Source organism: Alistipes sp. i18-0019-D1, assembly GCF_042852885.1.
Lineage (GTDB): Bacteria > Bacteroidota > Bacteroidia > Bacteroidales > Rikenellaceae > Alistipes.
In genome coordinates, this window is record NZ_AP031424.1 from 1,153,430 (window position 1) to 1,268,772 (window position 115,343).

The following is a 115,343-nucleotide window of genomic DNA, read 5'->3' on the forward strand; positions in this document are numbered from 1 at the left end:
GATCGCGGCAAACATCGTAGACAAAATTATCCGAGAGGCTTCGTTCTCCGTTTTGTTGGTAAGAATAGGTTTGACATTTGCCGGTCGCCGGCTCAAAACTTGTCAATCCGCAATCGGAACCCAACATGAACCGTCCTGGCTCAATCTCCCGGATAGTATGGATTCGCCCCTTCAAGTGCGGAATTTCGTTCTTTGTCAGGTAATTGCGAAATAACCCTGATGATTTGTTATAACAAAAAATGCCTGAATTCCACCCGGCGATCCAAAGGTTACCCTGATAGTCCTGACACATCGAAAAAGCGTTTGATTCAGCTACCTGGCGATCATTGTCGCGGATCGGAATGCTTTGAAATTCGTCACGCACACGATCATACTTATAGAGATTTCCACCCGAAGTCAGACACCAGACATCCGAGAAGTCATCGGCAATGATCTCCGGTGCGTAATCTGAACCCAGACTGCGAGGATCGGCCGCATCATGGCGGTAATTGCGGATACGTCCCGTATCCTTATCATAACGAAAGATACCGTTCCCGAGCGTTGCGAGCCACAGCGACGTATTGTCCTCGGTGATGGCATTCACCAATACCGGGGTATTGTCAGCGAGAGATAGGTTCCGGAACGAATCAGATGCAGCATCATAAGTACAGAGTCCGACTTCGGTTCCGATCCACAGTGTACCTTCGCGATCTTCGTAAATGGCGTAAATGATATTGTTCCCGATCGAACCGGTATTGTTGCTATCGTACTGATAGGTGGTGAAGCCGTAAGAGTCGTAGCGCGTCAGGCCGTCGCCCGTTCCGAACCACATATACCCGTGGCTGTCTTGAAATACACAATTGACCATATTCGACGGCATGCCGTTTTCGGTCTTGAAATATTGGAATTTCATCTCCTGTACCGCATAAAGCGGAACAGCCCGTAAAAAACACGCAAGGAGCGTTAACAACATGTAAAGACGGATTGTTTTCATCGACAGTTCATGTAGTGGTATACAAAGATAATCTTTTTGCTGAAAATTACAGGGAATGCATAATCCTTTCTTTTTTACAATAATCAATTGTAATACACAGGGTTACATAGGAAATTATTTGTACATATACGAATTTTAAGGATTATATTTGCATAAATACAAACAATTCTTGCAGCCTATTTCTATTGAATTCCGAATTTTGTTATTGAATCCGGTCACCAACCATACCGGTTTACCCATTACTAATTTATTAACCTAAAAAAGTAACCTTATGAAGGCCTTTACAACAAAATCATGCAGAAATCTCTTGTGTGTGTTTTGCTTAATGTTGGGGGCGGCGGTTTACGGTCAGAACATCACCGTAAACGGAACTGTCACTGACAAAACGGGACAACCGTTGATTGGAGCCGCCGTCACGGTCAAGAGCGATCAGAACACACGCGGCGTGTCAACGGATGCTGATGGTAATTTCACCCTGACGGTCCGCCCGAATGCCGTCCTGACGGTGTCCTATGTCGGATATAAAACCAAAACCGTGCAAGTCCCTAGGGAGGGGGATCGACTGTTTATCACTCTTGAAGATGACGCTACCGCAGTCGAGGATGTAGTTGTAGTCGGTTTCGGAACCCAGAAAAAAGAATCTGTCGTCGGAGCCATCGGAACAATCAAGGCGACCGAGTTGAGTGTTCCGGTCCGTTCGCTCAACAACTCTATCGGAGGCCGTGTCGCCGGTGTTATCGCCGTGCAGCGTTCGGGAGAACCCGGCAAAGATGACGCCCAGTTCTGGATTCGAGGTATCAGCACCTTCACCGGGAACAGGAATCCGCTCATTCTAGTCGATGGCATCGAGCGACCGATGAACAACGTCGATCCATTGGAGATCGAATCTTTCAGTATCCTCAAGGACGCCAGTGCCACGGCTGTTTACGGCGTACGCGGCGCTAACGGCGTAGTGCTCATCACCACCAAGCGAGGCTTCGACGGACCAGCCAAAGTCGACGTACGCTACGAGCAGGGGTTCTCCTTTGCCACGAAACGTCCGTCTTATCTGAATGCCTACGAACGTGCGGTACTCTTCAACGAGGCCATCGATGCCAATCCCTCGGCATCCCAGGCCATGAAGTTTCGCGATGACGAACTCACGGCGTTGCGTACGGGCAGCGATCCCGAACTTTATCCCGATGTCGACTGGCAGGAAGTGCTGATGCGTGACGTAACGCTGAATGAGAAACTAAGCGTCAACATCTCGGGCGGCGGTAAAGCCGTACGCTATTTTTCAGCCGTTTCCATTTACAACCAAGAGGGTCAATACGACATCCAGCCAGGAGCTTACGATTGGGTTCCATCCAGCATCGGGCGTTTCGGAAAGAACGTCAACTATACGCGTTACAATTTCCGAACGAACGTCGACATGGACATTACGAAATACACGACCGTGTCGCTGGGACTTCAGGGCAATGTTGCCGTCAATACGGAACCTTACAAAGGTTCGTCTGATGTCTACATGTGGATCAACAACTGCGCCCCCAATGCCTTTCCCGTATTGTACAAGGACGGCAAGTTCCCGGCCCGCGACGGCCTCTACAACCCCTATATACAACTGACGCAACTAGGATACAAACAAACAACCAGCAATGAGTTGCGTAGCAACCTGACCATCCGTCAGGATCTCTCGTTCCTCACCAAAGGCCTGAGCGCTACGGTACGTTATGCCTATGATGCCGTGAACTATAACGATGCGAACCGCTCACGCGAACTCACATACTATCAGGCCGAGCGCCGCGATGACGACGGATCGCTCGTCTACAAGGTCATTAACGCCAACAAACAGCAGGATTATTTGACTTACTCCTCCAATGCCTGGGGAGACAAGACCCAGTATTTTGAGGCATCGTTCAATTACGACCGTACTTTTGGGAAACACGAAGTAGGGGCGCTGGCTCTCTTCTACCTGAAGGATTACCGGGCCAACACAGCGTCCAGCTACATAAACAGCCTTCCCAACCGCTCATTGGGGCTTGCAGCGCGAGCCACATACGGGTTTAACAAAAAATATCTGCTGGAGGTGAATCTCGGCTACAACGGTTCAGAGAATTTCCCTAAGAACAACCGGATGGGATTTTTTCCGGCAGTGGCCGCAGGCTGGGTCATTAGCAGCGAGAATTTCCTGAAAGACAACAAGGTCATCACTTGGCTGAAACTTCGCGGGTCCATCGGACAGGTTGGTTCCGACCAGATCGGGTCGACGCGTTTCGCTTATCTCTCCACATTGGCGGATGCCGGCGGATACAACAATTTCGGTATCAATTTCGACAAGGGGATGGGAGGATTGCAGGAAGATCAGCTCGCCTCTGAAGATATCACATGGGAAGTTGCTACCAAATACAACCTCGGTTTGGAAGTGGGCTTATTCAATTCTTTGCGGGCAACGGCCGAAGTGTTCTATGAGAAGCGTGAGAACATCTTCCTTCAGCCCCAGGTCAGCGAGGTGATGGGACTTCAGAAAACCATGTATGCCAACATGGGTAAAATGGACAACCGCGGTTTTGAAGTGACGCTGGAGTACAACAAGATGTTTTCAAGCGGTTTGATGCTGACGGCGCGCGGTAACTACACGTTCGCTCGCAACAAGTACATCGAGGATGGAAAATACTACAAAAATCCTTGGCAGGACATTCGTGGCACGCGTTACGGCGAACGGCTGATGTACGATGCCATGCATTTGTTCTCGCAGGAGGAGATCGACGCTTTGCCCGATTACTACCGGCAATTCTCGCTGACCAAAACACAGTTGCGCCCGGGCGATATCCGTTACAGAGACGTGAATGACGACGGCGTGATCTCGGAGGACGACATGATCTGGGGGTCGAATCCAGCTACGCCCGAATCCATGTTCGGTTTCGGAGCATCGCTGGCCTACAAAGGGTTCGATTTCTCGTTCCTGATGCAGGGTGCATTGGGTGGCACGTCGTATCTCTCGGCCGGATGGTATTTCCAGCCTTTCCAGGCGGAACGCGAACCCAAGTTCATGGGCAACCTCATCACGGAGTTCCGTGACCGTTGGACGGAGGACAATCCCAATCCGCATGCTTTCTCGCCCCGTCTCTACATGGGACAGAACGTCAACAACTATAAGACCTCGACCTGGTGGGTACGCAACAGCGATTACCTGCGTCTGAAGAACGTAGAGATCGGATATACGCTGCCCAAGCACCTCTCCATGAAGGCCCGCATCGAAAACGCCCGTTTCTATGTATCCGCAGTCAACCTCTATACGTTCAGCAAATTCAGCAAAAAGTTCTGGGATCCGGAGGTCGGAGCCGACTCTTACCCAATCCAAACGACCGTATTCCTGGGTCTTAACTTAACATTCTAATACCGTTTTCCATGAAAAAATATATCATATTCATTGCCATTCTCTTCTCCTGGTGTCTGAACGGATGTTCCGATTTTCTCGATCAGGACCCCGAAGAATTGAACACCCTCGAAAAGGTATTCTCGAATACACAGGATACCCGCAAATGGTTCTCACGAATTTACAGCGACGACTATTATCCGAAAGAACTTTACGGATCGGCCTACTATAACCACTACATGTTTGGGACTGACGATGCCAACAATGAACTTGACTGGCATATCCCCGTCATCGTATCGGGTATGTTAAGTCCCGAGCAACCGGTCGGCGGCGGCGGTTTCGATGTCTACTATTTTGAAAAATACTATCAGGCTATCCGGCACTGTAACATTTTCCTCGAAAACGTCGATAAATGTATCGACCTGCCGATTATCGAAAAGAGATACAAAACTGCTGAAGCCCGGTTCATGCGAGCCATGTACCATTTCTGGATTCTGCGCGAATACGGTCCCATTCCGATTGTCGATTATGCGATCAAATCGGAAGAACTCTCCACGAAATTCGCACGCAACAGCATGGACGAATGCGTCAAGTGGATTTGCAACGAAATTGACGCCGCCGTTCCCGACATGCTCGAAACTCGTGTCGACGACGACTATGGATTCCCAACCCAGGCAGCGGCTATAGCCATGAAATCCCGCATTCTGCTGATGAACGCAAGCCCGCTCTACAACGGAAATACAACCTATGCCAACTGGCGTAACAGGGACGGGAAACAGCTTATCAGCCAGGTCTACAATCCGGAGAAGTGGCGGGATGCGGCCGATGCGGCGAAAGCGGTGCTCGATCTTCCCCAGTTCAAACTGCTGAAACCTGTTGCAGAAGAAGGTGGAACGTTGACATTCGACGACTATGTCGATAACTACCGCCGTATCACGACGACCATCAATGACGAGATCATCTGGGCTTGTCCGCAAGCGACGAGCTGGTGGAGCATGCAGTGCTGGCCGGCCGTTTTCCACAGTTGGAACGCCCGTGACGCCGTGACGCTCAATCTTGCCAACGACTATTTCATGGCAGACGGAAGCGTTGCGCCGCCCATAGAAAAATGGTTCGAAAACAAACAATGGTCGACTGAAGACGGAAACGGCACAATTGCCAATACGTTCTGGATGTTCTGCGATCGGGAACCGCGCTTCTATGCCTCGAACCACTTCCCCAATCAGCGTGTGACTTATGCCACGAAGGAGAATCCGGACGTATGGCAGACGCTTGAATTCTGGTACGAAGGCAACTCGGGTCTTTCCAAGAGTTCGGGCGACCGTAACAGTACGGGGCTTTCTCCGCGTAAAAATATTCCGATGGACGCTACTACGGACAAGAGTCAGGCGACAGCTACCAGCAACAACATTCCGTTTCCGACCATCCGTCTGGGCGAGATCTATCTCAATTATATTGAAGCGGTTCTCGAATGCAAGCGTAACGGCGTGACGGGCGACAACGTCGATTTCGACAAAGCCATGGCACTGTGGGCGGAACTGCGCGCCCGGGTGAATCTCGATCCTATCACGAAGATTTGTCCCGAAACCGATCTTGACAGACTGATTTTGTTGCTGCGTCAGGAACGCCGCATCGAACTGGCCTGGGAAATTCATCGTTATTTCGACGTGCGCCGCTGGTTTATCGCGCATGGCGAAAATGGAGTCTTGAACACCCCGTGTTATGGCTTGGACGTTACGCGCGGCAAAAACGCCACCGACCCCGATTTCTTCACCCAGACCGAATGCAGTTTGCAACGTGTCTTCCGGCTGGAGCATTATTTCGCACCGGTTCGGGCAAGCGAGTGTGCCTACAATTCCAATCTGGTGCAGGCCCCGTTCTATTGATATATCCAGATTGTGACAAGAATGTTTAATCCACAAAAAACGAATCGATGAAAAAGAAGATATTGACAGGACTGTTGTTTCCGGCTATGGCGTTGCTGGCATCCTGCGAATTCGAACATCCCGAACCGACCATTTATCCCGATCCGGTGTTCGGGCAATCGGGACTGACAAAATTCGGCACGAACTCCATTTACGAAGATTATACGACCGAAGTCTCTGTTACTCGCGCCTCCGGCCTTTCGCAGGAGGTCACGCTGGACCTTTCGGTCGATGCAACTTTGCTTGAGGAGTATAACGAACTATACAGCACGACTTACACCCTGCTCGAAGACGAGTATTACACATTCCCCGCTACGGTCACGCTTCCTGCTAAAGTAAAAGAGGTGCTTGTGCCCGTCACATTCCGGCCGGGAGCGTTGGTGCGTGCGATCGGGCTTGAAAAGGCCAATCTGAAGATGTTGCCCATCCGCATTTCGGGAACGTCGGTCGTCACGGAAGAGAGTGGTGCGCTGGGCAGCGTGTTACTGACTCCGGTAGTCAGCGAACCGAAAATCAACGTAATTGTTCCGCAGATTGAGCCGGAACTTTCATTCATTCCTTCAATTCCGCTAACACAGGATCTCGTAATTGCTGCCAAAGCGAATTTCACGACACTTGACGTTGCGAAGATCGCTTATAAGCCCGTCATGGACAAGGTTGCCGAATACAATGCCGCAAACGGAACCGATTACGATCCGCTGCCGGCCAACACGTTTACAATCCGGGAGGATACGTTCGATCCTGAAACGCTGGAGGTGAAAAGTACGATCACGTTCGACTGTGCGAAGATCGGCGGTACGGGAACCTATCTGCTGCCTGTCGAATTGACCCAGACCGGGCCCCAGTACAATATCGACAATCCCGGCCCGGTCTATATCATTATCCGGTTGACTGAACTGAAGATCAAAGCGGACGATGGGGGTAAACTCGTGACGACGGTAACAGGCAAGGGAACTCTGAAAGTCAGCATCAATGCACCGATGACCGGAGAACAGCCTGTCAACCTGACCTACGACGCTTCGAAGGTCGAAACCTACAACAAAGCCAACGGCACGAGCTACAAGGCACTCGACGCATCGAAGATCACGGTTACGGCCACAACTGTTTCTGCAGGTAGTATCAGCTGCGACGTGGCATACGAATTCAACATTCTCGATCTTCCCTACGATGCCGACAAATACCTCGTGCCGCTCACGATTGATCCTTCGGTGCTGGTAGCCGGAACGATCGTCGAGGAGCCGTCGACGGTCTATGTCGAGGTAAACAAATCGCTTGCAGGCAACTATTTCCTGGAACCATGGGTATCGGCATTCAAAGGCACGCAGGATAAGACAAGCCAAATGAACTCGTTGATCTTCCTTTGCAGCGAACAAGGCAAGAATCCGAGCACAGGACAGAAATATTATTTTAATTACAACAATGGTTGGGCCGACGGAATCATCTACTTTGACATTTCCGACGAGCCGATGCCGGGACATGAAAATTGCGTAAAGCTTATCAATTTCCAGGACCGCGATCCGGCATGCGACCCGATTTCTGCCAACGCATCTTACCTGAATCTGGTTACCGGCGATATTGTCATCGATTTTATCATCGAATCCTATTGGGCTCCAGATCCGACGGAGGAGGGTCAGATCAAGGGTGAATTACGCTGTGTCAAACTCTCTCGTTGATATTAATTTTCAATATGGAGGCCGGGCTTCGGATTCCCGGCCTCCGTATCGGTATAAATGAATTGGAAAACCATGAAACGAAAACTATTATACTGGCTTTGTTCTTTTGCGCTGATTACAGGTTGTTCCTGCTCGAAATCAGACGACGGCAACCCGATCGTTGAACCGGAGAAACCGCCTGTTGACGACCCCTCCACTACAACACAGCTCGTCGCCAACTGGAATCTGGAGGAAGATATCGACCTGTCCAAAGCCGAGAAGGCCGAAGCAGGCAAGTGGCGCTATCTGGGCGGCTGGATGGAATCGCGCGCCACCATTTCGCAGGAATCGATGCGTGGCGTCAACGGTTCGCGCTGCATTGCCGTTGTCGCCCAGCAGGATGTGGACGTCATGCTGGGACAGAAAATTACGGGACTCGACCCGACGAAACCCTACAAGGCGACCGCCCGGATCAAGACCGAAGGTATAGCACAGGGAAAAGGCGGCAACATTTGTTTGGATTACTTATGGGCGCCGTCTTCGGAAGGTGTTACGGGGACAAAGGACTGGACCTCGGTAACGCTTGAAATCGACGAAATACCGGCCGATGGGTCCATTGTGCTTTGTATGCGCATGGGCAATACGGCCAACTCTTCGCAGGGGGTCGCCTACTTCGACAATATTAGCCTGAAAGAAAATACCGATCTCTACATTCGGGAGAGCGAGCACATTCGTCTGATGGTGGACAAGAAGTACGTTTCCATTTCCGATTCCCAGATTGACGAGTGGCTCTTAAAGCTCGACAAGGTTTACGAAGCCTACATAGAGCTTTTTTCAGGACGAAAGCCTTTCGAAGGAAAGATCGTCACGCTGCGTTCGGCCGCTATCGACGCCTGGGCCTATGCGGGCAATCCTGTACAATGGAATCAGGACTATATCAGCTCTGCGCTGCTGAATGTAGGAAAAGGCGACTGGTGCTTCGGCATCATGCACGAATTGGGGCATAATTTTGCACCCTATATTTCCAATGCCACCTATACTTTTGATTGGAATGAAGAGCTATTCGCCAATTTCCGCATGTATTATGCGTTGGAGAAACTCAATGCCGTCGTGATTACGGATGCCAATATCCTGCAACCCGACGGTTCTACGAAGACCGAAACCAAAACCTATGTCGGAGGGGATCTCAAGCTACTTTACAAATCGGAAACAACGAACTGTTACGACCGTACGATCGGAGTCAACAAAGCAGTCGAAATGGGCAATGCACTGTGTTATAAGCTGATACAGATCAAAGAAAAATACGGATGGGAGCTTTTTCGGAAGGTTTTTGACGAACTGTACAAATTACCCCGCAATACAGAGGAGGAGAACACGATGAACCAATGGGAAAAGTTCAATTACTTCATGTCGTTCCTGACCAAACATGCCGGCGAGGATATTTATGTCAACAATTTCACTTCTGCGGAAATCAACACGATCAAAGCCTATCTCCAGACACAAAAATAGTCTACATGACAGTTTATGAAAAAGGCACTATTCATATTTATTATTTCAGCCCTGTATGGAATTTGTCAGGGAAGAGAAAAAGAGTTTACCGAGAATTTCGACCGGACAAAACGTTTTACTCGGCATTGGACAGCCGATACGGGATCAATGCCCGGCAGGATCGACTATCTGCCTGACGGCGGAACCAACGGCAGCGGATGTGTGCGGATCACGAGTCAAGAACGGACATCGTTGGCCGTGAAACATAAACTCAAGGGCCTCTTATGCGGCCGGCTTTACCGGGTGAGCGCGCGTCTGAAATGCGACGATGTCCGGGATGGACGCGGAGCTGTGCTTTTTTTGGACCCGGAAGGGCTCGACCAGTCGTGGAACGCATCGGAGTTTGTTTATGGGACAAGCGATTGGCGGGAGGTTTATATGGATTTCGTTCCGGATACTTTGGGTGAGGCGACGATCTGCTGCGGACTTGGCTTTCCATGGGGTACCTACAATGGGGGTAAGGCTTCAGGTACCGTGTGGTGGGACGACATACGGGTCGGGCCGGCTCCGGATGAGTCAGTCTATACCCGTGAAAGTAAGCATATCGTGTTGAAATTAGATCGCTCCAAGGTGACTGTTTCCGATGCAGCGATCGACGCATGGCTTTCGAATCTCGACCGCATTTACGATGCTTATAGGAATTTGGTCGGCGAAGTGCCGTATGAAGGGCGCAAAATATTGATTCTGAATACGCCCGGTATTGAACCCGGTTATTGGGCATTGGCAGGAAATCCTATTTTGTGGAACAGTCATGTCGCTGTTTCTCCGTTGCTTGAACGGACTGTCGAATTCGACGATTGGGGCTTCGGTATTCTGCATGAGATCGGTCACGTGTTCTCTCAAAGCAATATCAAGGGTTCTGGCAGATGGAACTGGAATGATGAGATTTTCGCTAATTTCCGAATGTCGTATGCACTTGAAAAGTGCGGCGGAACCGTCTCGCAACGCAATGTTTGCTATCGTGGAGCCGATATTATAAACTATTATAAGATTTTCTATGACGAAACCATCGGCGCGGGAATCGCAAAAAATAACGGAGATGCGTTGCATTATACATTTCTGCGCATCAAGGAGCGTTATGGCTGGAAAGTATTCGAGCAGGCATTCCGTACGCTGTATGCGCTTGATGATACCCAGATGCCGGAACTTCAGAACGACTACGACAAATTCCTCTATTTCCTTTCCCATGTGTCTGCGGTAGCCGACGAAGATGTCGTCCGGACGGCCTATATGCCCGAAGAGCTGGCGCTGATCAGAAAATCACTTGAAAACCGATAACCACTTATGAAAATATTGCGAATTCTTCTATTGGCAGCGGTCGTTGCCTCCGTGGACCGAGCCGTATCCCAACCGGTTCATACTTTCCGGGTAAAAATCGGCATCGACCGGGAGTCGGTCGATTCATTGGGCGGGCGAGAACGGGTTATACGACATATCGAGGAGATGTTTCGCCGTGTCAACCGGGCTTTTAACTACGATGCGCGTTTCCGGGCCATTTATGATTTCGTCGTGGATTGGAATGCTTTCTATATTTACGACGGTGTTTCTGCCGACGAGGTGATGAAACCGCATCCCGACCACGATTATCTGGTGGTGATGGACGGCTACAAATCTGATCCCCGGGAGGTGGGCGGAGGCTGGTACGGCGATACGATCCAGACCGTTTACCATTCGCGGACACACAACGATCGTTTTAACAGCCCCTTCGAACCCGGAGCTGTGGATGGAATCATTCACGAGTTCGGCCATGCACGCGGTATTCCCGACATTTACGCGATGAAGGTCGATGCGGACAAGAATCCGGTCAATGGCAGGGCCTTCCACGCCGTGCGCTGCATTATGGACTATCCCTACGGCGAGGTCCATTGGAGCGATTATGCCGTACATATGATCAATATGGCCGGAGGCCGCAATGTCAATATCGATGACCTGGTGGCCGGAGCGCTGCCCGAACGCATTCGGGTTGAAGTCGCCGACGACCGAGATGCACCGGTAAAGGATGCGGCTGTGCGCTTCTATCCTGTACGCTGGTACACCTATTCCGTCAACCCCGAGCCTTGCGCTGTCTCGGAAACCGACCGGAAGGGACGTTGCACGCTACCCGTGTCGCAGGTCTTCCAACCCGAAAAAGAGTTTGGTCTCCGTTATTGCAACTGTCTGATCGAGGTCGAATCCGAGAGTGTGAAAACGTATGGCTGGCTGCCGCTCTATGAATTGCAGAACACCCGCTTCGACGGGAAGAAATGCCATGTACTGCAACTGACGCTGAAGCGGAGCCGGGCCTTGGTTCGCAAATTCGATCCTAATCGTTAACAGAAAACCGACCCGAAACCATGATCCGAAGAACCTTTTTCATTTGGTCGTTTCTGCTTGCCGTCGCCCCCGTATGGGGCCAGCGGTGGGAAATCGTTCCCGACGCGGGCATCGTCTGGAAACCCGGTAACGACATTCCGCATGAAGACCATATCGAGATGAGCGGCGAACGGATGGCTTTCGTACTCCGTTGGAACATCGACGAATCGGGGGCGTTTCACAGCGAACGCTCACTCGTCTTCCCGCTGCTACGGACCGTACCCAACAATACGCATGCAAGCCTGATGTACCGCATGGCGACCGACATCCCGTCTTTATTGGGTGTAAACAGCCTTGTATTACAGTCGGAACGTGTCGAAAAAGTCAGCCTCGACGGGGTCTTAAATGTACGCAGCACTTGGGCTATCGGACGCAACAATGTCGGTGCGGCGCGCCGGACGACACCCGTTCCGGTGCTGTCGATGCAACGTACGATTTTTCCTTCTCGCGAATTGCCTCTGATGTGTGAACGTTATGTGTTGCACAACATTGGAGCCAAGACACTCGAAATCACTGTTCCCGAATTCTCGCAAACGATTGCCACCGATCCTGAAAAAGGCGTGGAGGGCAGTTACCGTATCCGTGCCGAACTGCTTGGCAGCGGTGCCTTTGCACTCGAGCCGTCCGACTCGCTCGTTTTCGATGCCGTATTTCAGGCGTACCGGGAAGACGAAAAACCGCTGCGTCCTGACATTGCGGCGGAGTTGGCGGCCCGGCGGGATTTCGTGCGCCGCCAGATCGACGCAAAGTTGATTCTCGAAACACCCGATCCGATAATCGACACTGAGTTCCGGTTTGCCAAACTGCGTGCAGCGGAAAGCATCATCAAGACGCGGGGCGGCTACATGCACGCTCCAGGCGGAGAATCTTACTATGCGGCTATCTGGGCCAACGATCAGGCAGAATATGTCAATCCTTTCTTTCCGTTTCTCGGATACGGCATAGGCAACGCATCGGCACTCAATTCGTTCCGGCATTTTGCCCGTTTCATGAATACCGATTATCGTCCGCTCCCCAGTTCGATCATTGCCGAGGGTTCCGACATCTGGGACGGCGCGGGCGACCGCGGCGATGCTGCGATGATCGCCTGCGGCGCTGCACGCTATGCGCTTGCTCGTGGGGATCGGGCCGAAGCGGAAGAGTTGTGGCCGCTCATCGAATGGAGTTTGGAATACTGCCGTCGCCGATTAACGTCCACCGGAGTCGTTGCTTCGGACACCGACGAGCTGGAAGGCCGTTTCCCGGCCGGAGATGCCAACCTATGCACCTCAACGCTCTATTACGATGCACTGCTTTCCGCCGTCCACCTGGGACGGGAACTGGGGCTGAAAACCGCACAGACGAAACGTTATGCCCGGGAAGCGCAGGCGTTGGCGACAGCAATCGAACGTCATTTCGGCGCAGAAGTAGGCGGTTATCATACTTATCGTTACTATGCAGGGAACACAACGCTACGCTCCTGGATCTGTATGCCGCTGATCGCAGGGCTTACGGAACGTCGCACGGGAACCGTATCCGCACTGCTGGGTCCCGAACTGCTGACTGACGACGGCCTGTTGACAGAACAGGGAAGCACGACCTTCTGGGATCGCTCGACGCTTTATGCCCTGCGAGGCATCTACAACGCTGGAGAGTCCGACCAAGCCACCGATCTGTTACATCGTTATTCTCAACGGCGTTTGTTGGGTGACCATGTACCTTATCCGATCGAAGCATGGCCCGAAGGATCGCAGCGTCATCTTTCGGCTGAAAGCGGTTTGTATTGCCGAGCTGTGACCGAAGGGCTGTTCGGCATTCGTCCGACGGGATTGAAATCGTTTGACCTGACCCCATCGATACCTACAACCTGGGATCGCATGGCCTTGCGGCAGGTGCAGGCTTTCGGAGATGATTTCGATATTGTCATACAACGTATCTCCGCCAGTCGATTGCGTATCGATGTGACACCGCACAAAGGAACCCCGCTTTCATTTCTCATACGTCCCGGTGCAACGGTTCGTATAGCATTACCCACCCATTAGGCAATTATCCCTTACAACGGAAAAATTGTAATTTAACAAATCTTTTTCATGAAATGCTTTCGTATTTTTATTTTAGCGATTATTGCCGTTCTGGCGGCAGGATGCTTCGACGATAAGGCGACAGACTTCCGGCTCGAGTCGCCCGACGGAACGCTCGTCGTAACGATCTCCGCCTCTGATTCGCTGAACTGGTCCGTATCGCGGCGCGGCGTACCATTACTTGAGCGGTCGGCCATCGGTTTGCGCTTTGCCGATGGATTCACGCTCGGACAGGGAGTCCGAATCGGGAAGGTTCAGCGGCGCCAGATCGAGCGCACCGTAAAAGCCCCCTTTTATCGGCAGGCGGAATTTGAGGAATGCTGCAATGAACTGCGCATCGAGCTCGGCAACGATTGCGCCGTGACATTCAGGGCCTATGATGAAGGTTGCGCTTATCGGTTCGAAACCGGGTTTGAAGACGATCGTATTGTCCGCGACGAAATCATCGAGTGCAATTTTGCCGGTTCTCCTGCATTGCAGGCGGCTTTTTCCGATGGGTTGTGCAATGCTTTCCAGTTCCCCTATACATATTGTCGGGCCGATACGCTGCCGACCGACAAATTGATTATCCTGCCTCTGGCGGCCGATTGCGGCGAGGCAGGGCGGGTTCTGGTATGCGAATCGGACCTCGAAGCCTATCCGGGGATGTTTCTCGTTCCGCACGAAGGCCGTCTTCGCGGTCGTTTCGCTTGTGTACCGGATAGCTGCTACCTCCATGAACAGAGGTGTCAGGAAAAAGTCGTAACGCGACAAGATTTCATCGCCCGAGTACAAGGGACACGGAGTTATCCGTGGCGTATTCTCGCCGTAGCCGACGAAGACCGGGAATTCCCGGTGAATAACCTGGTCTACGCTCTGGCTTCGGAAAACAGGATCGGCGATTGTTCGTGGGTCCGTCCCGGGAAGGTCGCCTGGGAATGGTGGAACGACTGGGGACTGACCGATGTCGGGTTCAAACCGGGTATTGACACCCGGACTTACAAAGCTTACATCGACTTTGCGGCAGAGTACGGACTCGAATACGTCGTACTGGACGAGGGGTGGTCCGATCCACGCTCGGGAGACGTCATGCGCACCATACCTGCAATCGACCTGCCCGAATTGGTCCGTTATGCCGACTCGAAAGGTGTAGGGTTGATGTTATGGGTGGTCGGCAATGTCCTCGACGACCGTCTCGAAGAAGCCTGCGACTATTACGCGAACCTGGGAATCAAGGGCTTCAAAGTCGATTTTATCGACCGGGACGATCAACAGGCCGTCGAGTTGGTCTATCGGCTGGCCGAGGCCGCCGCCGCCCGGCAGCTGATGCTCGACATTCACGGAATATACAAACCCACGGGATTGAATCGGACGTTTCCCAATATCGTCAATTTCGAAGGTGTGTACGGGCAGGAGGAACTCAAATGGAGCAATCCCGACATGCCTACCTACGATGTGACATTCCCTTTCATCCGTATGGTGCAGGGACCGGTGGATTATACGCCCGGAGCTTTCAGAAATGCCACGCGCAACGGTTTCAGGATCGATTACCGCAGGCCGATGAGCCAGGGTACGCGTGCCCATCAGGTTGCAGCCTATATCGTTTTTGACGCTCCACTCGTGATGCTCTGCGATTCGCCGTCGCACTATCGGGCCGACGACGCCTGTACGCGTTTTATCGCCTCGCTTCCGGTCATATGCGACCATACCGAGGTGCTTTCGGGCGAGATGGGGCAGTATATCGTCACGGCACGCCGCAATGGCGGAACATGGTATGTCGGAGGCCTCACGAACTGGACACCCCGCGAACTGGAGATCGATCTCTCGTTCCTCGATGCCGGGTGCCATTACGAAGCGACCTTGCTCGCAGACGCGCGGGATGCGGATATCAAACCCGAAAAATATACGCTTGTCCGGCAGTCGGCGGATTCCGCCACGCGGCTGAAGATTGCGATGGCTCCCGGTGGCGGATTCGCCTTGAAATTGTCGCCCAAACCCGAAAACCACTAATATCTCTAACCTATGAAAAGAAAATTGCATACCGTATTGGCTGCAATGGGTGTCCTGTTGGCGGCATGCTCAGCGCCCGAAGTTGAGAAAACCGTTTACCTGAAAGATTTCCTGACTCCCGGGGCTGCCGAGACAGACGGCGTACCGGCCGTACGGGCTGCGCTGGAACATTGTATCGAATTAGGCGCTTCGCGGCTCGTATTGCCGGGAGGCCGGCTCTGTTTGCGTTCCGACCAGGCGGTGGAAAAATACCAGTTTATCAGCAATAACGATGAAAGCCTGAAACGCATCGCTTTCGATCTGAGCGGAATGCGGGATTTTACCATCGAAGGCAATGGTACGGAACTGCTCTTTACGGGATTCGTTTCGCCGTTCAGCATCGCCGACTGCCGTAATATCACAATCCGCAACTTGAGTATCGACTATACGCGCACGTTTCATTCCGAAGGAGTCGTCATGGCCAAAGGTCCGGATTGGCTCGAACTTGAATTTCCCGATGACTATTTCTGCGACATCGTTAACGGCTGTCTGCGTTTTCGAGATGCCGAGGGGACGGTTTATCCATTCTCCAGCCTGTTGGAATTCGACACAGAGAAACGCGAACCTGCATTTCGGGCCAACGACGTGTGGCTTTGGAGCCGTACGGTGCCTGCCGAGAAACTTCCGGACGGCAGGATACGCATTCATCATAAGGGGCTTACGGCTACAATAGGCAACGTGATGGTCTTCGGTGCGGCGGCGCGTTACAACCCAGGGTTCACGGTGTCCGATTCCGAACAGGTGACGATCCGGGATGTCAATCTGTATCATTGCGGCGGCATGGGTGTCATCGCGCAACGCAGCCGGGATATTGAGCTGAACAAGCTGGTGATCGTTCCGTCACCCTCCACGAAGGGACGCATGATCAGTATTACGGCAGACGCGACGCATTTTGTCAACTGCGGCGGCTACATCCGGATGATTGATTGCATTTTTGAAAACCAAAAGGACGACGCGACGAATATCCACGGACTTTATATGGCCGTTGAGCGGATGACGGCTCCCGATGGACTGCTTTTACGCTGGCGCAATTCGGGACAGTATGGCGTGGATTTTCTCCGGGAGGGCATGCGTGTCGAATTGGTAGACAACGACAGCCTCGGGAGCTACGCCCATCGGACCGTTCGCAGCGTAAGGCGTCTCAACAAGGTATATACCGAGGTGACCTTTACCGAACCGTTGCCCGAAGGGGTTAAGAAGCGCCATCTGGTCGCTGCCGATGAAGAGTATCCCGATGTGCTCATCAAGGGATGCCGGATGCGCGGCAACCGTGCCCGGGGATTGCTGTTAGGCTCGCGGGGACGGACGGTTATCGAGGATTGCTATTTCCACATAGCAGGAGCGGCGATTCTTTTCGAGGGCGACGGCAATTTCTGGTACGAACAGTCAGGCGTACGCGACGTTACGATCCGTAACAACATCTTTGAGAACGGTAATTACGGCAGTTTGAACTGGGGCAACGCCTGCATTGCGGTGGGCAGCGGCATTCCCAACCGTGAAACCTCGCGTTATCACCGCAATATCCGCGTCGAAGGAAACACGTTCCGCATCTTCGATCCCCGGATCGTCAATCTCTACTGTGTGGACGGTTTCAGTTTTACAGCTGACAATCACATCGAACAAACAGAGGATTACCCCGGTGTCTACGACGAATTACGCCACTTTGTCACGGCACAGTGCGATCACATAAACATCAAGAAATAAATTATTGAAAATCCGATTATCATGAAACGACTTTTGTTTGTTGCACTGGCTCTGATAATAAGTGCACAGGTTTCGGCCGAAGTGAAACTTCCGGCCGTGTTGGGCAGCAATATGGTCCTTCAACGGAATTCACAGGTGAATTTCTGGGGAAAGGCTGCACCTCGCAGCCGGGTGCGTATCGCTACCTCGTGGAACGGAAATAAATATGAGGTCCGCGCTGACGGAGACGGACGCTGGCGGACAACGCTGGCCACGGGTGAGGCCGGAGGTCCCTACACGATCCGGATCGACGACGGGAAGGAGTGTGTGTTGGAAAATGTGATGCTGGGTGAGGTGTGGATCTGCGGAGGCCAGTCGAACATGGAAATGCCCGTTTGCGGATTCATGTACCAGCCGGTCGAAGGGAGCGCCGATGCAGTTACTGATGCCATGCAATGGCCAAACATACGGATGTTCACCGTGCCGAAAGTTTCGTCCGAAGTCCCGAAATACGATTGCGGGGGAGAGTGGCAGACCGCCTCGCCCGCTTCCGTGAGCGCTTTCAGCGCTGTCGGTTATTTCTTCGGCCAAACCCTCTGCAAGGTGCTGAATATCCCCGTCGGGCTTATCACGCCGAATTGGGGCGGTTCGAATATCGAAACATGGATGACTGAAGAGGCGATCGACGCTACACCGGGGATTAATCATGATATGGCCCAATCAGGGCAGTATGAAAATAGCATTCCTCAACGGCTTTGGAACGGCATGATCCTGCCCATATGCCGTTTTACGGCGCGGGGATTCATTTGGTATCAAGGCGAATCGAATCGCATGAACTGGTTCGACTACAAGGCACTCCAGGTATCGCTCGTGAAATTGTGGCGGCATGCGTGGGGCGACGATCGGATGCCGTTTTACATGACTCAGCTGGCGCCTTACCGCTACGAAGGCGACAATTTGCGTTCGCTGGCTCTCGTAATCGAGGCCCAATATCAGGCCTCGGAGGAAATACCCCATTCGGGAATCGCTGCTACGACGGATTTGGGAAATCCGACCTGCATCCATCCGCAGCGGAAACGCGAGGTAGGACAGAGATTGGCATGGTTAGCGCTGGCGAACGATTACGGCATCAAGGGGCTACCGGCTCCCGCACCGACTTATAAGTCGATGGAGCGGGAGGGAAATAAGTTGGTTTTGAGTTTTAACAACCTATCGGCCAAGCACGATTGGAACTCTCCTAACAGCTTGAAAGGCTATCTCCCTAATGGTTATGTACGCCCCGGGGGATTCGAGATTGCCGGCGCTGATCGTATTTTCCACCCTGCGAAAGCCAACTACAAATGGTGGGAGAACAAGATCGAGGTAAGTTCGGAACAGGTTCCGGAACCTGTGGCTGTCCGTTACGCTTTTTGCAATTATTGTCCTGAAGCTAATGTTTCGACAACGATGGGGCAGCCGCTTGTACCGTTTCGGACCGACGAATGGCCCGTGGAAGACATCGGGGAGATCCGGTAATGGTTGCAGCCGTGAAAAAACGGGCCGCATGTACCTTGTTGACCTTGGGGCAAGTGTTGCCGCTGGAAGAAATTATTCGCTGTCGATTCCTTCGGGAGGGGGGGGGGTATCGAAAATCGATGTTGCGGTCGGCGATACGACGGCTTATGCGGTTTGGGTCGCCGGTGAGAAAGCGGTGGGTCCGATGGATTATACGCCGGGGGCCATGCGTAATGCCCGGAAGGATGGTTTCCAGGTGATCGACAGGTCGCCTATGAGTCAGGGTACGCGAGCCCATCAGGTGGTAGCCTACATTGTATTCGACTCGACGTTGGTTATGCTTTGCGACTCTCCGTCGCTTTATCTGCACGAGGAGGAGACCACCCGGTTCATCTGTTCGATTCCCATTGTTTTCGACGTTACGAATGTGCTTTCCGGACGTGTGGGTGAATATATCGTCATGGCGCGACGTAAGGGAGAGCATTGGTACGTTGGCGGACTGACCTCGTGGCAGGAACGAACCGCCAAAATCGATCTCGCATTTCTCGGCGAAGGGGTGCGGGAAGCCACAGTTTTCCGTGACGGTGCGAACAGTGGCCTCGTGGGTGAAGACTATGCTTTGGAGCGCCGTGAAGTAACCCGGGATACGGAGTTACGGATTCCGATGCTCGGAGGCGGCGGTTTCGCAGTCAGCCTGTCGCGGAAATAAACTCGGAACAGTCGTTACATGGGTTAAATTTATGTAAAGGCCGCGGTTGAATAATAGAAAAACATGAGATTTGGTAAATTCATATTCGAGCCCATTCACTGGACCGAGACTGATTTTCCGTTGCTGGGGGGGGGTGACTGTCGATGGGATGCAATATCGATTCATAGGACTTTCCGGTGTATCGTGGACCGCGGTCCAGCATCTTATGGATGTGCAGCCACCCGTACTATCTATGATTTTACCTGTGGTTCTGTGGATTTGAAACTCACCTTCATGGTTCCGCTGCTGATGGATGATCTTGATCTTCTGTTGCGTCCGGTGAATTATATTTCTTATGAAGTGACGTCGAATGACGGTTCGTAACATGATGTCGAGGTCTGTTTTCGGGCTGACGAGGGCATGGGCACGGAATAATACAACCCAGACTTGTGTAAAGTCAGACTACTGCGACAACCGTTTCTGCTATGTGAAATGCGATACGGAATCGCAGTAGATTTGGCCTTCAAATAGACTGGCGATATTTCTATATGGCGGCAGGTAAGGCTTCGGCCTGCGGCGATCTTCTCGCTCTGAATGTCGGGGTCAGAAAGGTCGGGGCCAACTCCGTCGACGGTTATGTGATGGTAGGATATGACGACCTTTATTCCATTCAGTATTTCGGGCGGGACATACGGTCTTATTGGAACCGGAACGGGGATGCTTCGATCGAAGGGCAGTTCGCGCTTGCAGCAGACGACTATGCCGGTTTGAAAGAACGTTGTGTGCGGTTCGACAATGAACTGATGTACGATGCCATTCAGGCCGGAGGAAAACATTACGCAGAACTTTGCGCTCTTGCTTACCGCCAGACGCTGGCTTCCCATAAGTTGATCATGACTCCGGAGGGGATCTTGCGTATCTTTCGAAAAAGTGTGACAGTAACGGTTTCATCGGCACGGTGGGTCTTTTCTACCCGTCGTCTCCGCTTTTTCTCCTGTATAGTCCGGAGTTGGTCAAGGCGCTCACAAATTTTATCTTCCATTATTCCGAGTCCGGGAAGCGGACTTTTCTGTTCCCGGCCCATGACGTTGGGACCTATCCTGTTGCCAATGGTCAGACATTTGTCGGCGACATGCCTGTCGAAGAGGCCGGAAACATGCTTATTCTCACCGACGCGATCTGTAAAGCCGAGGGTGCGGCTGATTATGTTCTCCGCCATTGGGAGGTACTCTCCCAGTGGGCTGACTACCTCGTGAAAAACGGTCTGGACCCTGCCGACCAGTTTTGTACGGACGATTTCGCCGGTCGCTTCCCGCGCAATGTCAACCTCTCGGCCAAGGCCGTTCTCGCTGTCGCCGCATATGCCGATCTGGTGGAGATGACGGTTAAGGCGGACCAAGCGCAGAAATATGCGACCAAGGCGCGCGATGGCTACATGGTGGAAGAAAACGGCTGCCGTAAGCGATCATTACGCCCTTACATTTGGCTGGGGCAATACTTGGAGCCAGAAATACAATCTTGTCTGGAACCGCGTGCTGGGCGGTGAAGTCTTCGACTGCGATATTGCCGAAGATGAGATTGCATTCTACCTCACCCGGATAAATGAGTATGGACTGCCGTTGGACAGTCGCAGGAATTGCGCCAAATCCGATTGGACCATGTGGCCGGCTGCCATGGCGCCCGACATGGAAGACTTCCCTGCTCTCATAGAACCGGTGTATAGGTTGTTCAATGAAACCGTGGACCGTGTGTCCATGACCGACTGGTACAATACCGATTCACGGACGCATATACATTTCAAAGCGCATTCTGTCGTCGGAGGGTATTTCATGAAAATATTTGATGCAAAGTATAACGGCAGATGATTTTGGCCCCTGATTGACGATTACGGCAATTTATTATACCAAAATTAATAATTTGAGCTAATTATTAAAAGAAATGCATAGTCACTACTTATACGTTATTCATGTTGTTAAGTGATTCGTCACATCGTCTAGGAAAATCGAGATATTTAAAGAAGCGGTCTTTAAACTTCAAACGTCTGGATAAATGTAAGTTCATACGTTTGCTTAAGGTCGAATTACGGGAAACCAGCGTTAATCAGAGTTGTGGACAATTGGGAGCTGTCCATGATCGTTTTCGTATTCGAATAAAACAGATTATCTCGAAATTCGAGAAACATCCCATCGGCTCGCAGGATGGGAAAGGATTGGATGCGGAAGTCCTCGTCTGATACTTCAATCCCTACGGCTCCGAAACAAGGCTCATCACCGAAGCCGAGCGTGAAGGCGAAGATTGGCGCATGTTCGGATTTTGCTACATTCATGCATGGGAGTGGAGGGGGGGGGCTGATGCTCTCCAAACTCTGATGGAAACTTCATCACAGAGCTTTTCGGAAATGAGCTCCAGCACCTCGAAGATTGCTGATTGAGGATAGAGTAACTTCCTGCCGAGCATCGTATAGGGGATGACATGTTCGTCCCGGTAAGTTTGCAAAGAGCGTTTGCTGATGCCGAACATCGAGCGAATTTCCTCGCCCGTCAGATAGACTTCGTTGAAAATCGAAGGACGCTGTTCTTTGATAAGGCGTTCGACCAGCCGCAGGACCTGAGTGAGTTTTTTGCGCAATTCCCGGAATTCTTCCGTCTTGCGTGTAATGTGTAATCAGATCGTCTGTCATCGTCGTGCTGGAATCAAATTATTGATAAGGATACGGTGTATATCTTCCTCTTTGAAAAATATTTTATTCCTTAAGGCCGTATAGGGAATGACGCCGGTCTGACGGTAATACTCAAGGCCCGCTTGGTGATACGCAGAGCCTTGCATACTTCTTCTTGTTCTTGAGTGAGCCATTTGTCCAACTTGGAAGATACTGTTGACGCCAGATGCGCAATGCGACCGCATAGACGGATTACAAGCGACTGTAATTCCCGATAAGCTGCTGATTCAATCATTTTGCACTCCATGAACGAATAGATTTAGTGAGACATTCCCCGAATGAACGGGAGGAATGGCAAAATAACAACGTTATAAAGAGAACTGTTCGAGTGTCCTGCAAGGGCCGTGTATGGCCGGTAATCGGCCTGTTAGAACTGAAAAAACAATATTTTTGTGTTGCAGAGTTGTTTGACAGGATGTCTTGCAATATTGGGTAATTCGGGGATGCGTTTTCAAATCATTACCTCACTCGAAAGACAATGCTGTAACCTAAAAAGTTACAGCGTTGTTTAAAAAAGAAGGGTCTCCCGCAGTGGGTTTCCGCAAGCGTGTAGGCAAGAACCGTAGTGTTTCGACCTTCGAAAACCATAACAAAGCCCGCCGTTGCCTCGCCTCCTTTCCGAAATACGAATATTAAGTAAAATATATGCTTTTCAAGGAGTTGAAGCGGGGCCTTATCGAAAAATTCATCGTCTATCTTTCCAGTGTCCGCAATATGCTTCCGGGCGGTATCGTCACTCCGGTCAAGAAACTGAAACTGATGGTCTTCGTTCTCTGTGCCTTTACGGGTTTGAGCCATGCGGACATTATGAAGCTCACCCACGCGGATATCCATACGGACGATAACGGGAATCGCGCCGTCCAATAAGCGATGCTGTTTCGATTCAGAATGATATTTTACGACAGGTGGCTTATGACGACGCTTCGGTTACGACTTCGTGGACGATCGACCTGCATTATTCCGATTTGAAGAATAGGCGTTTTATCCCGAATGATGCGTTCAAGGCGGTGTGCAATCAAGAGGAAATAAAGCTCTATCCAATTTCCTATAGATGCTTTTCTTCACGTAATGTCCCGAACCTCTTCATGACCGGCCGGAATATCAGCGTGACACATGTTGCTTTGAAGACCGTGCGCGTGATGCGGACGACAGCGACGATGGGCGAAGCCGTCGGAATGGCCACCGCCATGTGCCGTCGGTATGAGACGCTGCCGCGTGCGGTTAGCACCACCTGTTTGCCGGAACCGAAATCGCTGGTGGAGAAAGGCTGCGGACATCGGGGCCTTCCCAATAATCAGCAGTTCAACATCGGGTGCCGAAAAAATCATTAAAGCTGACCTGATCAATGAACAGAAACCCGCTTTTGGCATTAGTTGCAGCTTTGGCGATCTTGTCGGCCCGTAACCGTATGGGAGGGAGGGGCAGAGGAACTCGAAGGCGCATGGAACTATTCTACAGGCATTGGATAGACGACAACATCTCCAAGAAGGGCATCACCAGAGACCTCGAAGCGATGGCCAAGGCCGGCATCGATGAGACTTTCACCGGCAATGTCACCGATACGCGCCTAAATTTCGTAAGCCCGGGTGAGCAGGACCGTAAAATGGTCAACCGCGGGCAGGTATGTGACGCTCGGCGGGAGTGCGCGGAGCATGCTGTTCGGGAGGCCGAGCGATCGGGTGCCAAAATCAGGATGTTCAACTGTCCCGGCTGGAGCCCGTCGGACGGCCCTTGGGTGAAACCCAAACAGGCTATGCGCTGCCTCGCATCGACTGAATTGCGGGTCAGCGGGTCCTGCAAACTCCGAAAGCGACTCGAAGCGCCTGCCGGGTATTTTCAACAGGCTGCCGTCCATGCCCTTCCGGCTCCGGAGAGCGATTCGAACCGAGCAATGGGCAGACAATGCTCCGGGAGGGCACCAATAGCCGTTCCGAAGCTCCCTGCCGCGCAAAAAATAGCAACTTATGGGGATTGCAGGTTATGTTAGGCGGCCTTAAATTTGCAAAATAATTAAAATCTGCATAGATTTGCCGACAAACAAAGCTATCCAAACGATGATACGTGCCTTCCTCCTCTTGAGCACACTGCTCCTCTTTGCCGTATATGACGTCCACGCCCAGAAAAGCAATACGCCCTTTTACTCCATTTCGGGACAGGTGGTGAATGCCGAAACGGGAGAACCCGTAGCGCTGGCCTCGTTCGTGGTCAACAATACGATCGGCGTAGTGACCGACCAGAAGGGCGCATTCAAACTCAACAAACTCAAAGGCGGCCCCATCACCTATAATGTCTCGTTCCTCGGATACAGCCCCGTCGAGCGGAAACTGGTCCTCTCGGCAGACATCAAGGACCTCCGAATCGCCCTCACGCCGCTGAGCCTCGGACTGGAAGAGGTCGTGGTGACGGCGCAGCCCACCGGCGCCGGCTCCACGTCGAAGATCGGCGAAGAGGCCATCCGCCACATCCAGCCCATGAGCATCGGCGACATGTTCCAGTTGCTCCCGGGCAACCTGTCGGTCAACCCCAACCTGAACGGCGTGGGCCAGGCCGCCATCCGCGAAATCGGCTCCAACGCCAACAATGCCCTGGGCGCCGCGGTGATCGTCGACGGAGCTCCGCTCTCGAACGACGGCAACCTGCAGGCCCTCTCCCCGTCGCTCGCGGGAAGCGCCTCGAACCAGTCGCAAAACGGCATGAGCGACCAGACGACGGCCGGAAAAGGCGTCGATCTACGCTCGGTATCGCCCGACAACGTGGAGTCGATGGAGGTGATCCGCGGCATCCCGTCGGTCGAATACGGCAACCTGACCTCGGGGGTCGTTATCGTGAAGACCAAAACGGGCTCGACGCCCTGGGAGGCCAAATTCAAGGCCGACCCCTATTCGAAAATGGTGTACGCCGGCAAGGGATTCACGCTCAAAAACGGCAGCGCGATCAATGCTGGCATCGACTGGACGCAGTCGTTCGGCGACACACGCAAGCGTTACCTGGGCTACGACCGCATCTCCGCGACGCTGGGTTATTCGAAGAGTTTCGACGTGGCGGGACGCCCCATGCTCCTGCGCCTCAACGGCTCGTTCTACTCGAACGTCAACAACAGCAAAACCGACCCGCAGATGCAGGTCACGAGCAGCACCTTCGAAAACAAAAACATCGGCGCACGTCTGAACGCCGAGGGCAGCTGGAAGATCAACGGAGCCGCCCTCACGGCGCTCGAATACGGCTTCATGGTATCGCAGGCCTACCAGAGTGACCGGCTGCACGAATATGTGGCTTCTGCCAGCGGCGTGATCTCCAACACGCTGAAACCAGGCGCCTATGAAGGTATCTTTCTTCCGTCGTCGTACTATTCGGACTATGAAATAGAGGGCAAGCCGCTCAGCGTTTACCTGCAAGTAAAGGCCAACAAGATTATCCAACTCGGAGGAGGGGGGGGGAATTTTACCAATCTCCGGGCCGGAGCAGATTGGCGGTATGACGCCAATTACGGCAGAGGGCTTCTTTACGACATAAACAAGCCGCCGCAAAGTATTTCGAGCCAAACCTTGCGTCCCCGGTCGTTCCGGGATATTCCGGCGCTGAACAATCTCTCCTTCTTTTTCGAAGACAGGCTCAATCTCAAAATCGGGGGAACGTCGCTCGCCCTGCAGGCCGGTGTGCGCCTGACGAACATGTTCCTCGATCCGCAGGCCGGGCAGAACGACATCTTCGTCGCCGAGCCGCGTGTCAACCTCAACTATTCGCTGTACGAAGGGCCCAAGGCGGCCGTCGCCGTCACGGGCGGCTGGGGACTTTCCTACAAGATGCCCACGCTGCTCTACCTCTATCCGGACAACGCCTATTTCGACCGCGTCAGTCTGGCGAAGATTTCCAATGCCGATCCGACGAGTTCATTGGCCGTTCTGACGACCGATGTCCTGACTGACCTGGCAAATCCCGATTTCAAACCCGCCCGCAGCCGCAAATACGAGGCCGGACTCTCGTTCCGTCTGGGACGCGTGCGCGGTATGGTGACCTATTTCCGCGAGAAGCACACCGACGAATTCGGGTTCTCGACGACGCCTCACTACATGCACTACGAGACCTACGACGTACCGACGGAGGCCACTGATCTTCGATTCGCCGACGGCAAGGTGACCTACACCGACGCATCGGGCAGCACCGTCGATGCCAAAACGAAAAAGGAGGACTACATCGCCACCTACTACCGGCCCACCAACAAATCGCACACCGAAAAACAGGGTGTCGAATACAGTTTCGACCTCGGAAGCTGGCGCGCCCTGTGCACTTCGCTGATCATCGACGGAGCGTGGTTTCACATCAGGCGGACTGACGAACAGGAATATTATTCGAAGATCAGCGAGAATTACGATTACATCCGCCTCATGCCGGCCGGAAGCGGCACGCTGCAAAACCGCGTGAACACCAATTTCCGCTTCATCACCCACATCCCGCAGCTGAAACTGGTCTTCTCGACGACCATGCAGGTTGTCTGGTACGAAAGCCAGCAGAACATCTGGCAGGACGGCAGCGGCAACGACCGCTTCAGCCTCTCCGATGACGGAAAGTTCATGCAGGTCATGCCCGTCGGATTCTACGACAAGCAGGGCAACTACACCCCCTGGCAGCAGGGATTCGGGGACCGTCCGGAATATTCCCAGATGGTCAACAAATCCCTCGCAGTCGCCTATGACCGGGAAACGTTCCGTCCGTGGGTGATGTTCAACTTCCGCCTGACGAAGGAGATCGGGCGTGTCGCCGAACTCTCGTTCACGGCCAACAACTTCACGCGCACCTCCCGCTGGCACTACTACGACACCCGAACGGGTTACAAGCAGATTTACCCCGACATGTATTTCGGCGCCGAGCTGAAACTGCGTATCGGCAGCAGATAACTCGAAAAATCACCATTTGTATCATAAAAATCAAGAAACGATGAAAAGGACGAACTCATTAGCAAAGGCCGGGCTGCTCTTCGCAGCGGGCGCCTCCCTCCTGTTCGCAAGTTGCGACAACGGCAAGGACGACGACGGAGGCGACAACGGATCGAAAAAACTCCAACTGACGGTCAACCTGACGGCTCCCACGGGGTATGAAGCGGCACAGCTCCCGGCCATGACCGTGACGGCCACGAATTCCGACAAGGAACTGACCTATACCGAAACCACCGCCGCCGGGGTGGCCTCCGTCACCTTCGAGGTGTCGTCGGGCCAGTACCAGATTATGGCTACCGGCAAGTACTCTCCTACGGTCACATTCACGGGTTCGGTCGCAGCCGACGTTTTCGGGGACAAAGCCGCTACGGTGTCACTGTCCGAAGTCTACGAATCCCCACTGGTATTCAAGGAGATATACTCGACATCCAACTCGAACTACACGCTCACCGACACCTATTTCGAGATCGTCAACAACTCGAACGAGGTGCAGTATCTCGACGGACTGATCGTCGCAACGATTAATCCGCCCTATCCGGCGAACGTCAACCCGTGGGAATCGGTATATCCCCTCTATCCGGTCTATGGCGTTGCGGCGGCATTCCCCGGCACGGGCAAGGAACATCCCTTGCAGCCCGGCAAAAGCGTGGTCATAGCCAATGATGCCAAAGACTGGACAAGCAACGGGGGCACCGACCTCTCCGGTGCCGATTGGGAAGTCTATATCCAGAACGTTACGATCCCCTCTGCGGATGTAAATTATGACGCTCCGGACCTCACGATACTTTTCAATGAAAATACTCAGCGAAACCTCAATCCGGGATACTCGAAAGGCTGTTTCCTGCTTGCCAAATTGCCCGACGGGATAACCCCCGAAGCATACGTCAGCAACTCGGACAACTTCATGATAGAGCCCAATTCCACGAAGACCCAGCGAAATCTGATGATCCCCAGCGACTATCTGCTGGACGCCGTGGAAATCTGGGATGCCACGGAATCGCAACAGCTCCATCTGCTGCTGTCCAAGGACGATTCGGGACAGGCCGCCGTAACCGGATTCGCAGGCAAGAGCATCCGCCGCAAGGTGACCAAAGTCGAGAACGGCCGCGCCTACTATCAGGACACCAACAACTCGACGAACGATTTCCTGACGGGCCAGCCGCTCACCCCCGGCGTACATCCCACGAAGGCGGACTAAGACCGGCGCCCGATTCCGAGATCCCGACCGAAACGGTGCCGTCGAAAAGCGCCGTTTCGGTCTTACGACACCTCACCTAACGCATTTCTTACGATGAAAAGATACCCGGGTACCGCATTGTGCGCATTGCTACTTTTCGGCGGCGGAACGCTTCGTGCCCAGCACAAGGCGCAGCTTCCCGTCTACCAGGAAATAGAGCGCTCCGGAAACCTCTATTCCCGGAGCCACAACCCCTCGGCGCTGTGGTTCTCGCCCGTCGGGAACCTGCTTGACTTCCATGCGGATTACGACATCCGCCGGGGCGACCTGCACGATGTGGACGAATCCTCGAAAATCAATGCCTTCGGAGTCGGAATCTCCGGACAGCAGCGGTTCAACAAGGTGATCTGCTCCGGCAGCATCGCCTACAACGACGGCAAAGAGTATGCCCGGCGCTGGAACTCGACGCTTCAGATCGCTGACGACAATCCTTTCATCCTCGGCGATTCAATCCCGTCGGATTTCAACATCCAGCGCTTCAACCTGTGCGGGACAGTGGCCTACAAACCGCTGGAACGGCTGATTCTCGCCTTGAGACTCGACTACGACACTGGCAGTTCGGCCGACCAGACCGACCCGCGGCCCAAGACCGACGGCATGCACTTCGTCCTCACGCCCGGCGTCCAGTACCTGATGGGCGGCGGATTCTCACTGGGGCTTTCGGGCGGATTCGACTTGATGAGCGAGTCGATCTCGCACGAGGTCATCGACCCGCGCGAATCCTACGTCTATTTCCGTTTCAACGGGCTGGGCGACTACAGCACGATCTCGTCCGGCACGTCGCTCTCCTATCCGCGCAACTATACCGGCACGGAGTATATCGGAGCCCTGCAATTCGCCTGGACCAGCGACCGGGGCGTCGCCAACCTGCTCGAAGCGACCTATGCGTCGAGTACGCAGGAGGCCCGTGACGGAGGCGCCGCCTTCACGTTCCTCGGCGGCGACTATTCGCGCACGAGTTTCGGCGTCAGCGACCGCCTGCGGTTCGGCAACTCCCGGCGCACGCATAACGTCATCGTCGGATGGGAACACAAGCGCGTGGAGGGTATCTGGTATGAACAGACGGCCTACATCGACCCCGACAAGAACAATCAGGTCTCGTACAAGGTGCAGGCTTCGGGGCTGAAAAACAAGGAGACCGTCTCGGTCTTCCGGGCCGACTACCGTTTCGACAAGCTCCGCGACGGGCTTCCGACCTTCGCGCTGCATGCCGCAGGGCGGTATGAGGATTCGGAAACGGTCCACTACGAGGGCGACGGATACAACCGCAGCTACACCCGCATCGCCGGATCGGTCGAGGCATCGAAATTCTTCTCGTTCGGCCGCAACCGGATCACGGCGACGCTCGGCGTGCGGGGAGCCGCTCCGATCACCTCCTCACAGCATGTGCAGGAGCGCATCAAGCAAGCCTACACCGACCTGGCATTCGAATACATCACCGCGACCTGGATCGGCGGTAACGCGGCAGTACGCTACCGCCGCCTCTTCGGGAAACTGTGGGCCGGACTCTATGCCGAGGCTTCGCTGAAACGCTACATCGGCGAGAAAAACTACACCGACCTGCTCGAAGGCACCGACAGCCGCAGGTTCACGTTCGGCGCCGAAATTCTTTTCTGACACACAAAACAGCCTATCCACATATGCAGACATTCAAGAAAATACTCCTCGCGGCAACAGTGGCGACAATCGCTTCCGCACAACTTTTCGCAGCCTCGCCCCGCCGCGGCTTCGCCGTGGTGATCGACGCCCGAAGCTACGAGGAAGCCCGCCGGCAGGTCGATGACTATGCCGCCGAAATCGGGAAAAGCGGTCTGGAGGTGCACTTTGTCATCGACCGCACGGGCCAGCCCGATTCGCTCCGGCAAGTGCTCCGGCAGCTCTGGGGTCAGCCGAAAGCCCCGATCGAGGGCGCCGTGCTCATCGGCGACATCCCGGTAGTGATGGTGCGCGACGCCCAGCACCTCACGAGCGCATTCAAAATGGACCAGGCGGCGTTCGACCGCTGGGAGTCGTCGGTCCCCTCCGACCGGTTCTACGACGATTTCAGCCTCGAATTCGCCCCGCTGGGACGCGACAGCCTCCATCCCGGATGTTTCTACTATTCGCTGACCGCCGAGTCGGCCCAGCGGACCCGTCCCGACATCTATTCGGGACGCATCCGCCCCACCGATTGCAGCGGGACCTCGCGTTATGAGAAGCTTCGCAGCTATCTGGAAAAGGTCGTGGAGGCAAAACGCAACCCCGAACCGGTCGATCAGATTCTCTTTTTCAGCGGCAACGGCTTCATCTCGGAGTCGATGGTGGCCCGCATTGACGAGAAAGCGACGCTGTTCGAACACTTCCCGTGGCTCGAACGGCAGCGCAGCGGCATCAGCTACATCGACCACAAGCGCGACGCGCACATCAAGCCGCGGCTGATGAACGAGATGCAGCGCCGCGACCTCGACTTCGCCGTCCTGCACCACCACGGCGACTGGGACACGGAGTATCTGAACAACCTGCCGATGACCAACGACACCAAGCAGCAGATCATGCAGATCAAAATGTACCTGCGGGAGTCGATGCGTCACGCCATCTCGCACGATATCCCGGCCGACAGCGCCCGGGCGCGCATCACACGTCGCTACGGAGAGTTTCCCGACGCATGGTTCGCAGGCGCCGACGATCCGAAGACCCGGGCCGCGGATTCCCTCTACCTCTGGGATCTGGACCTCTACCTCTCGGATTTCGGCCGTTACAAGCCCGAATGCCGCGTCGTGTCGCTCGACGCCTGCTTCAACGGCTCGTTCCACCGCGACAGCAGCATCGCCAACGCCTACATCTTCAGCCCGGGGCGCACCGTCGCCGTGCTGGCCAACTCGGTGAACGTGTTGCAGGACAAATGGGTGGACCGCTATGTGGGCCTCACGGGACTGGGCATGAGCGTCGGCAACCTGGCCAAATACGCCCCCTACCTGGAACAGCACCTGATCGGAGACCCGACTTTCCGTTTCGCATCGGCCGACAAGCGGATCGACGTGGATGAACTGCTCCGGCAGGACAGCCCCGCAACGTGGAAACGGCTCCTCGCGGATAGCCGCTACCCTGCCCTGCAGGCGCTGGCCGTCGAAAAGCTCTTCCGCCGCGGTGCCCTTTCGTCGGCGGACCTGCTGCGCACCTTCCGCGAAAGCGACAGCCACCAGCTGCGCATGCAGGCGTTCGTCAACCTCACGGAGTGCCGCGACGACAACTTCATCGAGGCCATTGCACTCGGCATGTCCGACAATTATGAAATGGTCGAGCGCTTCGCCGCCAACATGCTCGCCAAGAGCGGCGACGAACGCCTCATTCCGGCGATGATCGCCTCCTCGATCCGCAACAACACCTCCGAGCGCGTGGAGTTCTCGCTCAAACAGGCGATGCCGATGTTCGACGGGGAAAAACTGATCGCCGAATTCGAACGGCAGTTCCCCGAGACCAATTACATCGACTCCGAAACGGTTTACAGGCTGATCCGCCACTCCATCGAAGTCAATGCAAAGCGCTGGACCGCAACGATGAAGTCGGTCATGGACCCCGAACGGACGAAAAAGGGCCGTATGCAGGATATCCGTGCGATGCGCAACTACCACGTGCATTTCATGGTCCCCGAACTACTGGATTACATGCGCCGAAGCGGCGACCCGGAGGTTCAGCAGGCCATGCTGGAGGCTTTCGGCTGGTTCACGCTTTCGGCGCGCCGCGACGAAATCGCCCGAACGGCCTTCGACATGAGCCGCGACGAATCGCTCGCCCCTGCGGTGCGCAGCGAAGCGCTGAAAACCTATAACCGCCTGAAATGATGAAACGAATCCTATTCCTGCTTCTGTTCGCAGCGACGGGGCTTCCGGCGACGGCGCAGCCCACCCGGACCTACGAGGTTCCGAAGCTGACCGACGAAGTGCGGGCCATCCGTGCGGCCGCCGCCACATGGACGCCGTCGAAACCCCTCGAAGGCTCCCTGCCCGCGAGCGTGGACAACTCGAAGCTCAAATACTTCCCGAAGGTATTCGATCAGAAAGGCGGCTCCTGCGCCCAGTCGTCGGGCATCCGCTATCTGTTCACCTACGAGATGAACCGCCTGCTGGACCGCGACGCCCAAGCCTCGGACGCCAATACATTCAGCTATTTCTACACCTGGAATTTCCTGAACGACGGCATCGACCAGGGCGGATTCGCCGAGCAGGGGCTCAACATCGCCCGGCAGCAGGGGGCCATGTCGCTGGCCGACTTCCCCGACCCCTCGAGCTACTTCACGTTCAAGTGGGCGAGCGGCTACGACAGGTACACCCGGGCGATGCAGAACCGCGTAAAGGAAATCATCTCGTTCGAGGTGACCTCGCAGGAGGGTGTCGACCTCGCCCGCCGCTACCTTTACGATGCCGGCGACGGCAGCGCCTACGGCGGCATCCTCTCCTACTCGGCGCTGGCTACCGGATGGTCCTTCAACTCGAATTATTCGGGGCCGTCGGAAACGGGCTACACCTACATGCTGACGAAGCTCGCCACGGACGGTGCCCACGCCATGACCATCGTCGGATACGACGACACGGTGGAGTTCGTCAAGGACGGCCAAACCCACAAGGGAGCTTTCATTGTCGTGAACTCCTACGGAACATGGTGGGGCGATGAAGGCCGCTACTACCTGCCCTATTACTTCTTTTTGCAGGACCGCCCGTCGCAGACCTTGAGCCACGACGTCACGGGATGCAGCTGCACGGTGCACTCCCCGCAGGTGGTATTCCGCGTAAAGGTGACCTACGACTCGCGCAACGACCTCGCCTTCACGATGGGCGTGGCCGACAAACCCTACGCCACGACGCCGACCGTCACGCTCAAATCGGCCATCGCGGCCAATCAGGGCGGCGACCACCCCATGCAGGGGCAGTACAGCGACGACAACAGCATCGAACTCGCGTTCGACTTCACGGAGGCGGTGCCCAAATACGCCTCCTACACCGAACCGAAATACTTCCTGACGATCACCCGCTCGGAGATCGGCAAGGCCGGCAGCGGCGTGATCAACGCCTTCTCGGTGATCGACTACCGGGATGCCGGCGGCCCGAAGGAGTATGTCTGCGACCTTCCGCAACCGGTCGTGTTGGAAAAGGGAGCGAATCTCTTCGCTGCCGCCACGACCGACCTCAAGACCACTTCGGCTTCGGCCGTACAATGGCTCGACAACCTCTGGGCGCCCTACACGACGCCTTATGTGGTACGCACGGCAAGCGGCAAATACGCCAAATTCGAGGTCATGAACTACGACCGGGGAACAGGCCGGGTGACGATCAAGTATCTCTATCAGGGCGACGGCACCCGCAATCTTAACAGCTTAACGGATTGACGACGATGAAAACGATGAAACAAAGACTGCTGCTGCTCGCGCTGGCGGGATGCGCAATACTGCTGGCGGGATGTGCCTCGGACGGTTCAGACAACAAAGGTCCGGCTCCGGAGCCCGCGCGGGTAAAAACGCTCTCGGTGGAGGGGCTCAGCGACGACCAATGGGTCTACATCTCGCTCGAGACCGGCAATAAGGTCGGAACGAGTCCGCTCGGCGACGCCGCGCAGGACGCCGCATGGAAAGCTCGCACGGACTGGGACATCGCCCTTTGCGGCGAACTGGTCCGGACCAACGGCGGTACGTCGGGCAATGGCCAGGGAGCCATCCAGCAGATTCCGAACAAGAGTTTCAATGCGCTCGACCAAGCGCCCGCCGACGGTTACACGACCGACACGGACGATATAGTTATCCGGCGATAAAAACCATATACGACGAAAAAAAGCTGCGCCCCCCTTCGGGTGCAGCTTTTTGTTTTACGGCATGACGGATCAGTACTGTTCGCTCTCGTTGGGGAAATCGCACTCCTTCACGTCGCGGACATACTGCTCCACAGCAGCGGTCATCTTGGCCCCAGAGCCGTTTTGTGGATGTCACGGCTGAGCGGAGTGGCGGTGATGCCGCACAGAAGATCTGCTCTACGGCGAAAGCGTCACCCGTGCGGAAAAGGGCCCCGGCGTTCTGGGTCGAACGAACCTTGTCCAGCACCACCGTGACGGGCATCTTTTCCATCGCGGCGAACTCTTCAGCCGAAGGTCTGCCGAGTTCTCCGTTGGCGATTCTGCGCAGAATGGCTTCGGAATGGTTCAAAAGCTTGGAAAGCTCTTATCTAAAAAATAAATCCTTCAATTTTTAAGTTACTATTGCAATAGCTTGTTGATTCAGCCATTTTTTCTTCGATCGAATAGAATTTGCGATCCCGAAGATTTTCCCTATCTTGCAAGAGGCTATTTGAAATACGGCATTTTCGTGCAATTAACTGAAAATAAACCGTTACCTTCTCGTTACCTATTCTATCTACAAACATGTAGCGACTCGATAAATCAAGCCGTTGCATTCCTATAGTCCCACTCTTGTTGGATACCCCTCTGCATTTAGCAAGCGGTTACTGTATCCCGGTTTCGGGCTACCGCAACAACACGTCCGGCGCGTTGAACAACGTTACGGGCAACGGCTATTCGTGGACGGCAGTGCCGAACTAGACGACGAACGGGCGCAAACTGAACTTCAACTCGGGTAGCGTCAACCCGTTGAACAACAACCGCTCCGACGGCTTCCCCGTGTGCCCCGTCCAAGAATTTACACGGCTCAAACCACTCTTGCCTGTATGGATATCGGATCCGAAGAATTGCTAACCGATATTTTCCAAGCCTATTTCGATGCGAGAAAACATAAAAAGAACACGAAAAGCCAACTCTCCTTTGAAATGGATCCGGAACATAACCTCGTCGCGTTACACGAACAGATCCGAGAGCGGACATACCGCCTCCGGCCCTGCATGTGCTTCATTACGGAGTATCCGGGCAAAGGTGAGATCTTCGCCTCGGCATTCCGGAACCACCTGCGAGGGCTGATCCCGCGTCTGAACGACTTCTTGTTCCCGGAACTGAAGCTGACGCTCCACCCCGACAAAATCGTACTGCAACACTACTCGAAGGGCGTCTTGTTCTTAAGGGCCTGCATCAGGCCGCACCGATACTATCCGGCCACACGAACCGTCAACATGTTCCATGCGGCGATCCGCAAACTAGAACGGGAATGCCAAAGGGAAAAGCCGCAGCCCGAACGACTCGCGGAAATGCCGGCCGTGATCAATTCCTACTGCGGACACCTGGCATTTCCAGGCCTACCGGATTCTGAACGGGCAGTTCCGGAAATCACCCCTGAAGCGTTATTTCGACTTCACGGCAAACTACCGTAAAGCCATACTGAAAAAAGAGTTCAAACAGCGTCGGAAACTCCCGTTCGAACAAGATACAAAAGAGGTATTAACTACCGAACAACTCAATTATAGGTTCTGTATATCAATGGTTAGAGGTTATTGACAATGCGTCTTGATATTCGTATTCCAAATATTTTAAATATTCAAAATCATACGCCCCATATACTATATAGCGTACAGCGCTTGTCAATGTGTTTATGTCCCTCAATATTCCGGAACGAAAACGCCATATCCTCCGAAATGGTTTCGTTGCTCACGACCATTTGATGGAATATGACCATCGAAGAACAGTCTATTTCCCAAAATGAGTTACTATGGCATAAATTATGCCTATTTGAAAAATCGGAACTTTTTATTGAATTTGTATTCAATAACAGGAGTTGTTTGACATGAAGGAAAGCAGATGCGAACAAATGCATACAACCGTTTCCTAACCATTACCTGCTATATGCAAATAGAGTCATAACTTTTTAAGTTACAACTCTATCTGGATGTGGATGGGTAGTACTCAAGTACGTTCCATTCGCGGATTTTGACGGAAGTGACGCAAATGCGCCGCTATCACGGAAAATCAATTACATTTTCTTTCCCACATTGGTCTTCTTCGCAACCTTCGGAGCCGAAGCCTTGGCCGAAGCGGCCTTCGGTGCTGCGGGTTTCTTCGGAGCGGCAGCCTTCTTGGGTGCGGCCTTTTTAGCCTCGCCCTCGACTACGGTAGCCTCCTCGACGGCGTCGGTAGCCTTGGCAGCCGACTTGCGCGAGCGGCGCGTCTTCGGTTTTGCCTCCGAAGCGGCTGCGGGAGCGATGCCCAGCGTGTAAGGCTCGTTGAAGTCAACGAACTCGATGATGCACATGTCGGCAGCATCGCCCAGACGGAAACCGGTCTTCAGGATGCGGGTGTAACCGCCCGGACGCTCCGAGATCTTCGGTGCGATCGTACGGAACAGCTCCGTAACGGCCTCTTTCTGTTTCAGGTACGAGAATACGATACGGCGCGAGTGCGTCGTGTCCTCCTTCGACTTGGTGACCAGAGGCTCCACGAAACGCTGAACGGCCTTGGCCTTGGCAACCGTCGTTTCGATGCGCTTGTGCAGGATCAGCGACGTGGCCATGTTCGACAGCATGGCCTTGCGGTGGCCTGCCTGACGGCCCAGGTGGTTGAAATTCTTATTGTGTCTCATAATTAATCTTTGTCAAGTTTGTAGATTGATACGTCCATACCGAACTTCAGGTTGAGCGAGGTCAGCAACTCGTCCAGCTCCGTCAAAGACTTCTTGCCGAAGTTGCGGAACTTCAGCAGGTCGTTGCGGTTCAGCTTCACGAGATCCCCCACGGTATCGACATCGGCGGCCTTCAGGCAGTTCAGGGCGCGGACCGAAAGGTCCTGGTCCGAGAGCTTCGTCTTCAGCAGCTGACGCATGTGGAGTACATCCTCATCGAACTCCTCGGCTCCGTTCGTGTCTTCCATGTTGACGGTGATCTTCTCGTCGGAGAAGAGCATGAAGTGCTGGATGAGAATCTTTGCGGCCTCTTTCAGAGCCTCTTTGGGGTGAATCGACCCGTCGGTGGTAATTTCCAAATTCAGCTTCTCGTAGTCGGTCTTCTGCTCGACGCGGTAGTTCTCGATCGAGTACTTCACGTTCTTGATGGGCGTGAAGATCGAGTCGATCGGGAGCGTTCCGAACTCGCTTTCAGCGGGTGCGTTCTCCTCGGCAGGCACGTAGCCGCGGCCTTTGCCGATCGTGAGCGTCATCTGCATCTTCGTTCCCGGGGCCAGGTGACAGATCACCAGATCGGGATTGAGGACCTTGAAGAACGACAGGTAATTCGAGATATATCCGGCAGTCAGCTCCGTAACACCCGCAACGTTAATGGATACTTTTTCGGCATCCTGATTATCGACTGTGCGGATAAAACGAACCTGCTTCAGATTGAGGATGATGTTCAACATATCCTCCATCACACCGGGGATAGCGGCAAACTCGTGATCGACACCGGCTACCTTGACAGTCGTGATTGCGTAACCCTCCAGCGAAGAGAGCAGAATACGACGCAAAGCGTTACCGACAGTCATACCGAATCCGGGCTCCAGCGGTCGGAATTCGAACTTCCCGAACGACGAAGTGGATTCAAGCATAATAACCTTCTCAGGTTTCTGGAATGCTAATATTGCCATAATAGGTGAATTTGTTTAATTACTACTTCGAGTACAACTCGACGATGAGCTGCTCCTTGATGTTCTCGGGGATCTCCTCACGCTCGGGTTTCTGCAGGAAACGGCCGCTCATCGAGGCGTTGTCCCACTCCAACCAGGCATAGCGGCTCTTCGACGAGCCGGCCAGGGATGCCGAGATCACTTCCAGACTCTTCGACTTCTCGCGAACCGACACCACGTCACCCGCGCGCAGCGAGTACGAGGGGATGTTCACGACACTGCCGTTCACGCAGATGTGGCAGTGCGAAACGAGCTGGCGGGCAGCCGCACGCGTCGGGGCGATACCCAAGCGGTAAACGACGTTGTCCAGACGGCACTCCAGCAGCTTCAGCAGGTTCTCACCCGTGATGCCGCCCATGCGGGCAGCCTGCTCGTAGGTGCGCGAGAACTGCTTCTCCAGCAGGCCGTACGTGTACTTCGCCTTCTGCTTCTCGCTCAACTGCGTGCCGTACTCCGACACCTTCTTGCGCTTGCGCGCCAGACCATGCTGTCCGGGAGGATAGTTGCGCTTTTCGAGCACCTTATCCGCACCATAGATAGCTTCGCCGAATTTACGGGCGATTTTCGATTTAGGTCCTATGTATTTTCCCATTGTTCTGTCTTTTTTTAAAACCTTGAAATTATCCTTAACCTGTGCCTGAATTATACGCGGCGGCGGTTAGGAGCACGGCAACCGTTGTGCGGCAGCGGAGTGACGTCGATGATCTCCATCACCTCGATGCCTGCGCCATGGATCGTGCGCACGGCCGACTCGCGGCCTGCTCCCGGACCCTTCACATAAACCTTCACCTTGCGCAGGCCCATGTCGTAAGCGACCTTGGCGCAATCCGCCGAAGCGGTCTGTGCTGCATACGGAGTATTCTTCTTCGAACCACGGAAGCCCATCTTGCCGGCCGACGACCAGCTGATGACATCGCCCACCTCGTTGGTGATGGTGATGATTACGTTGTTGAAAGTGGAGTGTACATAGACATTGCCCAGCGCACCGACCTTAACAACCTTTTTCTTAACTGTTCCAGTTTTCTTTGCCATAATTCTCTAAAGATTACTTCGTTGCCTTTTTCTTGTTTGCGACAGTCTTCTTGCGGCCCTTGCGGGTGCGCGCGTTGTTCTTGGTCGACTGACCGCGGACGGGAAGACCCAGACGGTGACGGATGCCGCGGTAGCAGCCGATGTCCATCAGGCGCTTGATGTTCAACTGGACCATCGAACGGCATTCGCCCTCGACTTTCAGACCCAGGTCGGCGATCGTCGAACGGATCGCACCGATCTGGTCGTCCGACCAATCCTGTACTTTGAGATCGTAGCTGATGCCAGCGGTCTCGAGAATTTTACGAGCCGTCGAGCGACCGATACCGTAGATATAGGTCAGGCCGATCTCGCCTCTTTTGTTTTTCGGTAAATCTACACCGACTATACGTGCCATATAAATTCTTTTTCTTTTTTGACTTGTTTAAAAAACATTACCCCTGGCGCATTTTAAACTTGGGATTCTTTTTGCAAATGACATAAAGTTTGCCTTTACGCTTCACAATCTTGCAATCCTCGCTTCTTTTCTTGATGGATGCTTTAACTTTCATGATTTTCAAGCAATCTAATTATTTGTACCGGAAAGATATACGTCCCTTCGTAAGGTCATAGGGCGTCATCTCCACTTTTACTTTATCTCCGGGAAGGATCTTGATGTAGTGCATACGCATCTTTCCCGAGATATGGGCCGTGAGAATGTGGCCGTTGTCCAGCTCGACGCGGAACATCGCGTTGGACAACGCCTCGATAATCGTCCCGTCCCTTTCAATAGCAGTTTGTTTTGCCATAGAGTCTTAATTGTTTATTGCCTTTTCGATGATACTGAAGTCCGTCAGGACATCGGGTCCCGATTTGCGGACCGCAACGGCGAACTCGTAGTGCGCCGCCGGTTTGTGGTCCCGCGTGCGGACCGTCCAGCCATCCCGTTCGAAAACCACCGCTTTGGTCCCCATGTTGATCATGGGTTCGATGCAGATGACCATGCCCTCTTTGAGCAATGGCCCCCTGCCGCGTGCACCGTAATTGGGAACACCGGGGTCTTCGTGCATTTTCCGACCCAGCCCGTGTCCCTCCAGTTCGCGCACGACTCCGTAGCCGAAACTCTCGGCGTACTCCTGCACGGCTGCCGACACGTCGCCTACGCGGTTGCCGGCCTTGGCCTGCGCCGTACCTTTATAAAGAGCCTCTTTGGTGACGTCCATCAGCTGCCTAACTTCCCCGGCAACCTCGCCAACGGCAAACGTATATGCCGAATCACCAACAAACCCCTTCATAAACGTACCGCAATCGACCGAAACGATGTCGCCCTCTTTGAGAACGCATTTCGAGGATGGGATACCGTGAACCACCTGTTCGTTTACCGATATACACAACGAAGCGGGAAATCCCTGATACCCGAGGAAGGCGGGAACTGCTCCGTGCGCGCGGATGAAATCCTCGGCAATCGAATCCAACTCCTTGGTGGTGACGCCCGGACGGATGTGGCGACCCACTTCCGCCAGCGTCTCCGACACCAGGATGTTGTTCTCACGGAGCAGCTCTATCTCCTCGTCTGTCTTTAAATAGATCATTTCTTCGCTTAAGAACTCTTCGGAAAAACTCCTAATGACGACCCTGAATACGTCCGGTCTTCATCAGACCATCGTAATGGCGCATCAGCAGGTAGCTCTCGATCTGCTTCAGAGTGTCGAGTACCACACCGACCATGATCAGCAGCGACGTACCTCCGTAGAAGTAGGCGAACGACTGCTGGATGCCCAGGAACTTCATAGCCAGAGCGGGCAGGATCGCCACGATCGCCAGGAAGAACGAACCCGGAAGGGTGATACGCGTCATGATGGTGTCGATGTAGTTCACGGTCTGCTTACCCGGTTTCACTCCCGGGATAAAGCCGCCGTTTCGCTTCATGTCATCGGCCATCATTTGAGGGTTGATGATAATCGCCGTGTAGAAGTAGGTGAAGGCGATTACCAGCACTGCAAGCGTGAAGTTGTACCAGAAACCGGTCATCGAGCTGAAAGCAGCCGCGAAGGCCGTACCGGAGAACAGCGCCGGAATAAACATCAGAGCCTGCGCGAAGATGATAGGCATCACATTCGCGGCATTCATCTTCAGCGGGATGTACTGACGTACGCCGCCGTACTGTTTGTTACCGACGATACGCTTTGCATACTGTACAGGGACCTTGCGGACAGCCTGTACCAGGGCGATCGTTGCCATGAAGACAAGGAACAGCAGGATCAGCTCGAGGATCAGCATGATGGCGCTACCCGAGGCAGTCTGGAAGCGGGCGTTGACCTCGGCCAACAGCGCGTGCGGGAGACGTGCCACGATACCGATCATGATGATCAGCGAGATACCGTTACCGATACCCTTGTCGGTGATCTTCTCGCCCAACCACATGATGAACATGGTTCCGGCGATCAGGATCGTCGTCGCATAGGCAACGAAGCCGAACGAATTGCCGTAAACGAACGCAGTGGGGACCTGATGGTACAGGTTGGCGATGTACGCCGGACCCTGCAGGATCAGCACGCCGATCGTCAGGAAGCGTGTCCACTGGTTCATCTTGCGGCGGCCGCTCTCACCCTCCTTCTGCATTTTCTGGAAATACGGAATCATCATTCCCATGAGCTGGATGATGATCGAGGCGGTGATGTACGGCATGACTCCGAGCGCGAAAATAGCGGCGTTGCCGAACGCACCGCCGGAGAAGACGTTCAACAGACCCAGAAGTCCGTTGCCTTCCAGCTGGCTGGCATACGCCGAACCCTCGCCCAGGGCGTTGGGGTTGATGCCCGGAATCACGACGAAACTACCCAAGCGGTAGACCAGCAGAAGCCCGATCGTGTAAATGACACGCTTGCGAAGCTCTTCGATCTTGTAGATATTCTTGAGGGTTTCTACCAATTTCTTGTTGGTCGCCAAAAGAGCGATTACCACCAAAAAGACGACACCAACAACGAGATACTGATTCATAATTTTTGGGTTCTAAGGTTGCTTACAGTTTTTCGACGCTGCCCCCGGCTGCCGTGATGGCCGCCTCGGCGCTCTTCGAGAACGCATGCGCCTTGACGGCGAGCGCCTTCGAAATCGTGCCGTTGCCCAGGATCTTCACCTTGTCGTTCGACGAGATGAAACCTGCGGCGATGAGCGTGTCGACCGTAACCTCCGTGAGCGATTTCTTGGCTGCCAGCTCCTCGAGCGTCGAGAGGTTGATGGCCTTGAATTCAACTCGTTTCAGATTCGTGAAACCGAACTTGGGGAGGCGACGCTGCAGCGGCATCTGGCCACCCTCGAAGCCGAGCTTGCGCGAGTAACCCGAACGCGACTGTGCACCCTTGTGTCCACGGGTGGCCGTGCCGCCGTGGCCCGAACCGGCACCGCGGCCGATCCGTTTATCGTGATGCGTTGAACCCTTTGCGGGTTTGAGATTATTGAGTTCCATTGTTATAATCCGTTAGCTGTTAAACTTATTCTGCGGCCTGTGCTGCCTCCTCCTTGACCTCGGCTTTCTTGGCCTTGGGGGCAGCCTTCTTGGCGGGGGCCACTTCCTCGACCTTCACGAGGTGCTTCACGCGCGCAATCATACCTTTTATGATCACCGAGTCGTCGTGCTCGACACTCGCGTTGATCTTCTTCAGCCCCAGCGCGTCAAGGTTCTTGCACTGGCGCTCCGTGGAGCCGATGCGGCTTTTGACCTGGGTGATTTTCAATCTTGCCATGTTCTTCTTGAGAATTAACCGTTAAACACCTTGTCCATCGAGATACCGCGCACGCGGGCGATGCTGTGGGCATCGCGCAGCTCGCACAGTGCGCCGATGGTCGCCTTCACCAGGTTGTGGGGGTTCGACGAACCCTTGCTCTTGGCAAGCACGTTCTTGATGCCCACCGACTCGAGCACGGCACGCATGGCACCGCCGGCGATGATACCCGTACCGGGAGCGGCCGGACGAATCATCACGAGCGAACCGCTGAAACGCGACTCCTGCTTGTGGGGGATCGTACCGTTGATAACCGGAATCTTCACCAGGTTCTTCTTCGCGTCCTCCACGCCCTTGGCGATGGCCGACTGAACCTCCGAAGCCTTGCCCAGGCCGTAGCCTACGACACCGTCTTCGTTACCTACGACGACGATGGCCGAGAAACTGAACGTGCGGCCACCCTTCGTAACCTTGGTAACACGCTGGATGCTGACGAGCCGGTCCTTGAGTTCGAGATCGCTCGTGCGTACTTTCTTTATGTTGGTATTTGACATAATCGCTTAGAATTTAAGTCCGCCTTCGCGTGCTGCTTCGGCCAGCTGTTTAACTCTTCCGTGATACAGGTAGCCGTTACGGTCGAAGGCTACTTCGCTGATGCCTTTGGCAACGGCGCGCTCGGCGGCCAGCTTGCCTACCAGGGCGGCGACTTCGCACTTGTTCTTGCCGGCGGCTGCCTCTGCGACCTCCTTGTCCAGCGAGGAAGCCGTAGCCAGGGTAACACCTGCGAGGTCGTCGATAAACTGCACGTAGATCTGCTTGTTGCTACGATATACAGTCATGCGAGGCTGTGAAGGCGTTCCGCTCACGATCTTGCGGATACGCATCTTGATCCTCTCTCTTCTTTCTATCTTGTTCAATGACATAACTTCAGACTATTTACTATTTAGCACCTGCTGATTTACCGGCCTTGCGACGGATCTGCTCGCCGACGAACTTGATACCCTTGCCCTTGTACGGTTCCGGCTTGCGCAGCGAACGGATCTTCGCGGCAACCTGGCCGATGAGCTGCTTGTCGATCGACTTGAGGGTTACGATCGGGTTGCCCTTTTTCTCGGTAACGGCCGTGGCGGTCACCTCCTTGGGCAACAGGAAATGCGTGTCGTGCGAGTAGCCGAGGCTCATTTCGAGCACCTGGCCCTTGACTTCGGCCTTGAAGCCGACGCCGACGAGTTCCTGTTTGATTTCATAGCCTTTCGACACGCCGACAACCATGTTGTTGATCAGCGCGCGGTACAGCCCGTGCAGCGAACGGTGGCGGGGCTGGTTGGTGGGACGGGTCACCAGAACGGCGGGAACTTCCTTGCCCGTATGAACGTCCGTGTGCGTGCCGACCTCTACCTTGATGTCCGAGTCAACTTTCTGGCTCAGCGTCCCGAGTGGCCCTTTCACGCTTACCGTGTTGTCGGCAGCTACCTCTACGGTAACGCCGGCCGGCAGGTTTACAGGTAATTTACCAATTCTTGACATTGTGTTGTTCTTTAATGATTTGCGATTAGTAGATATAGCACAGCACCTCGCCGCCCACATTCTCCTGACGGGCCTTGGCGTCGGTCATGATGCCTTTCGACGTGGAAACGATGGCGATGCCCAGGCCGTTCAAAACACGGGGCATGTCCGAAACCGACGCATACCGGCGCAGACCCGGACGGCTTACGCGCTTGAGGTCCTTGATGGCGTTGGTCTTGGTGGCGGGGTCCCACTTCAGAGCGATTTTGATCGACGGATGACCTTTCTCGTCCTTGTCGAATTTGTAAGCGAGAATGTAACCCTGCTCATAGAGGATCTTGGTCATCTCCTGCTTAATTTTTGAACCGGGAGCTTCAACCACCTTGTGGTTGGCTTTCACCGCGTTTCTAATTCTGGTCAGAAAGTCCGCAATAGGATCAGTCATAACGAATAGAAATTAAAAATTAATAAATTAGTTTAAATTAAAATTTTGACTTTCAGCTTCTTGACATTCGTCAATTCCCCTCCGGCCCTTTTTTTGCCCCCTCGTTCGCATACGCACACGAGGGCCTGAAGCGCGCAAATATACGCATTATTTCCCAAACAGCCAAGTTATCGCCTGATTTTTAGCGATTTTAGCCCTGCCTCCGGAACGCAGACAATGTTAGCACCCGATGTTGCTAACATGTATCTGCACAAAACTCCCGTTCAGCAAGCGGCAGCGACTTCGGAAACCACCCGGGCGCTCCGTCTCTGCGGTCCGCCCCGGTCACCTCCTCCAGCCACAGAATGACCTTCCGGCATCCCTTTCGCCGCTTTGCACAACTTCAGTTCAACCTCCGGGCTTCAACTTCCGCCGCCTTACGCAGCTCCGGTTTCCACCCTCCGGCCCCTTGGTCCGAGAAATTTGTAACCAAGCACCCAACCCTTCGCTACGCCCCACATATCGGGAAGTTACCGCTTGCGGCGGCACTTTCCCCGACACTGTGACGTATCTACACGGGCTGAACACCCCTATCTGCCCCGCTTCCTTCCGAGAGACACGCTCTCTACAGGCTCCTCACCTTCCGGAAAACGGAACTTTTATTCAGAATCGCAGGATCTGCAGGTTTCAGGCGGTCGCACGCTCGCCCCTCCCCGCACCTGCGGCTGCTACCAGCTGGCTTTCGTAACGCCCGGGATAAGCCCCTTCGAGGCCATTTCGCGGAACTGGATACGGCTGATGCCGAACAGGCGAATGTAGCCCTTGGGACGACCCGTGATCTTGCAGCGGTTATGCTGGCGGATGGGATTCGAGTTGCGGGGCAGCTTCGCAAGCGCCTGCCATGCCTCTTCGTGATCCATCTCACCGCTCTTCACCTTGGCAGCGATCTCCTCGCGCTTGTGAGCATAGCGGTTTGCGAGCTTCGCACGCTTCACCTCGCGGGCCTTCATCGATTCTTTTGCCATAGCTTATTGATTCTTTTTAGCGTTTTTGAAAGGAAGACCGAACTCGCGGAGCAGGGCGTAAGCCTCCTCGTCAGTTTTGGCCGTCGTTACGAACGTGATCTCCATGCCGAAGATCTTGGTGATCTTGTCGATGTCGATCTCCGGGAAGATGATCTGCTCGGTGATGCCCAGGGTGTAGTTGCCCTGGCCGTCGAACTTTTCATTGATGCCCTTGAAGTCGCGGATACGCGGCAGGGCCACGGCGATCAGACGCTCCAGGAACTCGTACATCTTCGTGTCGCGCAGCGTCACGCGCACGCCGATCGGCATGCCCTTACGCAGCTTGAAGTTCGAGATGTCCTTGCGCGAGCGGGTCTGAACGGCCTTCTGACCGGTGATCTGCGTCAGTTCGGCTTCTGCCACGTCGATAAGCTTCTTATCGGCGACGGCCTGGCCCATACCCTGGTTGATTACGATCTTCGTGAGCTTCGGACACTGCATAATGCTCGTGTAACCGAACTCCTTCATAAGGACAGGTTTGATCTGCTCCTTATACTGTGTCTTGAGTGTAGGTACGTATGCCATTATTTGATCTCCTCCCCTGACTTTTTAGCGAAACGAACTAATTTACCTTTTGCATCCGTCTTGCGGCCGACCTTGGTGGGTTTGCCCGACTTGGGGTCGAGGAGCATGAGATTCGAAATGTGAATCGGAGCCTCTTTCTCGACGATGCCTCCCTGGGGGTTCTGCGCATTGGGCTTCGTGGCCTTCTTGCAGAGGTTCACACCTTCGACGATGGCGCGCTGCTTCGAAACCTCGACCTTCAGGACTTTGCCCGTCTGGCCTTTGCTGTCACCGGCGATAACCTGAACCTGATCCCCTTTCTTAATATGTAATTTTGACATATCCGAAATAGTTTTTATGATTACAATACTTCGGGTGCGAGGGAGATAATCTTCATATACTGGTCGCGCAGCTCGCGAGCTACGGGGCCGAATATACGAGTACCGCGCATTTCACCCTGGTTGTTAAGCAGCACCACGGCGTTGTCGTCGAAACGAATGTACGAACCGTTGGCACGTCTGATTTCCTTCGTGGTTCTCACGACTACGGCTTTCGACACGGCACCCTTCTTGACATCGCCCGAGGGAGTCGCGCTCTTGACAGCCACGACGATCTTATCGCCGATGGATGCGTAGCGACGCTTCGTGCCGCCGAGCACCCGGATGCAGAGGACCTCCTTCGCACCGCTGTTATCAGCTACAATGAGTCTACTTTCCTGTTGTATCATAACTACTTAGCTCTTTCAATGATTTGTACTAATCTCCAACGCTTCGTTTTGCTCAGCGGGCGGGTTTCCATGATGCGTACGGTATCGCCCTCCTTGCAGGTCTCGTCGAGCGACTCGGCCACGAACTTGGTCGTCTTGTTCACGAACTTACCGTAGATAGGATGCTTCACCTTACGTGCTACTGCAACCACAATGGTTTTCTCCATCTTGTTGCTGACAACCACACCGATACGCTCTTTTCTAAGATTTCTTTCCATAGTTGTTCTCGTTATTTAGCGTTTTTTTGACGCAGAACGGTCAGCATGCGAGCTATATCTCTGCGGTTCTTCTTAATGATCGACGGGTTCTCGACGGGGGACACTGCGTGCTGCACCTTCAGCTTCGCGAGCTGGGCCTTTTCGGTCTCGATGCGCTCCTGCAGGTCCTTTGTCGAAATATCCTTGATTTCTGCACTTTTCATGTTCTGTGTCCCTTAAATTGTGGTTTCGACGTAGTCACGTCTTACGATAAACTTGGTGGTGATGGGCAGTTTTTGGGCGCCCAGGCGCAGCGCTTCCTGCGCAACTTCCAGGGGCACACCCTCTGCCTCGAAGAGAATACGTCCGGGCGTAACAGGCGCCACGAAGCCTTCGGGATTACCCTTACCCTTACCCATACGCACCTCGGCGGGCTTCTTCGTGATGGGTTTGTCGGGGAAGATGCGGATCCACAGCTGACCTTCACGCTTCATGTAACGCGTAATGGCCTGACGTGCCGCCTCTATCTGACGACCCGTGATCCAGGTCGATTCAAGTGCCTTGATTGCGAACGATCCGTATGCAAGCTGGTTACCTCTTTGAGCGATACCCTTCATACGGCCTTTCTGCATTCTTCTAAATTTGGTCTTTTTCGGCTGTAACATGTTAGTTCTGCTTTAAAAAGGTCCTACTTACTGATTGTTATTGCGACGGTCTCCGCCCCGGCGTCCGCCACGACGGTCTCCACCGCGGCGGTCACCACGGTCGCCGCGTCCTCCGCGACGGTCGCCGCGCTCACCGCGGTCGCCCGAAGGAGCCTGCGCCGAAGCGCCTGCGATTTCGAACAGGTCGCGCTGGCCGTAGACGATGCCCTGGCAGATCCACACCTTCACGCCCAGGATACCCACTTTCGTGAGGGCCTCCGTGAGGCAGTAGTCGATGTCTGCGCGGAACGTGTGCAGCGGAATGCGTCCCTCCTTGATCGTCTCCGTACGGGCCATCTCGGCGCCGCCGACACGGCCGGCAACCTGGATCTTGATACCCTCGGCGCCCATGCGCATGGTCGAAGCCACGGCCGTCTTCACGGCACGGCGGAACGACACGCGGCCCTCCAACTGGCGGGCGATGTTCTGGCCGACGATGACGGCGTCCACCTCGGGGCGTTTCACCTCGAAGATGTTGATCTGGATCTCCTTGCCGGTGAGCTTCTTAAGCTCTTCCTTCAGCTTGTCGACCTCCTGGCCGCCCTTGCCGATGATGATGCCCGGACGGGCGGTCGAAATCGTAACCGTCACCAGTTTGAGCGTGCGCTCGATGATGATCTTCGAGATCGACGCCTTCGCCAGACGGACATTCAGATACTTGCGGATCTTGGCGTCCTCGACGAGTTTGTCGGAGAAGTCCTTGCCTCCGAACCAGTTGGAATCCCAACCCCGGATGATACCAAGACGATTTGCTATCGGATTAACTTTCTGTCCCATCTGATTACTTGTTTTCTACGGTTACCATTTTGTCAACTACGATCGTTACGTGGTTCGAACGCTTGCGGATCCGGTGTGCGCGACCCTGGGGCGCTGCCTGAATACGCTTCAGCATGCGACCGCCGTCGACAAACACCTCTTTTACGCAGAGCTTCGTGTCCTCCAGACGCTCCGATTCGTTCTTGGTCTCCCAGTTGGCGATCGCCGACTTGAGAAGTTTCTCCATACGGATCGACGCCTCCTTCTTCGAGTAACGGAGGATGCCCAGCGCCTTGTTGATCTCCACACCGCGGATGATGTCGGCCACCAGGCGCATCTTACGGGGAGAGGTCGGGCAATCACGCAGAACGGCGATAGCCTTCTGCTTCTTCTCAGCCTTTAACTGTTCGGCTTTATTTGCTTTTCTTGCACCCATTTTCTACCTATTTTTTCTTGTTACCTGCGTGACCGCGGAAGTTACGGGTGGGAGCAAACTCGCCGAGTTTGTGTCCTACCATGTTCTCTGTTACATACACCGGAATGAATTTGTTTCCGTTGTGGACAGCTACCGTCTGACCTACGAAGTCAGGCGAGATCATACTTGCTCGCGACCATGTCTTGATTACCGACTTTTTATTTCCTTCCGCCTGGGCGACGATCTTCGCTTCGAGCTTGGGGTCGATAAACGGTCCTTTTTTTAATGAACGGCTCATTATGTACTCTTATTTAATTATTTTTTCTTCTTGGAAATAATAAACTTCGAGGTCGTCTTCTTCGGGTTACGAGTCTTATAACCCTTGGCAAGCAGACCCTTGCGCGAACGCGGGTGACCACCCGACGCACGGCCTTCGCCACCACCCATCGGGTGATCCACCGGGTTCATGACGACACCGCGGTTGCGCGGACGGCGGCCGAGCCAACGCTCGCGTCCTGCCTTGCCGGAGCTTTCGAGGCTGTGGTCGACATTCGACACGACACCCACCGTTGCGCGGCAAGTTACGAGTACCATACGAGTCTCGCCCGAAGGCAGCTTGATGACGGCGAATTTGCCTTCACGAGCCAGCAGCTGGGCGTAGGAACCGGCCGAACGGGCCATAGCGGCCCCCTGACCGGGGTAGAGTTCAATGTTGTGGACGACCGTACCCAGGGGAATCTCGCTCAAGAAGAGCGTGTTTCCGACCTCGGGAGCAACGCCTGCGCCGCTCATTACGGTCTGGCCCACCTGGAGTCCGTTGGGTGCGATGATGTAGCTCTTCTCACCGTCGGCGTATGCCAGGAGTGCGATGCGTGCGGTACGATTCGGGTCGTACTCGATCGATTTTACAGTTGCGGCGATGCCGTCCTTCGAGCGTTTGAAGTCGACGTTACGATACATCTGCTTGTGACCGCCGCCGATGTAGCGGACCGTCATTTTGCCGTCGTTGTTACGTCCACCCGAGCTCTTCTTGGGGCTGAGCAGCGATTTCTCCGGTTTCGACGTCGTGATCTCGTCGAACGTGCCGATAATCTTATGTCTCGTACCTGCGGTTACAGGTTTAAATTTTCTTACTGCCATCTTCGTTAGATATTACTGTAAAAATCGATCTTGTCTCCATCCTTCAAGGTGACGATCGCCTTCTTGAAGTTATTGGCGCGACCCTCCAAGAGGCCCGCCTTGGTGTAGCGGCTCTTGAGTTTGCCCATGTAGTTCACGGTGTTCACGTCCGTAACGACGACGTTGTACATCTGCTCTACGGCATTGCGAATCTGCAGCTTGTTAGCCCTCACGTCAACGATAAAACCGTAGCGATTCAACTTTTCGCCCTGAATCGTCATTTTCTCGGTCAAAACCGGCTTAATAATAATGTCCATTGTAACTTGCGTTTTTAAGCTAACATCGTATTCAATACATTCTCGGCGCCTTCCACCATCACGATGGCCGATGCGTTCATCACGTCGTAGGTGCAGACGTTCTGAGCCAGCACGGGCTTCACGTAGGGAAGGTTGCGGCACGACAGCTGCAGGTTCACGTTCGATTCGGGGAGAACCAGCAGCACCTTCTTGTCGTCGACCTTGAGCGCCTCGGCCAGAGCCACGACCGACTTGGTCTTGGGAGCCTCCATCGACATCGTCTCGACGATGCTGATGGCGCCGGCCTGCGCCTTGTAGGTCAGTGCGCTGCGGCGGGCCAGCTGCTTGAGCTTCTTGTTGAGCTTGAAGCTGTAATCGCGGGGCTGGGGACCGAAAACGCGGCCGCCTCCCGGGAACAGGGGCGACTTGATGCTGCCCGCACGGGCGCCGCCGGTTCCTTTCTGGCGCTTGAGTTTGCGCGTCGAACCGGCGACTTCGTTGCGCTGCTTCGACTTGTGCGTGCCCTGACGCTGGTCAGCGAGATACTGCTTCACGTCGAGGTAAATAGCGTGGTCATTAGCCTCCACGCCGAAGACGGCGTCCGAAAGGACTACCTTACGACCCGTCTCTTTTCCTTGTGTGTTTAATACAGCTAATTCCATACTATTTTTCAATCGTTAAATAAGCACCTTTTGCTCCCGGAATCGAACCTTTCACGAGGATGAGGTTGCTCTCGGGGATTACTTTCAATACACGCAGGTTCAAAACCTTGACCTGCTCGCCGCCCATCTGGCCGGGCAGACGTTTGCCCTTGAAGACGCGCGAGGGATAGGACGATGCACCCAGCGAACCCGGCTTGCGCGCACGGTTGTGCTGGCCGTGGGTCTGGCCGCCGACGCCGCCGAAGCCGTGACGCTTCACTACGCCCTGGAAGCCTTTTCCTTTCGAGATCCCGGTCACATCGACCCAGTCCTCCTCCGAGAAGAGGTCTACGGTCAGCGTGTCGCCGAGATTCACTTCAGGCATGTCCTTGAATTCCGCAAGTTTGCGTTTCGGAGTCGTGCCGGCTTTCTTGAAGTGACCTAACAAACTGCTGGTGGCGTGCTTTTCACTCGTCTCGTCATAGGCAATCTGAACCGCCTCGTAGGTATCCTTCTCGACGGTCTTGATTTGCGTAACAACGCACGGTCCAGCCTCAATGACAGTGCATGGTATGTTCTTACCCTCGGCACTGTAAACGGAAGTCATTCCGATTTTCTTTCCAATAAGTCCTGACATTTGTTGTCAATTGTTTGTTATAAATAGTAATAAAGTGATGTTAAGTTTTTGTCTTACCGATTTTCCGACCCATCGCCGCCTGCGGCGGCGTTTACGAGCCGGATCACCCCTCATCCCCTCTCCGGAGGGGACTTATACACCGCAGCGCGGCAAAAGCGGAGGATTGTTAAAAACCGGTAAGGCTCCGTTCGATCACACCTTGATCTCTACCTCCACACCCGAGGGAAGCTCCAGTTTCATCAGCGCGTCGATCGTTTTGGGCGTCGACGAGTAGATGTCGAGGATACGCTTGAAGGTGCAGAGCTGGAACTGCTCGCGGGCTTTCTTGTTGACGAAAGTCGAGCGGTTGACCGTAAAAATCTGCTTGTGCGTGGGAAGGGGCACCGGGCCGCTCACGACGGCACCCGTGCTCTTCACGGTCTTCACAATCTTCTCGGCCGACTTGTCCACGAGATTGTGATCGAATGACTTTAACTTGATTCTAATCTTCTGGTTCATATTGTTTGCTTATTCTATATCCTTACGTTTACCACTCGCTTTCTCGATGATCTCCTTAGCCAGGTTGGCAGGAACCTCCTCGAAGTGCGAGAACTCCATGGACGAGGTTGCGCGGCCCGACGAAATCGTACGCAGCACGGTCACATAGCCGAACATTTCCGACAGGGGAACCTTGGCTTTCACCACGCGGGCGGTGCCCTTCGACTCCATGCCGGTAACCTGTCCGCGACGCTTGTTCAGGTCGCCGATGATGTCGCCCATGTTCTCCTCGGGGGTCACGACCTCCACGTTCATGATAGGCTCCATAATCACCGAACCGGCCTTGGGAGCCGCTGCGCGGTAACCGTTGCGGGCTGCGATCTCGAACGACAGCTGGTCGGAGTCCACGGGGTGGAACGAACCGTCGAGCAGCGTGATCTTCATCGAGTCCATCTTGTAGCCGGCCAGCGCACCATTCGCCATCGCCGAAGCGAAGCCTTTCTGCACAGCGGGGATAAACTCCTTGGGAATGTTACCGCCCTTGACCTGGTCTACGAACGTAAGGCCCATGGCGCCGTCGTCGGCGGGACCGATCTCGAAGATGATGTCGGCAAACTTACCGCGGCCGCCGGTCTGCTTCTTGAAGACCTCGCGGTGCTGAACCGTCTTGGTGAGCGACTCCTTGTAGTTGACCTGGGGAGCGCCCTGGTTGATCTCCACACCGAACTCGCGGCGCAGACGGTCTACGATGATGTCGAGGTGAAGCTCACCCATACCGCTGATCACCGTCTGACCCGAATCCTCGTCGGTGTGAACCGTGAAGGTGGGGTCCTCTTCTGCCAGCTTGCCCAGGGCGATGCCGAGCTTGTCGAGGTCCTTCTGGGTCTTCGGCTCTACGGCCAGACCGATCACCGGCTCGGGGAAGGTCATCTGCTCCAGCACGATGGGTGCGTTCTCGGCGCAGAGCGTGTCGCCCGTGCGGATCTCCTTGAAACCTACGGCCGCGCAGATGTCGCCGGCGCCGACGGTCTCCATCGGGTTCTGCTTGTTGGCGTGCATCTGGTAGATACGGCTGATACGCTCGCGCTTGCCGCTGCGGGAATCCAGGACATAGGAACCTGCATCGAGCTTACCCGAGTATACGCGCACGAAAGCCAGACGGCCTACGAACGGGTCGGTAGCGATCTTGAACGCCAGGCCGCAGAACGGATCGCTCTCCGAAGCGTGGCGAACCTCTTCCTGCTCGGTTTTGGGGTTCATGCCCGTAACGGGGGGCAGGTCGAGCGGCGAGGGCAGGAAAGCCATCACGTAGTCGAGCAGCTTCTGCACGCCCTTGTTGTGGAACGACGAACCGCAGAGCATCGGGACGATCTGCATCGAGATCGTCGCCTTGCGGATCGCTGCGAGCAGCTCGTCGGCGGTGATCGAATCGGGGTCCTCGAAGAACTTCTCCATCAGCGCATCGTCGGTGGCAGCCACCTCCTCGATGAGCTTGCCGCGCCACTCGGCGGCCTCGGCCTTCATCGACTCGGGAATCTCCTTCAGCTCGAAGTTGTCGCGGACGGTCTTGTCGTCGTAATAATAGATAGCGTTATTATATATAAGGTCTACCAGGCCTTCGAACTTGTCCTCGGCGCCGATAGGCAGAACGACCGGGAGGGCCGTAGCACCGAAGTGCTCCTTGATCTGTGCGCACACCGACAGGAAGTCGGCGCCCGTGCGGTCCATCTTGTTGACGTAGCCGAGACGGGGCACGTTGTACTTGTCGGCCTGACGCCATACGGTCTCCGACTGCGGCTCCACGCCGCCAACGGCGCAGAACGTGGCGATAGCGCCGTCCAGCACACGCAGCGAACGCTCCACCTCGACCGTGAAGTCGACGTGTCCCGGGGTGTCGATCAGGTTGATCTGGTACTGGTTGCCCATGTAGTTCCAGAAAGCGGTCGTTGCAGCCGAGGTGATCGTGATGCCGCGCTCCTGCTCCTGAACCATCCAGTCCATGACGGCAGCGCCTTCGTGCGTTTCACCGATCTTGTGGGTTTTGCCCGTGTAGAAAAGGATTCGCTCCGACGTGGTGGTTTTACCGGCATCGATGTGAGCCATGATACCGATATTGCGAGTATATTTTAAATCTCTGGTTGCCATCTGTTCGGTCTCCTTATTAGAATCTAAAGTGTGCGAATGCCTTGTTGGCCTCGGCCATGCGGTGCATCTCCTCCTTGCGCTTGAAGGCTGCGCCCTGCTGGTTGTAGGCATCCAGTATCTCTGCTGAAAGCTTGTCTGCCATCGTCTTGCCGGCGCGCTTGCGGGAATAGAGGACAAGGTTTTTCATGGAAATAGAAATCTTGCGCTCCGGACGAACCTCCATAGGAACCTGGAACGTCGCACCTCCGATACGCTTCGATTTCACTTCGACTTGGGGTGTGATGTTCTCCAGAGCCTGTTTCCAGACTTCCAGCGGAGATTTATCAGCATCCTTCATCTTCTTGCCGACGATTTCGAGCGAGTCGTAGAAAATCGTGTAGGCAATACTCTTCTTACCATCCAGCATAAGGTTGTTCACGAAACGGGTCACGGCCACGTCTCCGAACTTCGGATCCGGAAGTAGAATTCGCTTTTTTGGCTTAGCTTTTCTCATTGCTATTTAAAAATGATCTGTTAGAAACTCTCTTGTTGTTGACTACTTGCCTGCCTTGGGACGTTTGGCTCCGTACTTCGAACGACGCTGACGACGTCCGTCCACGCCTGCCGAGTCGAGTGCGCCGCGCACCAGGTGATAACGTACACCGGGGAGGTCCTTCACACGACCGCCGCGGACGAGCACGATGGAGTGCTCCTGCAAGTTGTGGCCTTCTCCGGGGATGTAGGCGTTGACCTCCTTGCCGTTGGTCAATCTTACACGCGCTACCTTACGCATTGCCGAGTTCGGCTTTTTCGGGGTCGTCGTGTACACACGCGTACATACGCCTCGGCGCTGGGGACACGCAGCCAGTGCGGGAGACTTCGACTTGTCCTCCATCTTCACACGGCCGTTTCTCACTAACTGTTGAATAGTTGGCATTTCTAAAACTGTCCTTTAATTGTTAAAAAATCTATCTCCATTGTCCAAAATGGACTGCAAAGGTACGCATTTTTTCGGAAATACAATATATACGCGCCTCTTTTTTCACCATTTTTCAGGATTTTACGCCGCTTGCAATACTTTTTACTTATAGAATTTACAGCAAAATAAATCACACTTATATGTAAACCGGCAACGGATTTAGTATCAGCGTCATAAACCGAACACTCCGGACCTCGATCCCCGGCACGGACTTTGCCCTGCAAACGGCGTGCAGACAGGCCCTCCCGGCAGGAACGGCCCGAAAACAAACTGCACCGCAAAACCATGACGATCTCCAGCAACCGATTCACAAACACGCTTTTACCGGTGATTTTCACCGTGCTCGCCGGCTTCGCGGCGTGCAGTTCGGACGACGACGCCCCCGAACCGCCGAAACCCTCCGGCTACGACATCTACACAGCGGGCTACACCACGCCCGCATCGAAGGCCGTCGCGACGGTCTGGAAAAACGGACAGCAGCTCTACACGCTCACCGACGGCACGAACGACGCCTGGGCCTACGCGGTCTGCGTCTCGGGCGGCACGGTCTATGCCGCCGGCTACGAACGGCAGGGCGACCGGATCGTGGCGAAGGTCTGGGAAAACGGCACGCTGAAATACACCCCTGGCAGCCCCGGCGCCGATTCCTACGCTTACTCGGTCTTCGCCGCAAACGGCAGCCTCTACACGGCCGGGAGCGAGGAGAACGACGGGGCCTTGACGGCGAAAATCTGGAAAGACGGCGATGCGCTCTACGCCTATTCGGTCAGTCCGGCCATCTCGCAGGCCCGGTCGGTCGCCGTCTCGGGCGGCGACATCTACGCCGCAGGCAGCCTGCAGAGCGGGTTCACGAAACCGCTCGCCGTGGTCTGGAAAAACGACAAGGCGCACTACACGCTCTCCGACGGGGAGACCGCCGCCGGGGTGAACGCCCTCTGCCTTTCGGGCAGGACGCTCTACACCGCAGGCCACTCGGGCGGCGCCGCGGTGGTCTGGAAGGACAGGGAGCTGCTCTACGCCCTGACCGACGGCAGCTCCTACGCCGAAGCCACCGCCGTCTGCCGGTTCGGAAACACGCTCTACACGGCGGGCTACTACACCGACGGCTTCGAGGAGGAGGGCGTCGTCTGGAAGGAGGGGCAGGAGTTGTTCGACCTCTCCGACGGCACGGGCAGCGGTTCGATGCCCTATTCGGTCGCCGTCTGCTACGACGACATATTCACCGCCGGAACGATTTTCGGCACGACGCGGACCGCCGTCGTGTGGCACGGCGACGAGATCCGCTACACGCTCTCCGACGGCACCGGCCACAGCGAAGCCTACTCGATGTGCGTCGTCCCGCTCTACGACTGACACATCCCGCAAAACGGGGAAAAGGGGGCGCGGCCGAATGGCCGCGCCCCCTTTTACATACAACCGCACTGCCCGTCACCGGGCGATCCGGACGATCCACGCGTCGTAATAACCCTCGCCGTGCGCCACGCCGTCGACACGGATCGGACTGTGCACCTCCGCCTCGTAAATGCGCTCTTTCCGGTTTTTCTTCCAGACCACATAAAGATCGAACTCCACCTTCGTGGAGGTCCCGTCGCCCCAGTCGACCACGAACGACTGTCCTTTCAGGTCGTCCGTCGGATCGAACTCGCCGAAGGCAAGGTGATAGCCCTTGATCCTGTCGTACTCATTCGCCCCTTCGAGCCGCAGCGCCAGCGGCCGCGGCATCGTGGCCCGCGTCATCGGAACCGGCCGGACATCGGTCGTCACTTCATAACGCTTCCCGTCATACGTCACGGCAATGGGTTGGCCGAGAATCGTACCGGCCTCATCGGGATCGAGCAGGTTCACGCCCGTCGCGGCGTCGGAAACGAAAAAACAGACCGAAGGATTCACGAAATCATAGATCGGCATCTCGTATTCCACCTCCTCCGAACAGCCGGAGAGCGCACCCAGCGCCAGCGGCACACACAGCAAACAAAGTCGAAATTTACACATAAGCCCACAATTTAAATCCCACAAAAGCCACTCCCGGATAAAGATACGTTTTTTTTCCTATCTTTGCGGGAAAATCCGCAACAAAATTACACGAGATATGGAGTACAATTTCAAGGAGATCGAGGCCAAATGGCAAAGCCGCTGGAAGGCGGACAAAACCTACAAGGTGGAGACGGACCCCTCGCGGCTCAAATTCTACGTGCTGGACATGTTCCCCTACCCCTCGGGAGCGGGCCTGCACGTCGGCCACCCGCTGGGCTACATCGCCTCGGACATCTACTCGCGCTACAAGCGCCTCAAGGGATTCAACGTCCTCCACCCGATGGGTTACGACGCCTTCGGCCTTCCCGCCGAGCAGTATGCGATCCAGACCGGACAGCACCCGGCCGTGACCACCGAGCAGAACATCGCCCGCTACCGCGAGCAGCTGGACAAGATCGGATTCTCGTTCGACTGGGACCGCGAGGTGCGCACGTGCGACCCCGGCTACTACAAGTGGACGCAGTGGGCGTTCCTCAAAATGTTCTCCTCCTACTACTGCAAGGACGAGCAGCGGGCGCGCCCGATTGCGGAACTCGTCGCCGCGTTCGAAAAGAACGGCACCGAGGGACTGAACGCCGCCTGCACGACCGAGATGCACTTCACGGCCGCCGAATGGAACGCCATGAGCGAGCAGGAGAAGGAACGGATCCTCCAGAACTACCGCCTCGCCTTCCGCGCCGACACGATGGTTAACTGGTGTCCGAAACTGGGAACCGTGCTGGCCAACGACGAAGTGCACGACGGACTTTCGGTCCGCGGCGGCTATCCGGTCGAGCAGAAGCGCATGAAACAATGGCTTCTGCGCGTGACCGCCTACGCCCAGCGGATGCTCGACGGGCTGGACAAGCTCGAATGGAGCGACTCGCTGAAGGAGATCCAGCGCAACTGGATCGGCCGTTCGGAGGGTGCGCAGGTCTTCTTCGACATCCGGGATTCGGAGAAGAAACTGGAGATCTTCACCACCCGTCCCGACACGATCTTCGGCGTGACGTTCATGGTCATCGCCCCCGAGCACGAGTGGGTCGGCTCTCTGACGACGCCCGAAAACAAGGCCGCCGTCGAGGAGTACATCTGCCAGACCAAGAAACGCTCGGAGCGCGACCGCATCGCCGACACGAAGCGCGTAAGCGGCGTTGCAACAGGATCATACGCCATCAACCCCTTCACACACAAGGCCATTCCGATCTACATTTCCGACTACGTGCTGGCGGGCTACGGAACGGGGGCCATCATGGCCGTTCCGGCGCACGACTCGCGCGACTGGGCCTTCGCGCGGCACTTCGGGCTGGAGATCGTTCCGGTGGTCGAGGGCGGCGACATCGAGAAAGAGTCGTACGACGCCAAATCGGGGAAAGTGATCAACTCGGATTTCCTCAACGGCATGGATGTAAAGGAGGCGATCCAGACGATGTTCGCCGAAGTCGAGAAGCGCGGACTGGGCAAAAAGCTCGTCAACTACCGCCTGCGCGACGCCATCTTCTCGCGCCAGCGCTACTGGGGAGAGCCGTTCCCGATCTACTACAAGGACGACACGGCCTATCCGCTGGCGGAAGACAAACTGCCGCTGGAACTGCCTCCCATCGCGGATTTCGGCCCCACGGCCGAGGGCGAACCGCCCCTGGCCCGCGTCAAGGAATGGGCGACGCCCGAGGGTTACCCCTACGAACTGTCGACGATGCCCGGATTCGCCGGATCGTCGGCCTACTACCTCCGTTACATGGACCCGCACAACGACAAGGCGCTCGTCGGGAAAGAGGCGGACGAGTACTGGCGCAGCGTCGACCTCTACGTGGGCGGCATCGAGCACGCCACGGGCCACCTGATGTACTCGCGCTTCTGGAACATGTTCCTCTACGATCTGGGCTGCGTCTGCGAGGAGGAGCCGTTCCGCAAACTCGTCAACCAGGGCATGATCCAAGGCCGTTCGAACTTCGTCTACCGCATCGTGGGGACCAACAAGTTCGTGTCGCTGGGCCTCAAGGACCAATACGAGACGCAGGCGCTCTACGTCGACGTGAACATCGTGAAGAACGACCTCCTCGACCTCGACGCCTTCCGCGCGTGGATGCCCGAATATAAGGACGCCGAGTTCATCCTCGAAGACGGCAAATATGTCTGCGGCTGGGCCATCGAGAAGATGTCGAAGTCGTTCTACAACGTCGTCAACCCCGACTACATCGTCGACAACTACGGCGCCGACACGCTGCGCATGTACGAGATGTTCCTCGGGCCGCTCGAGCAGTCGAAACCCTGGGACACGAACGGCATCGACGGCGTGCACAAGTTCCTGCGCCGCTTCTGGCGGCTGTTCTTCGACCGCGACGGGCAGCTGTGCGTCACGGACGAAAAGGCGACCGAACAGGAACTGCGCACCCTGCACAAGACTATCAAAAAGGTCTCCGAGGACATCGAGAACTTCTCGTTCAACACCTCCGTCGCAGCCTTCATGATCTGCCTCAACGAGCTGGGCGAGTGTTCGAAGCGCGAAGTGCTCGAACCGCTGACCGTACTGCTCGCCCCCTTCGCCCCGCACATCGCCGAGGAGCTGTGGGCCGCGCTCGGACACACCGGCTCGGTCTGCACGGCCGCCTATCCGGTCTGCGACGAGAAGCACCTCGTGCAGAACTCGTTCGAATACCCCGTGTCGGTCAACGGCAAGCTCCGCTTCAAGAAAGAGTACGCCGCCTCGATGACGCCCGCCGAGATCCAGGCCGACGTCGTCACGGCCCCCGAGGCGCAGAAATGGCTCGAAGGCAAAGCCCCGAAAAAGATCATCGTCGTGCCGGGCAAGATCATAAACATCGTGATCTGACACTCGCCACACTTAAATTCCGATTTATGAAACGCACCCTATCACTTATCGCAACACTCCTGCTTATGACCGCAACAGTATCGGCACAGGATTACGGACAGGCCGCGACCCTCAAGATCTGGGACAACACGACCGCGCCCCACAGCAACGGCATCACGACGCCGGAAACGGAAAAAGAACCCAACCGCGTTCGGAACACCTCCGAAGCGGTCCTCTACATCTTCCCGGCCGACAAGGCCAGGGCCACCGGCCAGGCCGTGGTCATCTGCCCGGGCGGCGGCTACGGCATGCTGGCCATGGACCACGAGGGCTACGAGATGGCCCGCTGGTTCGCCGCCAACGGCATCACGGGCGCCGTGCTGAAATACCGGATGCCCAACCACCATCCCGAAGTGCCGCTGGAGGACGCCGTACAGGCCCTGCGCATCATGGCGGGACTCGAAGCGGGCGCCACGGGCTACACGGCCGACAAAGTGGGCATCGTAGGCTCCTCGGCCGGCGGTCACCTCGCGGCGATGGCCTCGACGATCGGCAGTTTCAAACCGGCCTTCTCGGTCCTCTTCTACCCGGTCATCACGGCCGTGCAGGGCAAACGCCACCAGGGATCGTTCATCAACCTGCTGAGCGAGGAGCGCACCCCCGAGCAGGATGCGGCCTACTCGCTGGAGAGCCGCGTGACGGCCGACACCCCGCCCGCCATCCTGCTGCTCTCGGACGACGACAAGACGGTTCCGCCCGTCAACAGCACGCTCTACTACAACGCCCTGAAGGCGCACGGCATCGAGGCTTCGATGCACATTTACCCTTCGGGCGGCCACGGCTGGGGCATCCGCGACAGCTTCCGCTACAAGGAGCAGTGGCAGGACGCCGTGCTGGACTGGCTCCGCCGGATCAACAGATAGGCCGGGCACGAACCGCGCCCCGGCAACCGCATACCGGAGGGAATCCCGCGCCAGGGGTTCCCTCGGTCGGTTTTTTCGGCCCGCGCATTGCCGTTTGCCGATTATTGCGTATCTTTACGGCCAAAATAAAACACTTATGGCAGACAATACCATATTGAACCGCCTGGACGGTCTGAAACTCAAATACGAGGAGACGGGACAGAAACTCACCGACCCCGAAGTGATCGCCGACGTCAAGCAGTTCATCCAGCTGACCAAGGAATACAAGGAGCTGGAGCCGATTATCGAGACCTCGGAGCGCTACCGCACGGCCGTCGCCAACCTCGCCGAAGCCAAAGACACGTTCTCCAACGACAAGGACGAGGAGATGCGCGAAATGGCCCGCGAGATGATCGCCGAACTGGAGCCCCAGCTCGCGCAGATGGAGGAGGAGATCAAGCTGCTGCTGATTCCCAAGGACCCGCAGGACTCAAAAAATGCCATCGTGGAGATCCGCGGCGGCACGGGCGGCGACGAGGCGGCGATCTTCGCCGGCGACCTGCTGCGCATGTACACCAAATACATCGAGTCGAAAGGCTGGCGCTACGAAATCACCTCGTCGTCGGACGGCGCCGCGGGCGGTTTCAAGGAGGTGGTGCTGAAAGTATCGGGACAGAACGTCTACGGGACGCTCAAATACGAGTCGGGCGTGCACCGCGTGCAGCGCGTGCCCCAGACCGAGACGCAGGGCCGCGTGCATACTTCGGCCGCCTCGGTCGCCGTGCTTCCCGAGGCCGAGGAGTTCGACGTCGAGATCTCGATGAACGACATCCGCAAGGACATCTTCTGCGCCAGCGGTCCCGGCGGACAGTCGGTCAACACGACCTATTCGGCCATCCGCCTGACGCACATCCCCACGGGCATCGTCGTGCAGTGCCAGGACCAGAAATCGCAGCTGAAGAACTTCGACAAGGCTTTCGAGGAGCTGCGCACGCGCGTCTTCAACCTCGAATATTCGAAGTACCTCGACGAAATCGCCTCGAAGCGCAAAACGATGGTCTCGACGGGCGACCGTTCGGCCAAGATCCGCACCTACAACTACCCGCAGGGGCGCATCACCGACCACCGCATCAACTATACGATCTACAACCTCGCGGCCTTCATGGACGGCGACATCCAGGACTGCATCGACCACCTGATCGTGGCCGAGAACGCCGAGCGTCTGAAAGAGAGCGAACTTTAGCCGCTTAAAAAACCCTTTTCAGGGGCAGCAGGGGCGGGATGAGCCGCAGCCGAAACCCGTTGCCCCGGGCCGTCTAAAAAACGGCTTTCAGGAGGGGGGGGGCCGGACTTGCGCCCCGGATTCGGCTCCGGCCGTTTCAGATAAACGAAACAAGCGATGAAGATTCCCGCCGATTTCGACGCCGAGATCTGGAGCGTCGTCGCAGAGATTCCCGCAGGACGGGTCGCGACCTACGGGCAGCTGGCCCGGCTGATCGGCATGCCCGGCCATGCGCGCCGCGCGGGACGGGCGCTGGCGATGGCTCCGGAGGGTCTGCCCTGCCACCGGGTCGTCAACAGCCAGGGCCGGACAGCGCCCGGATGGACCGGACAGCGGGAGCTGCTCGCAGCCGAAGGCGTCCGTTTCCGGGCCAACGGCTGCGTGGACCTTTCGGCTTCGGGCTGGGAGGAGATCGGATAGTCCGCAGGCAATATCCCGGCCCTGCCGGCCGTTTTGCAAAAAAAGATTACGGTATGAAAAGATACGCACTGCTTCTCTACATCCTGTTTCTCGCCGCAGCCGTCCGTGCCGCGACGCCCAGGCCGCAGCCCCTGTACATCGTCAACGGCAAGGAGACGTCCGAGATACGCTCGATTCCGCCCGAGGACATCGAGAACGTCGAGATGCTCCCCGCCGACGAGGAGACCATCGCCCGCTACGGCCAGCGGGCCGCACACGGCGTGATGCTCATTACGCTGCGCTACGACCGGCCGGCCTCCTTTCCCGCGGACTCCGCCTTCGGCAGCTACATCGCCCGGCAGGTGCGCTGGGACGAGAGCGAACCCACGGCGCGCGTGGTGCTGCGCTACAAGATCACGCCCGACGGCGAGACCATCGTCCAGCAGGAGCTCGAATCGACCGACAACCGCCTCAAGCGGCGCGTGCTGAAAGCCGTGGCGGAAGCTCCGCGCTGGCATCCGGCGCAGAAGAACGGCGCGCCGGTCGAAAGCGAAGGCGTGTTGAGCATCCAGCTTCCCGAGGGCCGGCGCATGCCGCGGCAGGCGGAGCTGGTCATCCGCTGACAACTCCGCTCCCGAAACCCGCAAACCTCATCTGCAAAAGCCCCTGAAAAACTCCGAAACGTGAAAACCAACTCCCTCTCCGCATGGATTCTGGCCGTCAGGCCGTACAGCCTCGGCAACTCCGTCATCCTCGTCCTGATCGGCTCCGCACTGGCCTGGACCGACCGCGGATTCCATTGGCTTCCGGCCGTGCTGTGCCTCGCATTCGCCCTGCTGATGCAGTGCACGGCCAACCTGGTGAACGATCTCTGGGACTTCCTGAAGGGGGCCGACCAGCCCGACCGGCTGGGTCCCGACCGCGCCTTCGCCAAAGGCTACATCACCCTCGGGGCCATGAAGGCGGGCATTGCGGGATTCACCCTCGCGGCCTGCGCCGCGGGCGTCGCGCTGCTCGTCTGGGCGCTCCACGCCGGCGCGCTCCGCTACGGAGGCTGGGAACTCGTCGCCGCAGGCGCCGCCTGCATCGTCTTCGCCTGGTTCTACACCGCAGGCCCTTACCCGCTGGCCTACCACGGGCTGGGCGACGCCGCGGTCATCCTCTTTTTCGGACTGGTCCCCGTGGGATTCACCTATTACATCCAGACCGGCGCGTGGACCCCGGAGGTTCTCGTCGCCGCGCTGGCCTGCGGCCTCGTGATCGACACGATGCTGATGATCAACAACTTCCGCGACCGCGAGGAGGACGCCCGCTGCAACAAACGCACGATCGTCGTCTGCCTCGGCGCAGGCGTCGGCCGCTGGGGTTATCTCGCCCTGGGAACCGCGGCCGTCGCGCTGTGTCTCACGCTGCTCTTCGCAGGCCGCACGTGGGCCGCCCTGCTACCCCTTCCCTACCTCGCCGCACATATCTCCACATGGCGCAAGATGGTGCGCATCGACCACGGCGACGCGCTGAACGTCTGTCTGGGTGAAACGGCCCGCAACATCCTGCTGTTCGGAGCCTTGTTCACCCTCGGAATTCTGCTGGGCCGATGACTGAATCACAACACATTACCCTGCGCGAGTTGCAGCGCCGCGTGAAGTCGGCGCTCGAAGGGCAGTTCGCGCTGCCCCTCTGGGTGAGCGCCGAGATTTCGGAAATCAAGGTCAACTACTCGGGCCACTGCTACCTGGAGCTTGTGGAGAAGGGCGGCGACAACGGCGTGCCGACAGCGCAGGCCCGGGCCGTCGTGTGGCGTTCGAACTACCCCCGCATCGCAGGCTATTTCGAGGCCGAAACGGGCCAGCGGCTCGCCGCGGGCATCAAAATACTGGCCAAGGCGCTGGTCTCCTACCACGAGCTTTACGGCTTCTCGCTCCAGATCACCGACATCGACCCCTCCTACACGCTGGGCGACATGGAGCGGCAGCGGCAGCAGACCATCGCGCAGTTGCAGCAGGAGGGCGTCTGGGACATGAACCGCGAGGCGCCGATGCCGGCCGTCGTGCAGCGCGTGGCCATCGTGTCGAGCGCCAACGCCGCCGGCTATCAGGACTTCTGCAAGGAGCTGGCCCGAAGCCCCTACCGTTTCGAGCTGACCCTGTTCGACGCCTTCATGCAGGGCGAAGCGGCCGAGGAATCCATCATCGAAGCCCTGTGCAACGTCGCGGCCCGGCCGGAAAAATTCGACGCCGTGGTGCTGATCCGCGGAGGCGGGTCGAGGAGCGACCTCAACTGCTTCAACGCCTACCGCCTCTGCGCCCACGTGGCGCAGTTCCCGCTGCCGGTGGTGACGGGCATCGGGCACGACAAGGACACCAGCGTGGCCGACATGGTGGCCCACACGGCGCTCAAGACCCCGACGGCGGTGGCCGGATGGCTGGTCGAACGGATGGCCGAAACCGACGGGTGGCTCGACTGCGCCGCCCTGCAACTGAACGACATGACGAAGGCCGCGATGCACGCCTCGGAGGTGCGTCTCGAACGCCTCTCGGGCGAAGTGAGGCGGCTGAGCGGCGAACTCCTCACGCGGCAGACGCTGCGTCTGGAACATTTCACAGAGCTGCTGCCCGACGCGGCGCGCGACTTCCTCGCGCGGCAGGGCGTGCGGCTCGGCAACGCCGCGGAACTGATCGCCGGACGTTCGCCCGAACGCATCCTCCGGCTGGGATTCGCCGTCCTGCGCGCCGGAGGCCGTGCCGTGACCTCGGCCGGGAGTGTCGCCGCAGGCGAGCAGGTCGAAATCGAAGTCTCCGACGGCAGGATAAATGCAACCGTAAATTCCGGAAAAATATGGCAAAAAAAGAACTGACCTACGCCGAGGCGATGGCCGAAATCGAAAAAATACTGGCGCGCCTGCGCAACGAAGAGATGGATGTCGACAGCCTCGCCGCCGAGGTGAAACGCGCCACGGAACTGATCGCCTCGTGCAAGGCGCGGTTGCGCAAGGCCGAAGCCGACGTGAACAAAGTGCTGGAATAGGATGAAAAAACTGATTCGCTGGTCCCTGAACCACATCCCGCGCCCCGTGCTGCAACGCATCGCGGGTTGGGCCGTGCCCGTGGCCGGGCTGTTTTACAAGGGCCGCGGAGCCGAATGCCCCGTGTGCGGTGCGAAATACCGGAAGTTCATGCCCTACGGCTACGTGGAGTCGCGCCCCAACGCACTGTGCCCCAAGTGTCTGTCGCTGGAACGCCACCGCCTGCTGTGGCTCTACCTGACGCGCGAGACCGATCTGCTGACAGCTTTTCCGCGCACGTTACACATTGCTCCCGAGGTCTGTATCATGCGTCACCTCAAGCCGCACTTCCGCTCGCATCCCGGGCAGTATGTCACGGCCGACCTCGAAAGCCCGCTGGCGAACCTGCATTTCGACGTGCAGCAAATCCCGCTGGCCGACGGTTCGGTGGACGTGGTGATCTGCAACCACATCCTGGAGCACGTCGACGACGACCGCAAGGCGATGCGCGAACTGCACCGGATCCTCCGCCCCGGGGGCTGGGGCATCGTCCTCTCCCCGGTGGATGCGGACTACGAGCAGACCTACGAGGACGACTCGATCACCGACCCCGACCATCGCACGCGCATCTTCGGGCAGTACGACCACCGGCGCATCTACGGTGCCGACTATGCCGACCGTCTGCGCCGGGCGGGTTTCGAGGTCGCGGACATCGACTATGCCGCGACCCTCACCGAGGCCGAACGCAGGCTATACGCCCTGCCGGCCGATCACATTTACGTGGTTTACAAAGTCTGACAGGCGGCCGTCGAAACGCTCGTCCGACGGGAACCGCCCGACGGCGATCCGGGGCTTGGTCTTGCCGTGAAAATCGCTTCCGCAGGTTATGAAAGCGTCCTTGGAGAGGGCCAGCGAAGCGAAATAGACGGCCTGTTCGGGGGTGTGGTAGTTGTTGAAGACCTCCAGTCCTGCGGCCCCGCGGTCGAGCAGCCGCCCGGCAGTCTCCTCCCGGCCCCGGAAATTCAGCCCCGGATGCGCCACGACGGGCACGCCCCCGTTGTCGCGGACCAGCTCCACAGCATCGCGGAAAGCCATATACTCCACGGGCACGAACGCCGGGCGCCCCTGCGCGAAATAATCGAGGTAGAAGTTGATGTAAGGCATGTCGCTCCGCTCGCCGCCCTCCATATAGGGCCGCAGCAGGGGCGTATGGTATTTTGCGTCGGAGAGCATCACCTCGGCGATCAGTTCGCCCGTGGGGAGCTTGTCACCGGCGGCGGCCAGCACCGCATCGGCATCCACCGCAAAGCCCAGACGGAGGAGGTTATCGACCATACCGCCGAACGACGCCACGACCTTCGCGGCGACCGTCTCCTCCAGCCGCGCGAAATCCGCCGAACGCCAGTCGATGCCGTAGCCCAGCAGGTGCAGGTCCGTGCCCCGGTAATTGCAGTCGATCTCGATGCCCGAAATGAAGCCCAGGCCCGCAGCGGCGGCCCTTTCGGCGGCCTGGCCGACGCCCCGCACCGAATTGTGGTCGGTCAGCGAAAAGGCGTCCAGTCCGCGGGCCGAACACATATCAACGATTGCGGCGACGGGAAATTCCCCGTCGCTGCTGTATCCGGAATGGATATGCAGGTCGAAAGCATTCATAATCAATAGAGGTAAAACACGATTCCGACGAAATGCGCCGCAACCGCAAGGTTAATCAGCAGATGCCACACCATGTGGTGATAGCGGAAGCCCTTGCGGGCGTAGAACCATGCGCCGAGCGTGTAGAGCAGGCCGCCCAGCGCAATGAGCGTCACGAGGGGCGTCGAAGCGTGGCTGATGAACAGCGGGAGGAAGAAGACGATCGTCCAGCCCATGACCAGGTAGATAGTCAGACTGATGGCGGGTATCGATTTGCGGGACAGGGATTTGTAGAAAATCCCGAAAATCACCATCGCCCATTGCAGGACGGTGATGAACACCCCCTGCCAGCCGCCGATGACCGACAGCGCGATGGGCGTGTAGCTGCCCGCGATGGCGACGTAGATGAAAATGTGGTCGAGGATGTGGAAAACCTCCTTGTGCTTCGACTGCGGGTTCATCGAATGGTAGAGCGTCGAGGCGAGGAACATCAGGAAGATCGAAATGACGAAAACCGAGACCGAGACCGAGGCCAGAACCCCTCCGGGATCATGCACATAGGCCCACACGGCGGCGAAAGGAAGGGCCAGCAGCGCCAGAAGCGACATCACGCCGTGCGACACGGCATTGCCGATTTCCTCGCCGACCGTCGGCACGTAAATTGCCTTTTTCTTGTCCATAGCACAACTGTTCAATTCTACATGCCAAATTTATGAAAAATTTTCATATCTTTGCCGTCAAGGCTTCAGGTTAGGTAAAAATGGACTTTTCACGTTACGAAAAACTCCGCTCGCTCGTGCGCGCGAATTTCTCGGAGCAGACCCGGGCACTCGTCGACGAGGCGCTGGAGTATGCCGACGGGAAACTCGCCGGACTGGTGCGCTACGACGGCTCGCCCCTGCTGGAGCATGCCGCCGCGGTGGCTTCGATCGTGATCTCGGAGGTGGGCCTCGGCCGCAACTCCTCCATTTCGGCAATCCTGCACGACGTCGTGCGGCTGGCCCACAAGCAGCTCCCCGCCGAGGAGTTCCTCGCCCTGAGCGCCGACATCCGCCGCCGTTTCGGAGATCAGGTCGTGGGCATCACCCTCGGGCTGGCCAACATCTCGGAACTGAAGCTCAAGGTGGCCAAGGAGCAGGCCGACAATTTCCGCGACCTGATCGTGAGCTACTCCGAAGACCCGCGCGTCATCCTGATCAAACTGGCCGACCGGCTCGAAGTGATGCGTTCGCTCGAAATGTTCCCGCGCGAGAAATGGCGCAAGAAGAGCTGGGAGTCGATGAACCTCTACGCCCAGATCGCCCACAAGCTGGGTCTCTACTCGATCAAGAGCGAGCTGGAGGACATCGCCCTGCGATACCTCGAACCGAAGGATTACGAGCACATCGTCATGAAGCTCGAGGAGAGCGCCGAGGAACGCCGTGCATTCATCGGGCGGTTCCTCGTGCCGATCGAGCAGCGGCTCAACCGCCTCGGCATCAAATACCACATCAAGAGCCGCACCAAGTCGATCTTCTCGATCTGGACCAAGATGCACAAACAGCACGTCCCGTTCGAGGGCGTCTACGACATCTTCGCCATCCGCATCATCATCGACTGTCCGCAGGAGGCCGAGAAACAGCTCTGCTGGACGGCCTATTCGGTGGTGACGGACTTCTACACGCCCAACCCCAAGCGCATGCGCGACTGGATTTCGATTCCCAAGTCGAACGGCTACGAGTCGCTGCACACCACCGTGTCGGCCGAGGGCCGCTGGGTCGAGGTGCAGATCCGCACCGAGCGCATGGACGCCGTGGCCGAGCGCGGTATCGCCGCGCACTGGCGCTACAAGGGCGTCAACCAGGGGGCGCAGACCAGCGAACAATGGCTGGGACACCTGCGCGAACTGATGGAGGACACGACCCACTCGCTGGCGCAGCGTTTCGACGCCAAACCCGCGTCGGGCGAAATCTTCGTCTTCACGCCCAACGGCGACCTGCGGAAACTCCCCGAGGGAGCCACGCTCCTCGACTTCGCGTTCGACATCCACACCTCGCTCGGCTCGACGTGCGTAGGCGGACGGGTCAACGGCCGCGCCGTGCCGATCCGCGAACAGCTGCGCAACGGCGACATCGTGGAGATCACCACCCAGAAAAACCAGACGCCCAAGTCGGACTGGCTGACGTTCGTCGTCACTTCGAAGGCCCGCAACAAAATCAAGTCCTTCCTGCGCGAGGAGCAGGCCAAGCACACGCGCATGGGACGCGAGGAGCTGGAACGCAAACTCAAGAACTGGAAATTCGCCATCACGATCGACGAGGCGGTGGCTTACCTGGCCAAATACTTCAAACTGCGCCTCGGCACGGAGGTCTACGCGCTGATCGCCACCCAGAAGCTCGACTTCGGGTCGATCAAGGAGATCCTCTCACGCCACCTTTCGGGCGAAGCCGAAGAGGAGCGCCGCGCCGCGGCCGCCGAAATCGAACGCCAGAAGGCCGCGCTGCACGGCACGCAGGAGAAGGCCGCTCCGCAGGACGCGCTGGTGATCGACGACGACATCTCGAAAATCCAGTACAAGCTGGCCAAGTGCTGCAACCCGATCAAGGGCGACGACGTGTTCGGATTCGTGACGATCAACGCGGGAATCACCATCCACCGCTGCGACTGCCCCAACGCCAAGCGCATGCGCGAGAATTACCCCTACCGCGTGATCGACGCCCGCTGGCGGCAGTCGGCCGAAGGGGCGTTCCGCGTCACGATCCGCATCGTGGCGGCCGACACCACGGGCATGGCCAACCACATCACCGAGGTCATCGTCCGCGATCTCAAACTGGGCATCCGCTCGATGAACTTCGCACCCGCCGGGAACGGCTGCGTGGCGGGAGAAGTGGCCGTCGAGGTGCCCGGCACGGCCGTCGTGGACACGCTCATCCACCAGATCATGCGCATCAAGGGCGTACAGCGCGCCTACCGCGTCAACTAATTCCGCAAACAACTTTTTACCCACACAAACGATAAATGAATAACAACACAATCAGCGTCGTTTTCGCCGACTCATCGCACGCACATTACGCACAGCGTATCTGTGACCTGATCTATGAGTCGGCCCTGCAGCGGGGTACGGGCATCGCAAAGCGGTCGCCCGAATACATCGCCGCAAAAATGACCGGTGGCAAGGCCGTCGTGGCGCTGGACGGTGAAAAACTGGTCGGGTTCAGTTATATCGAGTGCTGGGGTCACGGCGACTTCGTCGCCACCTCAGGACTGATCGTCGATCCCGAGTACCGGCATATGGGACTCGCGGAGCAAATCAAGCGACGAACCTTCGAGCTGGCCCGACGACGATTCCCGTATGCCAAGTTATTCAGTATCACCACGTCGCTGCCGGTCATGAAGCTCAACTCGCGGATGGGGTACACCCCCGTGACCTTCTCGGAACTGACCGAGGACGAGGATTTCTGGCGCGGCTGCGAAGGCTGCTGCAACTACGACATCCTCCAGCGCAACAACCGCCGCATGTGCCTCTGTACAGGCATGCTCTACGACCCGGCCAAGGAGCCGCCGCAGAAACAGTCGCGGCTGGCCCCCTACCGGATGTTTTTCCGAAATAAAGTAAAGAAGTTGTTTCATTTGAAATAGGTCAACAAGTTATTGCCCCGGCTCCTGCTCCCGGATCTTGTTGTCGCCGCCTTCGGCGTCGTCTGCAAATCCGACCCCATCCCAAACCCTTCCCCCAGGGAAGGACTTAAATGCCGCTGACGCGGCAAAATCGGGGATTCCGGACGTCGGTTGTTCAAGTACAAATTAAAAACTGTCATAAAATGAAAAAGAAGAAAGTGGTTCTGGCGTTCAGCGGCGGTCTGGACACCTCGTTTTGCGTAAAATACCTCTCCGAGGAGAAGGGTTACGACGTTTACACGGCAATCGCCAATACGGGCGGATTCTCGAAACCCGAACTCGAAAAGATCGAGAAGCGCGCCATGGACCTGGGCGCCGTGGCTCACGCGACGCTCGACATCGAGCAGGAATACTATGAAAAAAGCATCCGCTACATGGTCTTCGGCAACATCCTGCGCAACGGAACCTACCCCATTTCGGTAAGTTCGGAGCGCATTTTCCAGGCCATCGCCATCATCGAATACGCCAAGCGGATCGGCGCCGACGCCGTGGCCCACGGCTCGACCGGAGCGGGCAACGACCAGGTGCGCTTCGACCTGACGTTCCAGATCCTCGCCCCCGAGATCGAGATCATCACCCCGACGCGCGACATGACCCTGACGCGCGAATACGAGATCGACTACCTGCGCAAGCACGGCATCACGGCCGACTACAAGAAGATGGAGTACTCGATCAACAAGGGGCTGTGGGGAACCTCGATCGGCGGCAAGGAGACCCTCCACTCGGAGCAGACGCTCCCCGAGGAGGCTTATCCGAGCCAGATCACGGCCGAAGGCGAGGAGCGGCTCACGATCACGTTCCACGAGGGCGAGATCGCGGCCGTCAACGGCACGCCCTACACGGACAAAGTCGAGGCCATCCGCGCCGTGGAGGCCATCGGATCGAAATTCGGTATCGGCCGCGACATGCACATCGGCGACACGATCATCGGCATCAAGGGCCGCGTGGGCTTCGAGGCCGCCGCGCCGATGCTGATCATCGCCGCGCACAAGATGCTCGAAAAGCACACGCTGACCAAATGGCAGATTTACTGGAAAGACCAGGTGGCGACGTGGTACGGCATGTTCCTCCACGAAGCACAGTACCTCGAGCCGGTGATGCGCGACATCGAGGCGATGCTCCTGTCGTCGCAGCGCAACGTGACGGGAACCGTGGAGCTGATCCTGCGGCCGCGCAACTATACGCTCGTGGGCGTCGACTCGACCTTCGACCTGATGAAGACCGACTTCGGCGAGTACGGCGAGGTCAACAAGGCGTGGACGGCCGACGACGTGAAGGGATTCACGAAAATCCTCGGCAACCAGATCAAGATTTTCCACAACGTCCAGAAACGCAACAAGAAATGATCCGGGCCGGCATTATCGGAGGCGCCGGGTACACCGCCGGCGAACTGATCCGCCTGCTGGTCAACCATCCGCAGGTGGAGATCGCCTTCGTCCACAGCACCTCGAACGCGGGCAACCGCCTTCGGGACGTGCACGGCGGGCTGGAAGGCGACACCGACATGCGGTTCTGCGACACGTACGACCTCACGGCGGCCGACGTGGTGTTCCTTTGTTCGGCGCACGGGCAGAGCCGGGTCTGGATGGAGGAGAACTCGATCCCCGCAGGCGTGAAGATCATCGACCTGGCGCAGGATTTCCGCGACGAGTCGTGCGGATTCGTCTACGGCCTTCCGGAACTGAACCGCGAGCGCATCCGCCGGGCGGAACGCGTGGCCAATCCGGGGTGTTTCGCCACGGCGATCCAGCTGGCGCTGCTGCCGCTGGCCGCTGCGGGGCTGTTGCAGGACGAGGTGCACGTGACGGCGGTGACGGGTTCGACCGGCGCGGGCGTAAAGCCCTCGGCCACGACCCATTTCAGCTGGCGGTCGGACAACATTTCGGTTTACAAGGCCTTCACGCACCAGCATTTGCTGGAGATCGGACGCAACCTGCGGCGGCTGGAGCCGTCGTTCGGCTACGAAGTGAATTTCGTGCCGATGCGCGGCGACTTCACGCGGGGCATCCTGGCGAGCGTCTACACGGCATGTCCGCTCGACGGCGAAGCGGCATCGAAGCTCTACGCCGACTTCTACGCCCCCTCGGCATTCACCCGCCTGACGGAACGCGACGTGGACCTCAAGCAGGTGGTCAACACCAACAAGGCGCTGCTCCACACGGCCAAACACGGCGGGAAACTGCACGTCGTCTCGGTCATCGACAACCTGCTGAAAGGGGCGTCGGGACAGGCCGTGCAGAACATGAACCTGATGTTCGGGCTGGACGAGAAGGAGGGTTTGCGGCTGAAAGCCTCGGCATTTTAATGCCCGTTTCACGGCATCCACCGTGGTTCACACTACCTTTTGGTGGCAAAAGGTAGCACCAAAACCATCCGCATGTCGCTTTCGCGGGAACAACCTCCAGCCCGCCTTGGGCGGCGAATGAATCCGACTCGATGCCGGAGCCGTCAAACGAAGGCCCGGCTAAAAGGGGCAAGAAAAGGGGCAGGGGCGCGTGCGTCCCCGCGAATAGGCGCCCGTTTCGAACGTTAGACGGGACGAAGCAGGCGAAGGCATCTGTCGGAGAGTTTTTGGTACTTTTTACAGCTAAAAAGTACATAACATTCCGCGGCTGAAAGCCGCAGTTAGCTGCCGACCAAAAAGCGGCAAAAAAATTACGATTATGCAATTATTCAACGTATATTCATTATACCCCATCGAGCCGGTACGCGGCAACGGCTGCTTCGTCTACGACGCGGCGGGAACCGAGTACCTCGACCTCTACGGCGGACACGCCGTGATCTCGATCGGGCATGCGCAGCCCGACTACGTGCGGGCCGTGCAGGAGCAGGTCGCACGCCTCGGGTTCTACTCGAACTCGGTCGAGAATTCGCTTCAGGTGAAGTTGGCGGAGAAACTGGGCCGCATCTCGGGTTACGACGACTACCGGCTCTTCCTCTGCAATTCGGGGGCCGAGGCCAATGAAAACGCCCTGAAACTGGCGTCGTTCCACACGGGCCGAAAGAAGGTGCTGGCCATCGCGAAGGCCTTTCACGGCCGCACGTCGGGAGCCGTCGCCGTGACGGACAACCCGGCGATCTCGTCGCCCTTCAACCGCACGCCGAACGTGGAGTTCACCCCCCTGAACGACATCGAAGCGATGCGTGAAAAGCTCGCAACGCGGGAATTCGCGGCGGTGATCGTCGAAGGCATTCAGGGCGTGTCGGGCATCCACTGCCCGGCGGACGAGTTCCTGCGCGCCGTGCGCGCCGCGGCGACCGAGACCGGGACGCAGCTCGTGCTGGACGAAATCCAGTCGGGATACGGCCGCACGGGGCGTTTCTTCGCCCACCAGGCGGCGGGCATCCGCCCCGACCTGATCACCACGGCCAAAGGCATGGCCAACGGGTTCCCGATCGGCGGCGTGCTGATCGCACCCCACTTCGAGGCGCAAGCGGGACTGCTGGGGACCACCTTCGGAGGCAGCCATCTGGCCTGCGCGGCGGCAATCGCCGTACTCGACGTGATCGAACGCGAAGGGCTGGTGGAGAACGCCGCGGCGGTCGGCGAATACCTTTTGGCCGAGTTGCGCCGAATGAACTCCTTGAAGGAGGTGCGCGGACGCGGCCTGATGATCGGCATCGAAATCGACGGATCGGGTCCGGAACTACGCAAAAAACTGCTTTTCGACAAACACATATTCACGGGCGGGGCGGGCGCTTCGACCGTCAGGCTGCTGCCGGCGCTGTGCCTCACGCGCGAGCTGGCGGACCGCTTTTTAGAAGCATTCCGCAGTTTGTAAAACAAGAACCTCTATGAAAAAATTCACCTGCGTACAAGACATCGGCGACCTTCGTCAGGCCGTCGCCGAAGCATTGGAGATCAAGCGCGACCGCTTCCAGTTCACGGGGCTGGGCCGCAACCGGACGCTGCTGATGCTCTTCTTCAACTCAAGCCTCCGCACACGGCTTTCGACCCAGAAGGCCGCCATGAACCTCGGGATGAACGTCATGGTCCTCGACGTCAACCAGGGGGCGTGGAAACTCGAAACCCAGCGGGGCGTGGTGATGGACGGCGACAAGGCCGAACACCTGCTGGAAGCCATTCCGGTCATGGGGTCGTACTGCGACGTGATCGGCGTGCGCTCGTTCGCGCGGTTTCAGGACAAAGCCGAGGATTACGAGGAGCGCGTGCTGGAGCAGTTCATCCGCTACTCGGGCCGTCCGGTCTTCTCGATGGAGGCCGCGACGCGCCACCCGTTGCAGAGTTTCGCCGACCTGATCACCATCGAGGAGCACAAGGCCGTGGAGCGCCCGAAGGTCGTGATGACCTGGGCGCCGCACCCCAACGCCCTGCCGCAGGCCGTGCCCAACTCGTTCGCCGAGTGGATGAACGCTGCGGGCTACGATTTCGTGATCACCCACCCCGAAGGGTACGAACTGGACCCGAAGTTCGTGGGCACGGCGCGCGTCGAATACGACCAGCGCAAGGCCCTCGAAGGCGCCGACTTCGTCTACGCCAAGAACTGGGCCGCCTATGCGGACCCCAATTACGGCAAGGTGCTGTCGCGCGACCGCGCATGGACGGTCGATGCGGAGAAAATGGCGCTCACGAACAACGCCCGTTTCATGCACTGCCTGCCCGTAAGACGCAACATGATCGTCACGGACGAAGTGATCGAATCGCCGCGTTCGCTGGTGATTCCCGAGGCCGCGAACCGCGAGATTTCGGCACAGGTGGTACTCAAACGACTGCTGGAGGGTCTGGAATAATGGAACGGATCACGGTCGTAAAAATAGGCGGTAACGTCATCGACAACCCCGCGGCGCTGAAGCGGTTCCTCGGGGAATTCGCGGCGCTGGAAGGTCCCAAAATCCTCGTGCACGGAGGCGGCAAACTGGCCACGCGCCTTGCCGAGCGGCTGGAACTGAAGGTGCAGATGGTCGACGGACGACGCATCACCGACAAGGGAACGTTGGACGTAGTGACGATGGTTTACGCCGGACTGATCAACAAGCAGGTCGTGGCAGGACTCCAGGCCGCGGGGTGCAACGCCCTCGGGCTGTCGGGAGCCGACGGCAACGCCGTCACGGCCCGGCGCCGCAGCCCCCAGCCGGTCGACTACGGATTCGTGGGCGACATCGAACGGGTGGACTCCGCGCTGCTGCGCAGACTGCTCGAAGGGGGCATCGTGCCCGTCTTCTCGGCCATCATGCACGACGGGCGGGGGACCCTGCTGAACTGCAACGCCGACAGCGTGGCTTCGGCCGTGGCGCTGGGTGCGGCGGAGATTGCCCCGACGGACCTGGTTTTCTGCTTCGAGAAAGCCGGGGTTCTGCGCGACCCGGACGACGACACGACGCTGATCCGCCAGATCACGGCCGCAACCTATCCGCCGCTCAAGGCCGACGGCGTCGTGAGCAAAGGGATGATCCCCAAGATCGAGAACGCCCTGAAAGCCGTCGAAAAAGGGGTGCGTAGCGTGACGATCCGGAGTTCCGAAAATATTTCGGACGGAGGCGGAACGGTGATTCGAAATTCATAATTCACAATTCGGAATTGGATAAAACAGTTACAGAGGCTATCGACTTGCTGAAAAAGCTGATCGCGACGCCTTCCGTGTCGCGCGACGAAGCGCGCACGGCAGACCTGCTCGCGGCGTTCCTCGCCGAACGCGGCGCGACGCCCGAACGGCTTGCGAACAACGTCTGGGTGCGTTCGGAGGGATTCGATCCGGCGCGTCCGACGCTGCTCCTGAATTCGCACCACGACACGGTGCGTCCGGCGGCATCGTACACGCGGGACCCCTACGCGCCCACCGTCGAGGACGGAAGGCTCTACGGGCTGGGGAGCAACGACGCGGGGGCTTCGGTGGTATGTCTCGTCGAAACCTTCCTGACGTTCCGCGCGCGCGCGCTGCCCTTCAACCTGGTGCTGGGAATCTCGGCCGAGGAGGAGTGCATGGGCGAAAACGGCATCCGCGCCCTGCTGCCCGCACTGGGGAGAGTGGACATGGCGCTGGTGGGCGAACCGACGGGCATGCAGGCCGCAACAGGCGAACGGGGACTGGTCGTCCTGGACTGCACGGCGCACGGCAAAAGCGGCCATGCGGCGCGCGGAGAAGGGGTGAATGCCCTCTACATCGCGCTGGACGACATCGCGCAGCTGCGCTCTTTCCGCTTCGCACGGGAATCGGAACTGCTCGGGCCGGTCGGAATCGCCGTAACGCAGATCGAGGCGGGCACGCAGCACAACGTCGTGCCCGACACGTGCCGTTTCGTCGTGGACGTCCGCACGACGGACGCCTATTCGAACGAGGAGACGGTCGAAATCCTGCGGGCGGCCCTCCGCTCCGACGCCGTGCCCCGGTCGACGCGCATCCGCGCCGCAGCGGTCGGCGGGGAACATCCGCTGGTGAAGGCCGCCGTGGCCGCGGGGCGCGAAACCTATGTTTCGCCGACCACTTCGGACCGCACGCTGATGCCCTTCCCGGCACTCAAGATGGGTCCCGGACAATCGTCGCGGTCGCATACGGCCGACGAGTTCGTCCTCCTCGGGGAGATCGCGGAGGGAATCGCCATTTATGAAAAGTACATCGAAAAATTAGCACAGGAATATGGCTGGAAAACTTTGGGATAAAGGCTACGAGCCGGACAAAATGATCGAGGAATACACCGTGGGCGACGACCGCGAACTGGACATGCGCCTGGCGCGCTACGACGTCCAGGGGTCGCTGGCGCATATCGCCATGCTCGAAACGATCGGCCTGCTGACCCGCGAGGAGCTGGAGAAACTCACCGCAGGCCTGAAAGAAATTGCCGCGGAGATCGAAGCCGGACGTTTCGAGATCGAACCCGGAACGGAGGACGTTCATTCGCAGGTAGAACTGATGCTCACCCGCCGGCTGGGCGACGCGGGCAAGAAAATCCACTCGGGACGTTCGCGCAACGACCAGGTACTGGTGGACCTCAAACTGTTCCTGCGCGACGAACTGCGGCAGATCGCCGACGCGGTGAAAGCCGTCTTCGACCGTCTGCAGGAACAGAGCGAAAAATACAAGGAGGTGCTGATGCCGGGCTACACCCACCTCCAGATCGCCATGCCCTCGTCGTTCGGGCTGTGGTTCGGGGCGTATGCGGAGACGCTCGTGGACGACATGCGTCTGGTGGCCGCAGCGTGGCACATCGCCAACCAGAACCCGCTGGGATCGGCCGCCGGGTACGGTTCGTCGTTCCCGCTCGACCGCACGATGACCACCCGTCTGCTGGGCTTCGAGGCGCTGCACTACAACGTCGTGGCGGCGCAGATGAGCCGCGGCAAGAGCGAACGCGCCGCAGCGTCCGCCATTGCCGCCGTGGCCGCGACGATCGGCCGGCTGGCGATGGACGTATGCCTGTTCATGAGCCAGAATTTCGGGTTCGTGTCGCTGCCCGACGAGCTGACCACCGGGTCGAGCATCATGCCCCACAAGAAGAATCCCGACGTCTTCGAGATCATGCGCGGACGCTGCAACCGCCTGCAGTCGGTCCCCAACGAGATCGCGCTGCTGACGACGAACCTGCCCGTGGGCTACCACCGCGACCTGCAACTGCTGAAAGACATCCTCTTCCCGGCGACGACGGAAATCAAACGCACGCTCGCCATGTGCGACTTCATGCTTGCGCACATCCGCGTCAACGAGCACATCCTCGACGATAAGAAATACGACTATCTGTTCACGGTGGAGGACGTCAACCGGATGGTGCTGGCGGGCACGCCCTTCCGCGAGGCTTACAAGCAGGTGGGCATCGCCGTCCAAAAGGGAGAATACAGCCCCACGCGCGAGGTGAACCACACCCACGAGGGCAGCATCGGCAACCTCTGCACGGCGGAAATCCGCCGCAAGATGGAGCGGGTGCTGCGGGAGTTCGAGTAGGCGCGGCGGCGAAAAGCAGGTGCGGCGCAGGCAGCAAATGCGAGCGGGCAGCAGGTGCGGACGTTTGGGCGTTCGGAATATTTTGCTAACTTTGTCTTGACCAATCCAAACGACAAAGTTATGGACATGAAACGTACGCTGTTACTGCTGCTGGGACTGGGCGCAGCGACTCTCTCCGCAGCGGGAGAGCAGAAGGTGAAGACCTCCGTGGAGCAGGTAACCCTGTTCATCGACGGAGCGCAGGTGACGCGCTCCCGGCAGATCGACCTCCCGGCCGGAAATTCGACCGTCGTATTCACCGGGCTGTCGCCCTATCTGGACGACAAGAGCATGCAGGTCAGCGCCAAAGGGCCATTCACGGTGACGGCCGTCAACCGGGTTTTCAACCACACCGACAGCCTCGAACGCTCGACCCGCCGGCAGGCGCTGGAACAGGAGATCGACAAAACGCAGCAGCAGCTGAACCGCCTGAAGGCCTCGCGCGAGGTCGTGGATGCGGAGAGCGAACTGCTGAAAACGAACTGCTCGGTCGCCAACCGGAACGTCGCCACCCCGCTGGCCGCCATCAGGGAGCTGAACGAGTACTATGCCGCACGGCTGGAAGAGCTGAAAAGCAAGGCGCGCTCCCTCGACGCGGAAGAGGAGAAAATCAACGAGCGCAGACGGCAGATTCTGGCCGAACTGGTGAATCTGGGCGGCAAACAATCGGTCCCGATGAGCGAAGTGGAGGTGCGGATCGAAGCCCCTGCGGCCTGCAGGGGATCGTTCACGCTGACCTACTACGTCCGCAACGCCGGATGGTTCCCCTCCTACGACATCCGTTCGGGCGGGCTGTCGGAGCCGGTGGAGATCTCCTACAAGGCCAATATTTTCCAGAACACCAAGGAGGAGTGGAAAAACGTCGCCCTGACGCTCTCTTCGTCGAATCCCACGACGGGAAGCATCGCCCCGCAGCTGCGGACCTGGTGGCTCGACTACGGACTCGCCCCTCCGCGCTACAACCTCAATCTGACGAGCAACACCGTGTCGGGCATCGTATTCGACGAGCAGCGCGAACCCCTGCCCGGAGCGACCGTAATGGTGCCGGGCACCACCGTCGGGACTTCGACCGACGTGCAGGGCCGCTACTCGATCACCGTTCCCAACGGAGCGACCAGCCTGCAATTCAGCTACGTCGGCTACACACCCCGGACGGAGCGAATCACGGGCAACAGCATGAACGTAACGATGCAGGAAGACGCGACGGCCCTGGACGAAGCGGTCGTCGTGGGATACGGCGTTTCGAACCAGCTGGCAGGCGCCGCACCGGGTGTCCGGATTCGCGGCACAGCGGCTTCGGACAGGAAGGTGGTGGAAGTCGATTTTGCAGACTTCGACGCCGAGAGCGCCGTGATGGAGGTGGAGCAGACGCAGAACCAGCTGGGCTACGAGTTCGAAATCAGACAGCCCTACACCATCCCTTCAGACGGCAAGAGCGTCGCAGCCGAAATCGGGAGGTTCGACCTGCCGGCCGCCTATATCTACCAGAGCACGCCGAAGATCGACAAGGACGCCTTCCTCGTGGCGGAGGCCACCGGCTGGGAGAAACTCAACCTGCTGCAGGGCGAGGCCAACGTCTATTTCGAAAACACGTTCGTCGGCAAGAGCATCCTCGATCCCGGCCAGACGAGCGACACCCTCCGCTTCTCGATGGGCCGCGACCGAAGCATCCGCATCGAGCGCACCAAGGAGAACGACTATTCGTCGCGCCGCGCCATCGGTTCGAACCAGACACAGACCGTGGCGTGGAAGTTCACCGTGCGCAACACACGCCCGGAACCCGTCGTGCTGACGCTCACCGACCAGCTGCCCGTATCGCGCAACAGCACCATCGCCGTATCGGCCGAGGAGCTGAGCGGAGGCCGGCTGGACAAGGAGAGCGGCATCGTCGCCTGGAGGCTGGAACTGAAACCCGGAGAGCAGCGCGAACTGCACCTGCGCTACGCGGTGAAATATCCCAAAGGCCGCAGCCTGGCAATCGAGTGACCCGGGAAAAGGGACGGCCCGACGACTCCGTTCCCTACGATTTCGCCCCTGCCGGAAATTGTTCCGGCAGGGGCGATTCCTTTTCCGGGAGGCCGGCCGAACCGTCCCCTGCCGATCCCGGGCCGCAGGGCTACTGCTCCGTGTCGCTCACGAACTTTTTCGGAAGCACGCCGAACTGCTTCTGGAAACACTTGGCGAAGTAGGACGTGGAACTGAACCCGACCATGTAGCAGACCTCGTTGATGTGGTAACGCTTGTCCTTGAGCAGCCGGGCTGCAGTTTTCAGCCGTTCGAGACGCAGGTAATCGTTCGGGGTCATATCCAGCACGCCCTTGATCTTGCGGTAGAAGCTCGCCCGGCTCATGTGCACCATCTCGGCGATGTCGTTGATCTTGAACTCGGGATCGCTGAGGTTCGCATGGATGATCTCCTGCAGCCGGACGATGAAGTCCGTATCGGCCGAGGAGGTCGCCATGGTGTTGGCCAGCACCAGGGGATTTTTCGAAAAGGCCTCGCTCAATTTCTGCCGGCTCTTGATCAGGTTGGCGATCACCGACAGCAGGTAGTCCGACGAAAAGGGCTTTTCGACATAGGCGTCGGCCCCGGCGTCCATGCCCGAAATCTTCGAACGGAGGTTCGTCTTCGCCGTCAGCAGAATCAGGGGAATATGGCTGTAACGCAGGTCGTTCTTCACCCGCCGGCAAAGCTCGATGCCGTCCATCTTGGGCATCATGATGTCGCTGACGATCAGGTTGATAAAATTCTTCTCCAGCAGTTCCAGCGCCTCGACGCCGTTCTCGGCCGTGAGCACCGAATAGTTCTCCGACACCTGCCGCCGGATGAAGGCGCACATCTCGGGATTGTCCTCGACGACCAGGATGCTGTAAGCCTCCCAGCCCGGGTCGCCCCGCTCGTCGGAAATGCTCTCGGGATTCTCCTCCGAGGCGGGGTCCCCGGCATCCGCGGCCTCCTGCCGGCAGACCGGAATGGTCAGGATGAACTCGTTCAGCTCCCGGTCGCCGCCCATGACCAGCGTGCCGTGGTGCAGCTCGGCCAGGGAGCGCGACAGCGCCAGCCCGATGCCCGTCCCCGTCGACTCGCTTTTCCGGGTATGGCGGAAGAAGGGGGCGAAAATGGCCTCGCGCATCTCCGGGGGCACGACCTCGCCGTCGTTGGTCACCGTGACACGGAACGCGTTGTCCAGCATCGTCAGCTCGACGCGGATCATCGTCTCCGAATATTTCAGGGCGTTGTTCAGCAGGTTGCTCAAGATTTTGGTGAAGGCCTCGCGGTCGACCTGCGCATAAGCCTCCCCGCCGCCCAGTTCCAGTTCGAAGGTCTTGTGCTGCTGCTTGGCCGAAGAGCTGAACCGGTAGAAGGTCTCCTCGACGATGTCCGACACGTTCTGCCGCGTCAGGTTGAGCGACAGGTGCTCCTTCTCGATCTTCTGGAAGTCCAGCAGCTGGTTGGTCAGGTCGAGCAGGCGGTTGGTGTTGCGGTCCATGACGATCAGGTCCTCGGCCATGTTCCGGTCCATCGTCTTCTGCTTGGCGAGGATGTTCTCCAACGGTCCCTTGATCAGCGTCAGCGGCGTGCGGATCTCGTGCGCGATGTTGGTGAAAAAGCTGATCTTGGCGTTGTACAGCTCCCGCTCCTTCTCCCGCTCGAAAGCCTGGATATGCTGCTGCTGGCGGCGGATGTTGCGGCGCGTGTGGTAAATCCCGGTCAGCACGAGTGCCCCCACCGCGAGCAGCCCGTAGACGACGAAGGCCGCCGTGGAGAGGTAGAACGGCGGGGAAACCTCGATGAAAAGCCGCTTTTCGGACTCCGCATCCGGATTGCCGGAGCCGTCGGCCAGCCGGACCCGGAAATTGTATTTGCCGTAGGGGATTTTCGAATAGGTGATCGTGGCGCTCTCGGGCGTGTACTGCCGCCACCGGTCGTCGAAGCCTTCGAGTTTATAGAGCAGGCGGCTGGTCTGCGGCTCGCGGTAGCTCAAGGCGGCGATCTGGAGCGACAGCGAGTTCTGGTCGTGCTTCAGGCGGACCGAATCCGAGCAGATGATGCTTTTGCGCAGCGGGGAGTTACGGCCTCCGACGACGACCTTCTCGTTCAGCAGCGAAAAACCGGTGATGTAGATCGGCGGCACGTAGTCGGTCTTGCGGCCGAGGAGCGTCTCAGGATTGAAGGAGACAAGCCCCTCGATACAGCCGAAGTAGACGATTCCGTCCGGCGACTTGTAACCCGACTTGTAGTTGAACTGGTTGCTCAACAGGCGGTCGGTCACGGTGTAGACCTGCCTGACGCTCCCCGTCCGGGGATCGAACAGCGCCAGCCCCCGGTCGGTCGTGATCCAGAAATAGCCCTGGTCGTCCTCGATGATCTGAAACACGACGTCGCTGGGCATACCGTCGAAGGAACCGTAACGGACGAAGGTTTGCCCGGCCGGGTCGAAACGACAGAAGCCCGAGCCTTCGGTGGTGAGCCATATCCGCCGGTTGCTGTCCTCGAAAACGCTCGTGACGTTGTCGTAGGGAAGCGAGTTCGGATCGTCGGCGTCGTGCAGGAACTGCGTCCAGACGTCGTTGCGCGCATCGTAGCGGTAGACACCGTTGGACGAGGTTCCCACCCAGAGGTTCCCGGCAGAATCCTCCCGGATGTCGTGGACCATCTTGCCGCCGTTGATCTCCGGGACGTGAAGGAAACGGTCCGTCTCGCGGTTGTAATACTGAAGGCCGTGCATCGTTCCCACGTAGATGCGCCCGCTGTTGGTCTTGCAGAGCGCGAAAACGTAGTTGCTGAAAAGACGCCCCGGCTTGTTGTCGTTGTCGTACTTGCGGATACGCCCCGTCCGGGTGTCGATCACCCGGATGCCTTTCGAGAAGGTGCTCACCCAGAGGTCGTCCCCGTCCATCAGCAGTCCGTGGACGTTGGTGAACTCCCGGCTCGGGGCGAAGAAGCCGAACGACCGGGTCGCGGGGTCGAACTGGTAAAGCCCGGCGTCCTCCGTGCCGATCCAGAGCCGCCCGTCGCTGCCCGGGCAGATCTCGCGCACGCGGCGCCCCCGGAGGCTGTGCGGATCGTCGGTGTGGTAATACTTTTCGAAATCGGAATTCCGCTGGGGCAGGTAGTTGATGCCTCCGAAGAAGGAACCGATCCACAATCCGCCCTCGCGGTCCTTGCAGAGCGAATAGACGGCATTGTCCGAAAGCGAATAGGGATCGTACGGGGAACTTTTCAGGTGCTGGTAGCGCCGGGTGCGGATGTTGTAGACGACGATGCCCGACTCGGTCCCGATCCACAGTTCGTCGGGCGAGTATTGCAGGATGTGCCGCACGAAGAGCGGCGCCGCGGGATTGTCCGACAGCTGCAGCCGGGTGACCGTCCCTGTGACGAGGTCCAGCTTCGCAACGCCCTGCTCCTCCAGACCGAGGTACATCTCGTTGTAGTCGCTCAAACAGATGCAGGAGATGATGTCCTTGGGGTAAATCTCCCGCCCGTCGGCGTCGAGGAACGGTTTGACGTTCGCAAACCGGTCCTCGGTGTAGTAAAGCCCTCCGCCGTAGCCGGCGAACCAGATGACCCCGTTCTTGTCGCTCGCCAGGCTGCGCAGCGTCTTCCGCGGCTTGTAGCGGCATTCGACCTGCCGGGTCTGCGGATCGTAGCAGTAAACGTCGTTATTCTCCACGACGATCCAGACGCGGCCCTCCCGGTCGCAGTCGAGGATCGGAACCGGCTTGGTGACCGGTTTCCCGTCGTCGGCGTAAAGCGGCACGGCGGAAAAATGCTCCATTTCGGGATCGTAGATGTAAAGCCCCGAGTCCGTGCCGACCCAGATTCTGCGGTCGTGGTCCTCGACGAGGCATTTGATGAGGCTGTTCCCCAGTCCGGTCGTCAGGCGCGGATCGTGCATGAAAGTCTTGAACGACTTCCCGTCGTAACGGCACAGCCCGTCCTTCGTGCCGAACCACATGAAACCCTTGTCGTCCTGAATGATCGAGGTGACCGTATTCTGCGACAATCCGTCGTTGATGTCCAGCCGGTCGAAATGGATCGACTGCGCACGGCCCGGAAAAACGCCGCAGAAAAGCGCAAGGACAAGCGGATAGAATTTTCCCATACGATGTTTAGGTTAGTAAAACAAATATAGATAAATTTAAATCACAAAAAAACACCCCGAAAAGCGTGCAACGAAAGCAACCGTTCACACAACATGCACAATATCAAATACTTAACACATCAAAAATACCCGCTCGTCCCGCAAAAGAGACAAAATTGAGATGATTTTTGCGTTAATAGCGACTATATTTTCTTATACCGATTTTCCCTTTTCTACCTTTGTTCTGACAAAAAACACCTAAACCTGAAACGGCACGCCGGGAGCGGCTGCCGGCTGAATGTAACCGATGAAAAAGTGCTTATCCATCCTGTTTGCCTGCTGCGCGATCGCCGGTGAAACCTCCGCCATGGAGGGCCGCCTGTCGGAACGGATTACGCTGAAAACCCCGGGCAACCCTGCCGCGACCTACGATCTGCGTGAATCCGCAACGGAGGGGGGGGGGGAATTTTAGAGGCTGACCAACAGCTGCCGCTGACCATCCGGCGGCAAAAAACCGAAACGGAGAACGAAATAAGGATCGTTCTCACCCTGACGGCGACCGATCTCCTATATTATAATGTAGAGGCGCTGTTCACCACCGGACTTACCCACGAAAACTGTCTTTTCTACATGCCCGGGTTCTGGTATCACAAGAACCTGCGGTCGCCCAAGTCGGCTCCCTCATTCCACACCAGCGACAGCTGGCAGGTCCGGGAAGACCGCCTGAGCACGCCCCTCACGGGTATCTACGACGAAAAATCGGGAACTTACTACACGGTGCTCCGCACCGATACGCCGGACTGCGAAGCCCTCGCCTGCCACAACTACGGAGATGTCATCCTCTCGGGCAAAACGTCGCTGGGATTCACCGGATTCCGCAACGCCGACGCACACGCCGCGCTGGTCTTCGGGTTCCCCTACTGCGAAGCCCCGAGATCCTATGTCCGCAAGCTGACCCTCGCGCCCGCCGTCCGGGCGTTCGAGAAACTGGAAAAAGGCGAGACGAGACGCCTGACATGGACCCTCCGCAAGGGCGTCAGCCCCTCCTATTCGTCGTTCGTGGCCGACGTGTGGAACTACTCCTTCGACGCGCTCGATCCCCAGCCCGTCAAACCCCGCTACACTCCCGCCGAGGCCAAAGCCATCCTGGCCGAATACTTCGCCCAAAGCTACGTCGGAGACTATCCGCTGAAATACACCTCCGGCGTGGAACTCCGCACGGCCGACTGCGAAAGCACGGGCATCGCCGAGATCGGGTTCGTGGGCCGCGTCCTGCTGAACGCCTACAATGCGCTGGAGTACGGCGAAGCCAACGGCCGGGAGGACCTTGCGGCGAACGCACGGTCGATCTTCGACAGCTACCTGCGCTACGGATTCACACCGGGCGGCCTGCTGCGCGAGGTGGTCGACTTCAAGCGCGAGCGCGAGACCGACGTATACAGCATCCGCCGCCAGTCGGAGGGCGTCTACGCCCTGCTCAACTACCTCGCCTACGAGAAGCAGCAGGGCCGCAGCCATCCCGAATGGGAGGCCCGCATCCGCACCCTGCTGGAGAAATTCCTCTCGCTCCAGAACCCCGACGGCAGTTTCCCCCGCAAATTCCGCGACAACCTGACCGTCGTGGACGCTTCGGGCGGCAGCACCCCTTCGGCCACGCTGCCGCTGACGATGGCATACACCTATTTTAAAAACGAAGCTTACCGCAGGAGCGCTCGGCGCACGGCCGATTACCTGGAAAAGAACCTCATCTCCAAAGCCGACTACTTCTCCTCGACGCTCGACGCCAACTGCGAGGACAAGGAGGCGTCGCTCTATGCCGCGACAGCGATGTATTACATGACGTTCGTCTCCGAAGGCACCGAGCGGCAGCGCTACATCGACCTGTGCCGCGAGGCGGCCTATTTCGCCCTGTCGTGGTACTACCTCTGGGACGTGCCTTTCGCACAGGGGCAGATGCTCGGCGACGCGGGCTTCCGCTCGCGCGGCTGGGGCAACGTCTCGGTGGAGAACAACCACGTCGACGTTTTCATCTTCGAATTCGCGACGGTGCTCGACTTCCTGGCCGAAACATGCAACGAACCCCGCTTCTCGCGCACCAGCGCCGTGATCAAAAGCTCGATGCTCCAGCTGATGCCCGTCGAAGGATCGATGTTCGAAATCGGCCGCACGGGCTACTACCCCGAGGTGGTGCAGCACACCGCCTGGGACTACGGCAAGAACGGCAAAGGCTTCTACAACGACATCTTCGCACCGGGATGGACCGTGGCATCGCTCTGGCAGATGCTCAGCCCCGACCGCGTGACCACATTTTTCGCCAACTGAAAAACGACTGAAAAATGATCAGAACCCTACTGTTTCTCCTTTTCCTCATCCCGGTCGCCGCACCGGCGCAGGAGGCGCTCAAAGAGCGTGAATATATCCACACCCTGACCTCGGCGGACGGCCACGGAGGAGGGTTCGTCTGGAAGATGAAGCGTGCCGACGAGGTCGGCGTACGCTCCGAGGAGGTCTCCTCGGCCGAACTCCCGACCGAAGGGTGGCTGCCGGCGGTGGTCCCGGGAACGGTGCTCAACTCGCTGGTCCACGACGGCGTCTACCCCGAACCCTACTACGGGCTGAACAACAAACTGGAAAAGAACCGCATCCCCGACCTCTACCGCGTGGGACGCGATTTCTACACCTACTGGTTCCGGACGGAATTCCGGCTCGACCGGAAGGAGTGCGGCGGCAAAAAGGTCTGGCTCCAGGCCGACGGCATCAACTACCGTGCGGAGATCTGGCTCAACGGCAACATGGTGGGCAACACGGCAGGCATGTTCCTGCAGCGCGTCATCGACATCACCGACAAGGTCACCTTCGACCGGGAGAACGTCCTGGCCGTGAAGGTCTATCCCGTGGACATGCCGGGCACGATCCGCCCCAAGGGCGGCAAGTCGTTCGGCGCAAACGGCGAATTCCAGAACGGCGGCAACGGCGAGATCGGCCGCAACGTCACCCAGCTGATGACCGTCGGATGGGACTTCTTCTACCTCGACGGCATCCGCGACCGCAACACCGGCATCTGGCGCGACATCTCCGTCTTCACCACCGGGCGGGTCCGGCTGGAGCACCCGTTCGTCAAATCCGAACTCTCCAGGCCGAACTACGACGTGGCGCGCCAGACCGTTTCGGTCGAGGTCTCCTATCCCGACTACGTCCCGCAGAACACCTGGCGCAAGGCAAGGGTGAGCGGCGAAATCCGGGGCGAGGGCATCCGCTTCGAGAAGGAGGTGAAACTCTACCGCGGCGAGGTGAAGCAGGTCGTCTTCACCCCCGAGGAGTTCCCGCAGCTCGTGATCCGCAACCCGCGCCTGTGGTGGCCGCTGAACAAGGGGAAGCAGGAACTGTACGACCTGACGCTGAAGGTCGAATTCGACGGTAAGGTGAGCGACTCGATCTCGACGCGCTTCGGCATCCGGGAGATCAGCTCCACGACCGACACACCGGACAAATCGCGCACGTTCAGCGTCAACGGCCGGCCGCTCTTCATCCGCGGCACCAACTGGCTGCCGGAGGCCATGCTCCGCACGTCGGACGAACGCACGCGGGCCGAACTGCGCTATACGGCCCAGTCGGGCGTGAACCTCATCCGCTTCTGGGGCGGCGGCATCACCGAATCGGACTACTTCTTCCAGCTCTGCGACTCGCTGGGCATCCTCGTGTGGCAGGAGTTCTGGATGACGGGCGACACGAACCACCCCAACGACCCCGCCGTCTACTATTCGAACGTGGTGTCCACGGTGAAGCGCATCCGCAACCACCCCTCGCTGGCCTACTACGTCTCGTCGAACGAAAGCACCGAGATGCCGCAGATGGAGCAGCTGCTGGAGCGCCTCGACGGCACGCGCGGCTACCAGATGCAGTCGGAGTGCGGCGGCGTGCACGACGGAAGCCCCTACAAACAGGTCAACATCATGAGCCACTACGAGGACAAGGCCTCGCCGCGCGGCAGCCGCGTCTACGGCTTCAACCCCGAGTACGGCGCCCCGTGCCTGCCGACGGTCGAATGCCTGCGCGAAATGATGGACGAAAAGGACCTGTGGCCCATCAACAGGGAGGTTTGGGACTATTCGGACGGAAACGGATTCCACCTCATGTCGTCGCTCTACACCGACATGACCAACCAGTACGGGCCTTCGCGGAACATCGAGGAGTTCGCCGAAAAGGCGCAGTTCCTCGGCGCACTGAACTACAAGAGCATCTGGGAGGTCTGGAACTACAACAAGTTCGGCTACGGCGACCGCTACACCTCGGGATTCCTCTACTGGTATCACAATTCGGCCGTGCGCCAGGTCGCCGGACGCATGTGGGACTGGTCGCTCGAACCCACCGCGGCGCTCTACGCCGCGCAGAACGCCTGCGAACCGCTCCATCCGCAGTTCGACTACCTGAAAAACACGGTGTCGGTGGTCAACGACCACTACCGCGCATACCGCGGCTACCGGGTCACGGCCGAAGTCTACGACCTCGACATGCGGCGCATCGACGCGCAGTCGGCGAGAGTGGACCTTCCCGAAGACGGCGTTGCGAACGACGTGCTGACGCTGGATTTCGCGGCGTCGAAAACCCCGGTGCAGTTCATCAAGCTGAAACTTTTCGACGAGCAGGGCAGACAGGCGGGCAGCAATTTCTACTGGCGTTCGGACAACGAGTACAAGGGCGCCAACACGCTCACCGGCCCGGCGACGGCAGGGTTCCAGGCCCTCGGCGAGCTGGCCAGAACCAAAGTCGCGGCCTCGTACCGGACTTCGGTCAACGGCGGAAACCACTTCATCGACCTCCGGCTGAAAAACACCGGCCGCACGGTGGCGTTCTTCACGCAGATACAGTGGCTCGACGGTGCGCGCAAACCGGTGCGGCCCTCGTTCTACACCGACAACTTCCTCTGCCTGATGCCGGGCGAGAGCCGGACGGTACGTATCGAAACGGCGCTCGGAAAACTCCCCGAAGCGGAATACACGCTCGTCGTGAGGGGCTTCAACCTCGACACCCGGGAATTCAAGGTCAAAATTGATCGCCCGTGAAACTCCTGCTGCATAGCCTGTTCCTGCTGCTGGCCTTCGAGACGCAGGCCCGCACGCACTCCTGCGACGTGGTGATCGTGGGCGGGACCCCTGCGGGGATCACCGCCGCCATAGCCGCCGCACGCGAGGGGAAGAACAGCGTCATTCTGGAGCGCTCGGCCCACATCGGCGGACTTCCGGCCAACGGGCTGGGCGCCACGGACATCGCCACGCGGGGCGCCACGGCGGGACTCTTCGCCCGCTTCATCGCGCTGAACAAAGCCTATTACGAAAGCCGTTACGGCGCGGATTCGCCGCAGGCGCGCGATTGCAGCGACGGATACCGCTTCGAACCCGCCGTCGCACAGCGGACCTTCGAGCGGATGCTCGCCGAAGCGGGTCCCGGGAAGATCACGGTCCTGACCGGCCGCCAGTTCGACGCCGAGGCGCGCTACGTAGTCAAAAAGGGCGACCGGATCGTCTCGATCCGCGTCCTCGACCGCACGACGGGGCGGGAGGAGCATTACAGCGGGGCCATGTTCATCGACGCCACCTACGAAGGCGACCTGGGCGCCGCCGCAGGAGTTCCGTTCCGGACCGGGCGCGAAGGGGCCGGCGAATACGGCGAACCGTGCGCCGGAAAGATTTACCGCTGGTGGAAGCACGGTCCCGACGCCGACGGCACGACCTACGAGGGCGACGACGCGATCCAGGCCTACAACTACCGCCTCTGCCTGACGGACGATCCGCAGAACCGGCTGGCGATCCCCCGGCCGGAGCGGTACGACCGCGAAGAGTACGTCTCGCTGGTCGGCGACGTGCTCGACGGACGCAACACCGACGCCCGTTACCGCAAGGCGGATTCGGCGGCCATAGCCCGGAACCGCCGGCGCATCGAATCCGGAGAGCGGACCGCCGCGCCCGGCGACGTCTGGGGCATGGCCAAGATCACGAGCATGACCCGCCTGCCCAATGCCAAGACCGACGCCAACAACCAGCACCTCGCGCTCATCTCCACGGACCTGCCCGAAGAGAACTGGCCGTGGCCGACGGCCGACTGGGCGTGGCGCGACCGGTTTGCGGAGCGGCTGCGCGACTATACGCTGGGCCTGCTGTGGTTCGCCCAGCACGACGAAGCCCTGCCGGCCCATTTCCGCGAAGCCTGCCTCCAATGGGGACTCGCCGCCGACGAATACCGCGACAACGGCGGATTCCCGCGCCAGGTCTACGTCCGCGAGGGACGCCGGCTGGAAGGGTGCTATTTCTTCACCGCCGGCGACGCCCTGCCCGAGGCCGAAGGGAAACGGCCGCCGCTCCACCCCGCGTCGGTCACCGCAAGCCACTACGCCCTCGACTCGCACGCCGTGCGCAAACGCGAGGCGGGCCGCGTGCACCTCGACGGCTTTTTCAGCCACCCGACGGCGGTCTACACGGTTCCCTACGGCGTGATGGTCCCCCGTCGCATCGAGAACCTGCTCTTCCCGGCAGCCGTTTCGGGCAGCCACGTCGGGTTTTCGACCCTGCGCATGGAGCCTTGCTGGATGGCCTTGGGCGAGGCTGCCGGAACGGCCGCCGCGCTGGCCATCGACAGTCGCAAGGATGTCCGCGAAATCCCAACGGAAACGTTGCAGGAACGGCTGCTCCGCCACGGGGCAATGCTGGTCTACCTGCGGGACCTCAAGGCGGACGATCCCGACTACGCCCGGGTGCAGCGGCTGGCGCTGCGGGGCTTCTTTCCCGAATGGGAAGCCGGACTCGACCGGGTGCTGGACGGAGAGACGGCACGGCTGTGGAGCACACTCGCCGGACGTGAAATCACGGCCGACGGCACGACCACCCGGCGCGAATGGCTCCGCCGGATTACAACGAATCAATTCCTAAAACCAAACTGAATATGAAACGCACATTTTCCTTTTTAACGGCCCTCCTGGCCATCGTCTCGATGATGCTGTGCTGCAACAACTGCAGCAAGGACGATTCCGGCGGCAACGACACCGGAAAGGCGTATCTCCGACTCAACTTCAACGAGAAGATGGTCTCCAACTCCTCCGGGTCGCTCGAAGTGTTCGTGTCGTCGAACGCCGCATGGACCGCCGAGCCGCGGAGCAAGTGGCTCAGCGTGGACCGCACCAGCGGCAAGGGCGACCTCTCGGTCCGCATCTCCTACGAGAAGAACGACACGGAGAAACGCACGGGCATCGTCCGCTTCACCGCCGAAGGCGTCAATCCGGTCGAGGTGACCGTCACGCAGTCGGCGCTGACCTTCACCAACCCCATCACCCTCGGAGGCAACATCGCCACGATGCCCGACCCGTACATCGTTCGGGACGGCGAATACTACTACACCTGCAAGGCGAGCGGCAACGGCATCGCCATCTCGCGCTCCACGCGGCTCACCGTGATCAACAGCACCACCAAGAAATGGAGCCTCCCCTACGAAGGTCCGTCGAAGCCGTGGAACATCGCCGACCTCTGGGCACCCGAAATGTTCCACATCGGCGACCGCTGGTACGTATACTACGCCGCAGGACGCCGCGGACAGGACGGAATCACCGGCTACAGCACGCAGCGCAGCGGCGTACTCCGCTCGAAGACCGACGACCCGCTGGGCGAGTGGGAAGACATGGGCATGCTCTACACCGGAGACAACTACCAGCCCGGCATCAAACCCACGGTGGAAAACACGGAATACGCCATCGACCTGACGACGTTCGAACTCAAGGGACAGCGCTACGCCGTCTGGTCGGGCAACGAGAAGACCGACGACATTCAGCAGATCCGCATCGCCACGATGTCGGACCCCTGCACCATCTCCTCGTCGCTGGCCGTGATCTCGACACCGACGCAGTCGTGGGAGACGATGGACGGACGCAAAATCAACGAGGGTCCCGCCGTGCTCGTCAACGAGGAGAAGGGCAAACTCTTCATCGTCTACTCCTGCAACCCCTCCTGGACCAAGAACTACCGCCTGGCCTGGCTGATGCTGGACATGAACAGCGGCAACCCGATGAATCCGGCCGACTGGCAGAAGTCTGGCAGCTATGCCTTCTGGCGCTGCGACAACACCAAGGAACCCGTATCGGGCGTCAACGGACTGGGCCACTGCACCTTCACCAAATCGCCCGACGGAACCGAGGACTGGATCATCTACCACGCCATGCGCTACTCCGACGGCGGCTGGGGCCAGCGCTACCCCTTCGTGCAGAAGTTCACCTGGAACGCCGACGGAACTCCCAACTTCGGAGAAGGCGCCGGATGGGGCGAATCGCTGCTCCTGCCCGCGGGAGAGACCCTCTGAACACCACCGCATTTTAAACCAAACTGAAAAATAGCACCGGAAACCGCATGAAAAAGTTCCTTTTAGTTGTACAAACCCTGCTGCTGCTCGCAACGGCCTCGAATGTCCAGGCGCAGAAAAGCTACGACCTGAAGCATTTCCCGAAGGGATGCCAGCCCGAAGAGATCGGCGTGAGACTCACCGAACGCTACCTCCAGACCCCGCATTCGCACTGGGGCGACATCAATTCGAAATACAAGGTCACGCTGATCACCTACCCCGACGTCTGCGCGTGGCTGGGCGCGCTGTGGTTCACGGCCGGAACCGGCAACGACAGCCTCTACACCCGGCTCGTGGAGCGTTTCGAGCCGCTGTTCACCACGCAGAAGAACCTGCAGCCCAACCTCTTCCCCAAGGACCACAACGTCGTCGACTTCTACGTTTTCGGCGCCGTGCCCCTGGAGATCTACAAGCGCAACCACGACCCGAAATACCTGGAGCTGGGCATGAAATACGCCGACGGACAGTGGGAGCTGCCGGAGAACCCGCAGCACTACAAGCAGCTCTCCGAGGCGAAGAAATACGCCGACGAGGGATACTCGTGGCAGACGCGGCTGTGGGTCGACGACATGTTCATGATCACCGACCTGCAGGCCCAGGCCTACCTGGTCACGGGCGACAAAAAGTACATCGACCGCGCCGCCCGTGAGATGGCGCTCTACCTCGACCGCATCCAGCGCCCCAACGGGCTTTTCTACCACCACACCGGAACGCCCTTCTTCTGGGGACGCGGCGACGGATGGATGGCCGTCGGCATGGCCGAGATGCTCCGCATGCTCCCGAAGGACAACCCCTATCTCCCGCGCATCAAGGCGGCCTATCTGCAAATGATGGAGACGCTGCTCCGTTACCAGGCCTACGACGGCATGTGGCGGCAGATCATCGACGACCCCAACTCGTGGAAGGAGACCTCCTCGACGGCCATGTTCACCTACGCGATGATCCTGGGCGTGAAGAACGGCTGGCTCGACCGGAAGATCTACGGCACGGCCGCCCGCAAGGCGTGGATCACGCTGCTCTCCTACCTCGACGAGAAGGACAACCTCCGCAATGTCTGCGAAGGGACCGGCGCCCGAAACAGCGCCGAATGGTATCAGAACCGCCGCCGACTGACCGGCGACATGCACGGACAGGCCGCCATGCTGTGGTGCGCCTATGCCCTCTCCTGCGACGTGAAACCTTACAAACTGGCCCCGAGCCGGTAAACCGAACCCATTATGAGCAAAATCCTGAAACTGTTTCTTCTCGGAATCGCCCTCGCCGGGCTGTGCGTGGCGGGGTGCAGCGAGAAGGCGACCACCGGCACGGGCGTAAAGCCCAAACCCACGCCGGAGCCTGATCCCGATGTCGAAGAGTATGATCTGATTACCTTTCCCGACCGGAAAGACCCCAAAACGGTCGGCGAAGGCGTCGTGAACCTCTTCATCCGCTCGGGGAACTCCAACTGGGGCGACATGCACTCCTCCAAGAAGAGTTCGCTGACCTCCTACCCCGACATCTGCGCCTGGCTGGGAGCGTTCTGGTATGCCGAGGCGGCCGGGAACAACGGCCTGTTCGACCAGCTGGTGGCGAAGTTCGACCAGTTCCTCGAAGTGGACGACAAGAGCATCGAGCCGAACAAGAGCCTCGTGACGCAGATTCCCCGTACGGAAAACAACGCCGTGGACTACAACATCTTCGGTGCCGTGCCGCTCCACATCTACTATGTCAAGAAACAGCGTGGCGCGGCCGAGGCCGACATCAAGAAGTACCTCGATCTGGGACTGCGCTACGCCGACCAGCAGTGGGAGCTGCCGACCGAAAAGAAATACCTGGAGAAGATGAAGGACCCGGAGTATTATCACAACCAGGGCTATTCGTACCAGACACGTCTGTGGATCGACGACATGTTCATGATCACGGCGCTCCAGGCGCAGGCCTATCTGGCCACGGGCGACGAGAAGTACATCGAACGCGCCGCCAAAGAGATGATTCTCTACCTCGACCAGCTGCCGGGCGAGAACGGAGTCTTCTACCACGCCCCCACCGCCAAGTTCTTCTGGGCCCGCGGCAACGGATGGATGGCCGTGGGAATGCCCGAGATGCTGCGGATGCTCCCCAAAAGCGCGAAATACGACGTCTACCGCAACCGCATCCTCACCGAGTACAAGAAGATGATGGCCACGTTGAGCGCCTACCAGTACGACAGCGGACTGTGGGGACAGCTGATCTACCCCAACCAGGGCGACATGTGGGAGGAGACCTCGGGATCGGCCATGTTCACCTATGCGATGATCCTGGGCGTGAAGAATGGCTGGCTCGACGAGAAGACCTACGGCACCGTCGCCCGCAAAGGCTGGCTGGGATTGCAGTCGTACCTGCAGACCAACTTCGAAATCCGGAACGTCTGCTGCGGAACCGGAGCCGGTTCGAGCTACGCATACTACCGCGACCGGGAAAAATACACCGGCGACCTGCACGGACAGGCGGCCGTGATGTGGTGCGCCTATGCGCTGACCGAACTGGCCAACGAACGGAAATAAACGAGATTAAAAACCTAAACCTACCTGCAAGCCTATGAAAAAAGCAAAACAGACCGAATGAAAAAACATTCGGCCCGGGGCGGAACCCGCCTCCCGGACCGCGGGCACACGCTGCCCGGAAAGCCCCGAATTATCATCTCAAATCATTTAGAACCGTATGGAAAATTTTTATAAAACAAGCATCGGGCGCGTCAAAACCCTGAAAAGCGTAAGCCTCGCCCTGCTTCTCCTGTTGTTCCTGTCGGTGGACGTCGGCGCGACATACGCACAGAGCGCCTCCGCACAAGGAACCGTGGCAACGGGAAAACGACGCATCACCGGAACCGTCACCGACGCCGACGGAGCACCGCTGGTCGGCGCAACCGTCTACATCCAGAACACCAACGTCGGAACGACGACCAACACCGACGGACTCTTCGTCATCGACGTCCAGCCCAAACAGCAGATCACGGTCAGCTACATCGGCTACCTGTCGCAGACCCTGCCGACCGACGGCCGCGAAGTGATCAACGTCAAACTGCTGACCGACACCGACCAGATCGAGGAGGTCGTCGTGGTCGGATACGGCAAGCAGAAACGCCAGGCGATGGTCAGCTCGATCGCCTCCGTCGGGTCGCGCGACCTGATGCAGTCCTCGTCGAGCAACCTGACGAGCAACCTCGCCGGCCAGCTCGCCGGTCTGATCAGCATCCAGCGCAGCGCCGAGCCGGGACGCGACGACGCCGAATTCTGGATCCGCGGCATCAGCACCTTCAAGGGCGGGACCAACCCGCTGGTGCTCGTCGACGGAATTCCCCGTGACATCAACAACATCGAGGCCGACGAAATCGAGACCTTCAGCATCCTCAAGGACGCCGCCGCGACGGCCGTCTACGGCGCCGAGGGCGCCAACGGCGTCATCCTCGTAACCACCAAGCGCGGTACGATCTCGCGGCCCAAAATCTCGTTCCGCATCGAGCAGTCGATCGCCTCGCCGCAGCGCCTGCCCGAATTCGTCGACTCGTGGGATTACCTCGACCTGGCCAATGAAGCCCGGGCCAATGACGGACTCACCCCCAGCTTCAGTGCCGCCCAAATCCAGCTCTACCGCGACCGCGTGGACAACGACCTCTATCCGAACACGCAGTGGATCGACGAACTGGTCCGCAAGGCCGTGCACAGCCAGCGCTACACACTCAACTTCCGCGGCGGCGCCGAGAACGCCAAATACTTCGTCTCGATGGCCTACTACCAGTCGGACGGCGTCTTCAAGGAGAACCCCAACGGCAAGTACGACAGCAACTTCGGATTCGAGCGTTACAACCTGCGCAGCAACATCGACCTGAAGGTGAGCAAAACCACGCGCTTGAGCGTCGATCTTTCGGGACAGTACGTACACCGCCGCACGGCCAACCGTTCGGCCGACGATATTTTCAGCTTCATGCTGCACACGCCTTCGTACCTCTTCCCGGCCATTTACAGCGACGGCACGCTGGCCAGCTACGAAAAGCAGGCCGACTCGAACAACCGCAACCCCTACAACATGCTCTACAACCAGGGCTACCGCCAGGAGTGGGGCGTCAAGATCCAGTCGAACATCAAACTGGAGCAGGACCTGAAATTCATCACTCAAGGTTTGAGCGTCCGCGGAAGCGTCAGTTTCGACTACGACGGCAGCTCGGCGACGCTGCGCGACTACTGGCCGAGCCTCTACCACGCCAGCGGCCGCGACGCCGAGGGCAACCTGATCTTCACCACGACCTCGTCGGGATCGCCCGAAATCGAGGATCCCAAGTTCACCTCGACGAGCTACCTGCGCAAGATCTACATCGAGGGAGCCATCAACTACCAGCGCACGTTCAACTACGTACACAACGTGGGCGCCATGATCCTCTACATGCAGAAGGAGCAGCAGAAGAACGATCCGGTGCTTCCCTACCGCAAGCAGAGCGTCGTGGGCCGCGTGACCTATTCGTACGACAACCGCTACTTCATCGAGGGCAGCTTCGGTTACACCGGCAGCGAAACCTTCGCCAAGAAGAACCGCTTCGGCTTCTTCCCCGCCGTAGGTATCAGCTACTTCGTCTCCAATGAGAAATTCTATCCCGAAGGGCTGAAGAAGGTGATGAACAACGCGAAAATCCGCCTCTCGATGGGCCGCACGGGTAACGACAATACGGGAACCGACCGCTTCCTCTACCGTGCGACGTTCAACACCTCGGGCCACACCTTCAACCAGGGCATCGGAACCTCAGCCTCGAACGGCATGGGCGCCGGTATCTACGACCTGCGTTTCGTCAACAACGACATCCACTGGGAGATCGAGACCAAACGCAACGTCGGCGTCGACCTGGGCTTCTTTGACAACCAGATCGAACTGACGGCCGACTACTTCAACAACCGCCGCAAGAGCATTCTGCTCGAACGCAACACGATCCCCGGCGTCGCCGGCTTCCACGCAAAACCGTGGCAGAACTACGGCATCGTGGACAACTGGGGCGTCGACGCCAGCCTGAACGCCCGCCACGACTTCGGCAAGGTCCGCGTCAGCGCCCGCGGTACGTTCACCTTCGCCCGCAACAAGATCATCGAGTACGACGAGCTGAAACAACTCTACGACTACCAGCGGATCACCGGCACGCGCGTGAACGAAAACACGCTCTACATCGCCGAGCGGCTCTACACCGAGGACGACTTCATCCGCACGCAGAACCCCAACGGAACCTACTCCTACGAGCTGCGTCCGGGACTTCCAACCGTCGCGTTGCAGGGAACCCTCGGCCCGGGCGACATCAAGTACGCCGACCTGAACCACGACGGCGTGATCGACAGCAACGACAAGAAACGCGGCGTAGGACACCCCTACAACCCCGAAATAAACTACGGCTTCGGACTTAACGTCGAATACAAAGGCTTCTACGTGAGCGCCTTCTTCCAGGGCACGGGCAACTCGTCGGTGCTGCTGGCATCGGGCAACAACCACTTCTGGCCCTTCAACTGGTATGAGGACAAGTCCAACTACCGCACGCTGTTCCTCGACCGCTGGACGGCCGACAACCCGCGTCAGGACGTCACGATGCCGCGTCTGCACAGCCATTACAGCCACAACGTCAACAAGGAACCCAGCACGTGGTGGCTCCGGAGCGGCAACTTCCTGCGCTTCAAGAACCTCGAAATCGGCTATAACCTGCCCAAGACCTTCCTCCGCAAGATCCGCCTCGACGCCGTCCGCGTCTACATGCTGGGCAACAACCTCTGCGTCTGGGACGACATCGAGTACTGGGATCCCGAGCAGGGCAACCGCAACCAGGGTATGAGTTATCCCATGTCCCGCACCTTCACGCTGGGACTCGAAGTGAACTTCTAATCAAGGAGAACGAACTATGAAAAAGAATTTTGTAAAAATACTTTCCTTCGGACTGCTGGCCTGCACGGCCTGGTCGTGCAGCTTCCTCGACGTGTCCGACGAGCTGGCCGGCGGCATCTCCGACATCTCGCAGGTGTTCAGCAATGTCGACCGCACCAAGAAATGGTATTCGCAGGTCTTCAACAACCGTCCGGACTATTCGGCCGTCTGGGTCACGGACAGCCCGATGGGAAATCCCTGGACCGCTTATACCGACGAAATCTACACGCGACTGGCCAACAATGCGGGCAAGTACACCGAGTGGAACTCGTCCAACGGCAATTCGCAGCGCTGGAACACGCTCTACGAGAGCATCCGGCAGGCCAACATCTTCCTGGAGCAGGCCCGTCCGATCGTGGACGAGGGAGGTCCCGACGCCGCCCGTCTGACCGAAGCGGAGATCAAACTCTACAAGGCCAACGTCCGTTTCATGCGCGCGGCCTACCACTATTACCTGATGGAGCTTTACGGCCCGGTTCCCATCGTCGACCACTCGATGAAATTGGGTGACGACCTCGACCTTCCGCGCAACTCGCTCGACGAGGTGATCGCCTTTATCGACAGGGAACTGAAGGAGTGCATGGAGGAGATGGCGCAGGAACCCTACCACGACAACGAGAATCTCCGCGCCGTGCCCACCAAGGGCGCCGCACTGGCGCTGCGCGCCAAACTGTGGGTCTACGCCGCCAGCCCGCTCTTCAACGGCGGATGGCCCGAGGCCGTGGCGCTGACCAACAAGGACGGCAAGCGGCTCTTCCCCGACCGCGACGACTCGAAACTCCAGACCGCAGTGGAGCGCCTCCGCGATTTCCTCGACTACGCCGAGCAGGGCAGCCGCTACGAACTGCTCAACACGGGCAACCCGGACAAAGACCTCTACAACCTGTTTCAGGAGTACAACAAGGAGATCATCTGGGCCACCTCGACCAACTCGTGGGGCAAGCTGGGCGAGCAGAAGTTCGACACCTTCGCCACCCCGCGCTCGCAGCCCCAGGGCCAGGGCGGCTTCCACGTCCTGCAGGAGCTGGTCGACGACTTCTACATGAAGGACGGCAAGCCGGTCAAGGCCACCTCGTTCCTGCCCAAGTCGGAACTCTATCCGGCCAACGAAGCCGAAATGGGAACGTACAACGGCGTTCAGGTATCGAAAATGTACATCGACCGCGAACCCCGCTTCTACAACACCATCACCTTCTCGGGCATGAAGTGGCACATGAGCAACCAGGAGATCCAGTTCTACCGCGGCGGCAAGGACGACAACTCCGTAGCCGACGGCGCCCCGCTCACGGGTTACCTGCTCTACAAACGCATGAACCGCACGGTCTACGGCGGAAACATCTCCGGCGCCGTGACCTCGAAGTACCGTCCGGTGATCATCTTCCGGCTGGCGGAGTTCTACCTGCTCTACGCCGAGATGCTGAACGAGGTCGACCCGACGAACGCCGACGTGCTGAAATACGTCAACCTGGTGCGCAGCCGCGCCGGACTGGAGGACCTGGAGGTGCTCAATCCCGCCATCGAGGGCAACCAGACATTGCAGCGCGAAGCCATCCGCCGCGAGAGCCGCATCGAGCTGGCGACCGAGGGACAGCGCTACTTCGACGTGCGCCGCTGGATGATCGCCGACAAAGCGCCCGGCCAGGGCGGCCAGGGCGGCGAGTTCCACGGCATGAACGTCGACCAGCCCCAGCCCGCGTACTACACCCGCACGAAGTTGCAGACCCGCTCTTTCAAGAACAAGAACTATCTCTACCCCATTCCGCTGGACGAGATCAAGCGCAGCGACGTGCTGGTGCAGAATCCCGGCTGGTAGGTCCGTATAAACCGATAAACTTACGATGATGAAAAAAATAAGCATATTTCTGTTGGCAGCGGCCGTCCTGCTGGGCGGCGGCTGCGAAGACAGTTCCGACACGGACAAGGTGATCCCCGTCTCGGCGATCGCGCTGGATTCGTCGCTGAGCGGCGGCATCACGATGGAGGTCGGCCAGACGACGAACATCGCCGGCAAGGTGACGATACTCCCCGAGGACGCCACGAACACCACCGAATCCTACGAGTCGTCGAACGCGGAGATCGTCGCGGTCGACGGGTCGGGCGCCGTGAAGGCCCTCAAGCCGGGCCTGGCGATGATCACCATCAGCGTGGGCGGCAAGCACACGCATTTCGAGGTGAAGGTCGAGGCGAAGAAGGTTCCCGTCGAGAGCGTCACGCTCCCCGCCGAACTGGCCGACGGCGTCACGCTGAAGATCGGCGAAACGCTCGACATCGCCGGCAAGGCGATCATCACGCCCGAGAACGCCACCGAACGGACCGAGAGCTACTCTTCGTCGGTTCCGATGATCGCATCGGTCAGCGAGGAGGGCGTCGTAACGGCGATCGCAATCGGGGAAACGACGATCACAATCACCGTCGGCGACAAATCCGCCCGTTTCACCCTCATGGTCGAGAAGATAGCCGTGGAATCGGTCACGCTGCCCGAGGAACTGACCAAGGGCGTCACGCTGAAAAAAGGTGAAACGCTCGACATCGCCGGCAAGGCGACCGTCAAGCCCGAAAACGCCACGAACCGCGCAGAAAGCTACGATTCGTCGGACAAGAACATCGCCACGGTCAGCGCCGAGGGTCTCGTAACGGCAGTCGAAATCGGCAAGACGACGATTTCCGTCTCGGTCGACGGCGTCCAGGCATCGTTCGAACTGACCGTCGCCGAAGATGTTCCGGTGGCACTCGAGAAGATCGAAATCAAGAACGGAGCCACCGCCATTCAAGGCTCGGCATCGGTCGTTCTCGGAGAGAACACGACGTTCGACCTCTACGCGCAGCTCCAGCTCTCGCCCGCGAACCAGACCGAAGGGGTGAAATATATCGCCTACGGTCCGGAAGAGATCGCCACGATCGACGAAAACGGCATCGTCACCTGCAAAGGCGTCGGTACGGTCACGTTCGTCATCCTCGCCAAGAGCAATCCGGCCAATCCGGGCAACGACTTCAAGAACGCCGGGGCCAAGAAGGCCTATTTCGCCGTCAACATCACCGACCCCCACGACCTCGACCGTACGGGATGGGAAGTTTCCGCAAATTCGGGTGCGATCAGCGGCACGGCAGGAAGCAAGACGGCTGCGTTCGACAACGTTTTCGATCCCGGCGTTTTCAAAGATGTGAAAGGATCGAATTTCGGTTTGACCAAACCGACCACTGCCGACGGCGAAGTATGGTTCGTCGTGGATATGCAGAAAGAGCAGACAGTGAACTATTTCCGTCTGATGCACCAGTCCTGCCGCAACACAGACCGGAGTTGCAGGTGGAAAAAATTCTCGGCAATCCTGGGCAGCAACGACGGCGAAACCTTCACGCAGATCGCATCCGACGTCGAGGTTCCGAACCTGGACAATGCTCCGGGAATCGACCCCAACGACGGAGGCTCGCGGAATATCGACAAATACCACACGTGTTCGAATGTCAAACTCCCGAACACGGTGAAATACCGCTACCTGAAATTCGTCGGGAAGAAAGACTGCTTCACGGGAACCGCCAAGACCTGTCAGTTCTCGGAAATGTACCTCGGTCTCGACGAATAGACTTTTCGGCTCCGGCGGTCATTTGCAACCCGGCCGCCGGAGTCCGGAATCTTTAACCGAAAAAACGACATTTGAATTATGAAAAAAATATGTATTTGTCTGTTCGCCGCGGCGGCCCTGCTGGGCGCAGGCTGTGAAGACAACGTGCCCGAACCGGGTACGATGGAGGTTCCCGTGGAGAGCGTCACGCTCGACGAGGAGTTGAGCGGAGGCCTCGTCATGGAGGTCGGCGAGACACGGGACGTATCGCTCAAAGTGAAGGTGGAACCCGTAAACGCCACCGACCTGGCGGAACTCTTCTACTCCTCGAACGTCGAAGTGGCAACGGTCAGCCCCAAGGGCGTCGTAACGGCCCAGAAGGCCGGAATCACCATGATCTCGATCTATGTGAGCGGCATCGAAACCTACTTCACGGTAACGGTCGTCGACCGGATTCCCATCGACATCGAGTCGATCTCCTTCTCCAACCCGACCATGGAGGCATACGCCGGAGTCGGTTACAACCTCTACGTCTCGACCGAACCGCTCGACCAGAACGAGGGCGTGATCTTCACCTCCTCCGATCCTTCGATCGCGACGGTGGACGCCGAAACCGGCCGCATGTTGTGTCTCCGGATCGGAGAGGTCACCATTACGGCCGCCGCAAAGAATCATCCCGACATCAAGGCCACGATGACCGTTTCGATCACCGAGTTCTTCGGCGACTACGACCGCAGCAAATGGTCGATGAGCTTCTCGCACGGCTGGAAAGCCGACTCGTCCATCGGAAGCAGCGCGACCGCCGCTATCGACGGCAATGAAAGCACGACGCTGTCGATGGACCGTCCGGGCAGAAACGGCCTTTCCGCCACCGACGAAATCTGGTTCCAGATCGACCGCGGCGACAATCCGGGCAAAGTCAATTACGTGCGTATCCGTCACCGTCCGGAGGGCAACAACAACGACAACCGTCTCGTCCGCTGGTGGGGATTCAACCGCATCGAGGGCAGCAACGACGGCAAGAACTTCGAAATCATCGCCGAGCGCGTCGCGCTGACGCCCGATCCGAACGTGTACGAAAACCTGCTGACGGACAATGTCCCCATCCCGGAGAACGAATATCGTTATCTGCGGTTCATCGGCTGGAACGACGTTACCACCGCAGCTCCGCAGTTGGGCTTCTACTGCGCACGCGGCGTGGATCACGGCGGGATCAACCCGGGCAACACCATCCAGATCAACGAAATCTACCTCGGCCGCGCAAAATAAGCCGCCGGACTTTGTAAACGGAAAGGCTCAAAGAACATCTCTTTGGGCCTTTTCTTTAACTTCGGAAACAATGCAGACTACAATGCGAAAAAGCATCTTATTCTTAACCTTTTTGTGTCTCCAGGCCGGTGCGCTGCGGGCGCAGGTGACGCTGACCGAACGGGCCGCGGCCCGCACGGACTTCGAACTGGTCACCGCGGACGGCACCGCCGCCGTCTGTTACGATGCCGCGGACGCCGCGGTCGTGGGGACCGCCGCCGGGCTGTTCGCCGCGGACGTCGCACGCGTGACGGGCCGCGAAATCCCCGTCGTCGACGGGTCGGAACTCCCCGCGAAGACCCGCTGTGCGGTGATCGTCGGGACGGTCGGCCAAAGCCGCTGGATCGACGAGCTGGCCGCCGCAAAAAAGATCGACGTCACCCCCATCGAGGGCGGCTGGGAGCGTTACACGCTCCGGCTGGTCGACCGCCCGGGCCACGGACTGCGCAAAGCGCTGGTCATCGCGGGCAGCGACCGCCGCGGCACGGCCTACGGGCTGCTCTCGGTGTCGCGCGCCATCGGCGTAAACCCCTGGTACTGGTGGGCGGACGCCCCGGTGGAGCGCCGGGACCGAGTGACGCTGCGCGTCGCGGACTACACATCGCCAACCCCGTCGGTGAAATACCGCGGTATCTTCATCAACGACGAGGACTGGGGACTCTACCGCTGGGCGAAGGAGAACTTCGAAAAGGAGTTGGGCAACATCGGTCCGAAAACCTACGAGAAAGTGTGCGAACTGCTGCTCCGCCTCCAGGCCAACTACCTGGCCCCGGCGATGCACGACGCCACGACGGCGTTCTACAAGATTCCCGAAAACCGCGTGATCGCCGACCGCTACGGAATTGCGATCGGCTCGTCGCACTGCGAACCGCTGGGACTGAACACCGCCAGCGAGTGGGACTCGAAGACGATGGGCGAATGGGACTACGTGAACAACAGGGCCGGGGTGGACCGGGTGCTGAAAGAGCGCGTCGAGACGTCGGCCCCCTATGAAAACGTCTACACGCTGGCCCTGCGGGGGCTGCACGACCGGGCGATGGCCGGCAGCGAGGACCTCAACGCACGGAAAGCCACGATGCAGGAGGCCCTGCTGGCCCAGCGGCAAACCCTGGCCGACGTACTGGGCAAACCCGCGGAGGAGATTCCGCAGGTCTTCACGCCCTACAAGGAGGTGCTCGACGTCTACAACCGCGGGTTGCAGCTTCCCGACGACGTGACGATCATCTGGCCCGACGACAACTACGGCTACATGAAACGGCTGAGCAGCCCCGAGGAGCAGAAACGCTCGGGGCGTTCGGGCGTCTACTACCACTCGTCCTACCTGGGCCGTCCCCACGACTACCTGTGGATGAACACTACCTCGCCGACGCTGATGTACGAGGAGCTGCGCAAGGCCTACGATTCGACGGCCGACCGCGTATGGCTGCTGAACGCCGGGGACATCAAATCGTGCGAATTCGCCGTGGATTTCTTCCTGGCGATGGCGTATGACATCGACGCTTTCGATTTCCGACGTGCCGCCAGCTACCGTGCCGAGTGGATGAGCGGCCTGCTGGGCCGCGAGCATTTCGACGAGTTCCGGGAGATTTCCGATGCGTTCTACCACCTCGCCTTCGTCCGCAAGCCCGAATTCATGGGCTGGGGCTACCAATGGGCCACCGACAAGCACGGCAAGGAGCGGAACACGGACACCGACTTCTCCTTCGCCAACTACCGCGAAGCCGACCGGCGTCTGGAAGCCTATGCGCAGATCGCCGGTCGCGTGACCTCGCTGCTGGAGCGGATGCCCGAGAAGGACAGGGCGTGCTTCTATCAGGTGCTCTATTACCCGGTGAAGGCGTGCGAACTGCTGAACCGGATGGTGCTCCGCGGGCAGCAGAACCGCCGCTATGCCACGCAGCAGCGCGCCGCGACCGACGCGCTGGCCGCCGAAAGCCGCATGTGCCACGACAGCCTGCAGGTGATCACGGCCGGTTACAACGCCCTGCTCGGCGGCAAGTGGGACCACGTGATGACGATGAACCAGGGCTTCGCCTCCTCCTACTTCCAGCTCCCGGAACTGCGGAGCGCACAGCTCGCTCCCCGCGCCGTGCTGGGAGTCGAAGCCGAAGGCGAAGATGTGATGAAGGGACTGCGGAGCTACCACATGCTCCCGGCATTCAACACGTTCCTGCGCCGCTCCTACTTCGTGGACGTCTACAACAAGGGCGGCGGGCCGCTGCAATGGAACGCCGAGGCAAGCGACGACTGGATCGTGCTGAGCCGGACTGCGGGCACGACCCGCACCGGGGAGCGGATCGAGGTGTCGGTGGACTGGTCGAAAGTCCCCGTCGGGGATGCCGTTTCGGGCTGCCTGACGATCAAAAGCGCCGGCGGGGAGAGCCGCCGCGTGCTGGTCTCGGTCTTCAACCCGGCTTCGCCCGCCCGCGAGGAGGTGCAGGGACTCTACGTCCAGCACAACGGATACATTTCGATCCCGGCGGCGGACTTCCACCGCAAACGCGAAAACGACGCAATCCGCATCCGGCAGATCCCGAACCTCGGCATCGAGAACACGGCGATCCAGCTGGGCGACCCGACGGCTCCGAAACAGAACACCCGGAGGCGGGAGGTTCCCTGCGTGGAATACGATTTCTACACGTTCGAACAGGGTTCGGTCGACGTTTACACCTACGTTCTGCCGACCTTCGTGATCAGCGCCGACCGGGGGTATGCCGGGCACGAGGCGACGAACCTCGAAACCCAGTACGGAGTCTGCATCGACGAAGGTCCGGTGATGAACCCCTCGACCTCGTCGATCGAGTATGCACAGATCTGGTACGAGAGCGTACTGCGGAACTGCCGGGTGAACAAAACGACGCTGCACATCGGCAAACCCGGCCGGCACACGGTGAAAATCCTGTGCGGCGACGCCGGCACGGTGCTCCAGAAGATCGTGCTGGACTTCGGCGGCATGAAACGCTCCTACCAGGGACCGCCGCCCACCCGCGCCGAATAACCACCGAAAAAAGGTCCGGATCGCTCCGGACCTTTTTCATTGCGGGGAAAAGCCTCCGGTCCCCGCGAAAAAAGGCGGCAGCAGGCAGCGGCTTTTAAGCGGGATCGTTCCGGGCAGTGCGGAGAACGGGGCGGATGGAATGTACCGAAGTACTATCCATTTGTATTCCGAGAGGAGAAAATAGCGTAAATATTAGGTTTTCAATAATTTAATATTCGCAAGAATTTTCTTCTTCGGGTAATAACCGGCATAAAAAGGTAATTCCAGACGAGGTTTCGGTTTCCAGATCGTTACCTCGTCTGTTTTGTTGTGTTTTGCATAAAACAGTCATCTGTAGTTTTTTGGATCGTCCTTCATCTTGACAAACGACTCTGAAGAAATTAGTTTTCAACCCCTAAATTTCCTCGGAGTATGCGCAGCACATTCAAGGTTCTGTTCTACCTTAAAAAGGACAAACACAAAGTTCAGCCTGTTGTTCCTGTCATGGGCCGTATTACCGTCAACGGTACTATCTCCCAGTTCAGCGCCAAACTCAACGTACCTCCCCATCTGTGGGAAGTGAAGGGCGGAAGAGCCAAGGGCAAAAGCTTTGAAGCCGACCGTATCAACCGCCATCTGGATAATATCCGTATCCAGATAGGTAAACACTATCAATCTATCTGCGACCATGACGGATATGTTTCCGCCGATAAGGTGAAGAATGCCTGTCTGGGTTTCGGCAGAAAGTATAAACTGTTACTGGAGTTATGCGATGAATTCTGTAAGGATTACAAGACCCGTGTAGACGTCGACCGTACCATCCACTCCTTACTTCGTTATCAAACCTTAAGACGTGATTTGAGTCTCTTCGTCTGCCGGAACTATAAAGTCAGGGATATTCCCCTTGCGGAACCGGACCAGTCTTTTGCAGAAAAGTTTACCGCCTATCTGAAGCATGTCAGAGGCCTTGCCGACACGACGGTCAGCGTTGAGATCAAATCGCTGCAGCATATCGTCAAGAAAGCGTTTAACGACGGGCAAACAGACAAGAATCCGTTCGCCTATTACTATTATGTTGCCGAACAGCCGGAGATCGAATACCTCACCGAATCGGACACGGGATATGTTTCTGTTCTGCTGTTTCACGGGGTTGTCGTATGCCGATCTGGCGAAACTGAATTATGAGGAGTTGAAACAAACTCCGGACGGAGAATGGTGGATTAGCAGTATCCGTCAGAAGACGAAAGTCGCGTTCACGGTAAAACTGCTTCCGGTCGCAAAGGCAATCCTTGAAAAGTACCGTATTCCGACAAACCGGTTCAACAGACTTTTTCCCGGAAATCCGGATAGGGTCTTCCCGGTCGCTTCCTTGAAATACTCGGACGCCTGCCTGAAACAGATCGCCAGACAACGCGGAATTACCAAGAATCTGAAATTTCACTGCGCGAGACATACCTTTGCCACGACGGTCACGCTGATGAACGGTATTCCGCTGGAAACGGTATCAAAAATGCTGGGGCACAAATACACGACTACGACTCATATCTATGCCAAGGTGACAAACCAAATGATAGGTAATGCGATAAGCCGAATAGAGGACCAAATTGGCGAACAGTTCCAATTTCCGACTCTGAAAAAAGAAGCGGTCGGATAAATTCCGAACGGAGATTCAATCCAGCTCTTTTTTCCGCCGGCAGGGAATTTATCGCCGGAGATGAAAATCCGCAAGGCCATGCGAATCGCCCGAGGGCGAGTCTTGCGGATTTCCGTCCCCGGCGTTTTGCTGGACGCGACCTTTCTGATTGCAGACGGCAATGTTTACAGGGGTGATGTTCATGATACAGCATTTAAAAGGTTCAACAACTCGCGTTTGGGGATAGCCATTCTGCCAGATTTTGCATTTTTGCTGCATTCAGAAATGCATTCTTTCAGGAATTCAGAGTTTATGAATATCCTTTATTCCGAAAAAGGGAAAGAGCAATTTTAACAACGAATTTCGTCCCGGGACAATCGCCATCGCGCCGACACGATAGCCTTTTAGGATGATTCAAGTTCATGGCTCACAAACGCTTCCTTTTATTTCTACCGCAATATAAACAGGATAACGCTTCGGTTTCGATGTCCGCTCACGACCGCACCAGTCCGCACCGAGGGCTTGTTCCAGCGCCCGCACGGTTGTAATATTGCACCGGGAACAGACCCGGCCTCAGGACCCGTCATGGAGGACTTCCGAAACTTTCGGCAGCAATTCTTCGGCGCGGATTCTTGTTGTCGCCAGACAACAGCGAGCTGTACCTTTGTCCGACAAAGGTACTCGCTCTGCGAGGCTGGGGCGTTCTCCCGAGTCGAACGCCTTTTAACCTGAAACTATGAATACCAACCAAAAAAGAAGACAGCAACCTAAAACACCGGGTTATAAGTATTCTTTCCGCCTCAATGAAGAGCAGAATATCCGCTTCAAGGAGTTGCTTTGCAAAGCCGACTGGAGCATAACCGCAGCCGTTTTATTGTCAAAAGAATCTTCGCCGAGGAGTTCGTAGTCGTCAGACGCGATCCCTCGAAGACGCAGTTTGTCGTGCGGCTGAATGACTTTTATTTCCAATTTCAGCGCATAGGTGCGAATTATAATCAGGTCGTAAAGGTCATCAATGCCCACTTTTCCAACGTCGCTATCCCGCATCAGATCGCTCTGTTGGAGCAGCGGACCCGCGAGCTGAAGGCTTTAAGTATCGAGATTCTGAACTTCGCAAAACAGGCGAAGGAGTGGTTGCGAATATAAGGTCGGGCTCCTCGCCCGGAGGGGCTTTGTATTACAACAAGAAGAAAGTAGATAAGGATGAAGCCGAGATCCTCTATTGGCAGAAGATGCTGGAGCCGTTCGACCGATACGGACGTATGGATGTCGACGCCTGTATGGAGAGTTTCCGGCCGTACCTCGAAGCTAACAGAAGGACGACCAATACGGTTTTCCATGTTTCGCTGAACCCTTCACCCGAAGACAAGCTGACCGATGAACAACTCCGGGAGGTTGCACGCGAATATATGGAACGCATGGGCTACGGCAACCAACCCTATATCGTCTTCAAACATAAGGACATCTCGCGCGAACATCTCCACATTGTATCGTTGCGCGTCGATGAGAACGGACATAAACTGCCGCATGATTTCGAGGCCCAGTGCTCGATGGAGATATTACGTGATCTGGAACGCAAATATAATCTGCATCCGAGTATCAAGAGAGAGAAGCAGGCCGATAAGGTGGGATTGCATAGGGTAAACTACAAGGAAGGCAATGTCAAGCAGCAGATATCGTCCGTTGTCTGGTCGTGTCTGCGAAATTACAGATGCTCGTCTTACGGAGAATTCCGCACGTTGTTGGAACACTCCAATATTTCTGTCGAAGAGCGTACGGGAACCATCGACGGCAGAGATTATGCCGAAGTGGTCTACAGCGCCATGACCGACACGGCTACGGAATCGGCACGCCCATCAAATCGAGCCGTATCGGCAAGACGTCGGTTATAAAACCCTTCAAAAGTATTACGAGAAGTCGAAAGTAAAGATGAAAGAAGACGGTGCGTTCGACCGCCTGCGACAGACAGTCCGGGACGCTATGAGCCCCCACAATTCGCGGGACGAGTTCCGGCGGCTGTTAAAGGCAGAGGGTATCGACGCCGTGTTCCGCATAAATCCCGTGGGAAGGATTTACGGCGTAACGTTTATCGACCACAACGCAGGCATCATCGCCAACGGTTCGGTATTGGACTTAGCCGACACGTGGGCTTATGAAGAACAGCAACGGCTGATCAAAGAGTATCTCCGCTCCTTCTTTGATTTCGGTATATTCAAGGAACGGCCGTTGCAAGACTTTGCCGTTCAAGGTCATTTTTCCGATATAACGTTTTTCGGGGCCGTTCTCGGGGGCTTCAATCACGATATCTTTACCGTTTTCCAAATGGATCATCGCCTTTCGGAACAGCGGCGAACCTACGGTGTATTCGTCCGACGCGGGGCATACGGGATAGAACCCCAAGGCCGAGAATACATACCATGCTGAAGTCTGGCCGTTGTCCTCGTCGCCGCAGTATCTGTGGGTGGCCGAATACAGGCGGTCCATCACTCCGCGGGCCCACCATTGGGCCTTTTCTGGCTTCCTTGCGTAGTCGTAGAGGTCGATCATGTGCTGCGCAGGCTGATTGCCATGAGCGTAGTTGCCCATGTTTGCGACCTGCATTCCGGTAATTTCGTGGATGAGGACTCCATAGTAGCTGTCGTCATAGATTGGCGGCACCACAAACACAGAATCAAGCATCTGCACGAATCCTTTGCGGCCTTCCATCAGCTCGATCAGCCCATCGACATCATGGAATACCGATCAGGTGTAGTGCCATGCATTGCCCTCCGTATAAACCTAAATGTTACCAGATGCGTCTGTTGCCGAAAGCTTCGTATTATCTGCAAGATAAGAATAATTTGCAAAAGTAGTTCCGGCCTGCTCGACATTCTCGATCAGATTCAGGCGATTGTATGTCAGAGAAAGGTTATTAGCTCCATCGGTGTCCATATTTCCATTTACATCATAGGTGTAGTTATAACTTACCGAACCATCGTGCAACGTTGTGAGTTGATTGCCCGTATAAATATATCGGAACGCATTTGCCCTAGAACCGTTCTCTGTGCGGCCCAACGTGCATATATTCCCATTACTGTCGTAGGTCAGTCCTTTTTCGACAAATAGGTCGCTGGCCACATCATTGACATACTACTGCATATCGGTCAAACGAGACAAAGGATCGTAGGTAAAAGCATAGGTATTCTCACCCGCTGAGCTTTCCTGCCGCCAACTCCATTCGGAGATGTTGCAGGTATAAGAAGAAACGCTCTCCGCAACCGCGGCAAAGTCCAATTCCCGGAATCTGAGACAAATATAGAAATCTCGGATTCCAGACGTGCAGTAGGGGACAAAAGATAAACCAAGCAGCTATTAGCTGCTTGGTCATGATTAATCTTTATGAAATCATAAAATACCATAATGCTATAAATCATCCACATTCATATTATATCGTTTCTTTGAGTATTTCATACTTGCGTAACCGATTATTCAATTCTCATTGTTTTTATCTGTGATATTGAGAGTCTGCTGCAATTCTTTTATATATTGAATATAATCCGTACTCTCAATAAATTCCTTATAGTCCATAGAACTATGTTCTTCAATATATACAGTAGTTATATAATCGAAACAACGGTCCATTTGTTCCAATGTGTAATCATGGCGTCTCATAAATAGTCTGGCCCGTTCTACTTGTAGTGTATTATTAATCTCTAACAAATTAAGTCTATTATTTTCTAATAATACGAAAAACCCGAACACATCATCTCCATATAATGCACAATGATATATCATTCCGTTTTTTACTTCTTTGTCAACAGATTGCCGGGTAATTATGTCAATAATCTGGAATTTTCTATTAATATCTTCCGGTATAAATAATAAGTTTTCATTACCATATATTTTATTAAAATAATTAGCAACGACCACCTTGACAGAATCAAGAAGTGGAGATTTAGAATAAACTGGTTCAATGAACATCGCACAATTCATTGTAAAAAAGATGATAGTTACAATTAATGTTCTCATTTTTACGATTATAAAGGTTTAACTGAGATTGATGGAAAAATATTTTTTTGAGACGGCAAAATAATTGGATTATGTCTCTCTTGCTGCCTTTTTAGCTCTTGAATATGTTGTTTTTGTGCTGCATAGGCCTTTTTCTCTCTGGGAGAATTTTTTGATTTATCATCTATTCCTGGTGTTTTGTCAACAGCATGAGTACCTTCATGTACACTAACGGCACCAATACGATCTTCTTCTGATATAGAACGTAGTTGCTGAGCTTGAACGCTCGTATTTTCTGGATCAACTTGCTTTGCAATAGAGCCTTCGTAAATGTTAATATCCACTTTTAATATTTCATCGTCTTTGTTAGTCGTAATTGCTGTGCCTAATGCATTCTTGGGTCCAGCCCCTGGATGAATATTAATAGTAATATCATATGCCGCAGCAGCCATTTCATTCCAAGTATTTCTGCCTATATTCGTTTTCATCATAGCATTACCGGCCCGCATCGCATCTGTATTCTTTGCTGCATTCGTCCATTTGCCATTCTGATACAAAATATTCCCCTTAGTATCAACTATTTTCCGACCATCTGTATCAATATATTTTACTGGATTATTTCCACAAAATGCATACGGACTCATCGGATAGTATTTTTCAGACAATGGATCGCGACCGTTCCATCCGAGATGGAATCTCGGATCGGACATCCGGGCGCCATAGTCGGTGTAGGGGGCATTGACGAACGACTGCATTTCTTTGCCGTTGTAGCGATAGCGGTTATCCGAAAGCGTTCCCGTGTTCCATCGCAGACCGAAAGGATAGTAGTCGTTGCGTTCGATAACCTCGCCGGTATCGTTGACAATAGCCCGGACACTCCCCAGATGGTCCGTCAGGTGATACTGCGGAGAATAGATTACTCCGTTCGTTGTCGCAGCGGCGAGAATCCGACCGCCGCCGAATGACGCGCTCTCCAACAAAAGAACCCCGTTTTGCTTCTTATATACCAAAGAACCCAAATAATACAAGCCGTTGCCACCGGCATTTGTCGCCGAAAGCTTCGTACCATCTGAAAGATACGAATATTTTACCAGAATGGTATCGCCGCGCATCACTTTTTCGGTCAGGTTCAGCGAATTATACGTCAGGTTCAGGTTATTCGGGCCGTCCGCGGTCATATTCCCGTTCGTATCGTAGCTATATGTTCCGGTGGTAGTTCCGGACAGGGAGATTAATTGATTCCCGGTATAGTTGTAAGTGAAACTGTCTGAAACAGCACCGCCGGAGGTGCGTTGCAGCGTCTGAATGTTCCCGTTACGGTCGTAGGTCAGTCCCTTCTCGACAAACCGGTCGCTGGCCGTTCCGTTGACATATTGTTTCGTGTCGGTCAGGCGAGAAAGGGGATCGTAGGTGAAAGCATAGGTATGCTCATCCGCAGAACTTCCCTGCCGCCAGCTCCATTCGGTGATGTTGCCGGTGTAGGAAGAAGCGCTCTCCGCAAACTGAGGATCATAATAATGCAATTCGGATTCGAATAACGAATTACCGTCTCGACAGATCTGCTGTCCGGTCTGCCAACCCTGGATGTTATAGTCATAGGCCTCAGCTATGACATTGGGGGCGTATCCTACTTTTACTATTCGGTCAAAACCCCAACCCCAATCTCCTGTCGGGAGGTTATTCGCCGTTACGATGTAGTCTTTGTCATCGGGGATGGTAAACGTATCGTGGTCCGGAGCGTCTAAATCGAGCCAGGTGCCGGAGGTCATCAAAGACCGGGTATCCGCACCGATACGCACGGTCATGGAACTCCAAATCCAATCCTCATCTTCCGTGTACGCCTCGATTTCGAGACCATTGGTGGCGGTTAGCCGAACCACTCCGGCAGGATACAGGAAAAATCCAGGCGCGTACACCACATCGCTTGTACTTGCTCTGTCGCGGCGAAACGTCCAACCCCGAATGTTGGTCCCGACCGGAAGCCGGTCCAGCGTAATAGTCTCCAATTTGTCCGAAGGACCATAGGCCTTACCGCTGAGACGACCCAGTTGGTCGTACATATATGTGATCGTTGCCGGCTCGCTGCCGTTCAAGGTCGTTTGTTCTGTCAATAATCGGCCGCGGTGATCGTAAGTGAATTCCGTGAGTTTTTGATAATAATCATCCGGAGTGCTCAATTCCTGGCCCAAGGAATGCTGTTCGTGCTTTTTCAAGACATTTCCCGCAAAATCGTACTTGGAACTGTAACGGCTGATGCCACCCAGGTGATTCTTTTCGACGGTTTGGATTACGTGGCCACGATAGTCGTAATAAAAAGCCCGCCCGACAAATGCCCCGGCTGTCGTATCACCACCCAGTACCGCCATTTT

The 115,343-nt window shown here is 57.3% G+C and carries 100 protein-coding genes and 6 pseudogenes (2 of these 106 running past the window's edge); 62 read left to right on the top strand and 44 right to left on the bottom strand.

Annotated elements, in window-relative coordinates; genetic code table 11:
• Positions 1–952, bottom strand: partial view of a two-component regulator propeller domain-containing protein gene (locus tag ACGHP5_RS04630; protein ID WP_390568147.1) — the beginning only. Its footprint begins 3,092 nt before the window's first position; the window shows 952 of its 4,044 coding nt (coding positions 1–952); the start codon lies at positions 950–952; its stop codon lies off the left edge, out of view.
• Between the two features lie 292 nt (positions 953–1,244).
• Here ACGHP5_RS04630 and ACGHP5_RS04635 point away from each other — a divergent pair, with 292 nt between their 5' ends.
• The 15 genes and pseudogenes from ACGHP5_RS04635 to ACGHP5_RS04705 all read left to right on the top strand — a co-directional run bounded on the left by ACGHP5_RS04635 (position 1,245) and on the right by ACGHP5_RS04705 (position 21,623).
• Entirely contained in the window at positions 1,245–4,349 is a 3,105-nt protein-coding gene (locus ACGHP5_RS04635; RefSeq protein WP_337756172.1) for a TonB-dependent receptor, read from the top strand.
• Between the two features lie 11 nt (positions 4,350–4,360).
• Positions 4,361–6,214 carry a RagB/SusD family nutrient uptake outer membrane protein gene (locus tag ACGHP5_RS04640; protein ID WP_337756171.1) on the top strand — a complete coding sequence of 618 codons (1,854 nt, stop codon included), beginning with the start codon at positions 4,361–4,363 and terminating at the stop codon, positions 6,212–6,214.
• A 47-nt stretch (positions 6,215–6,261) separates the two neighbouring features.
• Positions 6,262–7,926 carry a DUF1735 domain-containing protein gene (locus ACGHP5_RS04645; protein WP_390568148.1) on the top strand — a complete coding sequence of 555 codons (1,665 nt, stop codon included), beginning with the start codon at positions 6,262–6,264 and terminating at the stop codon, positions 7,924–7,926.
• 72 nt (positions 7,927–7,998) lie between these two features.
• Positions 7,999–9,414 carry a M60 family metallopeptidase gene (locus ACGHP5_RS04650; RefSeq protein WP_337756169.1) on the top strand — a complete coding sequence of 472 codons (1,416 nt, stop codon included), beginning with the start codon at positions 7,999–8,001 and terminating at the stop codon, positions 9,412–9,414.
• Positions 9,415–9,429: 15 nt separating this feature from the next.
• The gene (locus tag ACGHP5_RS04655) at positions 9,430–10,731 is read left to right on the top strand and encodes a M60 family metallopeptidase (protein ID WP_390568149.1); all 1,302 of its coding nucleotides are present in this window, start codon (positions 9,430–9,432) and stop codon (positions 10,729–10,731) included.
• 6 nt (positions 10,732–10,737) lie between these two features.
• On the top strand, positions 10,738–11,766 hold the full coding sequence (locus tag ACGHP5_RS04660) for a hypothetical protein (RefSeq protein ID WP_337756167.1): 1,029 nt from the start codon (positions 10,738–10,740) through the stop codon (positions 11,764–11,766).
• Positions 11,767–11,786: 20 nt separating this feature from the next.
• Complete coding sequence (locus ACGHP5_RS04665; protein ID WP_337756166.1) at positions 11,787–13,826, top strand: hypothetical protein; 2,040 nt, start codon at positions 11,787–11,789, stop codon at positions 13,824–13,826.
• Between the two features lie 48 nt (positions 13,827–13,874).
• Positions 13,875–14,666, top strand: a pseudogene (locus ACGHP5_RS04670) (glycoside hydrolase family 97 N-terminal domain-containing protein); the annotation flags it as partial.
• Between the two features lie 33 nt (positions 14,667–14,699).
• Positions 14,700–15,854, top strand: coding sequence for a glycoside hydrolase family 97 catalytic domain-containing protein (locus ACGHP5_RS04675; protein WP_337756174.1), 1,155 nt, complete (start codon positions 14,700–14,702; stop codon positions 15,852–15,854).
• 12 nt (positions 15,855–15,866) lie between these two features.
• Positions 15,867–17,597: a right-handed parallel beta-helix repeat-containing protein gene (locus tag ACGHP5_RS04680; protein WP_390568150.1), complete on the top strand. Its 1,731-nt coding sequence runs from the start codon at positions 15,867–15,869 to the stop codon at positions 17,595–17,597.
• A 21-nt stretch (positions 17,598–17,618) separates the two neighbouring features.
• Positions 17,619–19,091 carry a sialate O-acetylesterase gene (locus tag ACGHP5_RS04685; RefSeq protein ID WP_337756164.1) on the top strand — a complete coding sequence of 491 codons (1,473 nt, stop codon included), beginning with the start codon at positions 17,619–17,621 and terminating at the stop codon, positions 19,089–19,091.
• A 28-nt stretch (positions 19,092–19,119) separates the two neighbouring features.
• Entirely contained in the window at positions 19,120–19,779 is a 660-nt protein-coding gene (locus ACGHP5_RS04690; RefSeq protein ID WP_390568151.1) for a glycoside hydrolase family 97 C-terminal domain-containing protein, read from the top strand.
• 63 nt (positions 19,780–19,842) lie between these two features.
• Positions 19,843–20,142, top strand: a complete 300-nt coding sequence (locus ACGHP5_RS04695; protein ID WP_390568152.1) for a DUF5127 domain-containing protein — start codon at positions 19,843–19,845, stop codon at positions 20,140–20,142.
• A gap of 164 nt (positions 20,143–20,306) precedes the next feature.
• A pseudogene (locus ACGHP5_RS04700) lies at positions 20,307–20,555 on the top strand (DUF5127 domain-containing protein); the annotation flags it as partial.
• Between the two features lie 161 nt (positions 20,556–20,716).
• Positions 20,717–21,623: pseudogene (locus ACGHP5_RS04705) on the top strand (glutaminase domain-containing protein).
• Between the two features lie 457 nt (positions 21,624–22,080).
• Here ACGHP5_RS04705 and ACGHP5_RS04710 read toward each other — a convergent pair.
• A complete protein-coding gene (locus ACGHP5_RS04710) occupies positions 22,081–22,386 on the bottom strand; it encodes a helix-turn-helix domain-containing protein (RefSeq protein ID WP_390568153.1) in 306 nt (101 codons plus the stop codon).
• Between the two features lie 628 nt (positions 22,387–23,014).
• Here ACGHP5_RS04710 and ACGHP5_RS04715 point away from each other — a divergent pair.
• The 9 genes and pseudogenes from ACGHP5_RS04715 to ACGHP5_RS04755 form a co-directional block, all read left to right on the top strand.
• Positions 23,015–23,332: pseudogene (locus tag ACGHP5_RS04715) on the top strand (site-specific integrase); the annotation flags it as partial.
• Positions 23,333–23,382: 50 nt separating this feature from the next.
• Positions 23,383–23,808, top strand: coding sequence for an FAD-dependent oxidoreductase (locus ACGHP5_RS04720; protein WP_390568154.1), 426 nt, complete (start codon positions 23,383–23,385; stop codon positions 23,806–23,808).
• 110 nt (positions 23,809–23,918) lie between these two features.
• On the top strand, positions 23,919–24,464 hold the full coding sequence (locus ACGHP5_RS04725) for a glycosyl hydrolase (RefSeq protein WP_390568155.1): 546 nt from the start codon (positions 23,919–23,921) through the stop codon (positions 24,462–24,464).
• 67 nt (positions 24,465–24,531) lie between these two features.
• Entirely contained in the window at positions 24,532–27,372 is a 2,841-nt protein-coding gene (locus tag ACGHP5_RS04730) for a TonB-dependent receptor (RefSeq protein WP_290532994.1), read from the top strand.
• Positions 27,373–27,412: 40 nt separating this feature from the next.
• On the top strand, positions 27,413–28,609 hold the full coding sequence (locus tag ACGHP5_RS04735; protein WP_295905180.1) for a DUF4876 domain-containing protein: 1,197 nt from the start codon (positions 27,413–27,415) through the stop codon (positions 28,607–28,609).
• A gap of 93 nt (positions 28,610–28,702) precedes the next feature.
• Positions 28,703–30,265, top strand: a complete 1,563-nt coding sequence (locus ACGHP5_RS04740; RefSeq protein ID WP_390568156.1) for a DUF6850 family outer membrane beta-barrel protein — start codon at positions 28,703–28,705, stop codon at positions 30,263–30,265.
• Positions 30,266–30,288: 23 nt separating this feature from the next.
• The gene (locus ACGHP5_RS04745; RefSeq protein ID WP_290532991.1) at positions 30,289–32,469 is read left to right on the top strand and encodes a HEAT repeat domain-containing protein; all 2,181 of its coding nucleotides are present in this window, start codon (positions 30,289–30,291) and stop codon (positions 32,467–32,469) included.
• Complete coding sequence (locus ACGHP5_RS04750; RefSeq protein WP_390568157.1) at positions 32,469–34,010, top strand: thiol protease; 1,542 nt, start codon at positions 32,469–32,471, stop codon at positions 34,008–34,010. Before ACGHP5_RS04745 ends, ACGHP5_RS04750 begins: the two co-directional genes overlap by 1 nt.
• 14 nt (positions 34,011–34,024) lie before the next feature.
• Entirely contained in the window at positions 34,025–34,429 is a 405-nt protein-coding gene (locus tag ACGHP5_RS04755) for an HmuY family protein (RefSeq protein ID WP_390568158.1), read from the top strand.
• Positions 34,430–34,578: 149 nt separating this feature from the next.
• Here ACGHP5_RS04755 and ACGHP5_RS04760 read toward each other — a convergent pair.
• Positions 34,579–34,796: pseudogene (locus ACGHP5_RS04760) on the bottom strand (TrmH family RNA methyltransferase); the annotation flags it as partial.
• 538 nt (positions 34,797–35,334) lie between these two features.
• Between ACGHP5_RS04760 and ACGHP5_RS04765 the strand changes: the two are divergent.
• Positions 35,335–35,928 (top strand): hypothetical protein, encoded by a 594-nt coding sequence (locus tag ACGHP5_RS04765; RefSeq protein ID WP_390568159.1) that lies wholly within the window; start codon positions 35,335–35,337, stop codon positions 35,926–35,928.
• Between the two features lie 596 nt (positions 35,929–36,524).
• Here the strand turns inward: ACGHP5_RS04765 and rplQ are convergent.
• The 33 genes from rplQ to rpsL all read right to left on the bottom strand — a co-directional run bounded on the left by rplQ (position 36,525) and on the right by rpsL (position 55,464).
• The gene (gene rplQ / locus ACGHP5_RS04770; RefSeq protein ID WP_147619442.1) at positions 36,525–37,130 is read right to left on the bottom strand and encodes a 50S ribosomal protein L17; all 606 of its coding nucleotides are present in this window, start codon (positions 37,128–37,130) and stop codon (positions 36,525–36,527) included.
• A gap of 2 nt (positions 37,131–37,132) precedes the next feature.
• Complete coding sequence (locus ACGHP5_RS04775; protein ID WP_044054329.1) at positions 37,133–38,125, bottom strand: DNA-directed RNA polymerase subunit alpha; 993 nt, start codon at positions 38,123–38,125, stop codon at positions 37,133–37,135.
• Between the two features lie 22 nt (positions 38,126–38,147).
• The gene (rpsD, locus tag ACGHP5_RS04780) at positions 38,148–38,756 is read right to left on the bottom strand and encodes a 30S ribosomal protein S4 (protein ID WP_015547069.1); all 609 of its coding nucleotides are present in this window, start codon (positions 38,754–38,756) and stop codon (positions 38,148–38,150) included.
• A gap of 50 nt (positions 38,757–38,806) precedes the next feature.
• Positions 38,807–39,196, bottom strand: a complete 390-nt coding sequence (gene rpsK / locus ACGHP5_RS04785) for a 30S ribosomal protein S11 (protein WP_015547068.1) — start codon at positions 39,194–39,196, stop codon at positions 38,807–38,809.
• Between the two features lie 13 nt (positions 39,197–39,209).
• The gene (rpsM, locus tag ACGHP5_RS04790; RefSeq protein ID WP_015547067.1) at positions 39,210–39,590 is read right to left on the bottom strand and encodes a 30S ribosomal protein S13; all 381 of its coding nucleotides are present in this window, start codon (positions 39,588–39,590) and stop codon (positions 39,210–39,212) included.
• A 37-nt stretch (positions 39,591–39,627) separates the two neighbouring features.
• The gene (gene ykgO, locus ACGHP5_RS04795) at positions 39,628–39,744 is read right to left on the bottom strand and encodes a type B 50S ribosomal protein L36 (RefSeq protein ID WP_010262443.1); all 117 of its coding nucleotides are present in this window, start codon (positions 39,742–39,744) and stop codon (positions 39,628–39,630) included.
• A gap of 18 nt (positions 39,745–39,762) precedes the next feature.
• The gene (gene infA / locus ACGHP5_RS04800) at positions 39,763–39,981 is read right to left on the bottom strand and encodes a translation initiation factor IF-1 (protein WP_015547066.1); all 219 of its coding nucleotides are present in this window, start codon (positions 39,979–39,981) and stop codon (positions 39,763–39,765) included.
• A gap of 6 nt (positions 39,982–39,987) precedes the next feature.
• The gene (gene map, locus ACGHP5_RS04805; RefSeq protein ID WP_118406801.1) at positions 39,988–40,764 is read right to left on the bottom strand and encodes a type I methionyl aminopeptidase; all 777 of its coding nucleotides are present in this window, start codon (positions 40,762–40,764) and stop codon (positions 39,988–39,990) included.
• Positions 40,765–40,795: 31 nt separating this feature from the next.
• Positions 40,796–42,172 carry a preprotein translocase subunit SecY gene (gene secY, locus ACGHP5_RS04810; RefSeq protein ID WP_290534203.1) on the bottom strand — a complete coding sequence of 459 codons (1,377 nt, stop codon included), beginning with the start codon at positions 42,170–42,172 and terminating at the stop codon, positions 40,796–40,798.
• 22 nt (positions 42,173–42,194) lie between these two features.
• Positions 42,195–42,641: a 50S ribosomal protein L15 gene (rplO, locus tag ACGHP5_RS04815; protein ID WP_015547064.1), complete on the bottom strand. Its 447-nt coding sequence runs from the start codon at positions 42,639–42,641 to the stop codon at positions 42,195–42,197.
• Positions 42,642–42,666: 25 nt separating this feature from the next.
• Positions 42,667–42,918, bottom strand: a complete 252-nt coding sequence (gene rpmD, locus ACGHP5_RS04820) for a 50S ribosomal protein L30 (protein WP_290534205.1) — start codon at positions 42,916–42,918, stop codon at positions 42,667–42,669.
• Positions 42,919–42,932: 14 nt separating this feature from the next.
• Positions 42,933–43,451 carry a 30S ribosomal protein S5 gene (gene rpsE / locus ACGHP5_RS04825; RefSeq protein ID WP_290534206.1) on the bottom strand — a complete coding sequence of 173 codons (519 nt, stop codon included), beginning with the start codon at positions 43,449–43,451 and terminating at the stop codon, positions 42,933–42,935.
• Between the two features lie 6 nt (positions 43,452–43,457).
• Entirely contained in the window at positions 43,458–43,820 is a 363-nt protein-coding gene (rplR, locus tag ACGHP5_RS04830) for a 50S ribosomal protein L18 (RefSeq protein WP_044054323.1), read from the bottom strand.
• A 16-nt stretch (positions 43,821–43,836) separates the two neighbouring features.
• Entirely contained in the window at positions 43,837–44,424 is a 588-nt protein-coding gene (rplF, locus tag ACGHP5_RS04835) for a 50S ribosomal protein L6 (protein WP_290534207.1), read from the bottom strand.
• Between the two features lie 25 nt (positions 44,425–44,449).
• The gene (gene rpsH, locus ACGHP5_RS04840; protein WP_044054319.1) at positions 44,450–44,848 is read right to left on the bottom strand and encodes a 30S ribosomal protein S8; all 399 of its coding nucleotides are present in this window, start codon (positions 44,846–44,848) and stop codon (positions 44,450–44,452) included.
• Positions 44,849–45,555: 707 nt separating this feature from the next.
• The gene (gene rpsN / locus ACGHP5_RS04845) at positions 45,556–45,852 is read right to left on the bottom strand and encodes a 30S ribosomal protein S14 (RefSeq protein WP_044054318.1); all 297 of its coding nucleotides are present in this window, start codon (positions 45,850–45,852) and stop codon (positions 45,556–45,558) included.
• A gap of 3 nt (positions 45,853–45,855) precedes the next feature.
• Positions 45,856–46,416 (bottom strand): 50S ribosomal protein L5, encoded by a 561-nt coding sequence (gene rplE / locus ACGHP5_RS04850; RefSeq protein ID WP_290534208.1) that lies wholly within the window; start codon positions 46,414–46,416, stop codon positions 45,856–45,858.
• The gene (gene rplX / locus ACGHP5_RS04855; protein ID WP_290534209.1) at positions 46,416–46,736 is read right to left on the bottom strand and encodes a 50S ribosomal protein L24; all 321 of its coding nucleotides are present in this window, start codon (positions 46,734–46,736) and stop codon (positions 46,416–46,418) included. The genes rplE and rplX overlap by 1 nt, the downstream gene beginning before the upstream one ends.
• A gap of 20 nt (positions 46,737–46,756) precedes the next feature.
• On the bottom strand, positions 46,757–47,122 hold the full coding sequence (gene rplN, locus ACGHP5_RS04860; protein ID WP_010262407.1) for a 50S ribosomal protein L14: 366 nt from the start codon (positions 47,120–47,122) through the stop codon (positions 46,757–46,759).
• 2 nt (positions 47,123–47,124) lie between these two features.
• Entirely contained in the window at positions 47,125–47,379 is a 255-nt protein-coding gene (rpsQ, locus tag ACGHP5_RS04865) for a 30S ribosomal protein S17 (RefSeq protein WP_009597655.1), read from the bottom strand.
• A gap of 11 nt (positions 47,380–47,390) precedes the next feature.
• Positions 47,391–47,582, bottom strand: a complete 192-nt coding sequence (rpmC, locus tag ACGHP5_RS04870) for a 50S ribosomal protein L29 (protein ID WP_015547054.1) — start codon at positions 47,580–47,582, stop codon at positions 47,391–47,393.
• A gap of 12 nt (positions 47,583–47,594) precedes the next feature.
• Positions 47,595–48,023, bottom strand: coding sequence for a 50S ribosomal protein L16 (rplP, locus tag ACGHP5_RS04875; RefSeq protein ID WP_019152134.1), 429 nt, complete (start codon positions 48,021–48,023; stop codon positions 47,595–47,597).
• A gap of 27 nt (positions 48,024–48,050) precedes the next feature.
• A complete protein-coding gene (gene rpsC / locus ACGHP5_RS04880) occupies positions 48,051–48,839 on the bottom strand; it encodes a 30S ribosomal protein S3 (protein ID WP_015547052.1) in 789 nt (262 codons plus the stop codon).
• A gap of 4 nt (positions 48,840–48,843) precedes the next feature.
• Positions 48,844–49,254: a 50S ribosomal protein L22 gene (rplV, locus tag ACGHP5_RS04885; protein WP_290534210.1), complete on the bottom strand. Its 411-nt coding sequence runs from the start codon at positions 49,252–49,254 to the stop codon at positions 48,844–48,846.
• Positions 49,255–49,261: 7 nt separating this feature from the next.
• On the bottom strand, positions 49,262–49,531 hold the full coding sequence (gene rpsS / locus ACGHP5_RS04890) for a 30S ribosomal protein S19 (protein WP_015547050.1): 270 nt from the start codon (positions 49,529–49,531) through the stop codon (positions 49,262–49,264).
• Positions 49,532–49,548: 17 nt separating this feature from the next.
• Entirely contained in the window at positions 49,549–50,373 is an 825-nt protein-coding gene (rplB, locus tag ACGHP5_RS04895) for a 50S ribosomal protein L2 (protein WP_290533330.1), read from the bottom strand.
• A 5-nt stretch (positions 50,374–50,378) separates the two neighbouring features.
• Positions 50,379–50,669, bottom strand: a complete 291-nt coding sequence (gene rplW / locus ACGHP5_RS04900) for a 50S ribosomal protein L23 (protein WP_015547048.1) — start codon at positions 50,667–50,669, stop codon at positions 50,379–50,381.
• A gap of 14 nt (positions 50,670–50,683) precedes the next feature.
• A complete protein-coding gene (gene rplD / locus ACGHP5_RS04905) occupies positions 50,684–51,310 on the bottom strand; it encodes a 50S ribosomal protein L4 (protein ID WP_290533329.1) in 627 nt (208 codons plus the stop codon).
• A gap of 1 nt (position 51,311) precedes the next feature.
• Positions 51,312–51,926 (bottom strand): 50S ribosomal protein L3, encoded by a 615-nt coding sequence (gene rplC, locus ACGHP5_RS04910; protein ID WP_195459883.1) that lies wholly within the window; start codon positions 51,924–51,926, stop codon positions 51,312–51,314.
• Between the two features lie 192 nt (positions 51,927–52,118).
• Entirely contained in the window at positions 52,119–52,424 is a 306-nt protein-coding gene (gene rpsJ, locus ACGHP5_RS04915; RefSeq protein ID WP_004329464.1) for a 30S ribosomal protein S10, read from the bottom strand.
• Positions 52,425–52,433: 9 nt separating this feature from the next.
• A complete protein-coding gene (gene fusA / locus ACGHP5_RS04920; RefSeq protein ID WP_290533328.1) occupies positions 52,434–54,548 on the bottom strand; it encodes an elongation factor G in 2,115 nt (704 codons plus the stop codon).
• 16 nt (positions 54,549–54,564) lie between these two features.
• Positions 54,565–55,041 carry a 30S ribosomal protein S7 gene (rpsG, locus tag ACGHP5_RS04925; protein WP_015547046.1) on the bottom strand — a complete coding sequence of 159 codons (477 nt, stop codon included), beginning with the start codon at positions 55,039–55,041 and terminating at the stop codon, positions 54,565–54,567.
• A 42-nt stretch (positions 55,042–55,083) separates the two neighbouring features.
• On the bottom strand, positions 55,084–55,464 hold the full coding sequence (gene rpsL / locus ACGHP5_RS04930; protein WP_022061192.1) for a 30S ribosomal protein S12: 381 nt from the start codon (positions 55,462–55,464) through the stop codon (positions 55,084–55,086).
• A gap of 327 nt (positions 55,465–55,791) precedes the next feature.
• Between rpsL and ACGHP5_RS04935 the strand changes: the two genes are divergently transcribed.
• The gene (locus ACGHP5_RS04935) at positions 55,792–56,859 is read left to right on the top strand and encodes a hypothetical protein (protein WP_390568160.1); all 1,068 of its coding nucleotides are present in this window, start codon (positions 55,792–55,794) and stop codon (positions 56,857–56,859) included.
• A gap of 75 nt (positions 56,860–56,934) precedes the next feature.
• Here ACGHP5_RS04935 and ACGHP5_RS04940 read toward each other — a convergent pair whose 3' ends face one another.
• Positions 56,935–57,498 (bottom strand): hypothetical protein, encoded by a 564-nt coding sequence (locus ACGHP5_RS04940; RefSeq protein ID WP_295901787.1) that lies wholly within the window; start codon positions 57,496–57,498, stop codon positions 56,935–56,937.
• Between the two features lie 97 nt (positions 57,499–57,595).
• On the opposite strand from ACGHP5_RS04940, the gene leuS reads away from it, so the two are divergent.
• The 9 genes from leuS (at position 57,596) to ACGHP5_RS04985 (ending at position 66,713) form a co-directional block, all read left to right on the top strand.
• Entirely contained in the window at positions 57,596–60,352 is a 2,757-nt protein-coding gene (gene leuS / locus ACGHP5_RS04945; RefSeq protein ID WP_390568161.1) for a leucine--tRNA ligase, read from the top strand.
• 65 nt (positions 60,353–60,417) lie between these two features.
• Entirely contained in the window at positions 60,418–61,254 is an 837-nt protein-coding gene (locus ACGHP5_RS04950) for an alpha/beta hydrolase (protein ID WP_290533324.1), read from the top strand.
• Between the two features lie 136 nt (positions 61,255–61,390).
• Positions 61,391–62,476 carry a peptide chain release factor 1 gene (gene prfA, locus ACGHP5_RS04955; protein ID WP_290533323.1) on the top strand — a complete coding sequence of 362 codons (1,086 nt, stop codon included), beginning with the start codon at positions 61,391–61,393 and terminating at the stop codon, positions 62,474–62,476.
• Between the two features lie 156 nt (positions 62,477–62,632).
• A complete protein-coding gene (locus tag ACGHP5_RS04960) occupies positions 62,633–62,935 on the top strand; it encodes an MGMT family protein (RefSeq protein ID WP_015547042.1) in 303 nt (100 codons plus the stop codon).
• 53 nt (positions 62,936–62,988) lie between these two features.
• Positions 62,989–63,537, top strand: a complete 549-nt coding sequence (locus ACGHP5_RS04965) for an energy transducer TonB (protein WP_195637232.1) — start codon at positions 62,989–62,991, stop codon at positions 63,535–63,537.
• Positions 63,538–63,597: 60 nt separating this feature from the next.
• The gene (menA, locus tag ACGHP5_RS04970) at positions 63,598–64,512 is read left to right on the top strand and encodes a 1,4-dihydroxy-2-naphthoate octaprenyltransferase (RefSeq protein ID WP_022062685.1); all 915 of its coding nucleotides are present in this window, start codon (positions 63,598–63,600) and stop codon (positions 64,510–64,512) included.
• Positions 64,509–65,768 carry an exodeoxyribonuclease VII large subunit gene (gene xseA, locus ACGHP5_RS04975; RefSeq protein WP_390568162.1) on the top strand — a complete coding sequence of 420 codons (1,260 nt, stop codon included), beginning with the start codon at positions 64,509–64,511 and terminating at the stop codon, positions 65,766–65,768. Before menA ends, xseA begins: the two co-directional genes overlap by 4 nt.
• Positions 65,750–65,938 carry an exodeoxyribonuclease VII small subunit gene (gene xseB, locus ACGHP5_RS04980; RefSeq protein WP_337657404.1) on the top strand — a complete coding sequence of 63 codons (189 nt, stop codon included), beginning with the start codon at positions 65,750–65,752 and terminating at the stop codon, positions 65,936–65,938. Before xseA ends, xseB begins: the two co-directional genes overlap by 19 nt.
• Before the next feature lies 1 nt (position 65,939).
• Positions 65,940–66,713, top strand: coding sequence for a class I SAM-dependent methyltransferase (locus ACGHP5_RS04985; RefSeq protein WP_390568163.1), 774 nt, complete (start codon positions 65,940–65,942; stop codon positions 66,711–66,713).
• Here the strand turns inward: ACGHP5_RS04985 and ACGHP5_RS04990 are convergent.
• Together ACGHP5_RS04990 and ACGHP5_RS04995 are read right to left on the bottom strand one after the other, a co-directional pair.
• On the bottom strand, positions 66,666–67,568 hold the full coding sequence (locus ACGHP5_RS04990; RefSeq protein WP_390568164.1) for a PHP domain-containing protein: 903 nt from the start codon (positions 67,566–67,568) through the stop codon (positions 66,666–66,668). The two genes, ACGHP5_RS04985 and ACGHP5_RS04990, sit on opposite strands and share 48 nt — an antisense overlap.
• Positions 67,569–67,570: 2 nt before the next feature.
• Positions 67,571–68,227 carry a hemolysin III family protein gene (locus ACGHP5_RS04995; protein WP_290533315.1) on the bottom strand — a complete coding sequence of 219 codons (657 nt, stop codon included), beginning with the start codon at positions 68,225–68,227 and terminating at the stop codon, positions 67,571–67,573.
• A gap of 80 nt (positions 68,228–68,307) precedes the next feature.
• On the opposite strand from ACGHP5_RS04995, the gene ACGHP5_RS05000 reads away from it, so the two are divergent.
• The 10 genes from ACGHP5_RS05000 (at position 68,308) to ACGHP5_RS05045 (ending at position 81,124) form a co-directional block, all read left to right on the top strand.
• Positions 68,308–70,509, top strand: a complete 2,202-nt coding sequence (locus tag ACGHP5_RS05000) for a RelA/SpoT family protein (protein WP_390568165.1) — start codon at positions 68,308–68,310, stop codon at positions 70,507–70,509.
• 35 nt (positions 70,510–70,544) lie between these two features.
• Positions 70,545–71,165: a GNAT family N-acetyltransferase gene (locus ACGHP5_RS05005; RefSeq protein ID WP_290533313.1), complete on the top strand. Its 621-nt coding sequence runs from the start codon at positions 70,545–70,547 to the stop codon at positions 71,163–71,165.
• Positions 71,166–71,347: 182 nt separating this feature from the next.
• On the top strand, positions 71,348–72,550 hold the full coding sequence (gene argG / locus ACGHP5_RS05010; protein ID WP_337657395.1) for an argininosuccinate synthase: 1,203 nt from the start codon (positions 71,348–71,350) through the stop codon (positions 72,548–72,550).
• The gene (gene argC / locus ACGHP5_RS05015) at positions 72,547–73,509 is read left to right on the top strand and encodes an N-acetyl-gamma-glutamyl-phosphate reductase (RefSeq protein ID WP_337771235.1); all 963 of its coding nucleotides are present in this window, start codon (positions 72,547–72,549) and stop codon (positions 73,507–73,509) included. The genes argG and argC overlap by 4 nt, the downstream gene beginning before the upstream one ends.
• A gap of 358 nt (positions 73,510–73,867) precedes the next feature.
• Entirely contained in the window at positions 73,868–74,986 is a 1,119-nt protein-coding gene (locus ACGHP5_RS05020) for an aspartate aminotransferase family protein (RefSeq protein ID WP_290533310.1), read from the top strand.
• Between the two features lie 13 nt (positions 74,987–74,999).
• On the top strand, positions 75,000–75,956 hold the full coding sequence (locus ACGHP5_RS05025) for an N-acetylornithine carbamoyltransferase (RefSeq protein ID WP_295901816.1): 957 nt from the start codon (positions 75,000–75,002) through the stop codon (positions 75,954–75,956).
• Positions 75,956–76,729 (top strand): acetylglutamate kinase, encoded by a 774-nt coding sequence (argB, locus tag ACGHP5_RS05030; RefSeq protein WP_290533308.1) that lies wholly within the window; start codon positions 75,956–75,958, stop codon positions 76,727–76,729. The genes ACGHP5_RS05025 and argB overlap by 1 nt, the downstream gene beginning before the upstream one ends.
• A gap of 14 nt (positions 76,730–76,743) precedes the next feature.
• Positions 76,744–77,823: a M20 family metallo-hydrolase gene (locus ACGHP5_RS05035; protein WP_390568166.1), complete on the top strand. Its 1,080-nt coding sequence runs from the start codon at positions 76,744–76,746 to the stop codon at positions 77,821–77,823.
• On the top strand, positions 77,801–79,099 hold the full coding sequence (gene argH, locus ACGHP5_RS05040) for an argininosuccinate lyase (protein ID WP_390568167.1): 1,299 nt from the start codon (positions 77,801–77,803) through the stop codon (positions 79,097–79,099). The genes ACGHP5_RS05035 and argH overlap by 23 nt, the downstream gene beginning before the upstream one ends.
• A gap of 126 nt (positions 79,100–79,225) precedes the next feature.
• A complete protein-coding gene (locus tag ACGHP5_RS05045; RefSeq protein WP_390568168.1) occupies positions 79,226–81,124 on the top strand; it encodes a mucoidy inhibitor MuiA family protein in 1,899 nt (632 codons plus the stop codon).
• A gap of 130 nt (positions 81,125–81,254) precedes the next feature.
• Here the strand turns inward: ACGHP5_RS05045 and ACGHP5_RS05050 are convergent, their stop codons facing one another.
• Entirely contained in the window at positions 81,255–85,244 is a 3,990-nt protein-coding gene (locus ACGHP5_RS05050; RefSeq protein ID WP_337773271.1) for a two-component regulator propeller domain-containing protein, read from the bottom strand.
• A 286-nt stretch (positions 85,245–85,530) separates the two neighbouring features.
• Between ACGHP5_RS05050 and ACGHP5_RS05055 the strand changes: the two genes are divergently transcribed.
• The 17 genes from ACGHP5_RS05055 (at position 85,531) to ACGHP5_RS05135 (ending at position 110,879) form a co-directional block, all read left to right on the top strand.
• Positions 85,531–85,695, top strand: coding sequence for a hypothetical protein (locus ACGHP5_RS05055; protein ID WP_295901833.1), 165 nt, complete (start codon positions 85,531–85,533; stop codon positions 85,693–85,695).
• 158 nt (positions 85,696–85,853) lie between these two features.
• The gene (locus tag ACGHP5_RS05060; RefSeq protein WP_337773269.1) at positions 85,854–87,545 is read left to right on the top strand and encodes a hypothetical protein; all 1,692 of its coding nucleotides are present in this window, start codon (positions 85,854–85,856) and stop codon (positions 87,543–87,545) included.
• A gap of 14 nt (positions 87,546–87,559) precedes the next feature.
• Positions 87,560–90,286, top strand: coding sequence for a glycoside hydrolase family 2 (locus ACGHP5_RS05065; RefSeq protein ID WP_390568169.1), 2,727 nt, complete (start codon positions 87,560–87,562; stop codon positions 90,284–90,286).
• On the top strand, positions 90,283–92,157 hold the full coding sequence (locus ACGHP5_RS05070; protein WP_390568170.1) for an FAD-dependent oxidoreductase: 1,875 nt from the start codon (positions 90,283–90,285) through the stop codon (positions 92,155–92,157). The genes ACGHP5_RS05065 and ACGHP5_RS05070 overlap by 4 nt, the downstream gene beginning before the upstream one ends.
• Before the next feature lie 2 nt (positions 92,158–92,159).
• Complete coding sequence (locus tag ACGHP5_RS05075) at positions 92,160–93,563, top strand: family 43 glycosylhydrolase (protein WP_390568171.1); 1,404 nt, start codon at positions 92,160–92,162, stop codon at positions 93,561–93,563.
• 47 nt (positions 93,564–93,610) lie between these two features.
• Positions 93,611–94,807, top strand: a complete 1,197-nt coding sequence (locus ACGHP5_RS05080; RefSeq protein WP_290533298.1) for a glycoside hydrolase family 105 protein — start codon at positions 93,611–93,613, stop codon at positions 94,805–94,807.
• Between the two features lie 12 nt (positions 94,808–94,819).
• Positions 94,820–96,124 (top strand): glycoside hydrolase family 105 protein, encoded by a 1,305-nt coding sequence (locus ACGHP5_RS05085; RefSeq protein WP_390568172.1) that lies wholly within the window; start codon positions 94,820–94,822, stop codon positions 96,122–96,124.
• Between the two features lie 157 nt (positions 96,125–96,281).
• Entirely contained in the window at positions 96,282–99,470 is a 3,189-nt protein-coding gene (locus tag ACGHP5_RS05090; RefSeq protein WP_337756535.1) for a TonB-dependent receptor, read from the top strand.
• Positions 99,471–99,486: 16 nt separating this feature from the next.
• Positions 99,487–101,322 (top strand): RagB/SusD family nutrient uptake outer membrane protein, encoded by a 1,836-nt coding sequence (locus ACGHP5_RS05095; RefSeq protein ID WP_290533295.1) that lies wholly within the window; start codon positions 99,487–99,489, stop codon positions 101,320–101,322.
• A gap of 28 nt (positions 101,323–101,350) precedes the next feature.
• Positions 101,351–103,090: an Ig-like domain-containing protein gene (locus ACGHP5_RS05100; protein ID WP_390568174.1), complete on the top strand. Its 1,740-nt coding sequence runs from the start codon at positions 101,351–101,353 to the stop codon at positions 103,088–103,090.
• Between the two features lie 78 nt (positions 103,091–103,168).
• Positions 103,169–104,338, top strand: a complete 1,170-nt coding sequence (locus ACGHP5_RS05105) for an Ig-like domain-containing protein (protein WP_337773257.1) — start codon at positions 103,169–103,171, stop codon at positions 104,336–104,338.
• Between the two features lie 82 nt (positions 104,339–104,420).
• A complete protein-coding gene (locus ACGHP5_RS05110; RefSeq protein WP_390568176.1) occupies positions 104,421–107,375 on the top strand; it encodes a glycosyl hydrolase 115 family protein in 2,955 nt (984 codons plus the stop codon).
• Positions 107,376–107,786: 411 nt separating this feature from the next.
• The gene (locus ACGHP5_RS05115) at positions 107,787–108,539 is read left to right on the top strand and encodes a phage integrase SAM-like domain and Arm DNA-binding domain-containing protein (RefSeq protein WP_390567919.1); all 753 of its coding nucleotides are present in this window, start codon (positions 107,787–107,789) and stop codon (positions 108,537–108,539) included.
• Positions 108,478–109,008, top strand: coding sequence for a site-specific integrase (locus ACGHP5_RS05120; RefSeq protein ID WP_390567918.1), 531 nt, complete (start codon positions 108,478–108,480; stop codon positions 109,006–109,008). The genes ACGHP5_RS05115 and ACGHP5_RS05120 overlap by 62 nt, the downstream gene beginning before the upstream one ends.
• Positions 109,009–109,068: 60 nt before the next feature.
• Positions 109,069–109,341, top strand: coding sequence for a hypothetical protein (locus tag ACGHP5_RS05125; protein WP_390567917.1), 273 nt, complete (start codon positions 109,069–109,071; stop codon positions 109,339–109,341).
• A gap of 483 nt (positions 109,342–109,824) precedes the next feature.
• The gene (locus tag ACGHP5_RS05130; RefSeq protein WP_390568177.1) at positions 109,825–110,133 is read left to right on the top strand and encodes a mobilization protein; all 309 of its coding nucleotides are present in this window, start codon (positions 109,825–109,827) and stop codon (positions 110,131–110,133) included.
• Entirely contained in the window at positions 110,118–110,879 is a 762-nt protein-coding gene (locus ACGHP5_RS05135; RefSeq protein ID WP_390568178.1) for a relaxase/mobilization nuclease domain-containing protein, read from the top strand. The genes ACGHP5_RS05130 and ACGHP5_RS05135 overlap by 16 nt, the downstream gene beginning before the upstream one ends.
• 283 nt (positions 110,880–111,162) lie before the next feature.
• Here ACGHP5_RS05135 and ACGHP5_RS05140 read toward each other — a convergent pair.
• From ACGHP5_RS05140 to ACGHP5_RS05155, 4 genes and pseudogenes are all read right to left on the bottom strand, one after another.
• A pseudogene (locus ACGHP5_RS05140) lies at positions 111,163–111,762 on the bottom strand (glycoside hydrolase domain-containing protein); the annotation flags it as partial.
• 3 nt (positions 111,763–111,765) lie between these two features.
• A complete protein-coding gene (locus ACGHP5_RS05145; protein WP_337755956.1) occupies positions 111,766–112,104 on the bottom strand; it encodes a hypothetical protein in 339 nt (112 codons plus the stop codon).
• 351 nt (positions 112,105–112,455) lie between these two features.
• Entirely contained in the window at positions 112,456–112,995 is a 540-nt protein-coding gene (locus ACGHP5_RS05150; RefSeq protein ID WP_337755957.1) for a hypothetical protein, read from the bottom strand.
• A gap of 8 nt (positions 112,996–113,003) precedes the next feature.
• Positions 113,004–115,343 carry the 3' portion of an RHS repeat domain-containing protein gene (locus ACGHP5_RS05155; RefSeq protein ID WP_337755958.1) on the bottom strand. 1,041 nt of this gene lie beyond the right edge of the window, so the window shows 2,340 of its 3,381 coding nt (coding positions 1,042–3,381); its start codon lies beyond the right edge, outside the window; its stop codon occupies positions 113,004–113,006.

Bases quoted from the DNA above. Each gene is read 5' to 3' on its own strand.
- prfA (WP_290533323.1), top strand. From the start codon at position 61,391: ATGGCAGACAATACCATATTGAACCGCCTGGACGGTCTGAAACTCAAA.
- rpmD (WP_290534205.1), bottom strand. From the start codon at position 42,918: ATGGCAAGATTGAAAATCACCCAGGTCAAAAGCCGCATCGGCTCCACG.
- ACGHP5_RS05080 (WP_290533298.1), top strand. From the start codon at position 93,611: ATGAAAAAGTTCCTTTTAGTTGTACAAACCCTGCTGCTGCTCGCAACG.
- ACGHP5_RS04695 (WP_390568152.1), top strand. From the start codon at position 19,843: ATGAGATTTGGTAAATTCATATTCGAGCCCATTCACTGGACCGAGACT.
- ACGHP5_RS04775 (WP_044054329.1), bottom strand. From the start codon at position 38,125: ATGGCAATATTAGCATTCCAGAAACCTGAGAAGGTTATTATGCTTGAA.
- rplV (WP_290534210.1), bottom strand. From the start codon at position 49,254: ATGGGTGCAAGAAAAGCAAATAAAGCCGAACAGTTAAAGGCTGAGAAG.
- argC (WP_337771235.1), top strand. From the start codon at position 72,547: ATGATCCGGGCCGGCATTATCGGAGGCGCCGGGTACACCGCCGGCGAA.
- rplX (WP_290534209.1), bottom strand. From the start codon at position 46,736: ATGTCAAAATTACATATTAAGAAAGGGGATCAGGTTCAGGTTATCGCC.
- rpsS (WP_015547050.1), bottom strand. From the start codon at position 49,531: ATGAGCCGTTCATTAAAAAAAGGACCGTTTATCGACCCCAAGCTCGAA.
- rpsC (WP_015547052.1), bottom strand. From the start codon at position 48,839: ATGGGACAGAAAGTTAATCCGATAGCAAATCGTCTTGGTATCATCCGG.
- ACGHP5_RS04725 (WP_390568155.1), top strand. From the start codon at position 23,919: ATGGAACTATTCTACAGGCATTGGATAGACGACAACATCTCCAAGAAG.
- ACGHP5_RS04755 (WP_390568158.1), top strand. From the start codon at position 34,025: ATGAAACAAAGACTGCTGCTGCTCGCGCTGGCGGGATGCGCAATACTG.
- ACGHP5_RS05020 (WP_290533310.1), top strand. From the start codon at position 73,868: ATGCAATTATTCAACGTATATTCATTATACCCCATCGAGCCGGTACGC.
- argG (WP_337657395.1), top strand. From the start codon at position 71,348: ATGAAAAAGAAGAAAGTGGTTCTGGCGTTCAGCGGCGGTCTGGACACC.
- rplP (WP_019152134.1), bottom strand. From the start codon at position 48,023: ATGTTACAGCCGAAAAAGACCAAATTTAGAAGAATGCAGAAAGGCCGT.
- rplF (WP_290534207.1), bottom strand. From the start codon at position 44,424: ATGTCAAGAATTGGTAAATTACCTGTAAACCTGCCGGCCGGCGTTACC.
- ACGHP5_RS05000 (WP_390568165.1), top strand. From the start codon at position 68,308: ATGGACTTTTCACGTTACGAAAAACTCCGCTCGCTCGTGCGCGCGAAT.
- argH (WP_390568167.1), top strand. From the start codon at position 77,801: ATGGCTGGAAAACTTTGGGATAAAGGCTACGAGCCGGACAAAATGATC.
- rpsD (WP_015547069.1), bottom strand. From the start codon at position 38,756: ATGGGAAAATACATAGGACCTAAATCGAAAATCGCCCGTAAATTCGGC.
- ACGHP5_RS05050 (WP_337773271.1), bottom strand. From the start codon at position 85,244: ATGGGAAAATTCTATCCGCTTGTCCTTGCGCTTTTCTGCGGCGTTTTT.
- ACGHP5_RS04735 (WP_295905180.1), top strand. From the start codon at position 27,413: ATGAAAAGGACGAACTCATTAGCAAAGGCCGGGCTGCTCTTCGCAGCG.
- ACGHP5_RS04640 (WP_337756171.1), top strand. From the start codon at position 4,361: ATGAAAAAATATATCATATTCATTGCCATTCTCTTCTCCTGGTGTCTG.
- leuS (WP_390568161.1), top strand. From the start codon at position 57,596: ATGGAGTACAATTTCAAGGAGATCGAGGCCAAATGGCAAAGCCGCTGG.
- ACGHP5_RS05025 (WP_295901816.1), top strand. From the start codon at position 75,000: ATGAAAAAATTCACCTGCGTACAAGACATCGGCGACCTTCGTCAGGCC.
- ACGHP5_RS05085 (WP_390568172.1), top strand. From the start codon at position 94,820: ATGAGCAAAATCCTGAAACTGTTTCTTCTCGGAATCGCCCTCGCCGGG.
- infA (WP_015547066.1), bottom strand. From the start codon at position 39,981: ATGGCAAAACAAACTGCTATTGAAAGGGACGGGACGATTATCGAGGCG.
- ACGHP5_RS04635 (WP_337756172.1), top strand. From the start codon at position 1,245: ATGAAGGCCTTTACAACAAAATCATGCAGAAATCTCTTGTGTGTGTTT.
- ACGHP5_RS04740 (WP_390568156.1), top strand. From the start codon at position 28,703: ATGAAAAGATACCCGGGTACCGCATTGTGCGCATTGCTACTTTTCGGC.
- ACGHP5_RS04655 (WP_390568149.1), top strand. From the start codon at position 9,430: ATGAAAAAGGCACTATTCATATTTATTATTTCAGCCCTGTATGGAATT.
- ACGHP5_RS04650 (WP_337756169.1), top strand. From the start codon at position 7,999: ATGAAACGAAAACTATTATACTGGCTTTGTTCTTTTGCGCTGATTACA.
- ACGHP5_RS05100 (WP_390568174.1), top strand. From the start codon at position 101,351: ATGAAAAAAATAAGCATATTTCTGTTGGCAGCGGCCGTCCTGCTGGGC.
- ACGHP5_RS04950 (WP_290533324.1), top strand. From the start codon at position 60,418: ATGACCGCAACAGTATCGGCACAGGATTACGGACAGGCCGCGACCCTC.
- rpsL (WP_022061192.1), bottom strand. From the start codon at position 55,464: ATGCCAACTATTCAACAGTTAGTGAGAAACGGCCGTGTGAAGATGGAG.
- rplN (WP_010262407.1), bottom strand. From the start codon at position 47,122: ATGATACAACAGGAAAGTAGACTCATTGTAGCTGATAACAGCGGTGCG.
- ACGHP5_RS05060 (WP_337773269.1), top strand. From the start codon at position 85,854: ATGCCCGGGTTCTGGTATCACAAGAACCTGCGGTCGCCCAAGTCGGCT.
- rplO (WP_015547064.1), bottom strand. From the start codon at position 42,641: ATGGAACTCAATAATCTCAAACCCGCAAAGGGTTCAACGCATCACGAT.
- ACGHP5_RS05150 (WP_337755957.1), bottom strand. From the start codon at position 112,995: ATGAGAACATTAATTGTAACTATCATCTTTTTTACAATGAATTGTGCG.
- ACGHP5_RS04940 (WP_295901787.1), bottom strand. From the start codon at position 57,498: ATGTGTAAATTTCGACTTTGTTTGCTGTGTGTGCCGCTGGCGCTGGGT.
- rplD (WP_290533329.1), bottom strand. From the start codon at position 51,310: ATGGAATTAGCTGTATTAAACACACAAGGAAAAGAGACGGGTCGTAAG.
- ACGHP5_RS05110 (WP_390568176.1), top strand. From the start codon at position 104,421: ATGCGAAAAAGCATCTTATTCTTAACCTTTTTGTGTCTCCAGGCCGGT.
- ACGHP5_RS04965 (WP_195637232.1), top strand. From the start codon at position 62,989: ATGAAAAGATACGCACTGCTTCTCTACATCCTGTTTCTCGCCGCAGCC.
- rpmC (WP_015547054.1), bottom strand. From the start codon at position 47,582: ATGAAAAGTGCAGAAATCAAGGATATTTCGACAAAGGACCTGCAGGAG.
- rplC (WP_195459883.1), bottom strand. From the start codon at position 51,926: ATGTCAGGACTTATTGGAAAGAAAATCGGAATGACTTCCGTTTACAGT.
- ACGHP5_RS05095 (WP_290533295.1), top strand. From the start codon at position 99,487: ATGAAAAAGAATTTTGTAAAAATACTTTCCTTCGGACTGCTGGCCTGC.
- ACGHP5_RS05065 (WP_390568169.1), top strand. From the start codon at position 87,560: ATGATCAGAACCCTACTGTTTCTCCTTTTCCTCATCCCGGTCGCCGCA.
- ACGHP5_RS04935 (WP_390568160.1), top strand. From the start codon at position 55,792: ATGACGATCTCCAGCAACCGATTCACAAACACGCTTTTACCGGTGATT.
- rpsK (WP_015547068.1), bottom strand. From the start codon at position 39,196: ATGGCAAAGAAAACTGGAACAGTTAAGAAAAAGGTTGTTAAGGTCGGT.
- rplR (WP_044054323.1), bottom strand. From the start codon at position 43,820: ATGTCATTGAACAAGATAGAAAGAAGAGAGAGGATCAAGATGCGTATC.
- ACGHP5_RS04690 (WP_390568151.1), top strand. From the start codon at position 19,120: ATGTACCTTGTTGACCTTGGGGCAAGTGTTGCCGCTGGAAGAAATTAT.
- ACGHP5_RS05105 (WP_337773257.1), top strand. From the start codon at position 103,169: ATGAAAAAAATATGTATTTGTCTGTTCGCCGCGGCGGCCCTGCTGGGC.
- rplE (WP_290534208.1), bottom strand. From the start codon at position 46,416: ATGGCATACGTACCTACACTCAAGACACAGTATAAGGAGCAGATCAAA.
- fusA (WP_290533328.1), bottom strand. From the start codon at position 54,548: ATGGCAACCAGAGATTTAAAATATACTCGCAATATCGGTATCATGGCT.
- ACGHP5_RS05125 (WP_390567917.1), top strand. From the start codon at position 109,069: ATGAAAATCCGCAAGGCCATGCGAATCGCCCGAGGGCGAGTCTTGCGG.
- ACGHP5_RS04990 (WP_390568164.1), bottom strand. From the start codon at position 67,568: ATGAATGCTTTCGACCTGCATATCCATTCCGGATACAGCAGCGACGGG.
- ACGHP5_RS04995 (WP_290533315.1), bottom strand. From the start codon at position 68,227: ATGGACAAGAAAAAGGCAATTTACGTGCCGACGGTCGGCGAGGAAATC.
- ACGHP5_RS05120 (WP_390567918.1), top strand. From the start codon at position 108,478: ATGTTTCTGTTCTGCTGTTTCACGGGGTTGTCGTATGCCGATCTGGCG.
- map (WP_118406801.1), bottom strand. From the start codon at position 40,764: ATGATCTATTTAAAGACAGACGAGGAGATAGAGCTGCTCCGTGAGAAC.
- ykgO (WP_010262443.1), bottom strand. From the start codon at position 39,744: ATGAAAGTTAAAGCATCCATCAAGAAAAGAAGCGAGGATTGCAAGATT.
- rpsQ (WP_009597655.1), bottom strand. From the start codon at position 47,379: ATGGAAAGAAATCTTAGAAAAGAGCGTATCGGTGTGGTTGTCAGCAAC.
- ACGHP5_RS04660 (WP_337756167.1), top strand. From the start codon at position 10,738: ATGAAAATATTGCGAATTCTTCTATTGGCAGCGGTCGTTGCCTCCGTG.
- ACGHP5_RS04985 (WP_390568163.1), top strand. From the start codon at position 65,940: ATGAAAAAACTGATTCGCTGGTCCCTGAACCACATCCCGCGCCCCGTG.
- ACGHP5_RS04665 (WP_337756166.1), top strand. From the start codon at position 11,787: ATGATCCGAAGAACCTTTTTCATTTGGTCGTTTCTGCTTGCCGTCGCC.
- rpsG (WP_015547046.1), bottom strand. From the start codon at position 55,041: ATGAGAAAAGCTAAGCCAAAAAAGCGAATTCTACTTCCGGATCCGAAG.
- rpsE (WP_290534206.1), bottom strand. From the start codon at position 43,451: ATGTCAAATACCAACATAAAGAAAGTACGCACGAGCGATCTCGAACTC.
- xseA (WP_390568162.1), top strand. From the start codon at position 64,509: ATGACTGAATCACAACACATTACCCTGCGCGAGTTGCAGCGCCGCGTG.
- ACGHP5_RS04730 (WP_290532994.1), top strand. From the start codon at position 24,532: ATGATACGTGCCTTCCTCCTCTTGAGCACACTGCTCCTCTTTGCCGTA.
- argB (WP_290533308.1), top strand. From the start codon at position 75,956: ATGGAACGGATCACGGTCGTAAAAATAGGCGGTAACGTCATCGACAAC.
- rplW (WP_015547048.1), bottom strand. From the start codon at position 50,669: ATGGACATTATTATTAAGCCGGTTTTGACCGAGAAAATGACGATTCAG.
- ACGHP5_RS05055 (WP_295901833.1), top strand. From the start codon at position 85,531: ATGAAAAAGTGCTTATCCATCCTGTTTGCCTGCTGCGCGATCGCCGGT.
- rpsJ (WP_004329464.1), bottom strand. From the start codon at position 52,424: ATGAACCAGAAGATTAGAATCAAGTTAAAGTCATTCGATCACAATCTC.
- ACGHP5_RS04680 (WP_390568150.1), top strand. From the start codon at position 15,867: ATGAAAAGAAAATTGCATACCGTATTGGCTGCAATGGGTGTCCTGTTG.
- ACGHP5_RS04960 (WP_015547042.1), top strand. From the start codon at position 62,633: ATGAAGATTCCCGCCGATTTCGACGCCGAGATCTGGAGCGTCGTCGCA.
- rplQ (WP_147619442.1), bottom strand. From the start codon at position 37,130: ATGAGACACAATAAGAATTTCAACCACCTGGGCCGTCAGGCAGGCCAC.
- rplB (WP_290533330.1), bottom strand. From the start codon at position 50,373: ATGGCAGTAAGAAAATTTAAACCTGTAACCGCAGGTACGAGACATAAG.
- ACGHP5_RS05075 (WP_390568171.1), top strand. From the start codon at position 92,160: ATGAAACGCACATTTTCCTTTTTAACGGCCCTCCTGGCCATCGTCTCG.
- ACGHP5_RS04685 (WP_337756164.1), top strand. From the start codon at position 17,619: ATGAAACGACTTTTGTTTGTTGCACTGGCTCTGATAATAAGTGCACAG.
- rpsM (WP_015547067.1), bottom strand. From the start codon at position 39,590: ATGGCACGTATAGTCGGTGTAGATTTACCGAAAAACAAAAGAGGCGAG.
- ACGHP5_RS05090 (WP_337756535.1), top strand. From the start codon at position 96,282: ATGGAAAATTTTTATAAAACAAGCATCGGGCGCGTCAAAACCCTGAAA.
- ACGHP5_RS04745 (WP_290532991.1), top strand. From the start codon at position 30,289: ATGCAGACATTCAAGAAAATACTCCTCGCGGCAACAGTGGCGACAATC.
- ACGHP5_RS05045 (WP_390568168.1), top strand. From the start codon at position 79,226: ATGAAACGTACGCTGTTACTGCTGCTGGGACTGGGCGCAGCGACTCTC.
- rpsH (WP_044054319.1), bottom strand. From the start codon at position 44,848: ATGACTGATCCTATTGCGGACTTTCTGACCAGAATTAGAAACGCGGTG.
- ACGHP5_RS05115 (WP_390567919.1), top strand. From the start codon at position 107,787: ATGCGCAGCACATTCAAGGTTCTGTTCTACCTTAAAAAGGACAAACAC.
- rpsN (WP_044054318.1), bottom strand. From the start codon at position 45,852: ATGGCAAAAGAATCGATGAAGGCCCGCGAGGTGAAGCGTGCGAAGCTC.
- ACGHP5_RS05005 (WP_290533313.1), top strand. From the start codon at position 70,545: ATGAATAACAACACAATCAGCGTCGTTTTCGCCGACTCATCGCACGCA.
- ACGHP5_RS04750 (WP_390568157.1), top strand. From the start codon at position 32,469: ATGAAACGAATCCTATTCCTGCTTCTGTTCGCAGCGACGGGGCTTCCG.
- xseB (WP_337657404.1), top strand. From the start codon at position 65,750: ATGGCAAAAAAAGAACTGACCTACGCCGAGGCGATGGCCGAAATCGAA.
- ACGHP5_RS04765 (WP_390568159.1), top strand. From the start codon at position 35,335: ATGGATATCGGATCCGAAGAATTGCTAACCGATATTTTCCAAGCCTAT.
- ACGHP5_RS04645 (WP_390568148.1), top strand. From the start codon at position 6,262: ATGAAAAAGAAGATATTGACAGGACTGTTGTTTCCGGCTATGGCGTTG.
- secY (WP_290534203.1), bottom strand. From the start codon at position 42,172: ATGAATCAGTATCTCGTTGTTGGTGTCGTCTTTTTGGTGGTAATCGCT.